The sequence below is a fragment of the Rhodococcus sp. NPDC078407 genome, assembly GCF_044542515.1.
GTDB lineage: Bacteria > Actinomycetota > Actinomycetes > Mycobacteriales > Mycobacteriaceae > Rhodococcoides.
The window spans coordinates 1-97,407 of record NZ_JBITUQ010000022.1 but is presented as its reverse complement, the minus strand read 5'-3'; the positions used below and the strand labels follow the sequence as shown (position 1 = coordinate 97,407).

The following is a 97,407-nucleotide window of genomic DNA, read 5'->3' as shown; positions in this document are numbered from 1 at the left end:
GATCCATCACTACAATCACCACCGACCCCACACAGGCATCGGCGGTAAGTCACCCATCGAGCGACTCACCGTCCACAACCTCCCCGGGAAGAACACCTAGGCCGGTCGTTGCGTCGCCGAGACGCCGGACGTGTGCATTGCCGCGCGGGTGTGCTGCCGAGTGATCGCGTGCGAGGCGAGCCGGAGTGCGTTGATCAGTGCGGCGTCACCGGTGTGGTCCACCGGAACGGTCAGTGACAGCGCCGCGATGGCGTTGTCACCGGAGTCGTAGATCGGCACGGCGAAACTCTTGTATCCGACCAGAGCCTCTTCGCGCTCGGTGGCCAGCCGCTGCGTGCGGATCGACACCATCTCGCGGCGGACGGCCTGCAAGGTTCGCGCGCTCTGCGCGGTCAGCCGTGGAAAGTCGCTCTCCACCAGCTGCTCGAGAAGCCGGTTGGAGTCGGAAGCCATTGCGAGAAGCAGCTTTCCCGATGCAGTGCACGTCAGCGGTAGACGGCCGCCGACACGGGAGAGCGAGTGCACGCTCCGCGTTCCTCCCAGCTTCTCCAAGTAGCACGTGTGCGTGCCCTCGCGAATGGCCAGGTGTGCGGTGCCCCTCGTCGATGCGACGAGGTCGACGAGGACCGGCCGGCCCACTCGGCGAAGCAGCGATGTGCTCCCCGCACGTTGGCTCAGGGCGAACACGCTGAACCCGATTCGGTACTCGTGACCGACCCGCTCCAGCAAGCCGAGTGCAACCAACTCCTGTGCCAGCCGGTAGACCGACGGCTTGGGGACGCCACTGCGTTCGCAGAGGTCGACCAAGCGCAGGGAGTCACTGTCGCCGTCGAAGGCGGACAGTATCGAGAAGGCCTTCCCGAGCACGGAGTTGGGCGGGGTCAGCGACGAGTCCTCGTCCAGGTCGAACGAATGTGCCAACACTGACATGGTTGCCTCCTGTGCTCACGGGTGAAGGGTGTGCGCCCCGTCACAAACACCATCATTATCCAGATGGATAACAATGTAAAGCCCAGTGAGTGGATCGAAACGTGTTGTTTACGGCGGGTCGAACATTCGGGGTCGGTTCGGTCACCGAAACTCCCCGACACCGGGTCGGTCTGCGGCTGGCACATTGGACCGTCGAAGTCCGATATGGCGCTCGCCGAACGAGATGTTGAGGGAACACATGCACAACACGCAATTGCTCATCGCAAACGAGTGGGTCGATGCCTCCGATGGCCGTACCGGCGAGACCGTGGATCCGGCTACCAACCAGGTGATCGGGCGGTTCGCCGAAGCCACGATCGCGGACGTCGACGCTGCGGTGGCAGCAGCGCGTGTGGGGTTCGAGTCGAATGCGTGGCAGGGGATGAGCCCCGATGCACGCGGGCAGCTCCTGTGGCGGATCGCCGATTTGCTGGACCGAGATGCCGAGGAAATTGCAGCACTCGAAACCGCCGACCAGGGGCAGCCGACGTTCATGAGCGTCGGCGTCAACCTTCCGCTGACCGCCCAGGTCTTCCGGTACTACGCGGGCTACGCCACCAAGATCGAGGGCACCGTCTCGCCCGTGTCCATTCCCGGAAACCTCAGCTTCCAACAGCGGGTACCGGTCGGGGTGTGCGCGCTGATCACCCCGTGGAACTTCCCGCTGGCCATCGCTGCATGGAAGCTGGCACCGGCACTGGCCACGGGTAACTCGGTCATCCTCAAGCCTGCCGAACAGACGCCGCTGTCGACGATGAAGCTGGTCGAATTGTGCCTCGAGGCAGGAGTCCCCGCAGGCGTGGTCAACGTGTTGACCGGAGGACCCGAAGTCGGTAAGGCGTTGGTGTCCCATCGCGGCGTCGACAAGGTGTCGTTCACCGGGTCGACCGAAACCGGGCAGCACATCGTGCGAGCCTCGGCCGGAAATCTGAAGCGAGTATCGCTCGAGCTCGGTGGAAAAGCCCCCAGCATCATCGCCGCCGATGCCGACATCGACGCCGCGGTCGCGGGCAACCTGCAAGGCGCTGTGTTCAACACAGGGCAGGCCTGTGGCGCTTACACCCGCTTCTTCGTGCACAGCTCACGCGCGGACGAGTTCACCTCCAAGATCGCCGCGGCAGCCGACGCGTTGCCGATCGGTCCAGGATTCGACCCGGCCACGGTCATCGGCCCCCTGGTATCCCAGGAGCATCTCGATCGAGTGCATTCGTACGTCGAATCCGGTCGGTCACAAGGAGCCGAATTGGTGACGGGCGGAAGCCGCGTCCAGGGCGATCTGGCCGCCGGTTTCTTCTACAAGCCGACGGTGTTCGCCGGAGTGCGCGACGACATGACCATCGCCCGGGACGAAATCTTCGGGCCGGTGCTTTCGGTGATGGCGTACGACGACGAGGACGAGGTCATCGCTCGGGCGAACGACACCGATTACGGGTTGGCAGCGGTGGTGTGGACCAAGGCCCTCGACTCCGCACTCACCCTCCCGCCCAAGTTGCGCTTCGGCACAGTGTTCGTCAATCAGCTGCCCCTGCTCGACCCGGCGTCACCCTGGGGTGGTTTCGGAATGAGTGGCTGGGGCCGTGAATTCGGTTCTCATTCGATCGACGCCTACACCGAAGTGAAGACGACGTTCATCAACCTGGCCTAGCCGGCCCTGTGCGCACGGCGGTGGGCCGAAGCCTCGTCCATCGCCGTGAGTGAGCGGCTCCGCCGCACGTGCACGGAGTTCGGTGTCTGTTACGAACTTTCGCGCATGTGCGGCGTAGCCGCTCTTCCAATTACTTTCCGCAGCCGTTGAAAGAACACACCGTGGGGTGACATGTCCCGTCTCCGCGCGCAGCACCCGCGGGTTGGAGGCACCGCATTGCCTGCAGGCTGCGGGAAATTCCGATTCCGGCTGTACGCAGTGCTCCAGCAACACGATTGACGTTCATCCTCGAGGTCGGTGCGGTGACCGACAATGCGCCCGCCAGGACAGCGTTACCGCTGAAGACGGGAACCGCGACACTCATGTAACCCAGTCGGGTTTCTTCTACTTCCACCGCCAGCTGATCCTTGCGCATTCGGTCGAGTTGCTGCGCCAGAACGGCGACCGACATCGTCGTGCGCGAGGTATGTGCGACGAAGCCGTGCGCAACGACCTCGTCGAAGACCTCGCGTGGCGAGAACGCCAGCATGATCTTTCCGGTTGCCGTGCTGTACAGCGGAAGTCGGCCGGCCACCCGCGAGTTCTCCTGCAAGCCTCGATGGCCCACGATCTTCTCGATGTAGAGCACGTCGAACCCTTCGCGTACGGCGAAGTGGACGGTCTCCTGGGTGGCGAGAAGCAAGTCCTCCATGTACGGCAGGGCGGCGTCGCGAAGAATCCGTTGTCGGGGGACCATCTGGCCGAGCTCGAACAGGCGAAGCCCCAATCGGTACTTCGTGCCGGCACGTTCGAGCAAACCCCACTCGACCAGTTCGCCGGCCAGTCGGTGCACGCTGGCTTTGGACACTCCGCTGCGCCGTGTGAGCTCGGTGAGCGAGAGATCGGTGTTCGTACTGTCGAATGCGTCGACGATCAGCTTGGCTTTTGCCAACACCGAGGTCATATCGGCCACCGGCTCGATCTCCACCGGTCGAGGATTCTGCGCAGTTCGTGCGGAGAGTGCGGAAGACATGCTCACCTCTAACGTCGAAATGTCGGAAACCCCGACATTTCGACGTTAGGCCCTTGTTCACTTTTTGTTCGGGTTTCGGGGTCCATTGAGTGAACCCGTTTCGAGGTGTTAACACATACGGAGGGTGGCGATCGATGTCCGCCCGGGATTCAGGTGCCGAAGATGTCCGGCTCCGCTGCCGCAATCTTCTGAATGATGGTCGAGTAGGCGAACCAGCCCACCTTGTCCACCCCGACGGCCTCGAACGTCTGGGCCGCAATCTTGTCGTGCAGAACCACCGGATCTCCGGCCGCATACGCGGCCAACTCGGCTTGCATGGACCGTTCCATCGAGACGTACCACCATACGGCGGCCTCGACCGAGCTTCCCACGGTGAGGTGGCCGTGATTGGACAGGATCACGGCCTTGTTCGCGCCCAGAGCAGCGGCGATTCTGGATCCTTCCTCCGCGTCGAGCGCGACTCCGTGGTACTCGTCGTACAGCGCGTGATCCTGGTGAAAAGCGCAGGCGTCCTGGGTAATCGGCTGCAGTAGCCGGTGCAGAGACGAGAACGCTTTGCCGTGCAGCCCGTGTGCGTGTACGGCCCCGATCACATCCGGCCGGGCTTCGTGCACCTTGGAATGGATGACGAAGGCCGCTCGATTCAGCGGTCCCGATCCGGACAGAACGGTGCCGTCGGCACCGACGTGCAACAGCTCCTCGGGCCGCACCCGAGAGAAATGGCGTCCGAACGGCGCGGTCCAGAACGTATCGGGATCTTCCGGGTCACGGGCCGTGATGTGGCCGGAAATGCCCTCGTCGAGGCCGAACCGCGACAGTATGCGATAGCCGCCCACTACCGCGATCTTGCGTCGGATCCGTTCCTCTTCGACAGTGAGGTCGGCAGGTGGTTCAGGAATCGAGGCCAGTTCGGCAATCGACGCTGCCGAGCCCGACATCACTTGACTCCGTATCGGCCGAGGAACCGCCGGGACAGCAACCTCAGTACGCGGTCGAACAGAAAGCCCATGATGCCGAGGGTGATGATGCCGACGAACGTCCAGTCGATGCGGCCGTAATTTCGCGCTTGCCAGATCATCGAGCCGATGCCTGCATCGGCGGCGACGATCTCGGCCGACACGATGGTGAGGAAGCTGTTTCCCATGGCCATCCGAGCTCCGGTCACGATCCCCGGCACCGTGGACGGCAGCACCACCGTCTTCATGATCTGTAGCCTGCCGGCGCCGAGGTTCGTCGCGGCCTGCAGCTTGTTCTCACTGATTGCCACGGTCGCAGCGATCGTACTCACGGTCACGATGAACACCGAGGTGTAGAAGATGAGAACGACTTTGGATGTTTCGCCGATACCGAACCACACCACCGCGAGCGTGACGAACGCGATGGGCGGGATGAACCTGAAAAATTCGATGTACGGGTCGAGCAGCTGACGGACGATATTGATGCGGCCCATCAGGATTCCCACCGGTGCCCCCACGATCACACCCAGAACCCAACCGATGAGGATGCGTTGTCCGGACGCCTGGATCGACGTCCACAGGACTCCGGTGTCGGACAATTCCTTTGCAGCCGAGACGACGGCAGCGGGCGATGCCATCGTCGTCGGTCCGTACCACCACGCGAGGAACGACCAGATTGCCAGACCGATTGCGGCCGACACGACGAACAGAGCAGCGGTACGCATCGCAGACTTTCCAGCGCCCCACGCTCGGTTCCCTCGACCGGGCTTGGTGGGCGACGCAGCGTCGGTGGGTCCAGCGATCACAGCGGTCATAGCGTGTCCTCCTCGATGCCTTGATTGCGAAGCGAGGCAACTACTTCGGCTCGAATGTCGTCTCGTAGTCGTTCGTAGAGGTCGATGACGGCCGGATTGTTGCGGTCTCGCGGACGTGGAGCATCGACTTCGTACACGCTCTTGATGCGAGCGCTCGGACCGGCTGTCATGACGACGACACGGTCGGCCAGGGTGATGGCTTCGTCGATGTCATGGGTGACGAACACGACGGTGCATCCGGTGCGCCGCCAGATCCCGTCCAGTTCGGTTTGAAGAACTTGACGTGTCTGCGCGTCCAGGGCACCGAACGGCTCGTCCATCAGGACCAAGCGGGGTTGGTTGGCCAGCACGCGCGCGATCTGAACCCGTTGCTTCATGCCACCGGACAGTTGCGTCGGATACTTGCTGCCGGCGTGCTTCAAGCCGACCATGGCCAAGTACTCGGCTGCGATACGTGCCTGTTCGGACTTGCTCGATCCGTGCATTCGCGGGCCGTACGCAACGTTCTGGCTGACGGTCATCCACTCGAACAGTGCTTCCGAACTCTGAAACACCATGCCGGCGTGGGTGTTGTTTCCTGCGACCAACTCGCCGTCGCAGTCGATGTCGCCTGCTGCTACCTCGACGAACCCGGCCAGAGCCGAGAGAAGCGTCGACTTGCCGCACCCACTGGGCCCGAGCAGGCAGACGAACTCGCCCGGTCGAATGTCGAGGTCGATGCCGCTGACCACCTCCAAATCTCCGAATCGGATGGCTACGTCGCGTGCCTGGATCGGAACGCCCTCCACTGTGTCCACACTCATCGCGATCCCTCCGTCGACCAACCGACGAGGAGCGCCGTGTTCAGGTCGGGTTGATTTTTCATTGCACCGATCTGGGTGTAGAAATCGACCACGCTCTGTGCGTCGGCGACGCTGGTCGGTGTCAAATCCTCGACTGCGTAATCGATTTCGTCGATGGACTTCACCGTCTGCGCTTCGTCGACGTTCACTGCAGTCTTCGTCGCCACTGCCGCGGCCTGCGGGTCTGCTTCGACCTCTGCCGTTGCTTCCGACAGCACGTCGCGAACGGCCCGTGCGGTGTCTTCGTTGCCTTCGAGCCACGACTGGGTCGTGATCGCCCAATGGTGGTAGAACCAATCGAAGTCGCCGGTGGTCGCCACGACCCTGCCGGTTCCCTGGTCGATCGCAGCGGTCGGCCAGGGCTCCCACATCACGTATCCGTCGATGTCACCGCGACCGATGAGTGCGGGCATGTCCGTCGGCGTTGCCGAGATCATTTCGACGGAATCGGGCGAAACACCGTTCGCTTCCAGATACTTGACGGTCGAGATCTGGCTGAGTCCGGCGACGATGCCGAGTTTGCGGATCGACTGTGGACCGTCGACACCGTTGCGGAGTACCACCTTGATGTACTTGCCCGACGACTCGTACGAGTACATGGCGCGCAGCGCCGGGTTCTGTTGAAGCTGAGCGATCGTGGTGGTGTCCGAACTGCCTGCCATCTGTACCTGGCCGGTGGACAGCGCATCGACTGCTTCTCCACCTCGGCCGAACTGAACCAATTCGACATCGAGACCGGCCTTTTCGAAGAGGCCTTGCTCGTCGGCCACGAAGAACGGCGCATACGACGCGTCGATACCGACCGCGATACGGATGCTGCCGGTGGAGCTCGCTGCATCTGCAGATTCGGTCGCTGGGCGAGTGCACGCACCTGCGAACAGTGCGGTGATTGCGGCGATTGCAACAAGACTCGTTTTGGTCACTGTCGATCGTGGGGCCATGGGCGCACGCTTTCCTTGCTGTGATCTGGACCGCATTGTGCGGCGGTGTGAGGCAAAGCTAGTGGTGGTCCGAGCCCTCGCCCACCAACGCGGTCCACCGTGCGGACCCGACCGAGCTCTTAACCTGGTCGAAACGTGGAGGCACCGATGTCGGCTGGATTCATGGCGAAGCCGAACCGGCTCGCGACGTGGAACGGCGGGTCTGGTGGCCGGACCGTCGGACATACAGGACAGTGCGAATTCCGACATCATCATGTTTTCCGATAGATGGATTCGCCACATCCGTTCTCGAACGCACTCCACATCGAAAGGCACATTCATGCTCTTCACACGTAGTCTCCCGACCGCCGGTCGGGTGCTGGCCGTCGTAGTGGCCTCGGTGGTCGTGCTCGCAGCAGGCTGCTCGCGACCTGCCACCGAAGCAGCTGCGACCGCTGATCTGGTTCGCATTTCGGTCGGTGTCGATCCGTCGTACGCACCGATCTTTCTCGCCGACAGTGAGGGGATGTTCGAGGCCGCAGGTCTCGATGTCGAGGTTATTCAGACCGAGGGCGGGGCAGCCGGCGCGCAAAACGTGGTGGCAGGAACGTCGGAGCTGTCCGGAAATGCCGACTCCACCGCGTTGACCGTCATGGCCGCGAACCCGAGTCTTCGAGCCCTCGGGGTTTTCCAGGATTCGGATCGCTACTTCCAAGTGGTCCTTCGGGACGGAATCTCACCGGCGAACATCAAGACCATGGGAGTGTTTCCCGGTATCGGTTTGTACTTCACCGACTTGTACCTTCGGAGCCTGGGGATGGATCCAGCCGCAGTGACTCTGGTGACCACGAGCCCGCCGGAGCAGCCGGCCCTGCTGGCGCGCGGTGACATCGACGGCTTCATCTCGTTCGACCCGTGGGTGGCACAGGCGGAAGATGCCGGCTCGACAGTCGTGGCCACGACCGGTGACTTCGGTGCGAAGTATTCGCAGTGGATCATCGCGTCCGAGGGATGGCTCGCGGCCAACGAGGAACTCGCTGGAAAAGTGTTCTCGGTCATTGCCGAGGCATCTGCCATCGTGAACGCAGATCCGGCTCGTGCAGCGAGGGCGGTGTCCTCGGAAATCCAGATGGATGCCGTCGAAGCGCAGGATCGGGTGTCGCAGATCGACTTCGGTGGTCGAGACTTCACCGACGCCGACGTCCAGCAAGCGCAGAACCTGGTCGACTTCTTCACGGCACAGGGCAAGCTGGCCGGGCCGGTCGATCCGTCGACGGTGTTGCTGAGTGGGTGGGTCGCTCAGCACGGAGGCTGACGGCGATACCGGAGCGCCGGCACGCAGGCCATTCCCCCTACGCTCTTACTCGATCATCGATCGTCGATGTGTAACTGCTGGGGGATACGTGCCATACGAGATCGACAACGGTGATCGCACGGTTGCGTCGGTTGCTGTTCTGACAGTGACCGGTGCGGTCGGGCTGGTGCTCGCATGGCTGCAGGTCCTACTCATCCGTCAGCATCTCGCGGTGGGGTTGTGGATCATCGCTGTGGCGGTCGTCGCGATCGTTCTCGTCCGCTCGCGCATCGGCGGAAAGCTCGCGGTGGTGGGGACAACGCTAGGTGCATCCGTCGTCGTCGCGCAGATCGTCTGGTTGACAACGGCCAACCACCCGCTGGGGGTGATCTGTTCGATCGTGGCGATCGCATCGGGACTGACCTCGCTCGTGGCGGCATGGTCGTGTCGATCCACCGACCGATGGCACCGGGCTCGGCGTTCGGTGAAAGTTGCGACTGCGCTCTCGGTCGGCTGCGCCGGTGTGGCCGCGGTGTCGATATCGGCGCTGATGGTCACCGTGGCGGCGAGTCCGGCACCGATCGTGCGAACACTGCAGCAACTCGGCGACAGCAATTCGTTCGAGCCCGGCGCACCGTCGATCACGACGGTCGTCGCCGGGGCAGAATTGACCAGAAACGTCGAATACGGGTCCACGCTTCCTAACTCGTTCCTCGACATCTACATCGCCGACGACGATTCCTCGGTGCGTCGGCCCACGTACGTCGAGGTTCACGGCGGGGGATGGATCGGTGGGGACAAGGCGGCCGGTGATCCTGACGCTTCGACGGGCAGTCCGTACTTTGCCGCGGGATCGGGTCCCGCTCTCGATGCCGGTTACAACCTGGTATCCGTGAACTACGCGTTCGCACCGGAATACCGCTTCCCCACGCAGACAATCCAACTGGGCGAGGCGCTCCAGTTCTTGACTGCGAACTCGGACCGATACGGTCTGGACATGAGCCGGGTGGTGCTCGCCGGTAACAGTGCCGGCGGCCAGATCGTGGGCAGCTACGCCAACGTACAGACCAATCCCGAATATGCCCGCAAGATGGGTATCGAACCCACGATGGATCGAGATGCGTTGAAGGCCATCGTGTTCGACAGCGCCGTTCTCGATGTCGGCAGAGCAGGCACGCCGCAAACTCCGAGTCCGTCGAACGGCTTCGGCTACGAGCTGGGTGCGCGTAGCTACCTGGACACCACCGATGCACAGTCGTTGGCGCTGGCGAACGTCATCGACCACGCCACATCCGACTTCCCGCCCAGCTTCTTCGCCGACGGCAACACCGGCACCTTTCCGGATCAGGCGGCCGAGTTGAGTGCCACATTGAGCCGAGTGCGCGTCGAGAATCGCCTGAACCTGTACAGCAAGAAGGAGGCGACACTCGACCACGCATTCATGGTGACGGGCTCACGATGGACCGAAGAGTACAACCGGTCGAAATTCGAGTTTCTTCGCGACGTCGTCTGATCCACTCCGAACCGTCGAGCAGGACATCACGCGTCGTACGCGAAATAGTGCAATTCGGCATCCTGGCGCTTTTCGTACAACGCCGTGTATGCCTTCGCGATGACGTTCGGTTCTGCCTCGGGATGGCCTCCCCCGATAAGGGCAGTGATACCGAGGTGGGCAACGTAGACGCCCTTGGGTGCGAGTGCGTTGTGCAGGTTGAGCACCCAGTTCCGAAGGCCCGCGGCGGCGATGTTGATGTTTCCCAGGAACGGCATCGGACTGATCGATCCACCACCGGTGGTGACGAGAATGGTCCCGGTGCCGGCGGCGACCATGTCCGGAATCACGTCGCCGATGGCGCGGAGCGCTCCGCCTATGTAGAAGTCGATCTGCGGCTGCAGGTTCTCCGGGGTCACGTCGAGGACGTCGACGGGAACCAGGCCCGAGTCCGCGGGGGAGAATTCCAATACGTCGATCGGTCCGAGTTCGGACTTGATCCGACCGAGGGCGGCGGTGATCGTGTCGGGCCGACTCACATCAGCGGCGAAGCCTCGCGCTGAGAATCCTTCACCGGTCAGCGTGTCGGCGAGAGCATCGAGCTTGGCCTGAGTACGCGACACGAGGGCGATGTCGAAGCCTTTGCGGCCGAAAGCGCGAGCGATGTCCAGACCGAGGCCTGGACCGGCTCCGATGATGGCGATGAGAGGCATGATGAATCCTTTCGCGAACCGCCGAGTAGGCGGTGCAAGCGCGTGATGGGTTAAGTTGAGGAAGGCCTCAGGTAACTTCTACTCTAACTTGAGGTCATACTCAACATCTAGGAGTTGGCATGGTCCCCGACAAGGTCCTTCGGCGAGACGCTCAGGCGAACCTGGACAAGCTCCATGCGGCAGCCCTGCGAGTGTTCGCCGAGCACGGGTTGGGGGCACCACTCGAGGACATTGCTCGGGAAGCGGGCGTGAGTATCGGGACGCTGTACAACCGCGTCGGATCACGCGAGGCCCTCATCGACGCCGTCGTTCCCGCCGTCGCGGGCGAGAAGCTCAAGTCCCTCACCGAGCACACGCTGGCTCAGGCATCGCCCCGTGCGAGATTGCAGACGTTCGTCGCCGGCATGATCGACCTTCAACTGAGCGACCCGGTGCTGAACGACGCCATGCTCCGACGATTCCCGAACGCGACTGCGCTGATCAACGCCTGCGAGCGCTCGACGGAATTGGGCGCAGGGCTCGTCGAGGAAGCGCACTCCGCCGGAGTGCTCTCGACGTCGTTCACAGCGGACGACCTCATGGCGATGTTGTGGATGGCAGGGACCGCAAGCCGCGACGAAGCGGCCCCGCCGGGCTGGCGTCGCGTGGTCGATCGCGGTCTCACCGCAGCCTGGACGACGCCGCCCGACCAGGCGCTGTAGGCGGCCTCGAGCGTCGGTATCAGCTCGGCCCGAAGCGCTCCGTACGAATGTTCCCAGCCGAGTGACCCCGCGCCACCAACATGTCCGCCACCGTGTCGACGAAACTCGTGGGGCCACAGATGTAGCATCGCGGCTCGAATTCCGCCGGCCATCCGTGAGCGTCTATGTCGTCCAATGTGATCCGGCCGAGGGGCCGCGCATTGCCTGCCGGCGCACGGCGCGTGTGGATCATCGTGACGTCCACGCCGGCGGGAGGGTGCGCCCATTCGTCCGCGAAGTAGATCTCCGCGGGTTCGCGGACGGAATAGAGCACCCGGAAGGGCACCCGTCCGCCGCTCGCCGACGCCTGCGCACGAACCATCGCGCGCAGCGGGACGATGCCGGAACCGCCACCCACCAACAGGATCGGCGGAGACGGGGTCTCGGAGGGCGCGGACGGCCGCCAGACGAACCATCGCCCCACCGGTCCTCGGAGTTCGATGCGATCGCCGACCTCGACCGACTCGACCAGGTAGGGCGATACCTCTCCGTCTGCGACGTTCTGCACCGCGATCTCGATGCGCGACGTGCCGTCGGGTGCCGACGCCAAGGAGTAGCTTCGCTGCGCGCTGTAGCTGTCCTCGGCGGTGAGCTTGACGTCCACGTGTTGGCCGGCGAGATGACCGGGCCATCCGTCCACGTCCAGAACAAGAGTGGACGCGGTGGGTGTCTCGCGCCGCACGGCCGACACCGTGGCAACGAGCCAGGGTTTTGCACCGGCTGTCACACTCACGTCAGTCGCCCTGGTAGCGCTGCTCGCGCCACGGATCTCCGTAGTCGTGATACCCGCCGCGTTCCCAGAAGCCTTGTTCGTTCTCGACCGTCAACTCGATGCGCGAGACCCATTTCGCCGACTTCCAGAAATACAGGTGCGGAACCAGAAGCCGTGCGGGACCACCGTGTTCGCGGGCCAGCGGAGCGCCGTCGAACTCGGTGACCAGCCAGGCCTTGCCGTCCCTGAGGTCCTCCAGGGGAAGGTTGGTGGTGTAGCCGTCGAAGCCGTGCACCACGACGTATCCGGCGTCGGTATCGAGACCGTCCAGCAGAACGTCCAGGCTCACCCCGCGCCACGTGGTGTCGAGCTTCGACCACTTGGTGACGCAGTGGATGTCGACGGTCGGAGTCTCGTGCGGCAGCGCCGCGAGTTCGTCCCAGGTCCAGCTGCGAGTCTCGCCCCGTTCGGTGGTGATCGAAAACGACCACGTGTCGGTCGCGACGACGGGTGCGGGCCCGATTGCCAGGACGGGAAAGTCCTTGGTCAGATACTGACCGGGGGGAGTGCGCCCGTCGTCGCCGCGTCGGCGGCCCACGAAACCCTTCGAGATCAATGCCATGGTGGCAAATTGTGCGCTCGTTGCCGCAGGTCTGACAAGTCGGGGCCGCGACGATGTCGACTCTCGTATTCTTTCGACGGCAATGCATCGAGGAGGAGCCGTGACCATAAAACTGGTGAATGTCGGTATCGCCGCCCGCGATATCGACGCCACGAGCGCATTTTTCACGGAACTCGGCCTCACCGTGGTCGGGCGGGAGACGGCTCGAGGGGAGTGGGCCGACATCGCCGTCGGCTCGACGACTCGATCGCGGTTGCAGCTCGTCACGGCTATTACCCGCTGCGCGGTGTGGCGAACTATGAAGGCGTATACAAGCTCACCTACCTGCGCGGTCCGCGCGGAATAATCCTGATGCTGGCGCAATCGCTCACGGCGGAAGGCAGCACCACCACGTGAGCCTTCACCCTTGGGACTGCGAGACGAGATGACACCCGTCATCGGCGTCGTGCTACTCGTGTGCCTGATCCTGTACGTGGTGCCGCGCACCGCATTTCTGGGTGCCGTTCTGCTGACCGGATATCTGGGTGGTGCCGTCCTCACCAATTGGCGGGTCGACAAGCCGCTGTTCAGTACGGTCTTGTTTGCGGTCTACGTTGGAATCCTTGCGTGGGGTGCGTTGTATCTGCGGGATCCGAAGGTGCGTCAGGTCATGCCGATCGCGCGGTAGAGACCTGTTCGGTTCAGGTCGGGTTGCCGGAGTCGTCGCACGGGACCGGATGACCGTCGTCGATGAACTGCAGCGTCACGCTCATCTCGGTGGGTTGGATACTGCCCGACCAATCCGAGTAGGGGTGGTCGAGAAATGCGACCACAACCAGGGCGGAAGCCACGAGCGCTGACACGAATGCGATCGGAACGGCTTGTACCACGGCGGATTCGCGGCGATCCGCCTGTACGCACATGTACGAGAGAATTGCCGACGCTCCGATTCCCAGAACGATCCACAGTGGAAAAGGAACCGACGGTGTCGCTTCGGCCAACCGATCGCGGCGGCGTCGCGGCGCTCGGCTTGCTGGTCGAACCACTGGGAGTATGCCGCTTCCTGCGAGGCACCTTCCGGTGTGGTGGCCGCAAAGCCTTCGGCCATGGTGTCGACCCAGTGGTTGACAGCGGGGGACGTTTCGCTCCTCGTCATCGCGGGCCACTCGTCCGCGACGACCGCCCGGCTGTAGCAGATGAGGCCACCGTGCAACCGTTCTCCGTCGTGTCCCTCGAGGACATCGGCCACATTGTGCAGCTCGGTCACGGCTACGGCTTCGACGCTCGCTCCGTTGCTCGCACGCTGATAACTCTGCAGCGCAAAGAAAATGGTGAAGGCCAACAGGACGGAGAACATCGTGCCGATGACCGTCAGCGCACCGGCCGCCCGAGTGCTGTCGATGAACCAACCGGGGTCCGGTGCCCGGGTACGCGCAGCAAGTTTCGCCGTCACGGCCACAACCACGACGAGGACGACGATCAAACCCAGTATCCAGCTCGACACCGGGCAACTGTAAGTGACTGCGCGACACTGCGACGGGTAATTCGCGTACTGGCATTTGCGTGGAAAAACGCAGCTCCCCGAAGGTCAATGTGCCTCGCCAGGTAACCGCACGTCCTAAGGTTGGGCCAGAGCACGCCAGATCGACCGAGTGAACGCCAGAGATAATGGACAGCAGTCGAATCCGATCACGTCGACCTAGGAGTCGCATCACTCGATGAACAAATCCGTACTCGGCGTGGTGATTGCTACCGCCCTTCTGCTGACCGGATGTACCGACTCCGATACCGCATCAGCTCCAGAATCGGTGCCCTATCCCGACGGCCCGGTCACGATGACGGCCGGAGCAGATTCTGGCAGTGGCTTCGACCTCACCATCCGGTCGGTCGTCGACGCCCTCCAGAAGGAAAAGATCGTCGAAACAGCTCTCCCGGTGCAGAATCGACCCGGCGGTAGCGGAGCCGACTATCTTGCGACGATGGTCGACGACCATCGCGGCGCGAGCGATCAGCTTGCGGTGACGTCGTTGTCGATGATGGTGAATCAGGTCAGCGGAGTGTCCGAACACGGCTACGACGACGTCACGATGATTGCCCGCCTGATGAGCGAGTACTACGTCGTCGTGACGCGTCCGGGTGGTCCTTTTCCCGACCTCCGCGCAGTTCTCGCGGCGATAGCGTCGGACCCATCGAATGTGGTGGTCGGCGCGGCCTACGACGACGAGTTGCCCTTCGGCCTCCTGGTCTCGGCGGCCGGCGGTGACCCGTCCGCGGTCCGCTACGTCACCCAGGAAGGTGGCCGCGCACAGAGCGCGGCACTTCTCGGCGGCGAGATCGACGTGGCCATCGGTGGCGTCAGCGAATTCGTCGACGAACTGTCGGCCGGGAACCTCACGGGGATCGGCGTTCTCGCCGTTGACAGGATCCCCGGTGTCGGGGTCCCGACGGCGAAGGAACTGGGATTGGATGTGACACTGGCCAATTGGCGGGGAATCTACGGGCCACGGGACATGCCTGTCGAGGCCGTCGAGTTTTGGCAGAAGGCGCTGGGCACCATGGTGCAGACACCCACCTGGAAGCAAACAGCGGTGCGCAGCAAGTTCACGACGACCTTCATGATCGGCGACGAGTTCGATGCCTTCCTGGCCGATACTCAGAAGGATGTGGAAACCGGACTGGCTCCACGCTGACCGAATCCTGCGGTACCTCCCAGCCCACGTAGGACAGCGCTCAGGGGTGTGGTGTCAGGCCCGACGTGACCGGACCTTCCAGCACCGAGCCGTCGGCTGCGAATCGAGAGCCGTGCAACGGGCAGTCCCAGGACTTTTCGGCGTCGTTCCAGGCCACGATCCCGCCGAGGTGCGGGCACACCGCCGACACTCGGTGGGTGACACCGTCGACGGTGCAGACAGCCTTGGGTGTGATGCCGGGCTCCACGTGGCCTTGCCCCTCGGCCAGTGGCGCTTTCGTACCCAGGGTGACCGGCTTTGCCCATCCCTTGGTCATGTTGAGTCCGACGTTGACATTGATGCGGATCGCGTCGACGATGCCGGTGAGTTGGCGAAGATTCCAACTGTCGTACGCGCCGGCCCAGTCGGTTCGACCACCGAATGCCCGTTGGGCGAGGACGAGTGCCGATGCCGCGGCGTTGGTCATTCCCCATTTGTCGTAGCCGGTAGCAACCCAGATGCGGTCGTCACCGGGCAGTAGTGGTCCGGCGTAGGGCAACGCGTCGATCGATCCGTAGTCCTGCGCGGACCACCTGTGTTGCCGTCGAGCTCCGGGGAAGTATGTCGCGGTCCATTCGTCGAGGTCGTTCACCTGAGCCTGCGGGGAGGACTCGCGGCCGACGACGTGGTCGTTGCCACCGACGAGCAGTAGATCGCCGTTCGGTGTCGGCGCGTACCGAATCGATCGGCTGGGGGAGTCGGCCGACAGGTACATCCCGCGGGGGACGTCGCCATCGATCTCGTACGCGGCGGCATAGGAACGCATCGGTTCCATTCGCGCGAAGAACGCACCACGGTCGAGAATGGGTGTTCCGGTGGCCAACACGATTCGCGATCCGCGGAGTGAACCCTGCTCCGTCTCGACCTCGACGTGGCGGATTCGTCGTCTCACCCCCAGAGCCCGAATCCCTTCGGTGATGTCGGCTCCTGCACTCGAGGCATCCTCGGCGAGGGCGATGACGGCGTCCATCGGATCGAACTGGGCTTGGTCCGGTACGGACACGGCACCGGCGACCTCGAAGGGGAGTTCGGTGTCGGTGCCGTACGACGCGTTCAGCCCGGCACCGAGTGCGACGCGCAGTTCGTCGCGAACGGCGGTGAGACCGGACTTGGTCGTGGCGTAGGTGTACGCCGTTTCGCGTTGGACGGCGATATCTCGCTGTGCGCAGTATTCGAGCAGCCATTGCTGCCCGGCAGTATTGCCTTGCACGTACCGACGCACCTGCTGCTGCGAATGTTTCGACGCTATCGACGACAGTTTCGTACCCTGAAGAACACTGATCTTGGCCGTCGTATTGCCCGTTGTCACAGCACCGATGGTGCGTGCTTCGAGCACCGCGACGCGGTCGCCGGCTCGCGCGAACAGCAGTGCGGTGATCAAACCTGTGAGTCCGGCACCGATGACGACGGTGTCGTATTTCCGTGCGAAATCGATCGCGCGGTAGGGCCGGTGGGCGGGTCGGTCGAGCCAGAGCGAGTTGGGCGGCATACGAACGGGTTCCCGCCTTCGTTGTCGCGAAACCCGGAGGGATCAGATGGGTGCGCGCCGTCGTCAGGGGACGATGTCGATCGGCGGACGCGCAAGCGCGACGCTGTTGCGGCCGTTGCGTTTCGCGCGATACAGAGCCTCGTCGGCGGCGGCGAGTGTTCGGTGGAACAGGTCGAGGGCGGAGCCCGGACCCACCTGCGGCAGAGCGGCCCCGATGCTGACGGTGATCGGTATGTCGTCTCCGGCGCTGTGGACGGCTCGTCGCAGTCGCTCGGCGAATTCGCCGAGTGTCGGCGTCGGATCCGGAACGAGCACGACGAATTCGTCGCCGCCCAGCCGTGAGACCGTCGCGTGCCGGCCGGCGCTCATGGTCAATCTCATCGCCGTCAGCCTCAACGCGACGTCACCCGCGGAGTGTCCGTGGTTGTCGTTGACGGTTTTGAAGTGGTCGATATCGATCAGAAGCAAAGCCGGGTGGCCGTCGGCGGTACCGGCTGCCCTGGCTTCGAGTCCCCGCCGATTCAGTACTCCGGTCAAAGGGTCGGTCATCGCGTCGGACAGGTGAATTCGGGAGGACCGCAACACCGCCCGTGAGAACGCCGAGAGCAGTGTGACGGCACCGTTGATCACCATGACGGCCACCACGACTCGGAGGACGACCGATACGGTGTCAGTCGAGGTTGTCGACAGTGCCGACGACCCGAGTACGAGTACATAGACCGTGCTCCAGACGACATGGAACCAGAGCACTGTCGGCCGAGCGAAGTGCGCAGCGTAAGAACCCACCAATGCCAGAAGCATCGAACCATGGAGCGCTGCAAGCGGATCGGAGTAGGTAGCCGTCACAGCGGTGACCCCGAGTTCGCAATACACGACGAACCAATTGTTGACCGGTGCGCGGCGGGACCACCGATCCATCCCGAATTCGGCTCTGCTCATGATTCGTGCAACGGGGATCGTGCTGACACACACGGCGTAGGTCAGCACGGTGCCGAATCCTTCGGTGGGACCGTCCTGTGTGAACGTGGTCGAGACGCCGAGAAGGCCGAACAACAGTGTCTGAACCACAACCCCGGTCCGCAGCAACGGGTCAGGTGTCCGGTCAGGCGTCCGTGGACCAACCGGTCTGTCGGTGGGCCCACGTTCTACCGGCATTTTCCGGTGTCTACCCACCGACACCGTCTCGGGCCATGTCCGAGCGCCAGCGCAGGCTGGCTCGGATCGCGTCACCGGCACGCTGCCGGTCCGAGGAAACGACCAGGCCGGCACCCGTCACCGACGATCGTGTACTGCGGGCCGACTCCGTCAAAGCCATCCACGTCGTGTCGTCATTCTCGCCGAAACACGTTCGTAGCAGCCATAGTTCAGAGCTCATCGAGCCGTCCGTCATGGTGATCCAATCCTGGAACTACGGGGTGCATCGTACGCGCGGTCAGGCGGAGGGGGCAGTGCGTACCTGCAGCGGCACGCACTCGGCGAGGAACGCCAGTTGATCGCGGATCACCGAGGAGAACAGCGGCTCCACGTATGGGTCGAAATGACCGCCCACATAGGTTCGGACCGTGGCTCCGCGAACTTTGGCTGCGGCGCGTTGGGCGACGGACGCCGGGGTCACCGAATCCTCGGACGCAATCTGCACCAGAGTGGGGCAGTCGATCCTCGACATCGTTCTGCCGGGGGAGTAGCGCCAGATCTTCAGAAGTATTCGTGCAGCAACGGTTTCGGGGTAGTCGCCGTCGGACAGCCCGGACTCGAGAACGAGACGGTCGCGCCCCTTCATTGCATCGGGGGTGACCATCACAGCGCGTGAGCCGGGCAGTCCGATGCTGTCGACGTAGCGAGGCGATCGTCCCAGGACAGCGCGGATGCTGTCGGAGAGGGCAGCCGGTGCCAGCCGCACGGCTTGTCTCAATCCGGTCGCGCGGACGGCAGCAAGGCCGTCGATGTGGGGCACCTGGGCGATGACCGCGGCAAACCCGATGCCGCTGCCCGCCAGGGTCAGTACGTGGCCACCGGCAAAAGATGTCCCCCACGCGACAATTCGGTTCTCGTCGACGCCGTCCAGCGAGCGGGCGAAGTCGACAGCGTTTCTCCAGTCGACGAGCTGCGCGCTCACGTCCAGCAGCTGGCGCGGTTCGCCCTCGCTGTCCCCGAAGAATCGGTAGTCGAAGACGCACACCACGTAACCGGCCGCGACGAAACGCTCCGCGTAGGCGTACAGGCGCATGGCCCGGGGACTGCCGAACCCGTGGGCCATGACAATGACCGGCAGCGCGTCGGAGGCCGGGCTACGTGGCCGAAAGACCGTAGCAGCGCAGCGAACTCCGATCGAGTCGAATGACGTCTCGGTACGGCTGAAACCGGTGTGATCGTCGGCGATCATGCGATTGTTCCTCTGTTCGGCAAAGACCGTATGGATCGAAATTCGTTACTTGAAGGGATTGAACGTTCTGCCGAGGTAGTACCCGATACGAGTTGGAATCGGCTTGGCCGCAACAGCAGTCACTTTGTTGACCAGTCCGGGCACGCACACCGGTGTGCCGTTCTCGACCGCGCGCCATCCTTCGCGAACGACGTCCTCGGGGTTCTGCCACAGCATCGCCGGAAGTTTCGAAACCGCAGCTTCCCTGGTCCCCATGACGTCGTGGAACTCGCTGTGGGTGAAACCCGGGCAGAGAGCTGTCACATGGATACCGTGCGGACGCAACTCCATGTCCAGTGATTGCGACATGTCCAGTACGTAGGATTTGATGCCGGTGTACAGCAGGCTGGCCGCGGGTGGAAGCAGAGCCGCCAACGACGAGAGATTGACGATGCGGCCGTATCCTCGCGCCTTCATGCCGGGCACCGTGAGGTGAGCAAGTTCGGTCACTGCGGTGACCATCACCTGTATCTCCGCGGCCAGCGATTCGAAGGGTGCGTCCGCGAACGTCGAATTTCCCGACATCCCCGCGTTGTTGATCAGAATGTCGATGTCCAGACCCAGGGACCCCGTGCGTTCCATGATCGCGCGTGGTGCCTGTCTGTCGGCCAGGTCTGCCGCCACCACGTCGCACCGCACTCGGTGCCGGGTGGCGAGCTCGTCTGCCAGGGCGGTCAAGCGATCCTCGCGACGGGCAACGAGAACGAGGTCGTGTCCTTCGGCGGCGAGGTGGCGGGCGAAGGCAGCGCCGATTCCCGCCGATGCGCCGGTGATCAGGGCTGTACGTCCGGTGTTCGACATCTGCCAGTTCTCCTTCTCTTGAACGGTCATCAAGAACGGTAGCAGTGTCTTGAATGGCATTCAAGATAAACTGAGCACATGCCCAGGAATCGCGGACTGCACGACAGGGAGAGCAAGCGCGACGACATCGTCGCGGCCGCCCGTGAGATGTTCGTGTCCGACGGTTTCGATCGTGCATCGATCAGCCGATTGGCGAAAGCCGTCGGAATCACCCCGAACACGGTGTACTGGTACTTCGATGACAAGGACGACATCCTGGTCGCGGTACTGACCGCCATTGCAGCCGAGGACGCGGCGGATTACCCGACTGTCGCGGATCGACCGCTGGCCGAGCGTCTGATCTGGCTGGTGGAGCGGCTGCACAGTGTTGGCCCTCTGGTGTCGACGGTGCACGACCGTGTTGCCTCGTCAGCAGCAATTGCAGAATGGCACAACGGTTTCCACCACTTCGCCGAATCGTTGTTCGTCGCCGACATCGAGAAGGCAGGCCTTTACGGATCCGAGGCCGATGCCATGCTGCGCATCGGGACGTTCGTCGTGGAGGGACTGCTCACGCACACTCCATCGCCGGAGGTCGCACGGGCTGTGATCGATCGACTGGTCGACTCCATATCGCCGGCCTAGGGTATGGGTGCCGATCGATGATGTCGGGCGTCACGACGTCCTCGAACGTCGGTCGTCACTTACTGTCGGCCACTTCGTAGGAACAGGCTGTCACCCATTGTTTCGTCGACGGCGAGGATCGTGACGTCGATATCGGTGTCCTCGGCCGGGTCGTCGGTGGTGGGTCCGACGTAGACACAGATCCCGGTCTGAACGTCGAGTCTGACGGTGACCGGCGGCCCCGGGACCCAGTGATCGACCTCGAAGTCGAAGTGCCCACTGAGCAGTGGGCAGCATTCACACCGAGCGCCGTAGTCCTCGGTGGTGCGCACTGTTGCCTCCCAGGCGCGGCGACCACCATGCTCGACGACCGTCACCCCGGATATCTCGGTGCTCATCACCGTGGACGAACGATCGTGCGCCGAACGCGTGAGCTCGATGGGATTGAGCATCGCAGTCCACTGATAGTTCTCGTAAAACGGATCGTCCCAGTCAACCAGCCACGAATCGGTTGCCGACGGCAGCTCGGACACCAGCCCTTCTTCGTCCAGTACCGGACTCGTATTCGACGGCCACCTCGCACTCGGCTGGGGGCCGTCCCCGTTCGAGTACACGGTCATCGTTCCCGCGAAAGGGGCTTCTGCGCAGATCGATTCGACGATCTTGCCGGCACTCGTTTCCACTCGCAGGGACCCGGGACGGCGAATCCATGCGTGTACCGGCGACGTATGACGAGCGGGCACGAACTCGAACTCGACGGTTGTCCAACGCCACGGCGACGACTGTGCCAAGCGGCGAAACTGCAGGGCGGACGGGGATGCGATCACAGCGATGATCTTCTCAGCAGCGTCCAGTGAATTTCGGTGTGTTCACCGTCCGAGGACGACGTCCACGTCTTTCAGTGGACGTCGATCTCACCGGTTCGACGGATCAGCTCTTCGGATCCTCTTCTGTCGGCGGGTGCGGCACATTCTCCTCGTCCACGTGAGCACCCTCGACTGCGTCGGCCTCGGAGGTGTGTTCCCGGGGGCCGTCGTTACTGCCGTGGGACGGTACGGCTTCGCTGGCATCGCTCGGCATCGTCATGGAATCTCCTGTGGGTCGAGGCGGAGGGCCGCCTGTGGATGGACCTTGTGGGAGTGCCCCGCCGACCGTAGAACTACACCCGGCCGGCGTTTCGATATCAGTCGACGGGTCCGCTGAACGCACCGATGTAACTCGCGGGACGCGTGGCACCGTCTTGACGCTGCACGCCGACGGTGGCGGGGAAGGGAAGTGTCATCACCGTGGTATCCCCGGGAGCGGTGGTCAGGCAAGTGGTGACGGTGCACGGCACGGACCCGGAGTTGGTGTAGCGCAAAGGAACCGTGATCTGAACATTGCTCGGCGAGATGTCCCCGAGAGTGGGCGTGATCTCCGCCGCGGTGCAGGGCGCGTTCACGCTGTCGACCGAACTGCCCGGGTTGTCTTCGCCCGTCGACTCTCCACTGCCTGTCGTACCTCCATCGGCGGGCGCGCCCGGATCAGACTGTTGCGCAGTCGATGTCGGCGGTCGACGCGGCCTCGGACGGTCCCGTCTTCGCGGTGGTACATCCGGTCAGCGCGATCAGGCCGGTTGTTCCGAGGACTGAAACCGTTCCGATTCTGTTCACTGGTGCCTCCTGCTGCTCGGCATGTCCGATCCTTTCTCAGGGAATCTGGACCGTACCCGTCGTCCTGTCGGTGGTGTGTGGCCCGTTGGTGGTGAGCGTGTACTCGACGGCTCCGTGTCCCGAAAAGGTCTTCAGGCCGTAGTTCACCAGTCCGCTGGTGACAGGGATGTCGTCCGAACCTGTTCTTCCGGTGGCCAGTTCCTTCCAGCTGAGCGTGGCCGAGAGGTTGCACGGGCCGATGCCGAGGTACTGCACGTCCGGTCCGACGATCACGTAGCTGTTCGCTTCTGCACCGGGTTGGACCGACACGTCGATCTTGGCGGCACAGAAGCCCGCCTGAGGCAGGCTGTACGTCTCGAGAGTCAGCGGTGTCGGAAGCGGAGCGGCCGATCCGGTGCCAACGGCAACCGAGGTTGCCGCCGCTGCAGTCAGTGCCAGAATGGTCGAGACTCGTCGAACAGTGTTGTGCACCATATGAACTCCTTGGCGAGTAGTGTCCCCGTCGAACAACGGGAGATGGGTAGCGGAACCACGGACCCTTACTTCGCCTAACGGTAGCATCAAAACTGAGTACTGCAAGGTTTAGTGATCCGGCAGGGATGTCAGCCCTGTGTGAAGGCCGGGCGCTACCGGTCCAGACCGAGCAGCAGGGTGGTGAGCCGACGCATGCGCCCCGCCACGTCGATGCTGGGATCTGCGATCCACTGCAACTGCAACCCCTCGGCGAGTGCGGCGAGGGATTCGACGGCGTCGACATCGGCATCGGGTGCAAGGCGAGAGATCACAGTGACGACAGCGGCGCGGTGCTCCGCCATGAAAGCGTGCGCGGGGTGGGTGGGATCTGCTGCCGCAGCGGACATATCGACAAACAACTTCGTCAATCCGGGAGTCCTGGTCGTCTCGGCCAGGTAGGCATTCTGGCCGTCAGCAGTACCGAGATCGTGCAGCGACGCAGCGGCCTCGTCACGGCGACGAAGAATCGCGACGAACAGCTCGTCCTTCGATCCGAAGTGGTGGAGGACGCCCGCTTCGGTCACCCCGGCTGCGTCGGCGATGTCTCGTAGGCGCGGACCGAGTCGGTCGCTCGTCGCGTAGGCCTTCAGCGCGGCTTCCAGGATGGCCGATCTGCGGGCGACCCCTTTGGGAGATCGTCGGCGAGCTGCTACCGGGTCAGTGCCATCGGTCATCGGTCCGGGGTCAACGCGTCGGCGAGCATGTGCATCGCTGCGGTCGTGGACAGCGCACGCACACTCGCCCGATCGCCCGGGAGATGGAGGGTTCGGGTGACCGTGGGTCGATCGACGACGGCAATCGCGAAGCAGACGGTGCCGACCGGTTTGAGTTCGGTGCCACCTCCTGGGCCGGCGACTCCGCTGGTGGATACCGCGATGTCGACGCCCAGTCGTTCGATGGCTCCTTCTGCCATCAGGGCCGCAACCGTCTCGCTGACGGCTCCGTGTTGCTCGATGGTGTCGGCGGGAACGTCGAGTAGGCCCGTCTTCGCCTCGTTCGCGTACGACACAACTGCACCGATGACGTAGGCCGACGAGCCGGAGCGGTCGGTGAGGCGGGCGGCGATCATGCCTCCGGTGCACGATTCTGCGGTGGCAATTCTTCTGCCGGACAGGCGGTCCGCCACGATGTCGTCGATGGTGGAACCGTCGGTCGAGAAAACATGCGCGCCATGGTGTTTCTGAATGAGATCCACGAGATCGAAGTATGTGGGGGCCGCGGTTTTCTCGTAGCGAGTCACCATTTCCAGTTCTCCGAGACTGAGGCAGGTGGTGATCTCCAAGTGTTCGAACCCATGAATTTCGTCTTCTGCCGTCCGCAACGTGGCAGCAAGGTCTGCCTCGGAGAGTCGATACCCGCGAATGGTGTCCTGACGGATCTGCGCACGTCGCGTCAGAACTTGAGCAACGGGAGCGCTGTCCAGAGCCTGCGGCCACATCGCCTGCAGTTCGCGAGGCGGGCCTGGCAGTATCAGAATGGCCGGCAGCATTCCGGACTCGGTTGCCGCAATCGCCACGCCGGGGGCAGTGCCGGTCGGTGAAATGGACTGTGCACCTTCCGGAACCATCGCCTGCTTACGAATTCCCGCTTTCAACGGTTCCGAGTCGACAGCCGAGCTCATTCGGCTTCGCCAGCGCTCGACGATCTCGGAGATTTGTTTTTCGAGTTGGACGTCGAGGCTCAGCTCGCGGCCGTACAGAGCCGCGACGGTTGCCACGGTGAGATCGTCCGCGGTCGGCCCCAGGCCACCGGTGGTGACGATCAGATCGAGGCGTTGATCGGCGAGAAATCGTAGTTGTGCCGTCAGATCATCGGGTCGGTCGCCGCAGATGGTGATGTGTGCGACGTCGACGCCGAGTTCCAGGAGTTGTTGGGCGACCCAGGGGCCGTTTCGGTCGGTGACCCGGCCGGCCAGAACCTCGGTTCCCGTGACCACCACACTCGCTCGCACAGTCATCCTCCGACCATACTGTGCTTCGAGGCAGGCGCTGTTGAATTGTCAGGGCTCGACTGCGATGGTCGACCTCGTTCGATCACATTTCTGGGACGGGAGCATCGGTGGCCGACATGGACTCACCACGACAGCCGGACACCTCACCTGCCGCGCCCGCCCGAACGGCGCTGTCCGTCGTCGGACCGGGTGTTGCTGTGGTTGCGATCGTCTTGCTGGCCTTCGATCTGCGTCTGGTGTTCGGGAGCGCGTCGGCAGTCCTCACCGAGATTCGACTGACCTACGACCTCGGTTCCGGTTCGGCTGCGTTGCTGACCACCGGCCCGGTCCTGTGCCTGGGTGTGTTCGCCGTCGCCGCCACTCGCGCAGTACGGCGATGGTCGGTACCCGCCGTGCTGGTGGGGTGCCTGTTGCTGGTGGTCGTCGGTACCGTACTGCGGGGCGCGCCCTGGTGGTCGGTACTCGTCTTCGGAACTCTGCTGGCCGGAATGGGTATCGCGGTTGCCAACGTCCTCGGTCCGGTACTGATTCGCTTACTCTTTCCGCATCGAATCGGGCTGATGACGGGCTTGTTCACCGCATTGGTCAGTGCCAGTGCGGGCATTGCCTCCGGTGCCACCGTCCCGCTCGATGCTGCCGTATTCCACAGTTGGCGAACGACTCTCGCAGCATGGGCGATTCCGTCCGTCCTTGCGGTGGTGGCCATGGCCGTACTGGCACTGCGTTATCGCCGCGTCTCGCGCGCGACCAGCACGTCGGCCCCGTCCGCGCCTCAGTGGCAGGCCGGTGTTCTGCGATCACCCGTTGCCTGGGCCGTCACCGGATTCATGGGAGTGCAGTCGCTGCTGGCGTATTCGATGATTGCGTGGCTCCCCACGATATACCGAGACCGTGGACTGGCCGCCGAGAGTGCGGGATTGCTACTGACTGCACTGTCGGTGTCGAGCATCGTCACGGCGCTCACCGTCCCCGTCCTCGCCGCCCGACTCCGTCGACAGAGCGGTCTGGCGATTGCAGTCGTCGCACTCTCCGTCGCCGGTTTGATCGGCGTACTGGCCGGCAGTTTCGAATTGGCGATCGTGTGGGCGATCCTTCTCGGACTCGGTCAGGGCGGCCAACTTTCGCTCGCGCTGACGTTGATGAATCTGCGCGCCCCCAACACATCGACGGCAACGAGCCTGTCCGCCATGGCGCAATCGATCGGCTACGTCGTTTCCGCAGCGGGACCCCTGGCGGCGGGTGCGATCCACAGTTCGACCGGCTCGTGGACGGCACCCCTCCTCGCTCTGCTCGTGGTCATGATCGCGCTAGCGCTGTGCGGATGGATCGCCGGGCGAGATGCGCCGGTGACAACGGGTGATCGGACGATCGAATCGACAGGCATTGTGGCCGGCTCATGAGCGCCGCGTCTGGTGACCGATCCCACACCGGTCGACTTCGCGTAGCCTTACCTTATCGTTTACTTTAGGTGTCAACCAATGTTCCGGTAAAGACAATCCCTGGAGTGACCACTCGTGAAGACCATCCGCATACCCAGTCTGATCATCGCGGCCGCAGCGGCGTCGATGCTTGTTTTCGGCGCGTGCAGTACCGACACAACCACGGCCGAGGGGTCCGGCGACACGATTACTGTCGACACCGCCGACGGTGCAGTCCAGGTGCCCGCGAACCCCCAGCGAGTGGTGGCACTGGACAACACATCCTTCGAAACTCTGAAGGCGTTCGGCGTGGAGCCGGTCGCGCTTCCGAAGCCGATCATGCCGTACGAGGGCTTCGAGGAATGGATCGACAACGAGCAGATTCTCGACATCGGAACACACCGCGAGCCGAATCTCGAACTGGTCAGCGAGGCTGCGCCGGATCTCATCATCGGTGGCTATCGGTTCCAGGAATATACGGACGAGCTGGGCCGTATTGCTCCGACAATCGATATTTCACCCACCGATGAGGGCTACGTCGAATCGCTGAAGGCGCAAACATCAGCTCTTGGAGACATATTCGGCAAGCAGGAGCAAGCGTCGCGCATCATCGCCGATCTGGATGCGGCCTCATCCGACGCTGCGGCCCGGACCAACGGTGAAACTGTGTTCCTGGCGAATGTCAGTGGCGGAAAAATCGACAACGGAGCGCAACGGATCGGGCGACTGCTCGAGCCGCTCACCCTGGAGGACGTATTCGCAGGCGAAGCCGGTGACGTGCACGGGGATTCGGGGTTGGCCCCCGAAACCGTCGCGCAGGCGAACCCCGACTGGGCGATCGTGCTGGATCGGGACGCGGCGGCAGGCGAGCCCGGGGCAGCACCGGCCAAGGTTGTCTTCGATGCGCAAGAAGCCTTCGCCAACACAACGTTCACGACCGAGAACCAGATCGTCTATCTCGATCCGTTCTTCTACACCCGTGAGAGCATTCAAGCGTACACGCAGGCGTTTTCGTCGATCTCGGACGCATTCGCGAATGCGTCCTGAGTCACCTGCGAATACCGTCGCTCCGGACGTCGCGTCGCACCCATGAAGAATGCAGTTCTGCTTCCGGTCATAGTGGCGACAGTCCTCGTTCTGGCCATCGCGTCTCTTTTCGTCGGCGGCTACGACATCACTGTGGAGACGTTGCTGAACGACGCGCACGCGCGCGAGATGTTCCTGATCTCGAGAGTGCCGAGGACGTTGGCGCTCATTTTCGCTGCGATGGCGATGAGTGTCTCTGGCGTCATCATGCAGATGGTCACCCAGAACAAATTCGTCGAGCCCACCACGGCGGGAACTGCTCAATGGGCCGGGCTCGGTGTGCTGTTCACTCTGATCGTTCTTCCGGAGGCCGATCCTATGGCGAAGATGATCATCGCCACCGTATTCGCCTTGTTGGGAACCATCATCTTCATCGCTGTGCTTCGCAGGCTCTCGGTGCGGTCGACGCTGATCGTGCCGCTGGTAGGCATCATGCTCGGTGCCGTCGTCAGTGCCGTCACCACATTCTTGGCAGGGACTTTCGATCTCCTGCAGTCGATGTCGACATGGCGGTCCGGTGGCTTCAGCAGTGTCGTACGGGGCTTCTACGAGCCGCTGTGGGCGGTGCTCATCATCGCGATATTGGCGTTCGTGCTGGCCAACAGGTTCACCGTCGCCGGGCTCGGAAAGGATTTGGCCACCAATGTGGGGCTTCGGTACGAGCAGATCGTGTTCATCGGAGTCATCATGGTCGCCGTGGCGACGGGAGTCACGACGGTGGTCGTCGGCTTCATTCCGTTTCTCGGCCTGATCGTGCCCAATCTGGTGTCGATGTTGCTCGGGGACGATGTGCACAAGAATCTGCCGTGGGTGGCACTGGTGGGTGCCGGATTGCTGCTGGCCTGCGACCTCGTCGGCCGCGTGGTGGTGGCACCGATGGAAATACCCGCTTCGGTGGTTCTCGGAGTCGTCGGGGCCATCGTGTTCATCACTCTCATAGTGAGGCAGCGTCGCCATGTCAGTGCTTGAGGGGCGCAGAGGATTGCGACCGATGGGTCCGCCGGCCTACGGCAAGAACCGCCCGCGGTTCACGCCGACGGTGCGGCTCGTTCTACTGTCGGTCGTCCTCGCCATCGCCGTGGTGTGCTTTTTGTTCCTATTCGTCCGCGGATCCTTCGCGTTCGCCTTTCCTCGGCGGTTGAACATGTTGGGAGCCATGGCCGTTGCTGCATTCACCCACGGCCTGGGCACCGTCGTTTTCCATACCGTGACCAACAACCGAATACTCACGCCCTCGATCATCGGGTTCGATTCCCTCTACGTGTTGATGCAAACGCTGACCGTGTTCTTCTTCGGTGGCACAGCTATCGCCAACACCGAGGGAATTCCGAAGTTGTTGGCACAGACGGCGCTGATGGTCGCGCTCGCGACGATCCTGTACCGGTGGATGTTCTCGGGCAAACTCGGCAGCCTGTTCCTGATGCTTCTGGTCGGCGTGGTGATCGGCCTGGCCTTCGATTCCATGTCGACCTTTCTGCAGAGGTTGCTGTCGCCGACCGAATACGACATGTTGTCGGTGAAACTGTTCGGTCGGCTCAGCGCGGTGAAAGGGGACTATCTTCCTCTGGCCTTCGCGGTCTGCCTCTTCGCCGGGGTGATCCTGTGGAAGCGGCGTCACCATCTCGACGCGCTACTTCTGGGTCGCGAGGCAGCGATGGGTCTCGGCGTCTCGTACAAGCGTGAGCTCACGATGATGCTGGTACTCATTGCGCTTCTCGTCGCCTTTTCGACCGCCCTGGTCGGACCCATGACGTTCTTCGGGTTCGTCGTTGCCACACTGGCCTACCAGCTCGCAGGCAGCTACCGACACGTCTTCGTGTTGCCCATGGCTTTCCTGCTCGGCATGCTGACCCTGGTGCTGGGGCAATTCGTCATGCAGCACATCTTCTACGCAGGTGGATTCCTCACCGTCATCATCGAATTCGTGGGCGGCATTCTGTTCATCGGCATGATTCTTCGTAAAGGCACACTGTGATCGATTTTCGAGATGTCACCAAGTCGTATCGGGACCATACTGTCCTGGGGCCGGTGACCGGCACCATCGCCGATGGCGGAATCACGGCACTGGTCGGCCCCAACGGCGCGGGAAAGTCCACTCTGCTCACCGTGATAGGTCGACTGCTCGACCCGACGACGGGAGTTGTCACCGTCGGTGGCCGCGACGTCCGTACCACCAAATCTGCAGACCTGGCCAAACACCTGTCGATCCTGCGGCAGGAAAACCACATCACGGCGCGCTTGACCGTACGCGAGCTCGTCGGGTTCGGACGATTTCCGCATTCGAAGGGACGGCTCGGGCCGGACGACATCGAATACGTCGACCAAGCATTGGAATTCCTCAACCTGGGCCCGCTTGCCGACCGATTTCTCGATCAGTTGTCCGGAGGTCAGCGCCAACGTGCCTTCGTGGCGATGGTTTTGGCACAGGACACGAAGTACGTCCTGCTGGACGAGCCGTTGAACAATCTCGACATGAAGCACTCTGTTCTGATGATGCGACAATTGCGCAGAGCTGCGGACGAACTCGGCAAGACGATCGTCCTGATCGTGCACGACATCAATTTTGCGGCCGCCTACTCCGATCGCATCATTGCCCTGCGCGACGGCGTCATTGTCACTTCGGGAACCGCTGAGGACATGATGCAGGACGATGTGCTCACCGACGTTTTCGATACGCCGGTACGGGTGCACGTGATCGAAGGGCAACCCACGGCCGTTTACGTTCGCTGAGCGAGTCGGCCTCCTAACGGGTTCGGGCGGACCGCGCACAAGACAGAACCGGTGCGCCGCGTCGACTGGTTACAGGTCCAGGGTGAGAACTGTCGATCTGCACCTCGAGACGCAGATCATCATGGATCTTCCCTGCGCCTGCTCGTCGGCGGTCAACACACTGTCCCGGTGATCGGGCTGCCCGCCGACGACCGCAGTCTCGCAGGTTCCGCAGGTGCCCTGTCGGCACGATGACAAGACGCCTGCTCCGTGTTCGTTGACGACGTCGAGGATCGAGCGATCCTTGTCGACGTGCACAGTCGTGCCGGAACGGGCGAGCACCACATCGAAGCCGGTGTCGACATCTGCGGTGAGTGTTTTCGGAGCGAAGCGTTCGGTGTGCAAGGTCAGCCGGTGGTCGTCGCAGGTGGACTGCAATGCGTCGAGCAACGCTCCGGGTCCGCACGCCAGTACTGCCGTGTCGTCGTCGGCCCCGGTGAGGAAGCCTGCCAGGTCGAGATGTCCGTACTGGTCCTGCGGCCGGATCACGACCTTGTCGCCGTAGGATGCGAGACGGTCGAGGAAAGCCATCGACGCTGCCGAGCGCCCGCCGTACAGCAAAGTCCATGAGGCTCTGCGGCGTTCGAGTTCTTCGATCATGGGCAAGATGGGAGTGATGCCTATTCCGCCGGCGACGAGTCGGTACGACGGCGCGTCGGGAATGTGGAAGTGATTGCGGGGACCACGAACTCGGATGGTCTGACCGGCCATGAGCTTGTCGTGCACAAGCGCTGATCCGCCACGCGAGGCCGGCTCACGCAGCACCGAGACCGTCCACGTCAGCTCGGACGGCGACCCGCACAACGAGTATTGGCGAACGAGTTCGTCGGTGAGACACAGGTCGATGTGCGCACCCGCTTTCCAGCTGGGTAGCTCGACCCCGTTTGGGGCCGAGAATTGCACCGAAACAATGCCTTCGGCTACATCGGTGATCGAGTCCACGAGAAGCTCGGCCTCCCACTGAGTGCCACGCGGCGCTTGTCCGGCGTCAGGCACGCTCTGCGCAGTCGGATGGACGATCGGCCATGTGCTGATGGACTCGACGTCGGTGCTGTTGAGCGCGTCCCAGGTTCGGCGTTGGAACATCGAGATGGTCGACTCGCAGTTCCTCATCAATCGGCCTTGGGTGACCGCTCCGGAGTCGTAGCCGGCCTGCTGCGCTGTGACGACCGTTTTGTCCTCGTCGAAGGTTTTGTCGTAGATGTCGAGCCATTTCGCCAAGGCGTCCGGGTCCGTACCCGGTTTGACGAAGGCGTCCACGACGAAACGGCTCGAGTGAGATCCCACAGGCACTGTGCGCGCCACCATTCCGACGAAGTCGTCGACCGACATGATGCTGACCGGCCACAGGTAGAGCATCCGGAATCCGTCGAGGTCGGTCGCGTCGGCGAGCTGTTCGGTCATTTCGGTGACTGGAGCGATCTGGAAGGCAGCGTTTCCGAATTCGGTTGTGAGATAGTCTTGTTTGGCCGTTTCGAACGCTGTGGCGTAGGTCGTCTCGTGGACCAGTGGGCAGTGATAGCACTCGAGGGCGTTCTCGGTGAACAATTTCCAGTTGGCGGGAATGTCGTAGGTGAAGGTGCCCGCGTGGTCCCAGTCGGCGAAATTCAGCTGAAGTTCGTCGAGCCGATCGGCGGCCTGACCCAAGAATTCGCGCAGCGGTGCGGCCGTGGCGTCGGGGTTGGCGAAGACGAATCCGTTGATGGTGCCTACCGAGACGGGCCGCAGACCCAGAGTCTGCCGGTCGAAAGCATCCTCGTCCTGCAGGCCCGGGGCCGAACGGAGCGACCCATCATGGGTATAGGTCCAGCCGTGGTACCGGCACTGGAGCAGCGCGGAGCAGCCTGCTCCTTCGGCGACCGGATGCAGGCGGTGTCGACACACATTCACGTGACCGTGTAGCGCCCCGTCTTTGTCCCGAACGATGACCACCGGGATGTCGCCGAGTTGTGCTGTCAGATACGAACCAGACTCAGTGAGGTCCTTCTCCCTGCCGACGTACTGCCACGACTGGGCGAAAATCCGTTTCTTCTCTGTGGCGTAGACCGCGGGGTCGGAGTACAGAGATGCCGGCAGCTGCCAGCCTGCATCGAGAGATTCGCCGACGCGGTCGGTGTCGTTGACGGTCACATCGGTCATCGGTGCTCTTTCGTCGGTGGCGACGGTCGCGTCCATGAGCTGCTGCCAGGCCATGGACGCGACATCGTCGGTGAACTAGGTTGCTGCGCTGATTAATCGAATGATTCCGGTCCAGCCGATTTGTTCACGCGATGGTTCGGGAGCCGGGCATGTCCTCGGAGGGTTCGCGCAACCGCAGAGGACTGCGGTCTTGGACCACGCGGCGATAGACGAACAGGACGACGCCGACGAGGAGGAGTCCTACGCCGAGAAACACCTCCTTGAAGCTACCCACGTAGCTCAGACCCGGGTTGAGCACGCCCACCACGAGGATCACGATGTTGAACGTTGCGACGATGACGGCGATCGGGATCCATGCGCGCGAAAGTTCGATCGGGCGCGGCCACTGCGGCCGGTCGCGACGGAGGAGCAAGAAGGCGATGACGGCGAGCGTGATGGCCAGGATGTATCCGAGGTTGCTGGCGATGAGGATTGCAACCGGATTGCCGATGAACAAGAGGATAGCCAGGTTGACGGCCATGGTGGCCCACAGCGCCCGGCTGGGTACGCCGCGGCTGTTGAGCTGATCGAGCTGGGAGATCGACATCTTTTCCGCCGACAGCCCGTACAGAGCGCGGCCGGCATCGGCGGACGAGGAGATCATGCTCAGAAATAGTGCGCCGCACAGGATTACGGTGATCAAACCGGACAGTCCGCCGGAGATGTGTCCGATACTGACGATGCCGTAGGTGATCGGGTTGTTCGCAAACTCCTCTCCGGTCAGCTGACCGGATGTCGCCAGAGGCACGATGGTGTACGCACCGACCATGAAGAGAGCGATCGAGGTCAGCGCACGCGAAGTGTCCTTGCTGGTGTCGCGGTATTCGGGCGCGAAGATGGCGCACAGTTCGGAACCGTAGATCGCCCAGGCGGACACGTACATCCAGACCACGAATGCGGTCCAGTTTCCGTCGAGGTACGAGCTCAGGTTGGCGCTGGACCACTGGCCGGATGCAAAAGGTCCTATTGCCAGGGTGAGCAGAACGAGTACGAAAGCGACCCCGATTACCTGGTTGAATCTCAATGCGACACGGATTCCGAGCACATTGAGCGCGGTGCAGGCGATCACAGCGCCGGCAGATATCAAGTGCGGCAGACCGAACGCAACACTTCCGAGTGTGAACAGCGTCCAACTGTTACCAGCAAACCACTGGGCGGTGATCAATTGGCCGATGGTGAGCCCGACAAGCGCGAGGACCAGCGCCCATCCACACCAATAGCCGACTGCTGCGATCGGCGCGATGGGTGTGAAGTATCGCTTCCAGCCTTCGGCGGCGAACATCGCCACACCACCGGGCTTGTCGCCGAACATCGATGCCATCTCGGAAAAGAGTTTGTTCTGGCACAGGGCGACGACCGAGAGGATCAGACAGATGGCGATGGCGGGAATTGCGCCGATGGCCCCGATGGCATAGCCGACCGAAATGAACAGCCCGTTCGCGATAGGTAGGGCGAGCATGAAGCCGTCGTACCAGCGAAGGGTTTTGGGTGGTTGCGAGTTGGTGGCGACAGGTGTGGAGGGGAGTGGCTCTGCGGACATGATGGCCTCGATGTGTGGGTGGGTGAGATGAATGGGTCAGAGCGGGCTGACAGCACCTTCGGGCATGTCTGTCACTTCGAGTTCGACGTTGCCGAGCAGTTCGGCCATCGAAAGGAAGGCGGGTAGATTCTCGGCGTCGGCATTGGCGGCATCGGCCGCCTCACGGGTCTCGTAGATCCATACGTCCACCCAGGTTCCGTCGGACTTCCTGCTACACAACGGAACCGACCACAGTGCGGGATGGGCAGCCTTGACTTCCCGGATTGCGGCGGTGCGTCGTCCGAGGAAAGTGTCGACGTCGTCGTCTGCGACGGTGAAGGAGACGATTTCAGCGCAGTAGCTCATGCCAGTGCTTCTTTCAGTTCGGTGTGGATGGTGCGTGCTGTGTGGAGTCCCGATTCGATTGCGCCGTCGATGAATCCGGCCCAGCCGCGTGCGTAGTCGGAACCGGCGAACCGGACGCGGCGAGTGGTGTCGCGTGCGGCGCCGCCGACAGCGTCGAGCTGGTTGGGTGCGAGCATGGGCCAGGTTTCCCCGGAGAGAGGATCGGCAGCCCAATCGTGCGCGTCTACTGCGACAACCTCGATGTCCGGACGCCACTTGCGCAGCTCGGCCTCGACGGCGCGAGGATCGTTCAGATCGATCAGGCCGGTGCGTGGTCCGAACGCGACGATGAGGCTGTCGCCCTCGAAGGGATACTCGTACTGAACGAAGTTGAGAACGGCGTCGCTGTCGGCCAACGCGGCGAATCTGCCGACCTCGCCCTTGACTCGGACCCAGACCTTGACCCCGGTCGATGCTTGCCCTTCGGCGGCGACCGACGTCAACGAGTTGTCCAGCGGGGGAGTCACCGCGATCGAGTTCACGATGTTGAGTGGAACCGTCACGATCACTCTGGCCGCGCGTAGTTGCGTTCCATCGGCCGTGGTGACGGTGACGCCGTCCCCGGTCTCGTCGATTGCTGTGACCATGGTGTCGAGGCGGATGTCGGCACCCTGGGCATCCAATGCGATCGCGTCCAGTAGTGATTTGGTTCCGCGAGCGAATTTGTATGTGGCACATGCTTCGAACATGAGCTTCCAGTCACCGCCGGCAAGTGCGCACCACCGGAGGGCCTGCGTGTAGGCACCGCGTGACGGGTCGCCGCTGAAGTTCAGCGACCACATCCCGTCGAGAAGTGCCCGACCGACGGGGTCGAGATCGAGGTCTTCGATCTTGTCTCTGATGCTGACAGCATCGAGTGCTTTCAGCTCGTCGGAGAGGGGGTAGTAGTCGTGGGGCTGGGGAATAAGCGATCGCGCCTCGGCGAGAACGGCGGTCATGGACGTGTCGAGCAGGTCCAACATGTGCTCTGCGCTGCCGGTTTCGATGCGGTCGCCTACTCGCCAGTACGCGTTGTCCAGTTCCGGACTGGAAATCAGATCGAGACCGTACCTGGTGATTTCGGCCCAGACGTGCGGCTGAATCCAATGCACCCACGTACCGCCGAGGTCGAGTTCCCTGCCCAACGCGGTGTCCCGGGTCCAGGTGCGTCCACCCAGCCGACCACGTGCTTCGAGCACGGTCGTGCGCACGCCGCGCTGAGTGAGTTCGCGGGCGGCGGTGATGCCCGCGAACCCACCGCCGATAACGACGACGTCGGTGTCGAATGTCATGAGAATCCTCGTGATCTGTAGTGAGCGATGTGCGAGAGGTTGGGGGCTTGGCCTGCGATGGAGCGGCCGCCGGGCAGCGAACCGGTCATATGACCAGTTGTGATCGATAGCACATACTCTGCACTATGTGACCTAAACTGGTCAAGTGGCAAGCCGGGTCGATTTCGAGTGACGGGCATACTTGCGTACAGCAAAAGGGACATTGCTGACTCGACCGACTCGATATTGGAAGTGCAGGCGCAGGAATGAGTGTTGCCGAGACTCCGCGCGAGCGACCGTCGCCCAGGTATGGCGAGGGGCGACTGGCGTTACTGGGAGCGACCGTGCAGGTGGTGGCAGACCAGGGACTGCGAAATTTGACGTACCGCGCAGTCGCGCGTGAGGCGGGGATGTCGCACGGTTCTGTGGATCATCATTTCGGAAGCCGTGACGCGTTGTTGGAAGAGGCGCTGCGGTATTCGTTGAACCGAACGGTCACCTCGATCAGCACCCGCCCCGGCAGTGGAGACTTGGATGCGGTTTTCGAGGGGTTGTGCGCCATGGTCGAAGACAATCCCGCAGACCAGGCATTCCAGTACGAACTGATTCTGGAGGGACGACGCAGACCCGAGCTGAGGCCGCATGTGGAAGCCATCTACCAGGCGTACGTCACGGGCATTCAGCGTGAACTCGAGTGCGCGGGTCTCGAGCACGATATTGCTTTGGGGCACTTGGTGTACGCAGCAGCGGACGGCTTGGTGTTCAACCAGATCACTATCGGCAACGCGGACATGACAGAACGTGCGCTTGCCCATCTGCGTGAGTTGCTCGCGTCTGCAAAGGTCTCCACGGATCCGCCGCGCACATCGGATTAGATTCCGAATCCGGCGTTCGTTCCGGCGCCATCGCACCGTGAGCGCAGCTGTTTCGAAAGCCGCAGGTTTCGACGACCCCGGAGCCGAAATCCGCTCGTCGACGATGAGTGGCGAAGGGGGACAACGCCATCGGCGTGCTCTGTAAAGCACGCCGATGGCGTCCGATCATCCGTTGATGACCTGGGGTGCCGAGACCGATTTGAGTCCCTCGACTCCGAACTCCAGCCCGTAGCCGGACATCTTGATGCCGCCGAACGGCACCATCGGGTGCACGCCGCCATGGCTGTTGATCCACACCGTGCCGGCTTGAATTCGGGCAGCAATCTTTCGCGCTGCATCGCGGTCGGAACTCCACACCGAAGCTCCGAGTCCGACATCGAGCCCGTTGGCGAGTTCGATTGCCTCGTCGACCGTTTCGTATCGAACGATGGGCAATGCGGGTCCGAACTGCTCCTCGGTCACCAGAGCGTTGTCGTTGTCGATGTTCGACACCAAAGTCGTGGGGTAGAAGTGTCCGGGGGTATCGGCGTCCGGGTTGCCACCGACCAGCATGGTGGCCCCGGATTCCCTCGCACGCTCGACAAGATTCGCGACGATGTCGTACTGCGCCTTGTTCTGCAGCGGTCCGAGCACGTTGTCCTCGTCGAGGCCACGGCCCATCGGCATCGCCTCGGCGACTGCCGCGAGTTCGGTGCAGACGGCGTCGTAGACGTCGGTGTGCACGTACAGGCGCTTGAGTGCGGCGCAAGTCTGTCCGGTGTTGATGAAGGCTCCCCAGAACAGATCTTGCGCAATGGCTTTGGGGTCGACATCCGGCAACACGATACCGGCGTCGTTACCGCCGAGCTCGAGGGTGAGTCGCTTGACCGTGTCGGCAGAGCTCTTGATGATCGCCTGGCCGGTACGGGTGGATCCGGTGAACATCAGCTTGTCGATGTCGGGGTGCGACGACAGGCGTGCGCCCAGGTCTCCGTCGCCGGCGACGACGTTCAGTACATCCTGGGGCAGCGCGGAGTTGATGACCTGGGCGAGCGCCAGCACACTCAAGGGGGTGTACTCCGACGGCTTGACGACGGTGGTGTTCCCCATCCGCAGTGCGGGCGCGATCTGCCAGACGGTGATCATCATCGGCCAGTTCCACGGTCCGATCGCCCCGACGACTCCGAGCGGACGGTAGTACATTTCGGCGTTGCCGTCGTCGCCGTCGAGGAGGGTGCGGCCGGGGAGCTCGGTTGCCGCGGTGGCGCGCAGCCAGTTGGCACACGCACCGACCTCGAACCGCGCATTGGGTCCGTTGAGCGGCTTGCCTTGTTCACGTGAAAGCAATTCCGCGAGAGGCTCGGTGGCAGCATCGATGGCATCGGCTGCCTGGAGGAGGCGAGCTTTGCGGTCATCGTCGTCGAGTGCCGCCCAGGCGGGTTGCGCTGCTTTCGCGCGGGCAATGGCGGCGTCGAGCACCTCGACACCCTGCACTGGGGCTTTCCCGACGACGTCCCCGGTTGCCGGGTCGAGGATCTCGCGTCCGTTCGGATCGGTGATCTCGCTGAGAAGCGAATCGAATGTGATGGTCACTGTCTGTCCTTTCGGGCGGCGAACTGAGGTGGGGGGATCAGTAGCTGGCGCGAGCGTTGTGCGCCGATGGATCGATGTAGCGCTGAGCGAGGGCCTCGGAACCCCGTGCCAAGATGGCGGCGTCGGCACCGACGAGCAGGAACCGAGCGCCGTCCTGTGTATACGAATCGGCACGATCGGGGTCGAACGCGTTGACTCCGAACGGTTTTCCAGTGGAGGCGATCGCCGTGAACGCATCGTTCACTGCGGCCACGACCTCGGGATGGTTCTGTTGGCCGAGCAGACCCATCGACGCGGACAGGTCGCTGGGGCCGACGAACACTCCGTCGATGCCCGGTGTTTCCGCGATCGCCGCCGCGTTGGATACCCCTTCGGCCGTCTCGATCTGGACGAACACCGATACGTGATCGGCTGCGTTCGCAAGATAGCCCTCGACCCGATTCCAACGCGCAGACCGTGCCAGCGCACTGCCGACGCCGCGTCGCCCCTCAGGTGGGTACTGGGCTGCGGCGGCCACCTCGCGCGCTTGCTCGGCAGTCGAGATCATCGGGACCAGAATGTTCTGAGCACCCAGGTCCAAGACCTGCTTGATGATCACCGCGTCGGCGACAGGTACTCGCACGACCGGTGTCACAGGGTAGCCGGAGACCGCATAAAGCTGGGCGAGAACGGATTCCAGCCCGTTGGGTGCGTGCTCCATGTCGATGAGCACCCAGTCCAGGCCCGAGCCGGCCATGATCTCGGCGGCCACCGGCGAACCGGTGGTGATCCAGCCGCCGTACAGCGGCCGGCCCGCTTCCGCCAACGCATCCCGAAAGGTCTTGTTCAGTCGAAGCGGCATGAGATCGTTCCCATCGGTCCATAGTCGGCGAGCACACTGTCTCCCTGGTGCACCCACATCGGTCGGGTGAACGAGCCGGCCAACACGATTTCCCCGGCCTCGAGCCGGTCGCCGTGCTGAAAAAGCTTGTTGGCCAACCATGCCACGCCGGTCGCAGGGTGGTTGAGCACTGCGGCGGCAACGCCGGACTCCTCGATCGTCTCGTTGCGGTAGAGCAGCGCCGAGATCCACCGCATGTCCACAGCCGACGGGTCCGTCGGGTTGCCGCCGTATACGAGCCCGCCCAGTGCAGCGTTGTCACTGATCGTGTCGACGATGGTGCGGTCCTCCATCTCGATCCGTGAGCTGAGGATCTCGAGCGCCGGTACGACGTACTCCGTTGCCTTCAGAACGTCGAAGATCGTCGCCGTCGGACCGGCGAGTGGACTCCCGAGAACGAAGGCGAGCTCGACCTCGATGCGCACATTGGAGAAGCGGCCGTGCTCGATCACCGAGCCGTTGTCGAAAACCTGATCGTCGAAGATCGCACCGTAATCGGGCTCGGTGATGCCGGTCGCCACCTGCATCACCTTGCTCGTCAAGCCGATCTTGCGGCCGACCAAGCGTCGACCGGACTCGACCTTGCGTCGACGCCATTCGTTCTGTACCGCGTACGAATCCTCGAAGGTCATGTCGGGATAGCGTGCCGTGAGCCGCGGAATCATCGTCCGCGTCCGTTCCGCTTCTTCGAGTTGGTCGGCAATGGCCGTGATGGTGTTCGGGGGGAGCATGATTCTCCTGTGCCGTAGAGGAATGAGTCGTTACTACAGCTGTGCGCCGAGCTTGAACTCGCCCTTCTTCCAATCCGGCATCTCGTCGGTGTCCTCTTTACGGGTGTACGAGAATCCGTCCGCGCCGATGGTGACGGCCATTTCGGAGTCGTCGGTTCGCGCGATCACCGGCTTCGGGTTGCCGTCGAGATCCAGCACGATCGAGGCGTCGGTGTACCAGCTGGGGACCACCGGGGTGCCCCACCAGTCGCGGCGCTGGTTGTCGTGGACGTCCCAGGTGACGACCGGGTTGTCGGGATCGCCGGTGTAGTAGTCCTGGGTGTAGATTTCGATGCGGTGCCCGTCCGGGTCACGCAGGTAGAGGTAGAAGGCGTTCGAGACCCCGTGGCGTCCCGGTCCTCGCTCGATGTGGTCGGACATCCTTAGTGAGCCGAGCTTGTCGCAGATAGCGATGATGTTGTGCTTCTCGTGGGTGGCGAACGCGACGTGGTGCATCCGAGGTCCGTCCCCCCCGGTCATGGCGGTGTCGTGCACGGTGGACTTGCGACGCATCCACGCCGCGTACGTCGTGCCGGCCTCGTCCTGAATATCCTCTGTGACGCGGAATCCGAGATCTTCCATGTACGCCACTGCGCGAGGGACGTCGGGAGTCACCTGGTTGAAGTGGTCCAGGCGCACCAGTGCACCGGGGGTGTACAGGTGGTAGTGCCAGGCGAGCCGCTCGACGTGCTCGACATCGTAGAAGAACTCGTACGGGAATCCGAGGGGATCCTCGACGCGGACCGAATCACCGATTCCCTTGTTGTACCCGTTGGGGTTTCGCTCCACACGGCAGCCGAGTTCGGTGTAGAACGCGACGGCCTTGTCGAGATCCTCCGGGCTGCGTACCCGGTAGGAGAAGGCTGCTACGCCGGCAACCGGTCCCTTGCGTAGGACGAGGTTGTGGTGAATGAACTCTTCGAAGGAACGAAGGTAGACGGTGTTCTCGTCTTCCTCGGTCACGACGAGGTCGAGCACGTCGACGTAGAACTTGCGTGAACGCTCGAGGTCGGTGACAACCAATTCCATGTAGGCGCAACGCAGTACGTCCGGGGGAGTGGCCTGCGGGGTGGGGACCGGGTTGTCCGAGCGGATGGGGCTGCTTCGGGTTACCACGGGCTCGGGGGCATCGGGGGTGATGGTCATGTCATGGTCCTTGTCGGAAGGTGGGGCGATCAGTGCTTGTCTGAATCGGCTTTGCCGAAGGTCGGGTTGTGCACCTCGCCGAGCGTGATGTGCACGGCCTGCTGCTGGGTGTAGAAGTCGATGGAGCGGTAGCCGCCCTCGTGGCCGAGCCCCGAAGCTTTGACGCCACCGAACGGGGTGCGTAGGTCGCGGACGTTGTTGGAGTTGAGCCACACCATGCCGGCATCGATGGCCTGGGCGAAGTTGTGCGAGCGCTTGAGGTCGTTGGTCCAGACGTATGCTGCGAGACCGTATTTGACACCGTTCGCCAGTTCGAGAGCTTCGTCGTCGGTGTCGAACGGGGTGATCGCCACGACCGGTCCGAAGATCTCCTCCTGGAAGATGCGGGCATCGGGTGCGACATCGGCGAACACCGTCGGGGTCACGAAGTTGCCCTGATCGAAGCCTTCGGCCCGGCCGCCGCCGGCAACCAGGCGCGCTTCGGTCTTACCGATCTCGATGTAGCTCATCACCTTGTCGTAGTGCTCCGGGTGGACCAGTGCACCGACCTCGGTCGCGGGATCGTGCGGGAAGCCAACCTTCACGCGCTTGGCTTGTGCTGCATAGCGTTCGACGAATTCGTCGTAGATGGACCGTTCGACGAGGATGCGACTTCCCGCGGTGCAGCGTTCGCCGTTGAGCGAGAACACACCGAAGATCGTGGCGTCCACTGCGGCGTCGAGATCGGCATCGGCGAACACGATGGCCGGGCTTTTTCCGCCCAGTTCCATCGACAGGCCCTTGAGGAAGGGCGCGGCGTTGCCGAAAATGAGCTGACCCGTGCTGGACTCACCGGTGAAGGAGATCAAGGGAACGTCGGGATGCTTGACCAAGGCGTCGCCTGCGTCTTCACCGAGGCCGTTGACGAGGTTGAACACACCCTCGGGGAGGCCGGCCTCCTCGAAGATGCCCGCCCACAACGATGCCGACAGCGGAGTGAACTCGGCGGGCTTGAGGACGACGGTGTTGCCGGTGGCCAGTGCGGGGCCAAGCTTCCACGATTCGAGCATGAACGGGGTGTTCCACGGGGTGATCAGGCCGGCGACGCCGATCGGGGTGCGGTTGACGTAGTTGATCTGCCGTCCGGGGACCTTGTAGGTGTCGTCTGCCTGAGCGACGATGAGGTCGGCGAAGAACCGGAAATTCTCGGCGGCGCGGCGAGCCTGACCCAGCGCCTGGGTGATGGGCAGGCCGGAGTCGAAGGATTCCAGTTCGGCCAGGCGCGCGTCGCGTGATTCGACGATGTCGGCGATGCGGTGCAGGATCCGGGAGCGCTCGCGCGGCAGCATCCGCGGCCAGGGGCCGTCCTTGAACGCCTTCTTGGCGGCTTCGACGGCGCGGTCGATGTCGGCCTTCTTACCGGCGGCGGCCTGCAGGTAGACCTCGTTGGACACCGGGTCGAGAACGTCGAAGGTATCGCCGTCGATCGAATCGACGAACGCGCCGCCGATGTAGTGCTGGATTCTGCTGGGCAGGTCTGCCGGAGTGTGGCGTTGTGTTTGTTCGGCAACGGTATCGGTCATGAATGCTCCAAGGTCGGGATCGAGAGATCGGTCTGATCAGTAGGCCGGTAGGCCGATGGTTTCGTCGGGGTGCTCGTGTACGAGGTAGGCGTCGAGCGTTGCGGAGCGGTGTCGTCTAGCAGCCTTTTCGATCTCGCCGAGCGGTGCACCGATTTCGATGAGCCGCACGATGTTCTCGTGCTCGTGCACCGATTCGCGTGCGCGACCGGGAACGAATGCGAACGTCGACGCTCGAAGGTGACCGAGGCGGCCCCACTCGGCTTCGACAAGCGTCAGCATTCGCGGGTTCACGCATTTCGCGAACAGGATCTGATGAAACTCCTTGTTCAACGAGGTGAACAGGTGCGGATCGAAATGGTCGAGGGACTCGATCATGCGTTCGTTCACCGCACGTGCTCTCCGAATGTCGTCCTCCGACAGTCGGCGCGCCGCCATCGCTGTGGCAGCGCCCTCGAGAATGCTCAAACTCTGCATGCTGTAGCGGTATTGAGTGTCGTCCACCATCGATACGTGGGCACCGACATTGCGCTCGAAGGTCACCAGGCCTTCCGCTTCGAGTTGGCGGATCGCCTCACGTACCGGAACAACACTCATGTCGAGATCCTTCGCGATCGAGCCGAGGACCAGCCGATAGCCGGGTGTGTACTCCTGGCGAGCGATTCGGTCCTTGACGTAGTGGTAGGCCGCCTGTGATTTGCTCTGTGTCACCGGGTAACTCCCTGGCTCTGACGCCACTGCTCGTACTTGCGTTTCCACTCCGCGTTCGGAGGGAAGAGTCCGTCGAGGGGGTGCCCGGCAGCCACCTGCTCGGCCACCCACGCGTCCTGGTCCTCTTGGGCGAGCGCCTCGTCGACGACTTCCTCGGCCAACGCAGGCGGAATCACGATGACGCCGTCGCTGTCGCCGACGATGACGTCGCCGGGCTGTACCGTCGCTCCGCCGCACGCGACAGTCAGGTCGAAATCCCAGGGGACGTGGCGGCGGCCGAGCACGGCGGGGTGGGCGGTCGCGGCGAACACCGGTAGACCGATCTCGGCTACTGCATCGCGATCGCGGACTCCTCCGTCGGTGACGACGCCGACGGCGCCGCGGGACCGCGCACGTAGCGCGAGGATATCGCCCAGGGTGCCGGACCCGAGTTCGCCGCGTGCCTCGATGACGATGATCTCGCCGTCGTTCACGGCGTCGAATGCACGTTTCTGCGCGTTGTATCCACCGCCGTGGGTTACGAACAGATCTTCGCGATTGGGCACGAATCGCAGGGTTCGCGCTGTTCCGACGATCTTGTCGCCGGTAGTCAAGGCGCGTACACCCTCGATCGACACGTTGTTCAGCCCACGTTTGCGGAGTTGGGCAGACAGTCCCGCCACCGGTACCCGGGTGAGTTTGTCTCGCAGCTCGGGGCTCAAACCGGTTGCAGGTGGGGTGATTCCGGCTGCTTCGGCCGAACCCCACGCGTCTTCGCGCTGAGCGTCGTCCGCGGCCGGCAGAGAACCGAGCGCACTGTCGAAGGCGACCTCACCCTCAGTCACGGTGGTGACGAGGCGACCGGATGTGGCCTTGTCGTCGATCGAGCTGACCTCGACTTCGACGACGTCGCCGGGCACGACGACCGAGGAGCCGGCTGGTGTGCCGGTGAGGATTACGTCGCCGGGTTCGAGGGTGAAGTGCTGCGACAGGTCGGCAATCAGCTGGGGCAGCGTGAAGATCAGGCCGGCCGTGGTGTCGTCCTGGGCCACGGTTCCGTTGACCCATGTCCGGATTCGCAGCGCAACGGGATCGACCGACCGGGCGTCGATGACGTCGGGTCCGAGGGGGGTGTAGCCGTCTCCGCCCTTGGAACGGACGTTGGATCCCTTGTCGTTGGTGCGCAGGTCGTAGAGACCGAAGTCGTTGGCGGCCGTGACGCCCGAGACGTGACTCCAGGCGTCCTCTACCGACACCCAGCGTGTCGACGCCCCGATGATCACGGCGATTTCGCCCTCGAAAGCGAGAAGTTCGGTGCCGGCGGGCCGCTCGATGGTCTCGCCCGTGAATGCCACGGAGCTCGACGGCTTGAGGAAGTAGGACGGATGAGCGGGTCGACGTCCCCGCTGATCGGCTCGCGATGCATAGCTCAGATGTACAGCGACAATTTTTCCGGGCCTGGTCAGTGAGGTGTTCGATCCGATGCCGGCAGCATCGTGACTCTCGGTCTTCATGTTCCTCCTCGATAGCGACCCTTGCATCATATCTCAGATCGTATACGATGAGAGACGCAGATCGCAATGAATCCCTCGGAGTGCTTTTCGGCACCGGCCGCGGATGGACCAAGGAGCAACAATGAACGCACCGTCTCGGGGCCGGATGGAGTCCGGTGGCCCGGTCACAGATCGAGAGCGTCGACGAGTCGTGTTCGCGACCGTCGTCGGTACCACCGTCGAGTGGTACGACTTCTTCGTCTATGCCGCGGCGGCCGGGTTGGTGTTCGGCAAACTGTTCTTCGCCCCGGCGGGAGACGGGGTGGCGACCATTCTCTCGTTCCTGACCGTCGGCCTCAGCTTTCTGTTCCGTCCACTCGGCGCGTTCCTCGCCGGACACTACGGAGACAAATACGGGCGGCGGGTTGTCCTGATGGTGACGTTGGTACTGATGGGTGCAGCGACGACACTGGTCGGCTTGCTGCCCACCTATTCCGCCATCGGTGTTGCCGCGCCGATCCTGTTGATTCTTCTGCGCATCCTGCAGGGGATCTCGGCCGGCGGTGAGTGGGGCGGTGCCGTGCTGATGGCCGTCGAACATGCCCCGGAAGACAAGCGTGGAATCTTCGGAGCTGCACCACAAGTGGGTGTACCCCTGGGATTGCTGCTCGCTTCCGGCGTGATGGCCCTGATGACGATCGTTGCTCCCGGTGAAGCCTTCGAGCAGTGGGGCTGGCGCGTACCGTTCTTGCTGTCGATCGTGTTGATTCTCATCGGGCACTACATTCGCCGACGCGTCGAGGAAAGCCCGGTCTTCCTGGAGATCGCGGAACGCAAGGAGCAGACGAAGACGCCGATCGTCGAGCTCTTTCGACACCACTGGAAGCTCGTTATCGTTGCGGCGCTGGTGTTCGCCGGCAACAGTGCAGTCGGCTACATGACCACCGGTGGCTACATTCAGAACTACGCCACCAACCCGAGCGGCCCGGTCGGCCTCGACCGCGGTCCCGTTCTGTGGGCCGTCGCGGGCTCCGCGCTGAGCTGGATGATATTCACGTGGCTCGGCGCGTGGGTGAGTGACCGCGTAGGGCGTAGAACGGCCTACCTCATCGGCTGGGTATTACTTCTGGCTGCATTGATTCCACTGTTCACGCTGGTGGAAGCGGGAAACATCTGGGTGCTGCTACTCGGGTTGGTGTTGCTGACGGTGGGTCTCGGCTTCACCTACGGTCCGCAAGCGGCCTTGTACGCGGAGTTGTTTCCCGCATCCGTCAGGTTCTCCGGTGTATCGATCTCCTACGCGATCGGCGCTATCGTCGGCGGCGCATTCGCCCCGATGATTGCCGCCGCACTGGTTCGCGCCACCGGTTCCACCACAGCGGTCACCGTCTATCTGGCGGTCGTCGTTCTCCTCAGTCTCACCGCAACCCTGCTGTTGCGAGACCGTAGCGGTATTCCGCTCGGGCCCGACCACGAACACACGCAATCAGTAAGCCCCATCAGAGGATTGGCACAGGTCTGACAATGCAGTTTCACCACCATGGTTATGTCTCCGGTGACCCACGTATCCAGCACGCGTCGAGCGTCGGTATCGACCGGCCGGACGAGCTTCCGGAGTACGTCGATGTGCTCATCGTCGGCACCGGTCCGGCAGGAATGATGACGGCCGCACAGCTTTCCCAGTTCCCCGACGTGACGACGCGAATCGTCGAGCGGCGCACGGGGCGTCTCGCCATCGGACAGGCGGACGGGATTCAGGCTCGTAGCGTCGAGACCTTCCAGGCGTTCGGATTCGCTGATCGCATCACGGCCGAGGCCTATCGGATCACCGAAATGGCCTTCTGGAAGCCTGATCCCGAGGACGCCTCGAAGATCGTGCGCACCGCGCGCACTCCCGACGATGCGACCGGAATCAGCGAGTTCCCCCATCTGATCGTCAATCAGGCCCGAGTGTTGGACTACTTCGCCGAGGTCATGGCGCTGTCGCCGACTCGGATGAAGCCGGATTTCGGCTACGAATTCTGCACGCTGGAGGTCGGGGAGGGCGACTACCCCGTCACGGTCACGCTCGAGCACACCGGCGGCGATCGAGCGGGGCAGAAACGAACAGTCCACGCCAAGTACGTCGTCGGCTCCGACGGTGCACGCAGCGCAGTGCGCGACACGATCGGGTGCACGCCGGTCGGAGACAAAGCGTTCCATGCCTGGGGTGTGATGGATGTGCTCGCTGTCACCGACTTTCCCGACATCCGCCTCAAGTGCGCCATCCAGTCCGGATCAGGCGGCAGCATTCTGCACATCCCGCGCGAGGGTGGCCACCTGTTCCGCATGTACGTCGACCTCGGTGAAGTCGCCGAGGACGACAACGGCAAGGTGCGCACCACGAGCATCGACCAGATCATCGCGCAGGCGAACGAGATATTGCATCCCTACACCCTGGATGTGAAAAATGTTGCCTGGCACAGTGTTTACGAGGTCGGTCACCGCGTGACCGACCGCTTCGACGATGTGCCGGCCGAGGAGGTCGGGGTGCGTATGCCGCACGTCTTCATCACCGGCGACGCCTGCCACACCCACAGCGCCAAAGCGGGCCAGGGCATGAACGTATCGATGCAGGACGGGTTCAACCTCGGCTGGAAACTCGGACACGTACTCGAAGGCCGCGCGCCCGAGAGCCTGCTCGCGACCTACACCGCCGAACGTCAGGTCATCGCACAGAACCTGATCGACTTCGACAAGCAGTGGTCGGCCATGATGGCAAAGCGCCCGGAGGACTTCGACAACCCATCCGAGCTCGAGGAGTTCTACGTCAAGACCGGAGAATTCCCGGCTGGCTTCATGACCGAGTACCAGCCGTCGATGATCATCGGCGACACCACCCACCAGAATCTGGCCACAGGATTCCCGGTCGGCAAGCGTTTCAAGTCGTCACCGGTGGTGCGAGTATGCGACGCCAACCCGATGCATCTCGGTCACCATCACCGTGCGGACGGGCGCTGGCGAATCTACGTCTTCGCCGATGCGGCAGCCGCCGGCCTGCACTCCAACAGCGACGCGTTGAGCGAATTATCCTCGTGGCTGATGGAGTCGCCCGAGTCGCCGATCGTGCGATACACCCCGCAGGGAACCGATATCGACAGTGCATTCGACGTCAAGGTGATCTATCAGCAGGACCACGCCTCGGTCGACATCGGCGCAGTGAATCCCGCGTATCTCCCCGTCGGGGGACCGTTCGGACTCGTCGACTACGAGAAGGTCTTCGCAACCGATCCGCAGACGGATATCTTCACCGAGCGCGGGATCGACCGCGACGGCGCAATCGTGGTGGTCCGCCCCGATCAGTATGTGGCCCAGGTTCTTCCACTCAGCGCATCCGACGAGCTGGCGACGTTCTTCGCCGGAAACATGCTGCCGCGTAACACGGCCTCCAACCCGAAGGAATTGGTATGACCGATATCGAGAAGAAGCTCCTCGACTCCGTCCCGAACGAACTGTTCATCGGAGGCCACTGGCGCGCGTCGTCCTCGAACACAACTCTGGCGGTGCATGATCCGGCAACGGGGGAGGTCGTTCGTGATATCGCCGACGCCACCCCCGAGGACGGGATGGCTGCACTCGACGCAGCCGTCGCCGCTACCGATTCGTGGGCGTCGACGCCGGGCCGTGAGCGAGCCGAAATTCTGCGGCGTGCTTTCGATCTGGTGCAGGCGCGAAAAGAGGACTTTGCGCTCCTGATGACCATCGAGATGGGCAAACCGCTGGCCGAAGCCAGGGGAGAGGTGGCGTACGGAGGCGAGTTCCTGCGGTGGTTCAGCGAGGAGGCCACCCGTATTCAGGGTCGGTACGGCGCAAACCCCGAGAACACTGGTCGGATGTTCGTCACCCAGCATCCCGTCGGTCCGTGTTTTCTCATTACTCCGTGGAACTTCCCTCTGGCCATGGCAACTCGAAAGATCGCCCCTGCTCTGGCGGCGGGCTGCACGGTGGTGGTCAAACCGGCTGCGCTCACTCCGTTGACGACTCTGCTGCTCGTGAAAATTCTGCAGGAGGCAGGACTGCCCGACGGCGTCGTCAACGTGGTCACCACCTCGTCGTCGTCGGCGGTATCCGGCCCGATCATCGCCGACCCCAGACTGCGAAAGCTCTCGTTCACCGGTTCGACCCCCGTCGGGCAGGCGCTGTTGCGTCAGGCCGCCACCGGGGTTCTCCGAACGTCGATGGAGCTCGGCGGTAACGCCCCGTTCGTGGTGTTCGGTGATGCCGATCTGGGCAAGGCCGTCGACGGAGCAATTGCCGCGAAGTTCCGCAACATCGGTCAGGCCTGCACGGCCGCAAACCGTTTCATCGTGCACAATTCGATCGCAACCGAGTTCGCGCGACGGGTCACCGAACGAGTCGATGCCTTCAGAATCGGACGTGGGACCGAGGACGGGGTGACGATCGGTCCGCTGATCGATGGCAAGGCCGTGGCCAAGGCCGAGGAGTTGGTGACCGATGCCGTGCAGCGCGGCGCAACGATCACCACCGGCGGTGCAGCTCTCGATCGGCCAGGGACCTTCTTCGCCCCGACGGTTCTGACCGACGTGGCACCGGGCAGCGACATTCTCCGCGAGGAGATATTCGGACCGGTACTGGCGATCGCCACCTTCGACACCGACGACGACGCAGTCTCGCTGGCAAACGACACCGAGTACGGGCTCGTTTCCTACGTTTACACCGAGGACTTCCGCCGCGGCCAGCGCATGATCGAGCGTCTGCAGACCGGAATGATGGGCCTGAACGTCGGTGTGGTGTCCAACGCCGCAGCACCGTTCGGCGGTTGGAAGATGTCGGGTCTCGGTCGTGAAGGTGGAGCCGAGGGTATCCACGAGTATCTGCAGACCAAGTACACACTGACACCATCGCCCTTCGCGGACTAGACACGCGTTGTGGGGGTCCGGCGACCCCCACGACGTGGTTTCGCAGTGAGGATCCTGTAACGCGAAGTTCACGGTGTCAGCCAGAGTTCGTAACGCCGAGCACGGATCCTTGTTTCAACGGCTGTAGAACCACGAGCCGCGTCGTTGGGAGGAGGTGGAAAACGATGCACGATCCATGACGCAAGCCCGCCTCTACGTGACACGGCAACGAGCCGTTACCGTGGCTTCATGCCCAAGCTGGTCGACCACGATGAACGCAGGCGAGTCATCGCTGCGGCGACGTGGCGGCTGATCGCGGCCAAGGGTATCGACGCTGCCAACATGCGAGACATCGCCACCGAAGCCGGCTACACCAACGGCGCGCTGAGTCATTACTTCTCGGGCAAGGACGAGATTCTCAGAACCTCGTTCGAGCTCGTGTTCGAGGCGACGAACGCGCGAATCGACGCACGGCTGCGCGACGCGAAAGGTCTCGCCGCGCTGCGCGTCTTCTGCCGGGAGGTCATGCCGACGACCCAGGAGACGCTGCTCGAGGCACGTATTGCGCTCTCGCTGTTTCAGCGCGCGATGTACGACGAGCGGATGGAAGAGATCAACCGTCGGGCGCTGACACAATGGCGTGATCGAATGGCCGGACACCTCGAAGATGCGCGCGCACTGGGCGAGGTCGGCGACATCGACGTCGCGGTCGTCATCGAGCAATTGCTCAGCATGATGATGGGCGTGCAGATCCTCGGTGTTCTCACGCCGTCGGAGAGTTCCGCAAAAACGCAATTGGCGATGGTGGAGAACTTCCTCACGCTGCTGCGTTCGTAGCACCGCAGTTTTTCGCACATCCCCGAAAATCTTCCGCGGTCAGCTCGAAGTGATCTGTACAGCTCACCTTCCTCGGTGTAGCGTTCGTCACATCTTTATTCCTACAACCGTAGAACCAAACCATTCGAGGATTCACTATGCCGACTCTTTCCCCCACCACGATCGATCACCCGCTGGCGCTGCCCTCACCCGAGGAGATCGCAGAAGTTCGTGCCGTCCTCGACGACGCAGGACTACTGGGCGAGAACACCCGATTCGTTTACGTCGGTCTCGAGGAGCCGCTGAAGTCCGAGCTCTACCCTGCGGCGGCCGGCATCGAGCGCCGCTTCCGAGCGCTGCTGCACGACGTGTCCACGCCGAAGGCTGTCGACGTCGTCGTCTCGGTCACCGACCGATCGGTCGTGTCGTCGGTGACCCTCGACGCGATTCGTGACGGTCAGATGCCGGTTCTCGACGAGGAGTTCGGACTCGTCGAAGAAACACTGCGAACGGATCCCGAATGGCTGGCTGCGCTCGAACGCCGTGGCCTCGACGTCGACAATGTTCGAGTCGCCCCCTTGTCCGCCGGCGTGTTCGACTACCCGGACGAGGAAGGTCGACGGATATTGCGCGGCTTGGCATTTCGTCAGGATTACCCGACCGATCATGCCTGGGCGCACCCCATCGACGGATTGGTGGGATTCGTCGACGTCATGAACAAGACGGTCGAGAAGGTGCTCGACATCGGAGTGGTGCCGATCCCCGAAGAGTCCGGTAACTTCAACGACCCCGCGGTCACAGGACCGATGCGCACGACTCAGAAGCCGATCGAGATCACCCAGCCGGAGGGGCCGAGCTTCGCGACCACCGGAAACCTCGTCGAGTGGGAGAAGTGGAGCTTTCGCGTTGGATTCGACGCCCGAGAGGGTCTGGTGCTGCATCAGATCGGATTCGACGACAAGGGTGCGACGAGGCCGATCATCCATCGTGCTTCGATCGCAGAAATGGTTGTCCCGTACGGTGATCCATCTCCGATCCGCTCCTGGCAGAACTACTTCGACACCGGCGAGTACCTCGTCGGCAGGTACGCCAACGCCTTGGAACTAGGGTGTGACTGCGTCGGTGACATCACGTACTTCGACACCGTGATAGCAGACGAGCTCGGTAATCCGCAGACATTGAGAAACGCAGTCTGCATGCACGAAGAGGACTTCGGCATCCTGTGGAAGCACACCGACCTGTGGGCCGGCTCGAGCGAGACCAGGCGTCAACGCAGGCTGGTCATTTCGTTCTTCACGACCATCGGAGATTACGATTACGGCTTCTTCTGGTACCTCTATCTCGACGGCACCATCGAATTCGAGGTCAAGGCAACCGGTGTCGTGTTCACCTCGGGTCACTCCGGCGGCGATTACCCGTACTCGTCGCAGATCGCACCGGGCCTGGGGGCTCCGTGCCATCAACACCTGTTCAGCGCACGGCTCGACATGATGGTCGACGGTGCGGTGAACTCGGTCGAAGAAGTGGAGACCAGACGTGTTCCCATGGGCCCGGACAACCCGCACGGCAATGCTTTTGCTCTCTCGACGACTCCTCTGACGACCGAGGCCGAAGCAGCTCGTCGCGCGAACGGGTCCACAGGACGCGTGTGGCACATCAGTAACCCGGATTCACTCAACCGACTCGGTAAACCGGTCGCGTACGTGCTGCACCCGGAAGGGCAGCCGTTGTTGCTCGCGGACGACAACTCCTCCATCGCCAAGCGTGCCACCTTCGCGACCAAGCACCTCTGGGTCACGCAGTTCGACGCAGCCGAGCGCTACGCGTCGGGGGACTTCGTGAACCAGCATTCCGGCGGAGCAGGCCTGCCCAGTTACGTGGCCGGTAACCGGGACATAGAGGGCAAGGACATCGTCGTGTGGCACACCTTCGGCCTGACCCACTTTCCGCGGCCCGAGGATTGGCCCATCATGCCGGTGGACTACACCGGCTTCAAGCTCAAGCCCGTCGGCTTCTTCGACCGAAACCCGACGCTCGATGTCCCGGCCTCGACGTCGGGCCACTGTGCGCCGTCGAGCACACCGTGCAATTCGACGCAGGAAACTTCCCGTGAGTGACACTCACGACGGAAGGCTGAAGGGCTCTTTCGGCGTGGACTTGTTCGCCGCAGGTCTACTACGAGGTCTCTCCACATGCCGTTCACCATCCGTCGAGGGTGCTCGGGTGATCGAACACCAACCCGGCGAGCTCGCCCAGTGAGCGCGGCCGACGCGCTGATGTCTGTTGGTGCGGTCGGCGCAATCCTCCCTCTGGTGACGCAGCGTGCGATGGCACGATCGATGACGATCGCGCACTGCTCCATGGCCGTCCTGATGGTGGTCATGGTGGTAACCCATGTGCCGCAGTGGATGTACGCGATCGCCGCCCTCGGATTGCTGAGCCAGGCATTCCAGATGGTGGGGTGTACCGCCGCCGGTCGAGCCAGACGACTCTGCACCGTCGACCTCACCGCGATGGGGGCACTGCTGCTGGCGATGCCGAGTTCGGGCACGTCGGCGGTGTCGTCACTGCCGTCACTGGGTCACCAACACGCAGCGAACAGTGCCGGCCTGCCCTGGGGTCCGGTGACAGTGCTCGTATGTTGGCTTGCAGCAACTATTCTCGTGTCGATCTCGGACTGCGGACCGTCGAGAAGGCGAGTTGCAATCAGTTCGGTGCTGATGATCATCGGGATGACACCGATGGCAGTGTGACGGTGACAACGGTGGCGAACCGCCGACGTCGATCAGACAGTCAACAAGGATTTCACAGCCAGCAAGTCGACCTGACGAATCGTCGGTGGCTCCGCGAGCAGTTCCTGTTGACGTTCGCGGAGCGACTTCACAATGGTGCCGTGAATATGATCCTGGCGTCCGTCCTCGTCCGGGAACGTGTCGTAGATGGCAAAACGGTTGTCGCCCAGTTTGATCGCGTACCACGTCGTTGTCCCGGGCTCGTCGACCGCATGAGCGTGCATGTCGGTCAGCCAGCTTTCGAGAGCATCGACGGTATCCGGCTTCGCGGTGAGTGTGACGAGAAGACCGACGTTGCGTGGTGCGACGCGCATGGTCGTCGGCGGAGCCGGCTTGGGAGCAGTCTTCGCGGCCGGCCGGAATGAAGCGCCGGGGTGGTCGTCCCGTAGCCGCGGCTGGCCCAGCACCAACTCACGCAGAGAGGTCGCCTCGGTGCGGTTGGTGTCGGGGATCAATCCACGACGTCGCAGTTCGGGGGTGATCAGTTCACCGAAGTCGCGGAACGTCTCGAAGTTGGTGACACGCGCGATGTTGAATCCATCGACGTCGGCGATGTCGATCCACTCCTCGAAGTGATCGACGATGGTCTTCGGCGAGCCCACGATGCTGGCACTCATTCCGCCCACGCACAGCCATTCCGCCAATTTTCGGGGCGTCCATACCAATTCACTGTCGACCCGAGTGAGCATGTCACTGAATGCGCGGATTCCGTCGCCCCGGAACTGATCCAGCGGTTTGTCGGGATCGGCTCCGGCGAGGTCTACCCCGGTCCATCCGCCCCACAGTGCCAGCGCGGCGTCGACCTGCGCGTGCTTCTGCACCTGAAGAAGCTTCTCGTGAGCGGCCTCGTCGGTCTCGGCGACGATGGGAGTGAGCATCATGATGATCTTGAGGCTCCGCGGATCACGACCCTGCTCGGCGGCCAACATGCGGTACTGATCGACGATGGGGCGAACATCGTGGGGATTGACTCCCACGAGGAACACTGCTTCGGCATGCTTTGCCGCGAACTTACGGCCCCGTGCCGACGCCCCGGCTTGGAACAGGAACGGCGTTCGCTGCGGTGACGGTTCGCCGAGATGTGCACCGGGAACGGTGAAGTACTTGCCGGTGTGGTCGATGTCGTGCACCTTGGACGGCTCGGTGTAGACGCCACGAGCGCGGTCGCGCACCACCGCGTCCTCTTCCCACGAGCCCTCCCACAGCTTGTAGCAGACCTCCATGAACTCGTCGGCGATCTCGTAGCGCTCGTCATGCGAGATCTGCTGCGTCAGTCCGAGATTGACCGCCGCACTCTGCTGATACGACGTCACGACATTCCACGCGACTCGGCCCTTGGTGAGGTGGTCGAGCGTCGTCATCGTCTTGGCGAACTTGTACGGCAGCTCGTACGTGGACGAGACCGTGGCACCGTAGCTCAACGTCTTCGTCGCCGCCGCCATGGTGGAAATGGTCAACAGGGGATCGGCCACCGGTGCCTGCGCGGCTGTGCGTAACGCAGCGTCTCGGTTGCCGCCGTACACGTCGTAGAAGCCGAGGACATCGGCGAGGAACAGGATGTCGAAGCCCGCAGACTCCAGCGTCTGCGCCAATTCGACCCAGTACTCGATGTCGGTGTATCGGTGGGTCTGATCATCGGCGTCGGTCCACATGCCGGGGTTCTGGTGCACGACGCACGCCATATCGAATGCGCTCAGTACCAGCTGCTTACGGGCGTTGTCGGGTCCTGCGTTCATGTACGGCTCTTTCGATCGGTGTGTCGGGTACGAGGTCGGTCCTGCTGCATCTGCAGGGAACTGCCGCTTCAGACTTTGGCGGCGATGACGTCGAACGGTTGCACCGAGGGCGCTCCGTCCAGTAGCTCGTCGGACAATCTCGTCAGTACCGGATGTGTGTCGGTGGCCGATCTGTCCGAATATTCGGAAGAGTCGAAGATCCCGAACTCGGTGTTGGTGATTCGGTACGCGTACCACGTGGCGGTCTTCGGATCCCGCGCCACGGCCCCCAGAGCTTCCCCGAGAATGGCAGCGACCTCGTCCTGCTTTCCCTCTTTCGCCACGAGATGAATCAGTGTGCCGTTGTTGAGCGCCATCTGACGTGTATGTCCTCCCTGTTGGGGCAGACCCACGTCCACCACGAATCGAGCATTGTCATCGAAGTTAACCCGTCCGCGTCTCGGTAGCGACGGTTCCGATCATGCTGATTCGAAGGCTGGCCATCCAACCGTCGGCAAGGCAGAAGAGGTGATCCATTCACCGGTGTGGAGCGCAAACGCCACTGGTGACCTGGCCAGGTCGGCTCACGCGACGGCGGGGCTACTCTCGGCCTGTCGAACGCGCGTCGTGATTCGTCTGTGCAGTGCGAGTGCGCGGTCGACCGCCTGCCAGAACAATATTCCGACGACGATCGACAGAACGAATGCCAGTATCGGATGGTCGTCGCGTAGTGGCAGGTAGACCTGGAAGTGAGTCAGGTAGATGTAGAGCGAGGCGCTCGCCAACACTCCTGCCACCCGGCTCGGCATCCTGGGGAATGGAATGGACGACAGCCATACCAGCATGCACAGACCGCCGGCGACGATGACTTCTCGTTGTGTGTCGCCGAAGAAGAACCCGGGCACAGTGCCTACGACGGCCGCCGTCACACACAATCGCTGCCGAACTGTGCTGGCCTGCGCCGCAGCCCAACCCAACGCGAACAACCAGAAGACGACCGACGCGGTCAGAATGCGGTTGGGGCCGTCGTCGATGTCGATAAGGCCGTAGCGGGTGACGAGTCCGAGGCCCACGAGTCCCATCGGGAACCAGAACGGGTGACTGCGCTCGAGACCATCGAGAATCGGGACGAAAAGAAGAGCAGCAACGGCGAGAACGATGTAGACGATCGCTTCGACGAACCAGTACCGCCATTCTGCAGACCAGCCGTCCGGACCGAGAATTCCGTTGAGCAGAAACGCGCTGGTGATTCGATAATCCCCGGTGAGAGCAATCACCGATCCGATCCACAGCATGCTGGGAACGGCAATTCGGGCGACGCTTCGCAATACCCGCCGAATCCGCTCGTTGCGTTCGGCTGCGCCGAGGTGAAAGCGGGCGAAGTTGTAGCCGGCAATTGCGAGCAGTACGTGTGCTCCGCCGAGCACCGCGAACAGGTGAATGTGTGAGCCCACGATGAGAACGATCGCCAGGGCGCGCAGCAGGACGTTCGTCTCCACTCGGCACCAACCGCGGCGCGTGCGCGCGCCACGGTTCAACTCTCGCACCGGTGTGGTGTGCCAGTTCTCGGGGAGACAGCCCAGCATGGCCTCCAATCGGATGGACATACGAACGTACGACAGAGAGTCTCCGCCCGAGCTGACGAACGTACTGTCATCGTCCACCTGGGGGCAGTGCAGTATTTCGGTGAACAGCGCCTTCACATCAGCGGTAGTCGACACGGCGTGCGGCGGGTCGAGTCGGTCTCGGGCCGCGATGTCCGCAACGGCTCGCAGATCGGGTTTTCCGGTGGGCGTTCTCGGCAGCTCGTCGACGAGACACACTCGGACCGCGGCAACGGGGAGACCGCTGCTCCGAGCGGCCCTGCGGCGGATCTCGTCGATATCACCACTTTCCACGTCTCCGCTTTCCACGACTCCGCTTTCCACGAGTCCGCTTTCCACGACGACGACCAGCTCGTCGACCCCACCGGTGCTGCACGCCGTCAGCCCGTGCTGCGCGAGCGAGGACTCGACGCGCTGCAGGTCGATCCGCAAGCCGAACACCTTGGTGAATCGACTTCGGCGCCCCACCACCTCGTAGAAGCCGTCATTCGTGAGCCGCGCGAGGTCGCCGGTGTGCAGTTCACCTGCGAGGAGGTCACCGAGGCAGAGGTCGTCGGGGCTCTCTGCGTACCCGAGCATGACGTTGGGTCCGGAGTAGACGAGTTCGCCTGTTCCGCTGGGGGAGTCGGCGACTGCCTCCAGGCGGAAGTATCCCCCGGGAATCGGACGACCGATGGTGTGGGGGTGGGTGGCGGCGAGTTCGGAGGGTAGATAAGCCATTCGAGCGGTTGCCTCGGTCTGCCCGTACATGACGAACAAGTCCCATCCCCGACGTCGGCCCAGCTCGACGTACTTTCGCACGCGGTCCGGCGGCATCTTGCCTCCGGCCTGCGTGATGTATCGCAGGTAGGGCAGATCCAGCTGTTCGAACCCCATCCGGTCGAGCAGCTCGAAGGTGTACGGCACGCCGGCGAACGTCGTTCCGCGCTGTGTCCGCACGAGGTTCCAGAAGTCGGGATCGGTGACGGAACAATCGGTCAGAATCAACGCGGCACCGCGGAGAAGGTGGCTGTTGACGACCGACAGTCCGTAGCAATAGTGCAGGGGCAGCGTCGTGATCGCGCGGTCGGTGGCGCGAATGTCGAGGTACTCGGCGATGGACTCGGCGTTGGCCTGCACGTTCGTGTGCGAAAGACGGACGAGTTTGGGAGATCCGGTGGAGCCGGAGGTGCTGAGCAGCAACGCAAGGTCGGGGTGCAATCGATGTCCGAGCCGTCGGTCGGGTTTGTCGATCACAGTTCGGCCGTCGACGGTTCGCACCACCACATCGGGGTGGTAGGCGGCGATCAGACCGTCGAGGTGGCCGGAAGTGTCGCCCGGGGCGAGCAGCACCGGGTGGCCGGCCCGCAATGCCGCCAGATAGGTGACGATCACCTCGATGGTGTTGGAACCGGCGATCAGCACGAGACATCGCGCCGAACCCAGTTCCGATGCCCGTTGTTCGACGCGTTCGTGCAGCTCACGGTAGGTGACTGTGTCGTGGGACGCGATGAGAGCCGGTCGATCACCGAAGCTGCCGAGGTCGCGCGCGAAGCGCACGCCGGGGTGATCGACGTCGGTCGTCTCGCTGAGCACCGACGAAGTGTATATAAGGGATGCCGAACCTAACTAGCGGGTACTGCGGCGCGTGTCTCGATCGGCACGGTCATGGTTGTACCAGGGAACGCCGATCGACTCCGGTTTGTACGGATGCTGCTCCGGTCATTCACCCGATGACCGATGTGTGTCCGAGAGACCGGATGAGGAGAGCATGAACGCCTTCGGAGCAGCACTGTACGGCCTCGGAACGGCCTTGCCGTTGGTGATCGGGGCTGCTGTCGGCCTACGGTGGTCGCTGCCCAGACGAGTGCTCGCCGCCATGATGGCGTTCGGCGCGGGCACGATGATCGCGGCCGTGTCCTCGGAGTTGTTCGAGCCCGCCTTCACCCAATCCGGCATCGTCATCGCCGGCGCTGCGTTGTTCGCGGGTGCCGGGGTGTACGTGGTCGCCAACCACCTCATCGAGAATCGGCTCGGACCAGCGGCTATCGGGTGGGCGTTGATGCTCGGAACCGTGCTCGACGGCGTACCGGAGAACACCGCGCTGGGGGTGTCGCTGACCAGTGGTGGTGGTCTCGTTCTTCTGGTCGCTGTCGCCGTCGGAAACGTTCCCGAGGCGGTCGGCGGCGCGGCTCTGATGCGAGATCAACACAACTTCGGTCGCGCCCGCGCCCTCGGGTTGTGGAGTGTGACTGCGGCTGTCCTGGTTCTGGTGACCGTCGTGGGGTTCCTGCTCTCGGACGCCATCCCGGCTACCGGTATCTCGGCAGTGCAGGCGTTCGCCGGTGGTGCGACCCTGGCGGTGCTGGCCGATTCGTTGATGCCCGAGGCGTACCGAGACGGCGGTTGGTGGGTGGGAATGGCCACTGCTGCAGGATTTCTCGTCGCCTTCGGTCTCGGTTGACCGCTGCGGCCTCGACTACAACCGCGCTGCGAGTCGGTGATAAGCGGCGTTCCATCGAAGAGTCTGCTGGAACCCACGTGTCGTGGTGCCGGAATCGATGGCGAGCAACTCGACACCGATCATGTCCGAGAATGCCTCCAGCACAGGCAGACCGATGGCGGTGCTCAACACCGTGTGGTGGGGTGCGCCTGCGGTCAACCACGATTCGGCCGACACCGACAGGGAGGGCTGCGGTTCCCACACAGCGCATGCCACGGGCAGCTGCGGCAGTGCCTCGTCGGGTTCGACCACGTCGATCACGTTGGCTGTCAATCGGAATCGCTCACCGACGTCGGACAATCCCACGACGACGCCGTGTCCCGGATCGGCGGTGAATCGCAGCCGCACCGGGTCCTCACGGCCGCCGATCGACAGTGGATGGATCTCCAGGGTGGGGCGCGAGGTCGTGATGGACGGGCACACCTCGAGCATGTGTGCGCCGAGGATCTTCTCTTCACCGGGGACGAGGTGGTAGGTGTAGTCCTCCATGAAGGACGTTCCGCCGTCCAGTCCCTCGGCCATGACCTTCATGCCGCGCAACAACATCGACGTCTTCCAGTCGCCCTCGCCGCCGAAGCCGTAGCCGTCGGCCATCAGTCGTTGCACTGCCAATCCCGGTAATTGACGAAGACCGCCGAGGTCCTCGAAGTTGGTGGTGAACGCCTTGAATCCACCGTCGGTGAGGAACTGACGTAGCCCGGCTTCGACGCGGGCACCGTAGCGAAGCGATTCGTGACGCTCGCCGTCCTTGTCGAGACTCGGTGCGATGTCGTAGAGAGTTCGGTATTCGTCGATGAGGTCGGACACTGCGGAATCATCGACGCCGTCGACCACGTCCACGAGATCGTTCACACCGTACGTGTTCACCGAGACACCGAACCGTAGCTGAGCTTCGACCTTGTCGCCTTCGGTCACGGCGACGTCGCGCATGTTGTCACCGAACCGTGCCAGCCGCAGCGATCGCAATTCGGCTCGCCCGAGTGCGGCACGAGCCCAGTGCTCCACGCGCGTCCGTACCGACGGATTGTCGACGTGGCCTGCGATCGTGGTTCGCAGTACGCCGACCCTGGACTCGATGTGCCCGAATTCGCGATCACCGTGCGCAGCCTGGTTCAGGTTCATGAACTCCATGTCGATCGTGGACCACGGCAGCGACATTCCTGCCTGCGTGTGCAGGTGCAGCAGTGGAACATCGAGCGCGTCCAGGCCCGAGATCCACATCTTGGCGGGCGAGAAGGTGTGCATCCAGGTGACGACGCCGATGCAGTCGTCGGCTGCGTTGGCCTCGCGCATGCAGTGCAGGATGGCCGACGCGTCGAGCAGCACCGGCTTCCACACGACCGACACCGGTAGTGCGCCGTCGAGTTTGTCTGCGATCTCCCGTGATTGGACTGCGACCTGCTCGAGCGTCTCGGGACCGTAGAGGCCTTGGCTGCCGGTGAGAAACCATACTTCGGACATGGAGAATGTACCTTCCGGGGAAAGAGTGCGCGGCGCCGGTCAGCGCTGGCCGTAGACGTTCTGATAGCGGTTGTACAGTGTGTCGACCGACGAGCTCGGGATGGGAAGTGGTTGTCCCAGTTGATAAGACAGGTGGACCGATCGCGCGACGTCCTCGCACATCACCGCAGCCTTCACCGCGGATCGCGCCGACGGACCCACTGCGAAGACGCCGTGGTTCTGCATCAGGACAGCAGGAGAACGACTGTCGGCGAGGGTGTCGACGATGCCGCGTCCGATCGAGTCGTCGCCGATCACAGCGAACGGACCGACGGGAATGTCTCCGCCGAACTCGTCGGCGCACATCGTGGTCACGACCGGAATGGGTTCTCCACGCGCTGCCCAGGCAACTGCGTACGGCGAATGCGTGTGCACCACACCGTTGATGTGGTCGAGGTGCCGATAGACGTACGCCTGCGCTTCGGTGTCCGACGACGGAGCATGGTCACCTTCGACCACTCGACCGTGCAGATCGCACACCACCATGTTGCCCGGAGTCAGATCGTCGTAGGAAACACCGCTCGGCTTGATGACCATCAGGTCCCGCCCGGGTACGCGTGCGGAGACGTTTCCCGCCGTCCATACCACCAGTCCGTAGCGCACCAGCTCGGCATGCAAACTGCACACGTCCTTGCGAATCTCCTCGACGACCGCGCGGACCTCGTCGACCACCGTCATTTCGCTTCCCACTTCCTCATCAGGGCGGCGCGACGAAGTGATCGCAGCCGGCGCATGGTCGGCACGTCCCGACCGAAGTGGTCGTGCAGTTCCAGGTAGATCTCGTACAGCGCGTCGTATGCCGTCGATCGGGACTCGTCCGGTACGAATGCACCGCGGCGAACCTTGCCCATCGATTTCGACGCTACCGGCACGTCGGGGTAGCAGCCGGCGGCCACTGCGGCGTGGATGGCGGAGCCCAATGCGGGGCCCTGACCGGAATCTATGACGGACAACGGCATTCGTAGAACGTCCGCGTAGATCTGCATCAGCAGTGGGTTGCGGGCCAGGCCTCCCGCCACGACGAATTCCTCCACAGGAACGCCGCTGGTGCGGAACGTCTCGACGATGACGCGAGTACCGAATGCCGTTGCTTCCAACAGGGCGCGGTAGGTGTCCTCGGGCCGGGTCGCGAGCGTTGATCCGATGACCAGGCCGGACAGTTCGTGATCGACCAGGATCGACCGATTGCCACTGTGCCAGTCGAGCGCGACCAGACCGTGCTCGCCCACGTCCTGTGCCGACGCAAGCCGGGTCAAGTGTTCGTGCACCGATTCGCCTGCGGCCGTTGCCGACTCACTGTATGACGCGGGAACTGCTGTGCGAGTGAACCATCCGAAGATGTCGCCGACACCGCTCTGACCTGCTTCGTAACCGTACGAACCGGCGACGATGCCGCCGTCGACGACCCCACACATGCCGGGGACGTCGTTCAACACGGTCGAACTCATGACGTGGCAGGTGGAGGTTCCCATGATGGCAACCATCCGACCCGATTCGACTGCGCCCGCTGCCGGTGCCGTGACGTGCGCGTCGACATTGCCGACCGCGACGGCAATGCCCTCGGGCAGTCCCGTCCATGCTGCGGCCTCGGCGGTCAATGTCCCTGCTCGCGAACCCAATTCGCCCAGCGGCTGATCGAGCTTCTCGGCGACGAATCCCGCAAACGCGGGGGCGAGCTCGGTCAGGAAGTCGACGGAGGGATACTGTCCGTCCTGATAGATACCTTTGTAGCCCGCGGTGCAGGCATTACGTACGTAGTGTCCGCACAGCTGCCAGACGATCCAGTCGGCCGCCTCGACCCACCGGTCCATGGCCTCGTAGATCTCGGCGTCCTCCTCGAGAATCTGCAGTGCCTTGGCGAATTCCCATTCCGAGGAGATCAGGCCGCCGTATCGGGGAAGCCAACTCTCGCCGCGGCGGGCGGCCAGTTCGTTGATGCGGTCGGCTTGCCCCTGCGCTGCATGATGTTTCCAGAGTTTCACGTAGGCGTGCGGGCGCTCGACGAATCGCGGATCCTCGCTGAGCGGGGTGCCGTCCGCGTAGGTGGGCACCATGGTGCATGCGGTGAAGTCGGTCCCGATGCCCACTACCTGCTCCGGCGCAATGCCCGCGGCGGCCATCGCAGCGGGGACCGCGCGGCGTAGGACGTCGCGATAGTCGTCCGGTACCTGCAGAGCCCATGCGTCGGGCAGCCGCACGCGACCGCCGGGCAGCGTTTCCTCCAGCACGGCATGACGGTATTCGTGGACGGCGGATGCAATCTCGGCACCGTCGGACACTCGGACGACGACAGCTCGGCCGGACAGGGTGCCGAAATCGACCCCTACCGCGTAACGGTCAACCGGCATTCAAATCTCCTTCGTGGGTCACCGACTGTGACGTGTGCAACACAGTGTGAGCGCTAACATCGACCGGAGTCAAGCCGGTGTTCGATCCGGCCCGAGGACGCGCGTGGCGGTCGTCGGAAAAAGTGGACCCATTCGGATGTGTGCATACTGGTGTGACGCGGGCCACAGGCCTGGATCCGAAGCATCCGACCTTGCGATCACCCGCCCACCGACCGAAGAGGAGAACCGATGGCAGACAATCGCGCAGTCGCGTACGCAGGTCCCGGCAAGGTGGAGGTCCAGGACATCGCATTCCCGGGCCTGGAGTTGACCGATGGGCCTGGAGTGAATCCGGCCAATGTCGGACGTAAGTGCGAGCACGGTGTGATCCTCAAGGTGGTCTCGACCAACATCTGCGGCAGCGATCAGCACATGGTGCGTGGGCGAACCACTGCGCCCGAGGGGCTGGTGCTCGGACACGAGATCACCGGCGAAATCGTCGAGGTCGGCCGTGACGTCGAGTTCCTGAAGGTCGGAGACATCTGCTCGGTTCCGTTCAACATCGCCTGCGGACGGTGTCGAAACTGCAAGGAGCGCAAGACGGGCATCTGCCTCAACGTCAATCCGGATCGACCGGGTTCGGCGTTCGGTTACGTCGACATGGGTGGCTGGGTCGGAGGCCAGGCCGAGTACGTCATGGCACCGTACGCGGACTTCAACCTGCTGAAGTTTCCGGATCGCGACCAGGCGCTGGAGAAGATTCTGGACCTGACCATGCTGTCGGACATCTTTCCCACCGGCTTCCACGGAGCGGTCACCGCAGGCGTCAAACCCGGTGCGACGGTGTACATCGCAGGTGCGGGTCCGGTCGGTTTGGCCGCCGCGGTCGGTGCGCAATTGTTGGGCGCATCGGTGGTGATCGTCGGTGACATGAACGCGGACAGGCTCGCCCAGGCGCGAACGTTCGGCTGCGAGACCGTCGACGTGGGCAAGGGCTCACCGCAGGACCAGATCGAACAGATTCTCGGTGTGCCCGAAGTCGACGCCGCGGTGGATGCAGTGGGCTTCGAGGCTCGCGGTCACGGCGGCGACTCCTCCCGTGAGGCACCGGCCACTGTTCTCAACTCGCTGATGGACATCACCACGGCGGGCGGGGGCATCGGTATCCCCGGCCTCTATGTGACGGGCGATCCGGGCGGCGTGGACGAGGCCGCCCAACGCGGCGCTCTCTCGCTCAGCCTGGGCACCGGGTGGGCGAAGTCGCTCTCCTTCGCCACCGGGCAGTGTCCGGTGATGAGCTACCACCGCGAATTGATGAATGCCATTCTCACCGAACGGGTGTCGATTGCGAAGGCCGTGAATGCGACGGTCATCACGCTCGACGACGCACCGCGCGGCTACCGCGAGTTCGACAGCGGAGTCGCACAGAAATTCGTCATCGACCCGCACGGCATGATCGCGAGCTGACAGCGTCGGTCCAGTAGTCGTTCGAGCCACCATCGCGAGAATGCGGCGGTGGCTCGAACGTGCTGCCCGAATCCGACAACCGTTCGAGCCACCTATGCTGGGATGATGTTCTTACTCTTCGGCTTCGGCAGCAAACGCAAGCACGTCGGCCCGGGCGCGACGCGGGCGTGCCCCCGATGCCACAACACCACTCAGTGGGCGCGGATGAAGCAGTACCGACAGTTCACGCTGTTCTTCGTTCCCATCGCGCGGTGGAAGCGCGTCGAGTTCGAAGAATGCGGAATTTGCGGTGCGGCAACCGAGGTGCGATGAGGCTGCATCATGCCGGGGCCAACACGATCACGGAGTTGTGACCGCCCATTCCCAACGACGATTTCACGGTCAGTCCCGGTTCGGCCGGAGTGAACCCGTCGAGCAGTAGGGGATGAGCCTCGGAGACCTGAGGTGCCGCAGGGACGATTCCACGCTCGAATCCCATGACCGCAGAGATGGTTTCGATCGCCGATGCAGCACCCTGGCAATGCCCCGTCAACGGTTTCACCGAGTACACCTGGGCGTTGGACCGAAGCACTGTCTCGAGCATGGCAGTCTCCGCGGCATCGCACTGTGCGGTGCCGGGCCCATGAGCGTTGAGGTATCGCACCTGCGCGGGGACCACGCCGGCGTCGGCCAGCGCGTCCTCGAAACATGCTCGTACCTGAGTGAGGGACGGGTCGATGGACGTGGCGTGAAATGCGTCGTGGGTCATCGAGCCGCCCAGAACTCGCGCATACGAGGCGGAGCTTCGGGCCGACAGCACGAACGCTGTTGCAGCTTCGCCCATTCCGAATCCTCGGCTACCTTTCTGGAACGGTCGGCACCCCTCTTGGGGCTCCATATCGACGACCCCGACGCCGAGTTCGACGAAGTGGTCGACGTTCTCCGGCGTCAGCGAAAGATCGGTGGCAACGAACACGACGTCGTCGACGAAGCCGGTGTCGAGCCACATCTTGGCTGTCAGCAGACCAGCGTTGCCCGACGCGCACATGGCCGAGACGTTCATGGCCGGGCCGTGAAAACCGTACTCCTGCATCAACAGCGACACCGGCGTCGACGGCATCAGCGTCAAATAGTCACGAACTCGGCGTTCACCACCGTCTCGCAGGTAGAAATGTCGCCATTCGTCCACTTCTCCCAGGACGACGGCATGGATCAGACCGACACGCCGACCCGGACGCCAGCCTCGCGTCATCGCGTCGCCGATCGCCTCGCGAGCGGCCCCGCGAAGCGCCCGACCGAATCGGCTGGTGCCGTCGCCGTCGCCACCACCGTCGGGCACCTTGGCCAGCCACACCGGATTGCTTTCCGGTCGGGTGCGATCGTGGTGCAAGGTGGCGGCGGCCTTGCCCGTCGCCAGGCCGTTCCACAGGGTGTTCGCGCCCCATCCGTACCCGGACACTGCACCGATCCCACTGATGTCGATCTGGCTGCCGTTCATGCTTCGAACGCTCATCGTCCATTTCCGTTTCTTTTCGAGGTATGCGAGCCGGATTCGGCTCGCTCCTCGATTTAGCCCGTGAAACCGACATTCGGTCCAGTCGAAAAAGCTGTGATCGGTGCAAATCGGGCATCGAACCCCGCAGACCTTTGCTCGGGTGGTTCAATCGGTTGACGACTGTCCGCCTACGAACGCGAGGACCGAGCATGGCCCGAGGGGAGCGCGACGGCGTCGGCGACCCCGAAGCACGTGCCGCGTCGCCTGGATTGGCAGACCGCTATCGAGTTCTCATCGAGCATTCACCGGACGCGATCGGTGTTCACCGAGGCGGCGCGTTGGTCTACTTGAACCCTGCCGGATTGCGCTATCTCCGTGCCGATAGCGCTGCCGATGTCATCGGGCACCCGATCGAAGAGTTCATCGCCGCCGAGTCGATCGGGCCCATGTTCGAGCGCATCGCCGCTCTCGACACGCACGGCACCGCGAGCGCAGCGTCGGAAGCGACCGTACTTGCGCTCGACGGGACGACCTTGACGATGGAAGCGGTCTCGGTCCGCACCGTGTGGAACGGCGAGCCTGCGTTTCAGGTCATTCTTCGAGATCTCACGGAGCACAAGGCGGCTCAGAAGGCGTTGCGGTACCAAGCGGCCTTGGTCGAACATGTCAGCGATGCCATCGTCGGTGTCTCGTCCGACGGCTTGGTGTCGAGTTGGAACCCCGCAGCCGAATCGGTGTACGGCCGAAGTGCGGAGGAGGTACTCGGCCGCAGTGTCTCCTACGCGGTCGGGGTGCCGTGCGACCCGCCCTCGATTCTTCGAGCCGGTGGACAACTGTGTGAGTCGCATCGTCGCGCGGACGGTACGGCGCTGGCGATGGTGGTGTCCGCAGCTCAGATGCCCGACGGCTGGGTGTTGGTGTGCGCCGACCGAAGCGCGGTGCGGCGCGCCGAGGACCACTTCACGGCGGTGGTGGAATCACTCGAGGCCGGGGTCGTCGTACTCGATCACACCGGCCGCATCGAGTCGGCCAACCTGGCCGCGAAAACTATTCTCGATCTCCAGGTCGGTTCCGATACGGCCGGACGGGCGTCGACGCTGCCGTTCCGGGTCTACAACACCGACCACAGTCCCATTCAGCCTTTCGAGCACCCGGTCGCGGTGACGAGAAGAACCGGCCGACCCAGTCAGACCGTGATCGGCGTCGAGCGACTGCGCGACAGCCGACAGTTCTGGCTGTCGTTGACGGCAACCATGTTGACGGCGGGTGATCCCGTTCCCTCGGTCGTCGCGACATTCGTGGACATCACCGACGCCTACCGGATGAACATGAAGCTCGAACATGCCGCGACGCACGACGATCTCACCGGGCTGCCGAATCGGCCACTGATCTTGGCGCGCCTCGACGAAGAACTGGCACGGCCGGCCCACGCCGACGCCATGGCAGTGTTGTTCATCGACCTCGACAACTTCAAGACGATCAACGACCTCCACGGACACACCGTCGGTGATGCCGTGCTCGGCGTGGTCGCTGCTCGCCTGACCAGGGCGCTGCCCGCCGACGCCTTCGTCGGACGGATCGGTGGCGACGAGTTCGTGGCAGTGGTTCCTCACCGATCGGGTACCGAGGCCGACGATTTGCGCGCCGAACTCGCGTCTCCGATCACCACGGCGGGACGTGTGCTGACGGTGACGGCGAGCATCGGCGGTGTCACCGTCGAACGCGACGACACCCGGAGCGCTCTGGACATTCTCGACGACGCCGATCACGAGATGTATCAGTCCAAGCCCGCGACGCAACATTTCTCGCACGGGTGAGATGCTCAGCGTTGTTCTGACGCAGCGTTATTCGTCCGATCCCGACAATGCTCGGAGTCCAGCGGCGATGAACTCCCCTGTTGCGTTCGCGGCGTTCCGTGCTCCCGCCCCGGTATCGGAACCGGCCAGCGCGCGGTGGGTGATGCCCTCGCCGATCACCCCGAGCTTGAAATTGGCCAGGGCGAGGTAGAAGCCCCAATTGCGCAGTTCACGGCCCGATTCCACTGCGTACTGTTGTGCGAGGTCGTCGGCCGAGGGGTATCGGTCGCTCGTCCAGGCCGCGTCCGCGCCCAGGACCGCATCGAACACGGGTTGCCGGTAGATGCACATCAGCGCGACGTCGGTGAGCGGATCGCCGAGCGTGGACATTTCCCAATCGACTACGGCGGCAACGGAGCCGACATCGTCGACATCGAGAATGGTGTTGTCGACGCGATAGTCCCCGTGCACGATCGACGACGCCGATTGTGTCGGTATCGCTGCTTCGAGCGCTCGGTGGAGTCGATCGACATCGGGCAGCTCGCGCGTCTTGACGCTCTGCCACTGTCGAGCCCAGGTGGCGACCTGACGAGCAACGAACCCGTCGGGTCTGCCGAACGAGCCGAGGCCAACAGATTGGGGGTCGACCGCATGCAGCCGGGCGAGTACCCGGACGAGCTCGGCGGCGTTCGCGGTGACTTCCGAGTCCGAGAGGTCCGAAAGCTCCTCACGCGTACGGACGACTCGGCCTGGAACGAACTCGACGACGGTCATCGGTGCACCGAGGACCGAACCGTCCCGATCGAACGCAACGGTGCGCGCGACGGGAACGTCGGTGGCTGCGAGAGCGTCGGTGACGGCCCACTCGCGGGCCATGTCGTGCGCCGAAGGGGTGAGTCCGCTGGTGGGAGGACGGCGAACGACCCACGTCGAGGTGTCGTCGTACGCCTTGTACGTGAGGTTGGAACGGCCACCACTGATCATCTCGACCGTCAGCCGGCCCTCGACCTCGATGCCGTTGGTTCGCAGAAACTGCTCCAGCGCATCACGATTCATCCCCGGCAGTTCGCTCACGACTGTGTCTCCCGCAGTGCGCGCTTGGCGGCACCGATCGTTCGTTTGGCGATGGCCCAGCGGTGGACCTCGGACGGGCCGTCGTAGACACGGAACGGACGGACCTCGCGCGACAGCCTCGCCAGGGGAAGATCGTCCGATACGCCGAGCCCACCGCACATCTGAATGCTGCGGTCGACGATTCGAAAGATCGCCTCGGCGGCGAACGTCTTGGCGATGGACGTCTCGTTGCTCGCGTGTCCACCCCGGTCCAGCTCGAAGCAGGCCTTGATCAGTAGTGCGCGGGTGGCGGCGATATCGATCTCGTTGTCGGCGACCATCTTCTGCACCATGCCGAGATCGCCGAGCTTGCCGCCGAATCCTTCACGCTGGGCAACCTGGGCGACAGCGATGTCGTGGGCTCGGCGGGAGGCCCCGAGCCAGCGCATCACATGCGTCATGCGGGCGGGTCCCAGACGTACCTGGGCGTAGGCGAATCCCTCGTCGACGGCCCCCAGCACGTTCTCGTCGGGCACGAATGCGTCCTCGAAGAACACCTCGCAGTGTCCGCCGATCATCGCCTTGTCGAGGGTGCCGATGTGTCGGCCGACCCTGATGCCTGCGGTGTCGGCGGGGGCCAGGAACATCGTGGCTCCGCCGCGATCGCCGGGGGTGCCGGATGTACGGGCCATGACGATGAAGAAGCCCGCGCCGTCGGCACCGGTGATGAACCACTTGTGCCCGTTGATCTTCCAGCCACCCTCGACCCGGTGGGCCGCGGTGGTGAGTGCCGCGGGATCGGAACCGGCACCCGGCGCGGGCTCGGTCATCGCGAAAGCCGACCGCATGTCGCCGCGCGCGAGCGGAGCGAGAAATTGCTCTTTCTGCGCTGCCGATGCGATGTGCGCGAGCATGTGAACGTTGCCCTCGTCGGGGGCACCGAGGTTGAGTGCGATGGGACCGAACAGTGAATAGCCGGCTTCCTCGAACACCGGAGCACGATCACTCATCGACAGCCCGTGGCCGCCGTATTCGATCGGTGCGTGCGGCGCGAATACGCCGGCTTCCTTTGCGGCCGTCTGCATCTCGACGCGAAGACGATCGCCGCCCGCGTCGGTGACGTTGCCCAGGAACCGATCCTCGATGGGAAGCACGTGTTCTCGCGTGAACGTGCGCGTCCGATCGATCAGCTTCTCGATGTCCGGGTCGTACGTCAGATCGATTGCCACGATGCGCTCCCATTCCGCTACCGACCGAACGCTCGCTCGGTCCCAGAAAGGTTTTCACATCCACTCGGTCGGGTCAAGGGGGAGCTACCCCTGTTCGGCGGTCGTAGCACCGACCGTACGACGGGCGATGTCGAGATAGACCGCCACCAGCTCGCTCGGAGACAACGGCCCGTCCGGTCGATACCACGTTGCCAGGCCGACACACATCGTCGTGACGGCCCGGCTGGCATCCCTCGGGTGCGGAGTGTCGAACGAGCCGTCGGCAACGCCGTCGGCGACGATCGCGTCGAGCAGCCGTTGTTCCTCGTCGCGCTTGGCAATGTAGGCGGCGCGATTGGCCGGATCGAGGCTGCGAATTTCCGTCGAGCAGACGAATGCGGCGTCGCGCCTGTGAATATGGAACAGCAGCAGCGATTCGACGACGGCATCGAAACGGTCACTCGGCGACGAACCGGCCCCGGCCTCGGCCGATCGAGACCGCTCGAGCAACTCGTTCATCGATTCGTCCATGATGCCGACCAGCAGAGCCTGCTTCGACGGAAAGTGGTGGTACAGACCGGGAACCGACAGCCCGGCATCTGCGGCGATCTGCCGCACCGATGTTCCGTGATAGCCCTGTTCCGCGAACGTGGTCAACGCCGACGACAGGGCAGGGGGAAGGTTCGAGCCCTCGTATGTGTCCCAGCTGGGGGTCGCGGTCATGCACTTACCGTAGATGGCCTCGGGCCGAGGGTTTGCTCATGACGTGACGTGAGGTTCTACCGTTGCCCTCATGAACAGCAGCGGTTCCACGAACTGGGGCATCGGCGACGTGGCCCGTAGGACCGGCCTCACCGAGCGCACGTTGCGTTACTACGAGGAGCTGGGGTTGTTGACCCCCGCCCGGGACGGAGGTGGCAGGCGTCGGTACGACGGAGGCGACCTCGACCGCCTCTACCGTATTCGGCTGCTCCGAGAATTGGGCACTCCGCTTGCGGACGTCGATCCGGAGGCAGCGGACCTCCAAAACCTGACACGGCAGCATCTGGCCGATCTGGATCACCGGATGGCCGAATTCGCCCGCGTCCGTGAGCGCGTTCGGGCCGTGGAGGACCGACTTCTCCACGGTGCTCGCCCGAGCGACGACGCCTTACTGGACCTGCTCTCCGGCTTGTCGACCGACGAGCCCGCAGTCACTCGCCGCACCACGTTGTTGGTCTACCGCGACATCGCGGCGGCGCATTCATACCTCGTCGACGTTCTCGGCTTGTCTCCTGGACCGATCGAATACGACGGCGACCGAGCAGTCCACGGCGAGATTCATGCCGGTGACGGTGTTGTCTGGTTGCACCGCGAGGCCCCCGAACATCGCATGGTGTCGCCACTGACCACCGGCTCGGTCACCGCATCGTTGGCGATCCTCGTCGACGACGTCGATGCCCACCATGCCCGCGTGGCGGCAACCGGGGCGGCAATCGACTACCCGCCCACCGATATGCCCTACGGCGTTCGTGAATACAGCGTTCGCGATCCCGAGGGACATCTGTGGTCGTTCCAGACGCCGATCCAGGAACCTGTGGCGTCTCGAGCTCGATAGTGTGGTCGAAATATATTGGGAAGCAGTCCAGTTCGTCATGAACCGGGTTCGAGTAGTGGGGTCGATGCTGTGTCGGCGAGACTGCTGCCGCCCAGGAGGCGCATGAGCAGAAGGCCGTCGAGCAGTGCGACGGCAGCGGCAGCTTCGGTACGCCGATGGTCCGGATCGCCGAGGACGAAACCGCCGAGCCATTCGATCCAGACCTCGATCAGCTGCGAGGCCACAGATTTGTAGGGTTCGATGCCGGCAGTAGCTTGTCCGATTGCCTCGAAATAGAGCCCGAACAGCGGATCGTATTCAGGCTGAGCCACCACCGGCCACGCCGCCGCGACGAGGGAGCGGTGGTTGTTCATCGGCGTCGAGAATGCTGCGGCCAACACGTGTTGCAATCGATGCCCGACTACTTCCAGGACAGCCGTGACGAGGTCGTCCTTTTTCGGAAAATAGTAGACGACCATGCGATCGCTGGTCTTCAATCGCGACGCCAGTCTGCCGAAGGTCAACCGGCTCAGGCCGCCTTCCACGGCGGCGTCGAGTGCCACGGACAGCATTTCTTCGCGGGAATGTCTGTTGACCACCGCTTGATTGTAGTAGCCGCTACAGGTAGCGTCGTTTGTAGTGACTACTACAAACGAAGGACACGTAATGCGCACACGGTCGAATTCCTTGCTCGCACTGTCGGTTCTGCGATCGACCGCCGGAGTGGTCTCGTGGGTGAGTCCTGCACATTCGTGGCGTGCCTTCGGGCTCGGACGCATGAGTCAGGCCGGGAGTGCGGGGGTGGCGACACGCCTTTTCGGAGTCCGCGATCTCGCGCTGGGAATGGCGCTGCACCACCCATCCGCGGAAGTTCGCACAGCAGCCGTGGAGGCCGGAATTGCGATCGATGCCCTCGACGTCGTGGCGAGTGTGCTCGGCCGTCGTGCAGGCGCGCCTGCCACGAGTCTGATCGGAGTAGCGGGCGGCGCAGCGCTGTTTGTCGCACTGGGAGTGAAAATTATCGCCGACTCGAACTGATGGTGATCATCCAGTGAGCGCGTCGGCTACTTCTGCTGCTATCGCAGCCTCGCCGAGGGCATTGGGATGCAGCGGCACGAACTGAGTCGCGAACAGCAGTGGTTCGACCCACCGCAGTCCGACGGGTTGGCATGCATCGTGCCCCTCCGACACCACGGACATGTCGACGAATGTCGTGTCGGTCTCCGCTGCGGCCCGGCGAATGACATCGTTCAGCGTGGACTGAAGGTTGCGCAGATAGGGAACGTCGCCGAGCGCAACGGGGACCTGCGGTGCGCACGTGCTCGCGGCGGGGATCAGCTACGGATAGCCGACGATGATCACCTTCGCCTCGGGTACTCGAGTGTGTATGTCGCGCAATGCCTGTCGAACGGCCGGCAGTGTGCTGTCGAGAATCTTGTCGTCGAAGGTGCTGCCGTTCTGCTGTGTGCACGGATCGAACGCACCGGCGTGGGTCGCCAGTGCACTCACACACGCGGCGATCGCTCCAGAGAACACGCTGTTGTCGTTGCCGCCGATCATCAAGGTCACCACATCGGCCGAAGGCGACAATGCATCGAACTGCGGCCGAGTGCCATCGAATTGAGGGGTATAGAAGTCATCTGTGGCCGCGCCGCCGCAGCTGACATCGGTGAGACTGAAGCCCTGCTGTCGTGCCACGATGTGCGCAAAATTCTGCTCGGATTGCAGACACCGAAGGGGAGTGCTCGGCGCGAGCGGAAGCACTCCGCTTCCGGCGCTGAAGCTGTCGCCCAGATTGACGTGCTCGATCGGGGATGCTGCGGCGGTGGGAGGGCTCGCCAACGCGAGCACGACAACCGCAACGACGCCGATCCCGAACCGCTTCGTTTTACTGCGCACTACAGACCCCCGATGGCCGGATATTGCCGAGATCGTACCGCTGCTGCGGCGTACTTCGGACCCGGGGCAAAAGCCGATTCGATGATCTAGCGTTGCTCACATGCGTCTGCTCGACGCGGTGGACATCTTGCAGGAGGACGAAAACCCATGACCGATGACACTCTGGCCGATTTCCAGCGAACCGAGTTCACCGCGGACGGACGCAGTGCCCCTGTCTATCGCATCGGCACCGGGCCGGCTGTCATCGTGATGTCCGAAATGCCGGGCATCACGCCGAAAGTGGCAGACTTCGCGCGCACCGTCGCCGGAATCGGATGCACCGCAATCGTTCCGCATCTCTTCGGCGTCGACGGGAAGGACCCGCTGAGTGCTCCCCTCGGGCTCCTCGGTACTGCTGCCACCATGTCCCGTGCCATGGTGCCGGCCTGCATCAGTCGAGAATTCACCATCCTGGCCACCGGCAAGTCATCGCGGATCGTGGTGTGGCTGCGGGCCCTCGCGGCCGAGGAACACGAGCGGTGCGGCGGACCGGGCGTCGGTGCCATCGGAATGTGCTTCACGGGCGGGTTCGCCCTCGCCATGGCCGCCGACGACCGATTGATCGCACCGGTGCTGTCGCAACCGTCCCTTCCGTTCGCGGCATCGAAGTCACGCAGCCGTTCCATCGACATCAGTGCCGGCGACCTCTCGAAGGTGAAAAGTCGTTGTGGTGCCGGAGATCTCACTGTTCTCGGTATGCGGTTCAAGGGCGACAAGATGTGTCCACCTGCACGGTTCGAGTTTTTGAGGGAACAACTCGGCGATGCGTTCGTGTCGGTGGAATTGCCCGATTCTGCGTTCAACCCGGAAGCATTCGGGCCGCCACACTCCGTCGTGACGGAAGGACTCATCGACGAGCCGGGTCAGCCGACTCGGCAGGCGTTGGACCAGGTACTCGACCTGTTCCGCAGTAAGTTGCTCCCAACGCCCTGAGGCCCCGCGGCGCGATTGCGATGCTGAGCCGAGGGTCGAATTCACGACCACGGAATGGTGGCCTGCAGAACCGCCTCCTTCAAGGCGGCGGTCCGTAACGCCGTCACCGTCTGATATTCGGGATCGGCCACCATCTTGCTGAACGCCGTACGTGACGGATACTCGACCAGGAGCACTGCATCCCAGGCCTGCCCGTCCTCGGCGGCAAGTGCGGTCGAACCGTCGCCCGCGTACAGCACCGTCGCTCCGTAGCGCGGGAGGAAAGTCTCGTCCAGCGCTTTGGCATATTCTGCGTACGAGTCGCGACCACCCTCGGAGAACCGAAGCAGGTTGAGCATCACCACCGGACCGCCGGGATCTTCTTCGAGGTAGCGCTTCAGGTCTCTTCCACGGGGATCGACAGCCATCGTTCGATTATGCGTCATCGGTCGATGCGGCGGAGCGGGAAATGCATCCGTGCCGCTCGTACAGCAAGTCGATTCACTGGCGGACCCCCGAGGCGGTGGTTCCAAGGTCAGCGGTGGAACATGGAGGGCGGAAGAACCAGTGACTCGATGAATGGGAAGTGTGTCGTCCATGACCGACCTCGAGAAAGTGACCGTATTCGGAACCGGAGTGCTCGGTTCGCAGATCATGATGCAGGCTGCCTACCACGGAAAAACCGTTGTGGGGTACGACATTTCCGACGAACTACTCGCCAAGCTGCCGGATCGCTGGGAATGGATGCGCGGATACTACAAGCGTGATCTGAAGGCTTTCGACGAGGCGCGCTTCGACGAGGCCATCGAATCCATCACGACCACCACCAGCGTCGAGGAGGCCGTTTCGGACGCCGACCTGGTGATCGAAGCTGTTCCGGAGAATCTCGACCTGAAAACGAAGGTCTGGTCGGATATCGGCGCGTCCGCTCCGCCGAAAACCATCTTCGTGACCAACTCGTCGTCGCTACTGCCCAGCAGTTTCGCCGAGGCCACCGGGCGGCCGGAAAAGTTTCTTGCACTGCACTTCGCCAATCTCGTGTGGCGGTACAACACCGGTGAGGTGATGGCAACTGCTGCAACAGATCCTGTCTACTTCGATGCCGTACTGGGCTTTGCCTCAGAGATCGGTCTTGTTCCCATTCCGGTCCGAAAAGAAATTCCGGGATACGTGCTGAACAGTCTTCTGATCCCGCTGCTGCAGGCCGGAGCCAACCTGTACGTCGGCGGGGTTGCCAATCCGGCAGACATCGACAATGTGTGGCGCATAGCCACCGGTGCACCCGCCGGTCCGTTCCAGATATACGACACTGTCGGCTTCAACGTCGCAGCACACATCGCGCGCGCACACGGTGGCGAGGCTCAGGTCGCATTCGCCGACATACTGCAAAAGGGAATCGACGCGGGAAAGACCGGTCTCGGGGACGGTGAAGGCTTCTACACGTACGACTCCGATGGCCGGCGACTCGACGCTGTCGAGTCGTGGAACATCAACTGAAACGCGCGATCCCACCTGTCAGAGGTACGGATCCGCCCAGGCGCTGATGATCCGACCGGCACGAGCTGCTTGATTCTTGCCGGTGAGAAGGTGATTGGCCCCCTCCAGCGAAACGAAGCTCCGGGGGTGGCGGGCAGCCTGGAAGATCTCGCTGGCATTGTCGATCCCTACCGTGTTGTCGGTGGGGGAGTGCATGACGAGTAATGGTCTCCGAAGGGTGGTGATGCGCTCGCGCAGGTCTGCTTTGCGGACGTCGTCGACGAACTGTCGTTTGAGGGTCAGCGCTTTGCCGCCGGCGTGGAACGGTGCCTCGCCCTCCTCCTGGATCCGATGAATGAGTGCGTCGTAGTTGTGCTCGACGTGCGCGGGCTGAAACGGGGCGGCGACGATGGCCACCGCTTCGACCGTCGGACACTCGTGCGCCGCAGCAATGGCCGCCGAGCCGCCGAAGGAATGGCCGACGAGCAACTTCACCTCACGACCGGTCGCGTTCATGAACTCGACGGCCTTGACATGGTCGTGCACCTTGTTCGAGAACGAACCGTCGCCCCAGTCGCCCTCGGAGTGGCCCAGACCGAGGTTGTCGAAGCGAAGCATTCCGATGCCGTCCGCTGCGAGCTGCTTGCACATTCGATTCGCCGCCGGGCAGTCCTTGCCCAGCGTGAAACCGTGAGCGAATACGCCCCACCCTCGCGCCTCACCCTCCGGAACATCGACCACGCCTGCCAAGGTGGGTCCGGTAGCACTGGGAAACGTGACGTGTTCCGACATGCCGGTCATCCTAGGATCGACGGCTCCTGCTGGAGCAATCAGGCATGGTCGCGTGTGTACTCGATCGCCGACGACGCTGAGTTCAGCCGAGCCCGGTCAGCCGAGTTGGCGTAATTGAATCGCGGTGTCCAACGCGAGTCGATGCCACGCAGATCGGGGATCTCGGCCCGTCACTTCCTGAGCTCGGCGCAGTCGGTAGCGCAACGTCTGCGGATGCACATGCAGTTGTGTCGCTGCGGCCGTGGCGGTGCCGGTGGTGATGAAGGCCGAAAGTCCCTCGAGGAGATGTATGTTCGCGGCCTCGGTGAGCGAGCCGAGAACAGTGCGTACCACCTCGCTCGTGTCCGCGGTGGGTCGCGCGGTCAACAGTGCCAGCAGCTGCGCATCACCGGCGTCGAGCACGGCGCGGTCCTCGAACGCGTGATCCGGTGCGGTATCCAGAGCCTCCGAAGCAAGTCTCCACGCGCTGCTGATACCGGAGATGGTCGACCGCTCCACGAGACATCCACGCACACCGGTGGCGCGTGATTCGGTGTCGACCTGGACTCGATCGATCGTCGACGGCAGCAGCAAGATCGCCCGCTGCTCGCGCCGGGTGCACAGATGAGTGCGCTGCGTCGACGACGCGGTTCGATCCGGCGGCGTGAGTCCCAACGCGAGAACCAAAGATTCGGCGATGTCGTCGGTCAGTGGTCTGCCCGCGCTTGCCGGCTCCACCACCAACAGATTCGGGTGGCTGGGCAGTTCGAGGTCGAGTTCGCGGGTGCGATCGGCCACCGCTCCGGGCGAGGTGTGTCTGCCTGCCAGTAGGTCGTCGAGCAGCAGAGCGTGAGCTTGCGTGCGGTCGGATGTGAGTTGTTCGCGCGCAACGACGTACGCGCCGATGATCTCCTCGGAGATGGCATCGATGGCGTCGAGCACGCCGAGGCCGAGTTCGGCGATGTCCCGGGGGTCGAGTACATCCAGATACTCGGTTGTGACGTGCCGAACGAACACGCTGGACGCGACTCGATACGCGCGCAGCACATCGGCCAGTGGCCGACCGTCTGCGGCTCGCGCGGACCCTATTGCTCGGAATCTCTTGTGGTCACGGTCGTCGATCGCCCGATCACCGTGCGCCCACAAAGCCATCAAACGCCTCAGAGACCAATACGCGATGGCCTCCACATCGGCCAACTGTGCACCGTGCAGTGAACGGTAGACCGGGATCGCCTCACGAATCGAGTGAACTGCGGAGGTGACGACGGGGCCCAGCTCCGATTCGATCTTCGCAACCACCGCGGCACGCTCCGGGTACATCGGTCTACGACACACTCTTTGTCAGCACCTGACAAACTCTATACTCATTCAAGGCGATTTCCTTGAGTTCCGGCGCCGGTGACAGCACAGTCGAGGGAGAAGCAGCCGGGGCGAGCAGAAGAGTGGGGCAATGGACGCAGATGTGATCGTGGTGGGTGCAGGCTTGGCCGGACTGGTGGCGACCGCCGAATTGGCCGACGCAGGAAAGCGTGTGCTCCTCCTCGACCAGGAACCCGAGCAGAATCTCGGTGGTCAGGCGTTCTGGTCGCTCGGCGGATTGTTCATGGTCGACACCCCGGAGCAGCGGCGCATGGGTATCAAGGATTCTCCCGATCTCGCCTGGCAGGACTGGCTGGGCACCGCGACTTTCGATCGCGGTATCGACGATCCGGCGGGCGAGGACTACTGGGGTCACCGTTGGGCGCGCGCGTACCTCGATTTCGCAGCAGGGGAGAAGCGGTCCTGGCTGCACGCGCAGGGGATGCGGTGGGTTCCGATCGTCGGCTGGGCCGAGCGAGGTGGGTACCTCGCCGACGGCCACGGCAACTCGGTTCCGCGTTTCCACCTGACCTGGGGCACGGGGCCGGGCGTCGTCGACCCATTCGAGCGCCGCGTCCGCGAGGCTGCCGACAAGGGGCTGGTGCGCTTCGGTTTTCGTCATCGCGTCGACGAATTCGTCGTCACGGCAGGGGTGGTCGAGGGCGTGCGCGGCGCAATTCTCGAACCGAGCGCGGCGGAGCGCGGTGCGGGCAGTACCCGCGTCGAGGTGGGGGACTTCGAGTTGCATGCCGGGGCGGTACTCGTCACGGCAGGAGGTATCGGTGCCAATCACGATCTGGTGCGGGAGAATTGGCCTGCCCGTCTGGGAACGGCTCCGGCATCGCTGATTTCGGGAGTCCCCGAACATGTCGACGGCCGCATGTTGGGTATCACCGAGAAGGTCGGCGGGCGTCTGGTCAACAAGGACCGGATGTGGCACTACACCGAGGGAATCAAGAACTGGAATCCGATCTGGAAGAACCATGGCATCAGAATCATTCCAGGGCCGTCGTCGATGTGGTTCGACGCGCGTGGTCGACGCTTCCCAGCCCCCAACTTCCCGGGCTTCGACACCCTCGGAACCTTGAAAGCCATTCAGGACAGCGGATACGAGTACTCGTGGTTCGTCCTCACCCAGAAGATCATCGAGAAGGAGTTCGCGCTCTCGGGATCGGAGCAGAACCCGGACATCACCGGCAAGAACCTCAAACTCGTTCTGAGTCGGGTATTGCCCGGTGCCAGTGGACCGGTCGAGGCGTTCAAGGAGAACGGTGAGGATTTCGTCGTCGCCGACACCCTCGGGGAACTCGTGCAGGGAATGAACAAGGTTTCCGGAGAAGACCTGATCGACCCGGCCGACCTGAGGCGACAGATCGAGGCTCGCGATCGTGAGGTCGACAACCCGTTCACCAAAGACCTGCAGGTCTCCGCGATCCACAATTCTCGTCGTTCGCGCGGGGAGCGCATCGCGCGGACCGCGTCTCTGCACAAAATTCTCGATCCCAAATCGGGACCGTTGATCGCCGTGCGACTGAACATCATCACTCGAAAGACGTTGGGTGGCATACAAACCGACTTACAAGGACGCGTTCTCGACAGTCGAGGGCAGGCGATCGAAGGACTGTGGGCAGCCGGGGAGATCGCCGGATTCGGTGGCGGTGGAGTACACGGATATCGCTCACTGGAAGGGACGTTCCTGGGCGGTTGTGTCTTCGGCGGGCGGCAGGCCGGACGTGCGCTCGCAGCGCAGGCGTAACAGTGCTCCGACGCCTCGGCCGACCTCCACTGCCCGGCCCGCCGGAGATCGCCATCACTGCTTCGGCGACCCCGGCCTCGCCGGTCACGGTGTCGTTTCTCGGCGTCAGCACGGTGTTGTTCGACGACGGCGAATCCGCGATCCTCACCGACGGCTTCTTCTCGCGCCCATCGCTTGCGAGAACCCTGGTCCTGCCCCTTCGTTCCGACATGCAGCGCGTCGACGCAGCCTTGCACAGAGCAGGTATTGCCACACTCGACGCCGTCCTGTGTGCGCACTCGCACTACGACCATGCTCTCGATTCCGCGGCAGTGGCGCTGCGTACCGGGGCGGTTCTGGTAGGCGGTTCCTCGACCGGTTTCATCGGGCGGGGTTCGGACCTGCCGGTCGACCGGATCGTCGTGGTGGACAACGGCGAAACGACGATGCAGGGAAACTTCGCCGTCACGTTCGTCGAATCCGTTCACTCACATCCGGATCGGGCGCACGGACCGATCGAGCGACCCGTGACCCAGCCGGCAAGGGTACGCGAATACCGCTGCGGCGAAGCATGGTCGATGCACGTCGAACACGTCCCCAGCGGTCGAACGGCCTTGGTTCACAGCAGTGCGGGTTTTCGGGTCGGCATGCTCGACGGCCTCAGTGCCGACGTCGCGTATCTGTCCATAGGCCAACTCGGCCGCCGACCGCGCGCGTTCATCGAGCAGTACTGGCAGGAGACGGTCACGGCAGTCGGTGCCCATCGTGTCGTCCTGACGCACTGGGACAACTTCTTTCGAGGTCTCGACAAACCCCTGCAGGCGTTGTCGTACGCCTTCGACGACATGTCCGCCTCCATCGACGTGCTGAGTGACTGTGCACGTCGAGACGGAGTCGCACTCGAGTTGCCGATGTTGTGGCGACGCAGTGACCCGTGGGCGCGAGAGGAGCGTCAGCCCGTCTGATCCTCGATCGACTCGACGATCAGGCGCGCACACAGAACCGGGTCGTCGATCATCGGAACATGGCCGACGCCCGGTGCGGTGACGAACCGGGCCCGAGGCAGGCGCTGTCGGGCAATGGGGACGAACTCTGCCGGCGGAAATATGCGATCGTGAGCCGCCCACGTGACGGTGATCGGGCAGGGCAGCTCGAGCAGTGGGTCCACGCTCTCGCGGGTGTTCAGTAGGTCGTACGCTGCGTCGCACCCGACGAGATCCTGGAACGATCGAACGGCCTGCTCCGGCGTCATGCGGTCGCCGTGAACTGCAATGTCGCGCATCGTTATTCGACGAGCAAGCCCGAACTTCATCAGCGCTGGGGCGAGGTGGCGAGTCGCGTCGGCCAACCTCTTGGTACGGATCAAGGTGGCTCGACTGGCGCCCGGCTTTTCGTCCTTCTTCCACAGTCCCGCAGGTGAGAATGCACAGACCGAGCGCGCGCGTCCCCGTCTCGCCAGCTCGATGGCCATCCATCCGCCCATCGAATTTCCGGCGATGTGTACTGCATCGAGTCCGCGCGAGTCGAGTTCGCGTTCTGCAGCATCGGTGACGGCGGCAATGGTGGCTGCGCCTTCGAGCGTCGGGCCGCCACGATGACCGGCCGCGGTGGGAGCGATGACATCGAACCGCTCGGCGAGCAACGGTACGACGTCGTCCCACGCAGCTCCCGACATGGTGACGCCGTGCAGCAACATCAAGGCCGGCTTCGTCCTCATCGGCTGAACGCTGCCAGGCGAGTCGACACTTGCTCCGGTAGACCGTTGTTCTGCTTCTGCGCCGCCGTCAGAACGTCGAGATGGTTGTACCCGTGCAGAGTGATCGGAATGTCGTTCGGGCTGTCGGACGCACCCAGATCCAGACCACCGTCGCCTTGCAGGGTCAGCACGGGGTTCCGGCTCACGCCATCGCGGTAGAGGTAGTAGGCGGCAATCGACGGCGAGGTCGGTTGTCCCAGATCGGTGGTGATGGCCGTCGGGAAATACCACTCGGTGAAGTCCAGGGGTGGTTCGCTCAGGCTCCGCGCGATCTGCGAGATGGAGGTCACCTCTTTCGAAGGATCGGTGTAGTCGTTCGGGGTCATCTCGTCGTAGTCCTGCCAGGAGTAGACGACGGACGGATCCCCATAGCTCGTCGGTGCTGCCTTGCGGTCGCTGCCGAAGAGCTGGCCGAGGAACCGTCCCAGCCACCGATACCCACCAGTGCAGCGCACACCGATGGACCCACGAACGAGCGCAGCACAGACTCCGCGAGATTTGTCATGGCCCCACCATCGGAACGAGATCGACGTGCGTCTGGGAACCTAGCATCGAACCGTGCGACGAGGGGCGCTATCGGTCACAGGTCGTCGAGGGTGACCAGCCCGTCTTGCAGTGCCCGGGCAACAAGTGAAGCCTTGGTGGGCGCGGTTCGGCCGACAGCTGCGTATTTCGCGCGAATACGGGTGAGATGGGTGTTCACCGTGCCCAGCGCGATGTGTAGGACCGCGCACACTTCTTGCTTGGAATCGCAGCGCAACCACGCGCCCAGTACCGCGATTTCGCGCGTGGTCAGTCCGGGGTCGGCGAAAGTGGCCGATTCCTGCGGTACCAGAGGCCTGTCGGTGCCGAGGTTCGCGACGGTTCGAGACCGCACCGCCGACGCGCTGCGGCGCGGCGCGAATCGTTGTGACGGGTGCTTCGACGATCCGGACGCATGGTCGAGCGTCGCTGTTGCCGCACCTGTATTCGTCGCACCTGTGCCCGTCGCAGCCGTGTTCGGTGCAACCGTGTTCCTGTCCCGCATGGCATCCGACCCCCGTTGTCCGTCCTGGGTGTTTCGAACATCGGACCACGCCGCGAAATATGAAACAACACCACCGGATTCGACAAACGGATCGAAGATGGATGAATGTATAAAACGCTTTTTATAAAAATATAAAAATCGGGCCTTGTGGGCGTATTGCTATAGTCGACGGTCCATCGAACGATTATCGGTAGGCGGCTGTCGTTGAGCACGAAATCCACTCCACGTGAACAATTGCTCGGGGCGGGTTTGCGCTTGCTGACCGACCTCGACATGTCGGTGTTGGCCAAATCGTTGTCCATTGCCGCGGTCGTGGACGAGGCGGGCTTGTCGCACCAGACCTTCCACAACGTGTATCCGGGCTCCTCTCGCGCTGGGGAGCGCGGCGGCAAGGACGCGTTCGTGGAGGATCTACTCACACACGTGTCGCTGCAGTACTCACCACCCGATGACCCCGGCGAACAGCCTGCCTCGGAACTCGCGGTCTATTTCGAGCACCTGACCTCGGGGTTGATGCGGAGAAGGATGATCGGCGGCATGATCGCATCCGATCACGCCGGAGCGCGGTCGTCGCTGGCACCGGAATTCGATGCCATGGATCGCGCCGCCGAAGCCGCAATCAGGAAGAAACTTCGTGCTGTCGGCGGTTCGGTGAAAAGGCCGCTGACGGTCGCCGATCTATCCACCATTTTCGTCGCTCTGCTCGATGGCCTTGCCTTCCGGGAAACACTGGGCCCGGCAACCATTTCCGCGCCGTGGGTGTCCGAGGTCGTCGACTCGTTGCTGGACTGGGCAGTGGACCCGGTGCACTCGGATCGACGGCAGGGCACCGTGCAGCACGTCGATGCTCCCCGATCACTCGACGAGGTCGATCCTGCACGCGATGACATCGAATCCGACGTCATCGCGGCCACCCGGACGTTGTTCTCGGAACACTCATATTTTTCGGTCACTCTTGCAGACATCGCGTCGGCCTCCTCGCTGACCGTCACCGATCTCAAACGCCTCTTCCCGAGCAAGGTCGACATCATCGTCGCCGCGCTCACCCCGGAGTTCGAGCGTGTTCTCCGCTTGGGCCGAGCTGACGCCCGGCTCGAGGTGGAACCCGTTGTGGCCCTGCGGCGTTCGGTCAACCGTGTAGCAGAGTTGGTAGCGCGTGACCGAGCTATGAGCTCGGGAATGTTGCTTGCGCTGAGCTTCGAGCAGTTTCACGAGCCCGGTACCGTCACCACCATCAGGGAGCATCTGCCCATGCCCTCGGCGCTCACTCCGATCATCGAAAACGGCCAGCGCCGAGGTGATTTCGCCACCGACTCGTCGGCGCTGGAAATGGCCACGATGCTCGCCAACAACGTGGTGATCAGATCCTTGACGCGGCCTGCCGAAACCTCGGAGGAGGTCGGCGACAACGTCCTGCGCGTGTTCTTGTCCGGAATGCTGGCTCGCTGACTCCCCGCGGCCGCGTCAGCTACTGCTCGATCGGCCCAGCGTCGGCTGCGAGAAGCGGTACATCGAACGCGAGGAGCGCTACGTCGTCCTGCAGCCCATCGCCGAACGTGGCCAGTAGGGCGGTGAGGTCGTCGACAATTTTCGTCGCCGTGGTGGGCCCCTTCTCGGCGACGAACGTCTCGAGACTCCCGTTGTCGTCGAAGCGAGTTCGGCCGGGTCCCACGATCGCCTCGGTGAGTCCATCGGTGTAGAAGGCCATGACGTCACCGGGCTCCAGCGTGACGGTCGCCGATGCGAAGTGGGGCTCGGACAATGCACCGACCAATTGCCCACCGGCAGTATCGACGAAATCGACTCCGGCAGAGCGGGTCACACGCACGGCGGGCGGGTGTCCTCCGCTGGCGAGGTGTACCTCCGCCCCGTCCGGCCCCGGCGTGACGGTGCCGAACACCACGGTGCAGAACCTCGGGTCGTCGCCGTGAAACTCGTGGTGCAGAACGGTATTGAGATTTTCCAGAACCGAGATGGGGTCGCGGTCGAACACCGCTGCAGCGCGCAGGGTGTAGCGGGTCAGTGACGTGACGGCCGCAGCTCCCGCGCCTTTTCCGCTGACGTCGCCGAGGAAGAAGCCCCACGTGTTCTTGTCCAGTGGGAACACGTCGTAGAAGTCACCACCGACCTCGTCGATGGACGCCGGGTGGTAGTGGGCAGCGACATTCATGCCCGTCGGTGCCGACAGGAGCGGCGGCAACAGAGTTCGCTGAAGCGTCGATGCCAGAATCTGCACTTGAGTGCGCTCGGCCTCCGCCAACTTGCGTGCTTCCTCCGACGCTCCCAGTGCGTCCTGGGATCTGTCGAGTGCCGCTTCTGCGTCGTCCTGAGCTGCCTCGGCATTCAATCGCGCGTCGACCAGATCCTTTTCACGCACGCGGCGTTCGGTTTCGTTGTGCAGCGTCATCGTCACGGTCAGGGCCCCGGACTGCGCACGAAGTCTGTTGGCCAAGACGGACACCGCCGTGGACGATGCTCGCCCCGGTGCACCGGCGAGGTGCGCAGCGGTCCCGATCGGTACGCCCGAGTCCGATGCGGATGCCGCGTCGAGCAAACTGGCCAGAACCGGCGTGAACTCGGTGGTGAAGAGCTCGGCGACCGCAATTCCCTCGAGATCGTCGCGGTTGCGCGAGGTGATGCGCGCGGCGGCCTCGTTTGCATACAGGATCTTGCCGCTGGCGACGTCGACCGAGAACACTCCGCACGGCGCGGAGTCGAGTAGTTCGGCAGCCGATGCGGTCATGTGCACTCCTGGTCGGGTCAGCGCGGGCGTTGGGGCGATTCGGCAGAGCCGACGGCGGCGAGCGGTTTGCTCCAGGTCGCGGTCACCACGGTGCCGAGACCAGGTCGATGGTCGACAGACAGGTCGTCCGAGACAGCTGCGGCCAGTTGCAGACCGTGGCTACGAGAGGTAGTCGGCGTCGGCGGGTTCCACGTTCCGGTATCGGAGACGGTCACGGTGAGCGTCTCGTGGTCGTATGCCGCAGTGATCGTCATCGTTCCGGGTTCGGGGGATGCCTGGTACGCGTGTTCGACGACGTTGGCGAGCGCTTCGTAAACTCCCAGCACGATGTCGTCCACCAGCGCGGTGTTCACTCCGAGCTCGAGAACCCACCCGCGAAGGCGTCGTCGGAGAGCGCTGGCCACCGTCGACTCGGCCTGTGCCGTGTGGCTCCAGCGCTGCGGGACGGGACCTGAAGGGCCGGCGGTCATGATGCGCACCCCGGCCCTGATCGTGATGTCATCGTTCGGCCTCGCCGCTGCGGGTCGACGACCGCACATGGGCCACGGCGTCCGGAACGGTGGTGAACGTGGCCATCACGCGATCGATTCCGCTGAGTTGTACGGGCCGAACGACGACGCCGTTCACGGCTACCAACGCCATGCGCGAGGCGCTCGGTAGTCGGTCGCAGACGCGCACCAGGACTGTGATCGCGCTCGAGGACAGAAAGCTGACGTCGGTCAAGTCCACAACCAATCCTCCGTCAGCGGTGTCGGCCGCCGGGAAAGCAGTGGCGGACAACGCCGGAATGGTGTCCAGATCCAACTCTCCTCGGACGGTGAGAACGGTTGTCGACTCGTGATCGGCCGACACGATCTCGAACGGCCCGCCCGTCGGCTCCTCTGACATGGTCTCGACGTTACCTGCTACCGAGTGCAGTTCACGAACGAGCGGCGTCGATCATCAGTCCGCCGGCACCCAGCACGTCCAGAACCATGCGCACCGACCGCGCCGGTGCGAAGACGGCGATCTTGCCCGGGTGTACGTACGTGGCGTCGATGATCGCGTTCGCGACTCCCGAATACATGAAGGAGACCTGAGACAGATCCACCACGACCCGATCGGCGGTGGATGCGAGGCGGTCGAGGCTGTGAACGAACTCTGCCCTGGTGGACATGTCCAGTTCGCCGAATGCTCGCAAGATGTTGCAACCATCCATGTCGCGAACCGTCTCGAGTCGGAACACGCTGTCGTCGTCGCGAAGAGAGCGTTCCATGGTTGCAGTGCTCGTAGACATGTCGTTACCTCTTCCGCGAAGCGCCCGTCCCGCGTGGTGCGAGGCGCTGAGTTGTTGTCTGATCAACGATGTCAGTCCACGATTGCATAAGGCTCGATCCTGTGTATCGAAGCGGTAACGAAAAGTCTCGGTTCGATAACGCCGTCACCTGGCCAGCACGTCGATGAGTGAGCCGGTGATCTTTTTCTTCATCCACCCGCGCGCACCTTGCTGACCGAGCGCTGCTCGCGCAGCGTTGAGGCCGGGAGCACCGTGCACACCTCCGCCGGGGTGCGCCGACGCCGAACCCAGGAACAGCCCCTCCACCGGTGTCTCCGACCGCCCCAGCCCGGGCGTGGGGCGGAAGATCAACTGCTGCTGCAATTGTGCTGTTCCGCCGTTGACCGCACCGCCGTGCAGGTTGGGATCGGCTCCGTGCAGATCGCTCGGTCGTTGGACGACCCGGCCGACCACCGAACTCAGGAATCCCGGTGCATGAGCCTCGAGGACGGCGTCCACGCGGCCGGCCACGGTATCGGCCGATGCATCGTCGACGACCCCTCGCGGAAGGTGGGTGTAGGCCCACGCGCTTTCGGTGCCCTCCGGCGATCTGGTTCGGTCGGCCGTGGTCATCTGACCGAACAGCATGAACGGGCTTTGCGGCAGAATGCCGGTGGTGAGATCGGCTGCCCAATGGACGAGGCCGTCGTCGTCCGCTCCGAGATGAACCGTGCCGGCGTCGGTCAAGGTCGGTGAGTTCCACGGTATGCGGCGATCGAGGGCGTAATTGACCTTGACTACCGGGGTGTCCCACTCGAAGGTGCGCAGGTCGTCGTGCACTCGTCGCGGCACCGCATCGAACGGGAGAAGAGTGCCGTACAGCGCCGGTGCCGACACGTCGGCGACTATTGCCCTGCGGGCGCGGAACGTGTGTCCTGCCGCCGTGTGCACCGCACGTGCCCGGCCACCGCGGACGTCGATGGATTCGACCAGCTGTCCGCACTGCAGCTCGGCACCCGATGCAGCACCTCGGCGAACAAGAGCCTCGGTCAACGCCGAGGACCCACCGACCGGTGCCGGATAACCGACATCCTGGGCAAGCATGGTGAGCAGATAACCCATCATTCCGCTCACCGGTGCATCGGTGGGTACGTCGCCGTGCATGGCATTGCCCAGCAACAGGCATCTCGCAGCGTCGCTGTAAAACAACTCGTGCGCCATCACCCTGGCGGGAAGGGCTGCGAAACGTACGAAACGCAACGTCTCGGACAGTCCGAGGGTGCGCGCCAACCGAGCTGCGGGTGCAACGGGAGGGAACGGTCCGAACAGCGCACCCAGCAGCGGCCCGCGAATGCGCTCCCACTGCTCGAAGAGCCGCAGCCACGTATCGCCGTCGCGCGCGTCGTGGTCGGCCAGCATGGCGGCCGTGGTCTCGACGTCGTGGTGAACCACCGGCGCGTCGGTGTCCTGCGGCGACCGCGCGTGCCCGTACACCGCGGGGGAGTGCGACCACTGCAGCCCGTGGCGCTCCAGCTCGAGTGCGGTCAGAGCCGGCGATGCACGAGCCATCGGGTAAAAGGCGCTGAAGAGGTCGCTGGTGAAACCGGGCATCAGCTCTGCGCTGCGCACGGCACCGCCCGAGTGCTCGGCAGCCTCGAGAACTACGACGTCCCAACCGGCGTCGGCCATCGCTGCGGCAGCCACCAAACCGTTGTGACCGCTGCCGATGACGATCGCGTCGACCTCGGTGGTGGTCATCGCACGGTGCTCCTCTGGTCGGTGGTGGTCCTGTTGCCCAGAACACTACCGACGAAGTACAACGCGACGCCCACCGCGAGAAGCAGCCCGGCGCGTAGCCACGTTTCTGCTGACTGCTGGGTCAGCAGTACCGCGCAGGTGATCAGCGCCAGCACCGGAAGTGCTGTGGGCGTGCGGAAATGGTCGGTGTCGGCTCGATCGCGGCGGAGCACGAGCACTGCGACGTTGGTGCTGACGAAGACGAACAGCAACAGCAGCACGACGGTTTCGGCCAGTGCCGCCACCGATCCGGTGGTGCACAGGATCATCGCGACGAGCGTGGTGGCGACGATGGCAGTCCACGGTGTCTTGCGGACGGGAAGAACTCGAGCCAGTGCTCGCGGAAGCAATCCGTCGCGCGCCATGCCGAACGTCAGGCGCGAGGCCATGATCATCGTCAACAACGCGCCGTTGGCAACCGCGACGAGTGCAACCAGGCTGAAGACCCACGGTGGGATTCCGGCGTCGGCGGCCGCGACGACCTCGAGCAGCGGGCCTGTCGACTCCGACAACGTCTCGGCGGGCACGACGGTTGACACTGCGAGCCCTACCAGCACGTACACGACACCGGCAGCGGTGACGGCACCGAGGAGGGCACGGGGGTAGACCCGCCGCACGTCCTCGACTTCTTCGGCGATGTTCGCCGAGGTCTCGAACCCCACGAACGAATAGAAAGCCAGCAGGGCTGCGCCGAGTACGGCCAGCGTCGGTGTCGTCTCGTCGGTGAATTCGAGTACGCGTGCGGGCGTGCCGTCGCCTCGGCTCAGGACCAGTCCGGCCAGGGCGATCACGACGACCAGGCCGGAGACCTCGACGACCGTCATGACGAGATTGGAGCGAAGTGACTCGGTGATGCCCCGGGCATTGAGCAGCCCCACCAACAGCAGGAACACCACTGCGGCAGGCCCCGCCGGCACGTCGAGGAACACGCCCAGATAGTCACCGGAGAAGGCCAGCGCCAGTCCGGCTGCGCTGGTGACACCGGCGGCGAGCATCGAGAAGCCGACGAGGAACGACACGAGCGGTTTCTTGTACGCCTGCTGCGCGAATACCGCAGCCCCACCTGCCCGGGGGTATTTGGTGACCAGCTCGGCGTACGACGCTGCGGTGAGCAGCGCCATCAACAATGCCACCAGCATCGGAAGCCAGATCGCCCCGCCGACCTCGCCTGCGATCTCGCCGACGAGTGCATAGATTCCGGCACCGAGTACATCGCCCAGAATGAACACGAACAGCATCTTTCCCGAGACTGCTTGTCGCAGTGGACTATTGCTCACGGTGCAGTGGACCGCTCGGCCAGCAGGGCGAGTCTACGCAAGGCCTCGGCATTACGCGGATGAGCAAGAAGGTGCTGCACGCCGTCGGGCACCAGGTCGAACGGTGCGGTGATCGCGTGCTCGATGATTTCGATTCGGCAGCCGGTGGCGATCGGGTGCAACCGCACCGTGATCGATGCCTTTCCGAAGGGCAAGGCCCGTGCCTCGAGTCGGAGTTCACGACCGACGTGTACGCCCACCGAGCGGGTCACGTCACTGAGCACCGCAGGCCAGGTACCCACCGAATGATGGATCGAGCTACCGGCGGCGGGCCACTCGGTGTCGACGGCACGAATGCGCGAAGCGCCGACAACCCACGTTGCGTAGCTCCATCCGTCGGCGAGGACGTTCCACACGTCCTCGCAACTGGCTGTCGTATTTCTGCTGGTGGGCACAGTTCGGCCTCCGAACTTCTGTCGTGTCGCACGATCGTGGATCGTGCGCCGCTACTCCTGGGCTCGAAGTCGATGAACTACGCGGCGTCGGGTCGTCGAAACGATCCGAGGTTGTCGTATGCCCCGGATCCGCTGTACCCAATCCGATGGCGACCACCTCCATCGCGGTCCGATTCGCATTGTCATACTGGAACCATGTCCACAATTGCGTATGTCATCGCAGGTTCGGAAGCCACCGGCGGAGCCGGATTGCAGGCCGACCTCAAGACATTCGAGCGGCTCGGGGTCTACGGGGTCGGCACGATCACCTGCATCGTGTCGTTCGATCCGAAGTCGAGCTGGGGTCATCGATTCGTTCCCATCGACAGTTCCGTCATCGCAGATCAGATCGAGGTCGCCACGGCTGCACATGATCTCGATGTCGTCAAGATCGGCATGCTCGGTACTCCGGGCACCGTGGACACGGTGGCGAATTCGTTGCGACTGCAGCCGTGGCGGCATGTGGTGGTCGATCCGGTGTTGATCTGCAAAGGCCAAGAACCAGGTTCGGCTCTCGACACCGACAACGCCCTTCGGCGTGACATTCTCCCACTCGCCACGGTGATCACCCCCAATCTGTTCGAGGCGCAGACGCTGTCCGGAATGGACGACATCACCACCGTCGACGACGTCGGTGAGGCCGCGAGAAGGATTGCCGACCTGGGACCTCGTTACGTCGTGGTCAAGGGCGGTGCCGGGTTGCCCGGCGACGAGGCCGTCGACGTCCTCTACGACGGATCCGATATCACCGTGCTTCGCGCTCCGAAAGTAGGCGAGGAACGCGTGTCGGGAGCGGGCTGCGTGTTCGCCGCAGCGATCACCGCCGAGCTGGCCAAGGGCGCGGACGTGGCCGAGGCCGTCGCCGTGGCCAAGGACTTCGCCCACGCCGGCATAGTCGGCCGACTGGCGAGCAACGCTCCCTTCGCTGCAGTGAGTTGGCACGACTGATCGCCCGACCGACTTTCAGGTTTATCTCCGGTCACCAGCGGGCAGCCGAGGTGAACAGTTCGTCTCGAATGGGACGAACGGTCCGCATCCGGAGGGGATCCAAATGGCAGACGAGAACTCGAGGGAAGCCGACGCAGGGGCGCGTGACGACGACCGAACCATCCGCGGTCACGCGGGTGAAGCCATCGTCGACACACGCAACTGGCCCGGCTACATCTGCATCGGAGTGGCGTTGGTGAGCCTCGGTCTCACCCTCACCGCGGCAGGTTACGGCTTCACCGGTTGGGTATGGATCGGGGCAATTGCCGCGCCGGTTCTGCTGGTGGCGGGTATTTCGCTGGTCTTGCTCGAGCGCAGACGCGTCAAGGCCCAGGAGGGCAAGACATTGACCGACCCGGCGGGACATTGACTCAATCCGCCGCCGACGAATTCTTCGCCGCGGCCCATGCCGGCATCACCTTGGGCGATGTCGCTCGACTTGTGGAAGCGCCCCTGCCCATCGAGTCGGTGCGGGTGACCGGAGCAAGCGACGATTCACGATCGGTCGTGCCGGGGGACTTGTACCTCGCATTTCCTGGTTCTCGCAGTCACGGGCTGGACTTCGAGCGCGAGGCGTACGAGCGAGGTGCAGTTGCGGTGCTGTCCGACAGGCCATCGAGTGTACTGCCGACGGTCCTCGTTGCAGATCCGCGTCGCAGTGCCGGCGCGGTCTGTGCACTGATTCATCGGTTCCCCTCCAACGACATGGACGTCTACGGAGTCACCGGGACCAACGGAAAGACGAGTACCGCACTGCTGCTCGCAGCGGGACTGGAGTCGACGGGCGACACCGTCGGGACCATGACCGGCATCGGTCTGGCCGGCCCGTCGACGTGGCGACCCACCGCGCGAACGACCCCTGAGGCCGCTGTCGTCCAACGCACCCTCGGCGACTTCCGGAACGAGGGTGCAACTGCGGCCGCGGTGGAGGTCTCGTCGCACGCCGTGTCGGAGCATCGCGTCGACGGTGTGCGCTTCAGATCGGTGGGGTTCACCAATTTGGGCCCCGACCACCTCGACTATCACGGCACTATGGACGACTACTTCGCCGCGAAGGCCGAGCTGTTCGTAGCTCGACGTACGGCAGCCGCGGCAGTGGGTATGGACGACCCGTACGGTAGGAGACTCGCGGCTCTCGTGGCGGTACCGTGCTGGACGTGGTCGGCACTCGATCACCGTGCGGACGTCTTCGGAGACAACATCGAGTGCACGGGCGTGGGTACATCGATGACAGTACGAACTCCGTCGGGATCCATCGCTGTTCGACTTCCCCTGCTCGGTCCGCACCAGGCGAGCAACGCGCTGGCTGCCCTGGCTGTGGCGTTGTCCGCAGGCAAAGATCTGGATGTGGTCGCCTCGGGGTTCGAGCGGGTGCGGTCGATTCCCGGAAGGCTCGAGAAAATAGATGGCGGACAACCGTTTCTCGCTCTGGTCGACTACATGCACAACACCGCGGGCCAGCGTCGACTGCTTCCGTTCGTACGAACCCTGGTGCCCGGACGGGTCATCGTGGTCGTCGGCGCAACAGGCGAGCGCGATCCGGGTAAACGATTCCCCCTGGGTGCCACCGCGGCAAGCTTGGCGGATGTGGTGATCGTCAGCGACGAGAGTCCGCTGTCCGAGGACGCCGAAGCTATCCGAAATGCGGTGGCGGAGGGTGCGCGTTCGGCATACTCGGCGACGGTCGTGGTGGAACCGGATCGGCGGCGTGCGCTGACACGTGCAGTGACGATCGCCGAACCCGACGATGTTGTCGTCGTCGCGGGCCGAGGCTGCGATACCGAGCAGGCGTACGGCACCGACATCATCGAGTTCGACGATCGAACGGTCTTGCGTGATGTGTTGAACGAACTCTACGGAAACCCGGCCTAGCGGACTGCGGCAGCAGACTTCTTGCCCTGCGACTTGTCGGCTCGCCGTTGTGCGAATCTGCCGGCCGATTTCAAACTCTTGGAGACGACATTGTCTTTCCCCGTTCGCTTTTCGAGACTCTGCCCCGCGAAGGCCAGGAGCCGGGCGAGAATGGGAAGCCCGATCGCAACGATGAGGTAGCGGTACAGGTACTTGCGTGCCAGTAGGGGAATCATCGGCGGGGTCCTGTCGTGGGCGAGGCGGTCAGCGGACTGCGCGTCGTACTTTGAGGGCGGCGGTTGCGGCGAGGGTGATGACGGCACCGACGACAGCGGCACCGAGCAGGGACACACCCTGAGCGAGATCGAAGTTCCAGCCCAGGAAGTCGATCGTGGTGTGCACCGTGTTCTGCAGAACGAAGATCACCAGTGCTGCAACCAGTACGAGGGTGATCAGCAGGGCTAACTTCGAGGCGAATCCGCCGCGGCGCTTGGTGGTGGTGGTGTCGGTCGATGCAGTCATGAGGGGTATCCGTTCTTGGCTTGAAGGTGGGTGGAAGTGCGAGTGCCGCCGATCATCGAGATCGGCGGCACTCGATGAGCTGGGGTGGGTTACTTGAAGGTGTCCTTGATGTTCTCGCCGACCTTCTTCACGCCTGCCGAACCCTGATCCTTCTTGCCCTCGGCCTCGAGGTCCTTGTTGTTCGTGGCGTCGCCCACAACTTCCTTCGCCTTGCCGATGGCGTCTTCTGCTGCGTTCTTGGCCTTGTCGATGAAGCTCATGGTGTTCGCCTTTCAGTTGGCTGTGAATGTTGGTAACGGATACTTAGTCGGTTTTCGGCGCCGAAAACAAACGCCGTCAATCTGTGAGCTACATCACCCCGTAGGTTGGATCGCTCATGTGAGCGAGACCAGCTCGGTGATGTCGTCGTGGGGAAGCTCGCCGTCGACCACGGCAGTGACCACCGAACTGTTCAGCGTGATGGCACCCTTGTGGTTGTCGAGGAATGCGGTGTCGGCAGCATCGCGACCGACCGAGATGCGCACCAGTGTCGAGCGAGGGGCGAGGCAGGTGGCATCCACAACACGCCATTGGCCGCCGACGAAAGCCTCGGCGACGGCGTGGAAGTCCATCGGATCGCAACCGGGTGCGTAGACGGCCACGAGACGAGCGGGGACGTTGACAGCTCGGAGCATCGCGACCACCAAGTGTGAGTAGTCGCGGCACACACCCTGCCCGGCGAGCAGCGTGTCGACGGCACCGTCGATCGGATCACTGCTTCCTGGAACGTAATTCAGTCGTGCACCCACCCACGCCGAAATTTTGGCCAGCAGCTCCTCCGAGTCCGCGTAGTCTCCGAATTCGGTGGCGGCGAATCCGTAGAACTTGTCTGCTTCGGCGTATCGGCTCGGTCGGAGATAGAGCGACATGTCGTAATCGGTCACCGGTGCCGGGCTGGTGTTACCCAGAATCGTGGCGTCGTACGAGACCTGCAGATTGCCGACGTCGGCCGGCATGACGTGAATCCGATTACCGTGCGGCCCGCTCACTTCCTTCGCCTCGATGGGGTTGCCGTCGAGAACGAAGGACAATGATTCGGTGACCGTCGTGCCCGGGTGCGGGGCAATCGCGATCTGGAATTCGAGTGTGGTGGCGGCGGTGATGTCTACATCGAGGCGCGCGGACACGTCACGTTTGAGCACTGGTACTCCTGGCAGGTGGTGGGGTGTGAACTCGCTGCCAGTACCCGTATCCGCCGAAACCAACCGCGTTCCATCGCTTCGGTGGTCAGCGCCACCCCAGGGCGGGTGCCACATCGCGGAGCAGCGTTTCGAGAACGTGTGCGCAGTACTCCACACCCAACTGATTCGGGACTGTGAGCAGCAGGGTGTCTGCGGCTGCGATCGCCTCGTCCGCCGCCAGTTCTTCGATCAGCCGATCGGGCTCGCCCGCGTAGGTCTTGCCGAAGCGAGCCTTGCCGCCGTCGAGATAGCCCACCTGGTCGTCGCCGGTGCCCTCGCGGCCGAAGTACGCTCGATCCAGGTCGTTCACGATCGGAAAGATGCTGCGGCTCACCGATGTTCGCGGTGCAAAATCATGACCGGCGTCGCTCCACGTCTTGTGGAAGCGTTCGATCTGCTCGGCTTGCAGCTGATGGAAGGGCACTCCGGTGTCTTCGCTGAGCAGGGTCGAGCTCATCAGGTTCATGCCCTGGCGTGCCGTCCACTCGGCGGTCTCACGGGTACCGGCACCCCACCAGATGCGCTGGCGCAAACCGGGGGAGTGCGGTTCGAGGCGCAGCAGGCCGGGCGGGTTGGGAAACATCGGCCGTGGGTTCGGCTGAGCGAAGCCCTTTCCTTCGAGCAGATCGAGATAGATGCGGGTGTGCTCGCGGGCCATCTCTGCATGATCGGAGCCCTCCGCGGGGGCGTAGCCGAAGTATCGATATCCCTCGATCACCTGCTCGGGCGATCCTCGGCTGATCCCGAGTTGAAGCCGTCCGCCGGAAATGAGATCGGCAGAGCCCGAGTCCTCGGCCATGTAGAACGGATTCTCGTATCGCATGTCGATGACGCCGGTGCCGATCTCGATGGTGCTCGTCTTCGCGCCGACGGCGGCGAGCAGAGGAAACGGCGACGCGAGCTGATTGGCAAAATGGTGAACGCGGTAGTACGCCCCGTCGGCTCCGAGTTCCTCGGCCGCCACCGCAAGATCGATCGATTGCAACAGAACGTCGGACGCCGATCTGGTCTGTGACTGCGCGGACGGTGACCAATGTCCGAAGGACAGAAAACCGATCTTCTTCATAGCGTGCTCTCTCATTGAAGGATCAACTATGTTCGTAGGAGTCAGCGCACGGCAGGGTCGATTCATTCCCCGGCCTCTGCCCTATGCTCCGATGCCTGCTGTCAACAACTTCGCCAGTTCGAGGTACGCATCGCCGTCGGACAGTCCCGTCAGACGAAGCACCTCGCGGGTTTGGATCCGAACCATCACCGACGAGGCCACATCGCCGACGAAGGCGGCGTGGACATCGCGCACTTCACCGCTCGCCACCCCCTCGCTGATCAACTCCTGTACACGCCGGGCGGCGATTGCCGTGTTGCGCTCGTATACCGAACGAGCCGCTTCCAGTGATGCCAGATCGGTCATGAACTGTTCCGATGCCGATTCCAGAGCAGCGCCGACGGCGGTGAGGTACGTGGTGATGCGATTGCGGGTGCCGTCCACCTCGGCGACTGCGTTTTCCACCTGGGTGGTCATGGACTTGAAGTAGTGCACCGTGGCTCCGCCGACGAGCTGATCTTTACTGGACGCCAGGGTGTACAGGGTGGATTTGGAGCAGCGGAGCCGGGCCGCGATGGTGTCGAGTGTCAGGTGGGCGAACCCCTCGGCCAAGAACAGGCTCACGAGTTGGTCGAAGAGTTCGGAGCGGCGCGCCGTGGCATGCGAGGTCACGGGTGCGTTCACACCAAGGATGGTACTGCATCGAGTTGTGCAGTACTGTGCATCAGTACTGCGGATCATCCTGCAGTACTGATGCCGAAAACGTCCCGGAGGTTGTCCGTGCCCGTCGATCGCCTGTTGCCCACTGCCGAAGCGCGCGACCTTCTCGCTCTGACCCGCGACGTGGCAGACAAGGTGCTCGACCCGATCGTCGACGACCACGAACGCAACGAGACCTACCCGGACGGGGTGTTCGCCACCTTGGGCGAAGCGGGACTGCTGAGCTTGCCGTATTCCGAGGAGTGGGGCGGTGGAGGCCAACCGTACGAGGTGTACCTGCAGGTACTCGAAGAACTGGCGTCACGATGGGCGGCCGTTGCCGTCGCGGTGAGCGTGCATGGTCTGGCCTGCTATCCCCTGATGGCGTTCGGTACGGATCAGCAGAAGGCAGACAAGCTTCCCGGCATGCTCGGCGGATCGCAGATCGGTGCCTACTCTCTGTCCGAGGCGCAGGCCGGCTCGGACGCTGCCGCGCTGAGCTGTAAGGCCACGGCAACCGACGGTGGTTACACCGTCAACGGGTCCAAGGCATGGATCACGCACGGCGGTAGGGCCGACTTCTACAACCTCTTCGCGCGCACCGGTGAGGGCTCGAAGGGAATCTCGTGCTTCCTCGTACCGAACGGAACCGAGGGTCTGAGCTTCGGTAAGCCCGAGGAGAAGATGGGGTTGCATGCGATCCCGACGACGTCGGCGCACTACGACAACGTGCATATCTCTACCGAATGGCGTATCGGAGCGGAGGGTCAGGGGTTGCAGATCGCCTTCAGTGCGCTCGATGCCGGGAGGCTCGGAATCGCCGCTGTTGCAGTGGGAATCGCTCAGGCGGCACTCGACGACGCAGTGAAATACGCCCAGGAGCGCACGGCGTTCGGCAAGAAGATCATCGACCATCAGGGGCTGGGCTTCGTGCTGGCCGACATGGCGGCGGCGGTCGATTCCGCCCGCGCCACTTATCTCGATGCGGCTCGCCGCCGGGACGCGGGACTTCCTTACTCCCGCAACGCTTCTGTGGCCAAGCTGATCGCGACCGATGCGGCCATGAAGGTGACCACCGATGCGGTACAGGTGTTCGGCGGCTACGGCTACACCAGAGACTTCCGCGTCGAGCGGTACATGCGTGACGCCAAGATCACGCAAATCTTCGAGGGCACCAACCAGATTCAGCGTCTGGTCATCGCTCGTTCACTCGCAACCAGCTGACTCTTCTCGCTCGCTGTCCATACGACGTAGGGAAAATGTGCATGACGACAACCGAACCCGATATCCATACCACTGCGGGTAAATTGGCCGATCTTCGTAAACGTCTCGCGGGTGCGGAGCATCCCTCGGGTGAGGCGGCGGTGGAGAAGGT

Annotated in this window: 95 protein-coding genes and 4 pseudogenes; 35 read left to right on the top strand and 64 right to left on the bottom strand. The window is 63.4% G+C overall.

Annotated elements, in window-relative coordinates; all coding sequences use genetic code 11:
• Positions 1 to 96: 96 nt before the first annotated feature.
• Positions 97 to 930, bottom strand: coding sequence for an IclR family transcriptional regulator (locus ACIGGF_RS20030; protein WP_397522908.1), 834 nt, complete (start codon positions 928 to 930; stop codon positions 97 to 99).
• 238 nt (positions 931 to 1,168) lie between these two features.
• Between ACIGGF_RS20030 and ACIGGF_RS20025 the strand changes: the two genes are divergently transcribed.
• Entirely contained in the window at positions 1,169 to 2,614 is a 1,446-nt protein-coding gene (locus ACIGGF_RS20025; RefSeq protein ID WP_397522907.1) for an aldehyde dehydrogenase family protein, read from the top strand.
• A 130-nt stretch (positions 2,615 to 2,744) separates the two neighbouring features.
• Here ACIGGF_RS20025 and ACIGGF_RS20020 read toward each other — a convergent pair whose 3' ends face one another.
• From ACIGGF_RS20020 to ACIGGF_RS20000, 5 genes are all read right to left on the bottom strand, one after another.
• On the bottom strand, positions 2,745 to 3,557 hold the full coding sequence (locus ACIGGF_RS20020) for an IclR family transcriptional regulator (RefSeq protein ID WP_397522912.1): 813 nt from the start codon (positions 3,555 to 3,557) through the stop codon (positions 2,745 to 2,747).
• 218 nt (positions 3,558 to 3,775) lie between these two features.
• Positions 3,776 to 4,564 (bottom strand): class II aldolase/adducin family protein, encoded by a 789-nt coding sequence (locus tag ACIGGF_RS20015; protein WP_397522906.1) that lies wholly within the window; start codon positions 4,562 to 4,564, stop codon positions 3,776 to 3,778.
• On the bottom strand, positions 4,564 to 5,397 hold the full coding sequence (locus ACIGGF_RS20010) for an ABC transporter permease (RefSeq protein ID WP_397522905.1): 834 nt from the start codon (positions 5,395 to 5,397) through the stop codon (positions 4,564 to 4,566). Before ACIGGF_RS20010 ends, ACIGGF_RS20015 begins: the two co-directional genes overlap by 1 nt.
• A complete protein-coding gene (locus tag ACIGGF_RS20005; protein WP_397522904.1) occupies positions 5,394 to 6,200 on the bottom strand; it encodes an ABC transporter ATP-binding protein in 807 nt (268 codons plus the stop codon). Before ACIGGF_RS20005 ends, ACIGGF_RS20010 begins: the two co-directional genes overlap by 4 nt.
• Positions 6,197 to 7,180, bottom strand: coding sequence for an ABC transporter substrate-binding protein (locus ACIGGF_RS20000; RefSeq protein ID WP_397522903.1), 984 nt, complete (start codon positions 7,178 to 7,180; stop codon positions 6,197 to 6,199). Before ACIGGF_RS20000 ends, ACIGGF_RS20005 begins: the two co-directional genes overlap by 4 nt.
• A gap of 319 nt (positions 7,181 to 7,499) precedes the next feature.
• On the opposite strand from ACIGGF_RS20000, the gene ACIGGF_RS19995 reads away from it, so the two are divergent.
• Both ACIGGF_RS19995 and ACIGGF_RS19990 read left to right on the top strand, forming a co-directional pair.
• A complete protein-coding gene (locus ACIGGF_RS19995; protein ID WP_222092641.1) occupies positions 7,500 to 8,474 on the top strand; it encodes an ABC transporter substrate-binding protein in 975 nt (324 codons plus the stop codon).
• An 88-nt stretch (positions 8,475 to 8,562) separates the two neighbouring features.
• Positions 8,563 to 9,966, top strand: coding sequence for an alpha/beta hydrolase (locus ACIGGF_RS19990; RefSeq protein ID WP_397522902.1), 1,404 nt, complete (start codon positions 8,563 to 8,565; stop codon positions 9,964 to 9,966).
• 26 nt (positions 9,967 to 9,992) lie between these two features.
• On the opposite strand, the gene ACIGGF_RS19985 is transcribed toward ACIGGF_RS19990, so the two are convergent.
• On the bottom strand, positions 9,993 to 10,658 hold the full coding sequence (locus tag ACIGGF_RS19985; protein WP_397522901.1) for an SDR family NAD(P)-dependent oxidoreductase: 666 nt from the start codon (positions 10,656 to 10,658) through the stop codon (positions 9,993 to 9,995).
• A 119-nt stretch (positions 10,659 to 10,777) separates the two neighbouring features.
• On the opposite strand from ACIGGF_RS19985, the gene ACIGGF_RS19980 reads away from it, so the two are divergent.
• A complete protein-coding gene (locus tag ACIGGF_RS19980) occupies positions 10,778 to 11,359 on the top strand; it encodes a TetR/AcrR family transcriptional regulator (protein WP_397522900.1) in 582 nt (193 codons plus the stop codon).
• A 19-nt stretch (positions 11,360 to 11,378) separates the two neighbouring features.
• Here ACIGGF_RS19980 and ACIGGF_RS19975 read toward each other — a convergent pair whose 3' ends face one another.
• On the bottom strand, positions 11,379 to 12,131 hold the full coding sequence (locus ACIGGF_RS19975) for a ferredoxin reductase (RefSeq protein ID WP_397522899.1): 753 nt from the start codon (positions 12,129 to 12,131) through the stop codon (positions 11,379 to 11,381).
• A 1-nt stretch (position 12,132) separates the two neighbouring features.
• Positions 12,133 to 12,732, bottom strand: coding sequence for a sulfite oxidase-like oxidoreductase (locus tag ACIGGF_RS19970; protein WP_397522898.1), 600 nt, complete (start codon positions 12,730 to 12,732; stop codon positions 12,133 to 12,135).
• A 100-nt stretch (positions 12,733 to 12,832) separates the two neighbouring features.
• Between ACIGGF_RS19970 and ACIGGF_RS19965 the strand changes: the two are divergent.
• Positions 12,833 to 13,128, top strand: a pseudogene (locus tag ACIGGF_RS19965) (hypothetical protein).
• A 10-nt stretch (positions 13,129 to 13,138) separates the two neighbouring features.
• A pseudogene (locus tag ACIGGF_RS19960) lies at positions 13,139 to 13,399 on the top strand (DoxX family protein); the annotation flags it as partial.
• An 81-nt stretch (positions 13,400 to 13,480) separates the two neighbouring features.
• On the opposite strand, the gene ACIGGF_RS19955 reads toward ACIGGF_RS19960, so the two are convergent.
• A complete protein-coding gene (locus ACIGGF_RS19955; RefSeq protein WP_397522897.1) occupies positions 13,481 to 14,215 on the bottom strand; it encodes a hypothetical protein in 735 nt (244 codons plus the stop codon).
• Positions 14,216 to 14,429: 214 nt separating this feature from the next.
• On the opposite strand from ACIGGF_RS19955, the gene ACIGGF_RS19950 reads away from it, so the two are divergent.
• Positions 14,430 to 15,401, top strand: a complete 972-nt coding sequence (locus ACIGGF_RS19950; RefSeq protein ID WP_397522896.1) for a tripartite tricarboxylate transporter substrate-binding protein — start codon at positions 14,430 to 14,432, stop codon at positions 15,399 to 15,401.
• 40 nt (positions 15,402 to 15,441) lie between these two features.
• Here ACIGGF_RS19950 and ACIGGF_RS19945 read toward each other — a convergent pair whose 3' ends face one another.
• The 5 genes from ACIGGF_RS19945 to ACIGGF_RS19925 form a co-directional block, all read right to left on the bottom strand.
• The gene (locus tag ACIGGF_RS19945) at positions 15,442 to 16,929 is read right to left on the bottom strand and encodes an FAD-dependent oxidoreductase (RefSeq protein WP_397522895.1); all 1,488 of its coding nucleotides are present in this window, start codon (positions 16,927 to 16,929) and stop codon (positions 15,442 to 15,444) included.
• A gap of 63 nt (positions 16,930 to 16,992) precedes the next feature.
• Positions 16,993 to 17,997 (bottom strand): GGDEF domain-containing protein, encoded by a 1,005-nt coding sequence (locus ACIGGF_RS19940; protein WP_397522894.1) that lies wholly within the window; start codon positions 17,995 to 17,997, stop codon positions 16,993 to 16,995.
• A gap of 97 nt (positions 17,998 to 18,094) precedes the next feature.
• Positions 18,095 to 18,304 (bottom strand): hypothetical protein, encoded by a 210-nt coding sequence (locus ACIGGF_RS19935; protein ID WP_397522893.1) that lies wholly within the window; start codon positions 18,302 to 18,304, stop codon positions 18,095 to 18,097.
• Between the two features lie 57 nt (positions 18,305 to 18,361).
• Positions 18,362 to 19,312, bottom strand: a complete 951-nt coding sequence (locus tag ACIGGF_RS19930; protein ID WP_397522892.1) for an alpha/beta hydrolase — start codon at positions 19,310 to 19,312, stop codon at positions 18,362 to 18,364.
• 45 nt (positions 19,313 to 19,357) lie between these two features.
• A complete protein-coding gene (locus ACIGGF_RS19925; RefSeq protein WP_397522911.1) occupies positions 19,358 to 20,152 on the bottom strand; it encodes an SDR family NAD(P)-dependent oxidoreductase in 795 nt (264 codons plus the stop codon).
• A gap of 78 nt (positions 20,153 to 20,230) precedes the next feature.
• Between ACIGGF_RS19925 and ACIGGF_RS19920 the strand changes: the two genes are divergently transcribed.
• Positions 20,231 to 20,776 carry a TetR/AcrR family transcriptional regulator gene (locus ACIGGF_RS19920; RefSeq protein ID WP_397522891.1) on the top strand — a complete coding sequence of 182 codons (546 nt, stop codon included), beginning with the start codon at positions 20,231 to 20,233 and terminating at the stop codon, positions 20,774 to 20,776.
• A gap of 59 nt (positions 20,777 to 20,835) precedes the next feature.
• Here ACIGGF_RS19920 and ACIGGF_RS19915 read toward each other — a convergent pair whose 3' ends face one another.
• From ACIGGF_RS19915 to ACIGGF_RS19885, 7 genes are all read right to left on the bottom strand, one after another.
• Entirely contained in the window at positions 20,836 to 21,582 is a 747-nt protein-coding gene (locus ACIGGF_RS19915; protein ID WP_397522890.1) for a hypothetical protein, read from the bottom strand.
• Positions 21,583 to 21,685: 103 nt separating this feature from the next.
• A complete protein-coding gene (locus ACIGGF_RS19910) occupies positions 21,686 to 21,841 on the bottom strand; it encodes a hypothetical protein (protein ID WP_222092657.1) in 156 nt (51 codons plus the stop codon).
• 97 nt (positions 21,842 to 21,938) lie between these two features.
• Complete coding sequence (locus ACIGGF_RS19905) at positions 21,939 to 22,196, bottom strand: hypothetical protein (RefSeq protein ID WP_397522889.1); 258 nt, start codon at positions 22,194 to 22,196, stop codon at positions 21,939 to 21,941.
• Positions 22,197 to 22,278: 82 nt separating this feature from the next.
• Positions 22,279 to 22,407 (bottom strand): hypothetical protein, encoded by a 129-nt coding sequence (locus tag ACIGGF_RS19900; RefSeq protein ID WP_397522888.1) that lies wholly within the window; start codon positions 22,405 to 22,407, stop codon positions 22,279 to 22,281.
• 36 nt (positions 22,408 to 22,443) lie between these two features.
• The gene (locus tag ACIGGF_RS19895) at positions 22,444 to 22,881 is read right to left on the bottom strand and encodes a hypothetical protein (protein WP_397522887.1); all 438 of its coding nucleotides are present in this window, start codon (positions 22,879 to 22,881) and stop codon (positions 22,444 to 22,446) included.
• A gap of 152 nt (positions 22,882 to 23,033) precedes the next feature.
• A complete protein-coding gene (locus ACIGGF_RS19890) occupies positions 23,034 to 23,594 on the bottom strand; it encodes a TetR/AcrR family transcriptional regulator (protein ID WP_397522886.1) in 561 nt (186 codons plus the stop codon).
• Positions 23,591 to 24,877: a competence/damage-inducible protein A gene (locus tag ACIGGF_RS19885; RefSeq protein ID WP_397522885.1), complete on the bottom strand. Its 1,287-nt coding sequence runs from the start codon at positions 24,875 to 24,877 to the stop codon at positions 23,591 to 23,593. The genes ACIGGF_RS19890 and ACIGGF_RS19885 overlap by 4 nt, the downstream gene beginning before the upstream one ends.
• 110 nt (positions 24,878 to 24,987) lie before the next feature.
• Between ACIGGF_RS19885 and ACIGGF_RS19880 the strand changes: the two genes are divergently transcribed.
• The 5 genes from ACIGGF_RS19880 (at position 24,988) to ACIGGF_RS19860 (ending at position 30,105) form a co-directional block, all read left to right on the top strand.
• On the top strand, positions 24,988 to 26,271 hold the full coding sequence (locus ACIGGF_RS19880; RefSeq protein WP_397522884.1) for an MFS transporter: 1,284 nt from the start codon (positions 24,988 to 24,990) through the stop codon (positions 26,269 to 26,271).
• A gap of 114 nt (positions 26,272 to 26,385) precedes the next feature.
• Positions 26,386 to 27,336 (top strand): ABC transporter substrate-binding protein, encoded by a 951-nt coding sequence (locus ACIGGF_RS19875; protein WP_397522883.1) that lies wholly within the window; start codon positions 26,386 to 26,388, stop codon positions 27,334 to 27,336.
• Positions 27,337 to 27,378: 42 nt separating this feature from the next.
• Positions 27,379 to 28,344: an ABC transporter permease gene (locus ACIGGF_RS19870; RefSeq protein WP_397522882.1), complete on the top strand. Its 966-nt coding sequence runs from the start codon at positions 27,379 to 27,381 to the stop codon at positions 28,342 to 28,344.
• Positions 28,345 to 28,366: 22 nt separating this feature from the next.
• Positions 28,367 to 29,350, top strand: a complete 984-nt coding sequence (locus tag ACIGGF_RS19865; RefSeq protein WP_397522881.1) for an iron chelate uptake ABC transporter family permease subunit — start codon at positions 28,367 to 28,369, stop codon at positions 29,348 to 29,350.
• Positions 29,347 to 30,105 (top strand): ABC transporter ATP-binding protein, encoded by a 759-nt coding sequence (locus ACIGGF_RS19860; protein WP_397522880.1) that lies wholly within the window; start codon positions 29,347 to 29,349, stop codon positions 30,103 to 30,105. Before ACIGGF_RS19865 ends, ACIGGF_RS19860 begins: the two co-directional genes overlap by 4 nt.
• A gap of 69 nt (positions 30,106 to 30,174) precedes the next feature.
• Here the strand turns inward: ACIGGF_RS19860 and ACIGGF_RS19855 are convergent, their stop codons facing one another.
• The 4 genes from ACIGGF_RS19855 to ACIGGF_RS19840 all read right to left on the bottom strand — a co-directional run bounded on the left by ACIGGF_RS19855 (position 30,175) and on the right by ACIGGF_RS19840 (position 35,517).
• Positions 30,175 to 32,337: an SRPBCC family protein gene (locus ACIGGF_RS19855; protein WP_397522879.1), complete on the bottom strand. Its 2,163-nt coding sequence runs from the start codon at positions 32,335 to 32,337 to the stop codon at positions 30,175 to 30,177.
• Between the two features lie 70 nt (positions 32,338 to 32,407).
• Entirely contained in the window at positions 32,408 to 33,862 is a 1,455-nt protein-coding gene (locus ACIGGF_RS19850; protein ID WP_397522878.1) for an APC family permease, read from the bottom strand.
• A gap of 36 nt (positions 33,863 to 33,898) precedes the next feature.
• Positions 33,899 to 34,207, bottom strand: coding sequence for a hypothetical protein (locus tag ACIGGF_RS19845; protein WP_397522877.1), 309 nt, complete (start codon positions 34,205 to 34,207; stop codon positions 33,899 to 33,901).
• Positions 34,204 to 35,517, bottom strand: a complete 1,314-nt coding sequence (locus ACIGGF_RS19840) for a flavin monoamine oxidase family protein (RefSeq protein WP_397522876.1) — start codon at positions 35,515 to 35,517, stop codon at positions 34,204 to 34,206. Before ACIGGF_RS19840 ends, ACIGGF_RS19845 begins: the two co-directional genes overlap by 4 nt.
• Before the next feature lie 245 nt (positions 35,518 to 35,762).
• Between ACIGGF_RS19840 and ACIGGF_RS19835 the strand changes: the two genes are divergently transcribed.
• A complete protein-coding gene (locus ACIGGF_RS19835; protein ID WP_397522875.1) occupies positions 35,763 to 36,371 on the top strand; it encodes a TetR/AcrR family transcriptional regulator in 609 nt (202 codons plus the stop codon).
• A 165-nt stretch (positions 36,372 to 36,536) separates the two neighbouring features.
• Here the strand turns inward: ACIGGF_RS19835 and ACIGGF_RS19830 are convergent, their stop codons facing one another.
• Genes ACIGGF_RS19830 through ACIGGF_RS19800 form a run of 7 tightly spaced genes read right to left on the bottom strand, consistent with a single transcriptional unit; the run spans position 36,537 to position 44,502 of the window.
• The gene (locus ACIGGF_RS19830; RefSeq protein ID WP_397522874.1) at positions 36,537 to 37,943 is read right to left on the bottom strand and encodes an aldehyde dehydrogenase family protein; all 1,407 of its coding nucleotides are present in this window, start codon (positions 37,941 to 37,943) and stop codon (positions 36,537 to 36,539) included.
• Between the two features lie 37 nt (positions 37,944 to 37,980).
• Entirely contained in the window at positions 37,981 to 38,784 is an 804-nt protein-coding gene (locus ACIGGF_RS19825; protein WP_397522873.1) for an HpcH/HpaI aldolase/citrate lyase family protein, read from the bottom strand.
• Entirely contained in the window at positions 38,769 to 39,554 is a 786-nt protein-coding gene (hpaH, locus tag ACIGGF_RS19820) for a 2-oxo-hept-4-ene-1,7-dioate hydratase (protein ID WP_397522872.1), read from the bottom strand. Before hpaH ends, ACIGGF_RS19825 begins: the two co-directional genes overlap by 16 nt.
• A gap of 33 nt (positions 39,555 to 39,587) precedes the next feature.
• On the bottom strand, positions 39,588 to 40,739 hold the full coding sequence (gene hpaD / locus ACIGGF_RS19815) for a 3,4-dihydroxyphenylacetate 2,3-dioxygenase (RefSeq protein WP_397522871.1): 1,152 nt from the start codon (positions 40,737 to 40,739) through the stop codon (positions 39,588 to 39,590).
• A gap of 29 nt (positions 40,740 to 40,768) precedes the next feature.
• Positions 40,769 to 42,301, bottom strand: coding sequence for a 5-carboxymethyl-2-hydroxymuconate semialdehyde dehydrogenase (gene hpaE, locus ACIGGF_RS19810; protein WP_397522870.1), 1,533 nt, complete (start codon positions 42,299 to 42,301; stop codon positions 40,769 to 40,771).
• Between the two features lie 36 nt (positions 42,302 to 42,337).
• A complete protein-coding gene (locus ACIGGF_RS19805; RefSeq protein ID WP_397522869.1) occupies positions 42,338 to 43,009 on the bottom strand; it encodes a GntR family transcriptional regulator in 672 nt (223 codons plus the stop codon).
• The gene (locus ACIGGF_RS19800; protein WP_397522868.1) at positions 43,006 to 44,502 is read right to left on the bottom strand and encodes a fumarylacetoacetate hydrolase family protein; all 1,497 of its coding nucleotides are present in this window, start codon (positions 44,500 to 44,502) and stop codon (positions 43,006 to 43,008) included. Before ACIGGF_RS19800 ends, ACIGGF_RS19805 begins: the two co-directional genes overlap by 4 nt.
• A gap of 145 nt (positions 44,503 to 44,647) precedes the next feature.
• Between ACIGGF_RS19800 and ACIGGF_RS19795 the strand changes: the two genes are divergently transcribed.
• The 6 genes from ACIGGF_RS19795 to ACIGGF_RS19770 all read left to right on the top strand — a co-directional run bounded on the left by ACIGGF_RS19795 (position 44,648) and on the right by ACIGGF_RS19770 (position 52,948).
• Complete coding sequence (locus ACIGGF_RS19795; RefSeq protein ID WP_397522910.1) at positions 44,648 to 46,003, top strand: MFS transporter; 1,356 nt, start codon at positions 44,648 to 44,650, stop codon at positions 46,001 to 46,003.
• Positions 46,004 to 46,005: 2 nt separating this feature from the next.
• Positions 46,006 to 47,931: an FAD-binding monooxygenase gene (locus ACIGGF_RS19790; RefSeq protein ID WP_397522867.1), complete on the top strand. Its 1,926-nt coding sequence runs from the start codon at positions 46,006 to 46,008 to the stop codon at positions 47,929 to 47,931.
• Positions 47,928 to 49,400 (top strand): NAD-dependent succinate-semialdehyde dehydrogenase, encoded by a 1,473-nt coding sequence (locus ACIGGF_RS19785; RefSeq protein ID WP_397522866.1) that lies wholly within the window; start codon positions 47,928 to 47,930, stop codon positions 49,398 to 49,400. The genes ACIGGF_RS19790 and ACIGGF_RS19785 overlap by 4 nt, the downstream gene beginning before the upstream one ends.
• 228 nt (positions 49,401 to 49,628) lie before the next feature.
• Positions 49,629 to 50,216, top strand: coding sequence for a TetR/AcrR family transcriptional regulator (locus tag ACIGGF_RS19780; protein WP_397522865.1), 588 nt, complete (start codon positions 49,629 to 49,631; stop codon positions 50,214 to 50,216).
• 137 nt (positions 50,217 to 50,353) lie between these two features.
• Positions 50,354 to 52,312 (top strand): primary-amine oxidase, encoded by a 1,959-nt coding sequence (locus ACIGGF_RS19775; protein ID WP_397522864.1) that lies wholly within the window; start codon positions 50,354 to 50,356, stop codon positions 52,310 to 52,312.
• A gap of 138 nt (positions 52,313 to 52,450) precedes the next feature.
• Complete coding sequence (locus ACIGGF_RS19770; RefSeq protein WP_397522863.1) at positions 52,451 to 52,948, top strand: hypothetical protein; 498 nt, start codon at positions 52,451 to 52,453, stop codon at positions 52,946 to 52,948.
• 389 nt (positions 52,949 to 53,337) lie between these two features.
• On the opposite strand, the pseudogene ACIGGF_RS19765 reads toward ACIGGF_RS19770, so the two are convergent.
• The 3 genes and pseudogenes from ACIGGF_RS19765 to ACIGGF_RS19755 all read right to left on the bottom strand — a co-directional run.
• A pseudogene (locus ACIGGF_RS19765) lies at positions 53,338 to 54,723 on the bottom strand (LLM class flavin-dependent oxidoreductase); the annotation flags it as partial.
• Between the two features lie 68 nt (positions 54,724 to 54,791).
• Positions 54,792 to 55,079: a hypothetical protein gene (locus ACIGGF_RS19760; RefSeq protein WP_397522862.1), complete on the bottom strand. Its 288-nt coding sequence runs from the start codon at positions 55,077 to 55,079 to the stop codon at positions 54,792 to 54,794.
• Positions 55,080 to 55,286: 207 nt separating this feature from the next.
• Positions 55,287 to 57,881 (bottom strand): AMP-binding protein, encoded by a 2,595-nt coding sequence (locus ACIGGF_RS19755; protein ID WP_397522861.1) that lies wholly within the window; start codon positions 57,879 to 57,881, stop codon positions 55,287 to 55,289.
• A 175-nt stretch (positions 57,882 to 58,056) separates the two neighbouring features.
• On the opposite strand from ACIGGF_RS19755, the gene ACIGGF_RS19750 reads away from it, so the two are divergent.
• Positions 58,057 to 58,749, top strand: a complete 693-nt coding sequence (locus ACIGGF_RS19750; protein ID WP_397522860.1) for a ZIP family metal transporter — start codon at positions 58,057 to 58,059, stop codon at positions 58,747 to 58,749.
• Positions 58,750 to 58,764: 15 nt separating this feature from the next.
• Here the strand turns inward: ACIGGF_RS19750 and araA are convergent, their stop codons facing one another.
• From araA to araB, 3 genes are read right to left on the bottom strand one after another with little or no spacing between them, the layout of a single operon-like run.
• A complete protein-coding gene (gene araA / locus ACIGGF_RS19745; RefSeq protein WP_397522859.1) occupies positions 58,765 to 60,249 on the bottom strand; it encodes an L-arabinose isomerase in 1,485 nt (494 codons plus the stop codon).
• 39 nt (positions 60,250 to 60,288) lie between these two features.
• Positions 60,289 to 60,966 (bottom strand): L-ribulose-5-phosphate 4-epimerase, encoded by a 678-nt coding sequence (locus ACIGGF_RS19740; RefSeq protein ID WP_397522858.1) that lies wholly within the window; start codon positions 60,964 to 60,966, stop codon positions 60,289 to 60,291.
• Positions 60,963 to 62,636 carry a ribulokinase gene (gene araB, locus ACIGGF_RS19735; RefSeq protein ID WP_397522857.1) on the bottom strand — a complete coding sequence of 558 codons (1,674 nt, stop codon included), beginning with the start codon at positions 62,634 to 62,636 and terminating at the stop codon, positions 60,963 to 60,965. Before araB ends, ACIGGF_RS19740 begins: the two co-directional genes overlap by 4 nt.
• Before the next feature lie 228 nt (positions 62,637 to 62,864).
• Between araB and fdhA the strand changes: the two genes are divergently transcribed.
• Positions 62,865 to 64,082 carry a formaldehyde dehydrogenase, glutathione-independent gene (gene fdhA / locus ACIGGF_RS19730; protein ID WP_397522856.1) on the top strand — a complete coding sequence of 406 codons (1,218 nt, stop codon included), beginning with the start codon at positions 62,865 to 62,867 and terminating at the stop codon, positions 64,080 to 64,082.
• Between the two features lie 105 nt (positions 64,083 to 64,187).
• The gene (locus ACIGGF_RS19725) at positions 64,188 to 64,394 is read left to right on the top strand and encodes a zinc-ribbon domain-containing protein (protein ID WP_397522855.1); all 207 of its coding nucleotides are present in this window, start codon (positions 64,188 to 64,190) and stop codon (positions 64,392 to 64,394) included.
• Positions 64,395 to 64,401: 7 nt separating this feature from the next.
• Here ACIGGF_RS19725 and ACIGGF_RS19720 read toward each other — a convergent pair whose 3' ends face one another.
• Positions 64,402 to 65,574: a beta-ketoacyl synthase N-terminal-like domain-containing protein gene (locus tag ACIGGF_RS19720; protein WP_397522854.1), complete on the bottom strand. Its 1,173-nt coding sequence runs from the start codon at positions 65,572 to 65,574 to the stop codon at positions 64,402 to 64,404.
• A 191-nt stretch (positions 65,575 to 65,765) separates the two neighbouring features.
• Between ACIGGF_RS19720 and ACIGGF_RS19715 the strand changes: the two genes are divergently transcribed.
• Positions 65,766 to 67,373: a diguanylate cyclase domain-containing protein gene (locus tag ACIGGF_RS19715; protein ID WP_397522853.1), complete on the top strand. Its 1,608-nt coding sequence runs from the start codon at positions 65,766 to 65,768 to the stop codon at positions 67,371 to 67,373.
• Positions 67,374 to 67,400: 27 nt separating this feature from the next.
• On the opposite strand, the gene ACIGGF_RS19710 is transcribed toward ACIGGF_RS19715, so the two are convergent.
• The 3 genes from ACIGGF_RS19710 to ACIGGF_RS19700 all read right to left on the bottom strand — a co-directional run bounded on the left by ACIGGF_RS19710 (position 67,401) and on the right by ACIGGF_RS19700 (position 70,336).
• Entirely contained in the window at positions 67,401 to 68,426 is a 1,026-nt protein-coding gene (locus ACIGGF_RS19710) for a phosphotransferase family protein (RefSeq protein WP_397522852.1), read from the bottom strand.
• The gene (locus tag ACIGGF_RS19705; protein ID WP_397522851.1) at positions 68,423 to 69,634 is read right to left on the bottom strand and encodes an acyl-CoA dehydrogenase family protein; all 1,212 of its coding nucleotides are present in this window, start codon (positions 69,632 to 69,634) and stop codon (positions 68,423 to 68,425) included. Before ACIGGF_RS19705 ends, ACIGGF_RS19710 begins: the two co-directional genes overlap by 4 nt.
• An 84-nt stretch (positions 69,635 to 69,718) precedes the next feature.
• A complete protein-coding gene (locus ACIGGF_RS19700) occupies positions 69,719 to 70,336 on the bottom strand; it encodes a TetR/AcrR family transcriptional regulator (protein WP_397522850.1) in 618 nt (205 codons plus the stop codon).
• Positions 70,337 to 70,406: 70 nt separating this feature from the next.
• Here ACIGGF_RS19700 and ACIGGF_RS19695 point away from each other — a divergent pair, with 70 nt between their 5' ends.
• The gene (locus tag ACIGGF_RS19695) at positions 70,407 to 71,210 is read left to right on the top strand and encodes a MerR family transcriptional regulator (protein ID WP_397522849.1); all 804 of its coding nucleotides are present in this window, start codon (positions 70,407 to 70,409) and stop codon (positions 71,208 to 71,210) included.
• A gap of 35 nt (positions 71,211 to 71,245) precedes the next feature.
• Here ACIGGF_RS19695 and ACIGGF_RS19690 read toward each other — a convergent pair whose 3' ends face one another.
• Entirely contained in the window at positions 71,246 to 71,788 is a 543-nt protein-coding gene (locus ACIGGF_RS19690) for a TetR/AcrR family transcriptional regulator (RefSeq protein ID WP_397522848.1), read from the bottom strand.
• A 67-nt stretch (positions 71,789 to 71,855) separates the two neighbouring features.
• On the opposite strand from ACIGGF_RS19690, the gene ACIGGF_RS19685 reads away from it, so the two are divergent.
• Complete coding sequence (locus ACIGGF_RS19685; RefSeq protein ID WP_397522847.1) at positions 71,856 to 72,227, top strand: hypothetical protein; 372 nt, start codon at positions 71,856 to 71,858, stop codon at positions 72,225 to 72,227.
• Positions 72,228 to 72,233: 6 nt separating this feature from the next.
• Here the strand turns inward: ACIGGF_RS19685 and ACIGGF_RS19680 are convergent.
• A pseudogene (locus ACIGGF_RS19680) lies at positions 72,234 to 73,040 on the bottom strand (SGNH/GDSL hydrolase family protein).
• A gap of 195 nt (positions 73,041 to 73,235) precedes the next feature.
• Between ACIGGF_RS19680 and ACIGGF_RS19675 the strand changes: the two are divergent.
• Positions 73,236 to 74,060, top strand: coding sequence for a dienelactone hydrolase family protein (locus tag ACIGGF_RS19675; protein WP_397522846.1), 825 nt, complete (start codon positions 73,236 to 73,238; stop codon positions 74,058 to 74,060).
• 41 nt (positions 74,061 to 74,101) lie between these two features.
• On the opposite strand, the gene ACIGGF_RS19670 is transcribed toward ACIGGF_RS19675, so the two are convergent.
• A complete protein-coding gene (locus ACIGGF_RS19670; protein ID WP_397522845.1) occupies positions 74,102 to 74,467 on the bottom strand; it encodes a DUF1330 domain-containing protein in 366 nt (121 codons plus the stop codon).
• Between the two features lie 169 nt (positions 74,468 to 74,636).
• Between ACIGGF_RS19670 and ACIGGF_RS19665 the strand changes: the two genes are divergently transcribed.
• Entirely contained in the window at positions 74,637 to 75,536 is a 900-nt protein-coding gene (locus ACIGGF_RS19665; RefSeq protein ID WP_397522844.1) for a 3-hydroxyacyl-CoA dehydrogenase, read from the top strand.
• Between the two features lie 18 nt (positions 75,537 to 75,554).
• Here the strand turns inward: ACIGGF_RS19665 and ACIGGF_RS19660 are convergent, their stop codons facing one another.
• Together ACIGGF_RS19660 and ACIGGF_RS19655 are read right to left on the bottom strand one after the other, a co-directional pair.
• On the bottom strand, positions 75,555 to 76,307 hold the full coding sequence (locus ACIGGF_RS19660) for an alpha/beta hydrolase family protein (protein WP_397522843.1): 753 nt from the start codon (positions 76,305 to 76,307) through the stop codon (positions 75,555 to 75,557).
• Between the two features lie 96 nt (positions 76,308 to 76,403).
• Positions 76,404 to 77,585: a helix-turn-helix domain-containing protein gene (locus ACIGGF_RS19655; RefSeq protein WP_397522842.1), complete on the bottom strand. Its 1,182-nt coding sequence runs from the start codon at positions 77,583 to 77,585 to the stop codon at positions 76,404 to 76,406.
• Between the two features lie 151 nt (positions 77,586 to 77,736).
• On the opposite strand from ACIGGF_RS19655, the gene ACIGGF_RS19650 reads away from it, so the two are divergent.
• Positions 77,737 to 79,401 carry an FAD-binding dehydrogenase gene (locus ACIGGF_RS19650; RefSeq protein ID WP_397522841.1) on the top strand — a complete coding sequence of 555 codons (1,665 nt, stop codon included), beginning with the start codon at positions 77,737 to 77,739 and terminating at the stop codon, positions 79,399 to 79,401.
• A gap of 2 nt (positions 79,402 to 79,403) precedes the next feature.
• A complete protein-coding gene (locus ACIGGF_RS19645; protein ID WP_397522840.1) occupies positions 79,404 to 80,345 on the top strand; it encodes an MBL fold metallo-hydrolase in 942 nt (313 codons plus the stop codon).
• Here ACIGGF_RS19645 and ACIGGF_RS19640 read toward each other — a convergent pair.
• The 3 genes from ACIGGF_RS19640 to ACIGGF_RS19630 form a co-directional block, all read right to left on the bottom strand.
• Positions 80,333 to 81,097: an alpha/beta fold hydrolase gene (locus tag ACIGGF_RS19640; RefSeq protein WP_397522839.1), complete on the bottom strand. Its 765-nt coding sequence runs from the start codon at positions 81,095 to 81,097 to the stop codon at positions 80,333 to 80,335. The genes ACIGGF_RS19645 and ACIGGF_RS19640 overlap by 13 nt on opposite strands.
• Positions 81,094 to 81,591, bottom strand: a complete 498-nt coding sequence (locus ACIGGF_RS19635) for a hypothetical protein (RefSeq protein ID WP_397522838.1) — start codon at positions 81,589 to 81,591, stop codon at positions 81,094 to 81,096. Before ACIGGF_RS19635 ends, ACIGGF_RS19640 begins: the two co-directional genes overlap by 4 nt.
• Positions 81,592 to 81,716: 125 nt before the next feature.
• Entirely contained in the window at positions 81,717 to 82,013 is a 297-nt protein-coding gene (locus tag ACIGGF_RS19630; protein ID WP_397522837.1) for a LuxR C-terminal-related transcriptional regulator, read from the bottom strand.
• 354 nt (positions 82,014 to 82,367) lie between these two features.
• Here ACIGGF_RS19630 and ACIGGF_RS19625 point away from each other — a divergent pair, with 354 nt between their 5' ends.
• Positions 82,368 to 83,612 carry a hypothetical protein gene (locus ACIGGF_RS19625; protein ID WP_397522836.1) on the top strand — a complete coding sequence of 415 codons (1,245 nt, stop codon included), beginning with the start codon at positions 82,368 to 82,370 and terminating at the stop codon, positions 83,610 to 83,612.
• A 19-nt stretch (positions 83,613 to 83,631) separates the two neighbouring features.
• Here ACIGGF_RS19625 and ACIGGF_RS19620 read toward each other — a convergent pair whose 3' ends face one another.
• From ACIGGF_RS19620 to ACIGGF_RS19590, 7 genes are all read right to left on the bottom strand, one after another.
• The gene (locus tag ACIGGF_RS19620) at positions 83,632 to 84,906 is read right to left on the bottom strand and encodes a PP2C family protein-serine/threonine phosphatase (RefSeq protein WP_397522835.1); all 1,275 of its coding nucleotides are present in this window, start codon (positions 84,904 to 84,906) and stop codon (positions 83,632 to 83,634) included.
• Between the two features lie 17 nt (positions 84,907 to 84,923).
• The gene (locus ACIGGF_RS19615; RefSeq protein WP_397522834.1) at positions 84,924 to 85,376 is read right to left on the bottom strand and encodes an ATP-binding protein; all 453 of its coding nucleotides are present in this window, start codon (positions 85,374 to 85,376) and stop codon (positions 84,924 to 84,926) included.
• A 28-nt stretch (positions 85,377 to 85,404) separates the two neighbouring features.
• Positions 85,405 to 85,794, bottom strand: coding sequence for an STAS domain-containing protein (locus tag ACIGGF_RS19610; protein WP_397522833.1), 390 nt, complete (start codon positions 85,792 to 85,794; stop codon positions 85,405 to 85,407).
• A 31-nt stretch (positions 85,795 to 85,825) separates the two neighbouring features.
• Positions 85,826 to 86,182, bottom strand: a complete 357-nt coding sequence (locus tag ACIGGF_RS19605) for an STAS domain-containing protein (RefSeq protein WP_397522832.1) — start codon at positions 86,180 to 86,182, stop codon at positions 85,826 to 85,828.
• 144 nt (positions 86,183 to 86,326) lie between these two features.
• Positions 86,327 to 87,919 (bottom strand): phytoene desaturase family protein, encoded by a 1,593-nt coding sequence (locus ACIGGF_RS19600; protein WP_397522831.1) that lies wholly within the window; start codon positions 87,917 to 87,919, stop codon positions 86,327 to 86,329.
• Positions 87,916 to 89,196 carry an APC family permease gene (locus ACIGGF_RS19595; RefSeq protein WP_397522909.1) on the bottom strand — a complete coding sequence of 427 codons (1,281 nt, stop codon included), beginning with the start codon at positions 89,194 to 89,196 and terminating at the stop codon, positions 87,916 to 87,918. The genes ACIGGF_RS19600 and ACIGGF_RS19595 overlap by 4 nt, the downstream gene beginning before the upstream one ends.
• A 35-nt stretch (positions 89,197 to 89,231) precedes the next feature.
• On the bottom strand, positions 89,232 to 89,669 hold the full coding sequence (locus ACIGGF_RS19590; RefSeq protein ID WP_397522830.1) for an SRPBCC family protein: 438 nt from the start codon (positions 89,667 to 89,669) through the stop codon (positions 89,232 to 89,234).
• Positions 89,670 to 89,864: 195 nt separating this feature from the next.
• Between ACIGGF_RS19590 and thiD the strand changes: the two genes are divergently transcribed.
• The 3 genes from thiD (at position 89,865) to ACIGGF_RS19575 (ending at position 92,567) form a co-directional block, all read left to right on the top strand.
• Positions 89,865 to 90,656, top strand: a complete 792-nt coding sequence (gene thiD, locus ACIGGF_RS19585) for a bifunctional hydroxymethylpyrimidine kinase/phosphomethylpyrimidine kinase (protein WP_397522829.1) — start codon at positions 89,865 to 89,867, stop codon at positions 90,654 to 90,656.
• Positions 90,657 to 90,759: 103 nt separating this feature from the next.
• Positions 90,760 to 91,065, top strand: a complete 306-nt coding sequence (locus tag ACIGGF_RS19580) for a hypothetical protein (RefSeq protein ID WP_397522828.1) — start codon at positions 90,760 to 90,762, stop codon at positions 91,063 to 91,065.
• Positions 91,062 to 92,567, top strand: a complete 1,506-nt coding sequence (locus tag ACIGGF_RS19575) for a Mur ligase family protein (protein WP_397522827.1) — start codon at positions 91,062 to 91,064, stop codon at positions 92,565 to 92,567. The genes ACIGGF_RS19580 and ACIGGF_RS19575 overlap by 4 nt, the downstream gene beginning before the upstream one ends.
• Here ACIGGF_RS19575 and ACIGGF_RS19570 read toward each other — a convergent pair.
• The 6 genes from ACIGGF_RS19570 to ACIGGF_RS19545 all read right to left on the bottom strand — a co-directional run bounded on the left by ACIGGF_RS19570 (position 92,564) and on the right by ACIGGF_RS19545 (position 96,017).
• Positions 92,564 to 92,782, bottom strand: coding sequence for a hypothetical protein (locus tag ACIGGF_RS19570; RefSeq protein WP_397522826.1), 219 nt, complete (start codon positions 92,780 to 92,782; stop codon positions 92,564 to 92,566). The genes ACIGGF_RS19575 and ACIGGF_RS19570 overlap by 4 nt on opposite strands.
• A gap of 28 nt (positions 92,783 to 92,810) precedes the next feature.
• Entirely contained in the window at positions 92,811 to 93,068 is a 258-nt protein-coding gene (locus tag ACIGGF_RS19565) for a lipopolysaccharide assembly protein LapA domain-containing protein (protein ID WP_397522825.1), read from the bottom strand.
• An 89-nt stretch (positions 93,069 to 93,157) separates the two neighbouring features.
• Positions 93,158 to 93,328 carry a CsbD family protein gene (locus tag ACIGGF_RS19560; RefSeq protein ID WP_027495724.1) on the bottom strand — a complete coding sequence of 57 codons (171 nt, stop codon included), beginning with the start codon at positions 93,326 to 93,328 and terminating at the stop codon, positions 93,158 to 93,160.
• 114 nt (positions 93,329 to 93,442) lie between these two features.
• Positions 93,443 to 94,249, bottom strand: coding sequence for a transglutaminase family protein (locus ACIGGF_RS19555; protein ID WP_397522824.1), 807 nt, complete (start codon positions 94,247 to 94,249; stop codon positions 93,443 to 93,445).
• Positions 94,250 to 94,334: 85 nt separating this feature from the next.
• The gene (locus tag ACIGGF_RS19550) at positions 94,335 to 95,354 is read right to left on the bottom strand and encodes an LLM class flavin-dependent oxidoreductase (protein WP_397522823.1); all 1,020 of its coding nucleotides are present in this window, start codon (positions 95,352 to 95,354) and stop codon (positions 94,335 to 94,337) included.
• A gap of 81 nt (positions 95,355 to 95,435) precedes the next feature.
• A complete protein-coding gene (locus ACIGGF_RS19545) occupies positions 95,436 to 96,017 on the bottom strand; it encodes a TetR/AcrR family transcriptional regulator (RefSeq protein ID WP_397522822.1) in 582 nt (193 codons plus the stop codon).
• Positions 96,018 to 96,113: 96 nt separating this feature from the next.
• Here ACIGGF_RS19545 and ACIGGF_RS19540 point away from each other — a divergent pair, with 96 nt between their 5' ends.
• Positions 96,114 to 97,256: an acyl-CoA dehydrogenase family protein gene (locus ACIGGF_RS19540; RefSeq protein WP_397522821.1), complete on the top strand. Its 1,143-nt coding sequence runs from the start codon at positions 96,114 to 96,116 to the stop codon at positions 97,254 to 97,256.
• The last annotated feature ends 151 nt before the right edge of the window (positions 97,257 to 97,407 follow it).

What these genes read in the sequence shown, in the direction of transcription:
- ACIGGF_RS20030 (WP_397522908.1), bottom strand. Translation starts at nt 930, where the DNA reads ATGTCAGTGTTGGCACATTCGTTCGACCTGGACGAGGACTCGTCGCTG.
- ACIGGF_RS20025 (WP_397522907.1), top strand. Translation starts at nt 1,169, where the DNA reads ATGCACAACACGCAATTGCTCATCGCAAACGAGTGGGTCGATGCCTCC.
- ACIGGF_RS20020 (WP_397522912.1), bottom strand. Translation starts at nt 3,557, where the DNA reads ATGACCTCGGTGTTGGCAAAAGCCAAGCTGATCGTCGACGCATTCGAC.
- ACIGGF_RS20015 (WP_397522906.1), bottom strand. Translation starts at nt 4,564, where the DNA reads ATGTCGGGCTCGGCAGCGTCGATTGCCGAACTGGCCTCGATTCCTGAA.
- ACIGGF_RS20010 (WP_397522905.1), bottom strand. Translation starts at nt 5,397, where the DNA reads ATGACCGCTGTGATCGCTGGACCCACCGACGCTGCGTCGCCCACCAAG.
- ACIGGF_RS20005 (WP_397522904.1), bottom strand. Translation starts at nt 6,200, where the DNA reads ATGAGTGTGGACACAGTGGAGGGCGTTCCGATCCAGGCACGCGACGTA.
- ACIGGF_RS20000 (WP_397522903.1), bottom strand. Translation starts at nt 7,180, where the DNA reads ATGGCCCCACGATCGACAGTGACCAAAACGAGTCTTGTTGCAATCGCC.
- ACIGGF_RS19995 (WP_222092641.1), top strand. Translation starts at nt 7,500, where the DNA reads ATGCTCTTCACACGTAGTCTCCCGACCGCCGGTCGGGTGCTGGCCGTC.
- ACIGGF_RS19985 (WP_397522901.1), bottom strand. Translation starts at nt 10,658, where the DNA reads ATGCCTCTCATCGCCATCATCGGAGCCGGTCCAGGCCTCGGTCTGGAC.
- ACIGGF_RS19980 (WP_397522900.1), top strand. Translation starts at nt 10,778, where the DNA reads ATGGTCCCCGACAAGGTCCTTCGGCGAGACGCTCAGGCGAACCTGGAC.
- ACIGGF_RS19970 (WP_397522898.1), bottom strand. Translation starts at nt 12,732, where the DNA reads ATGGCATTGATCTCGAAGGGTTTCGTGGGCCGCCGACGCGGCGACGAC.
- ACIGGF_RS19950 (WP_397522896.1), top strand. Translation starts at nt 14,430, where the DNA reads ATGAACAAATCCGTACTCGGCGTGGTGATTGCTACCGCCCTTCTGCTG.
- ACIGGF_RS19945 (WP_397522895.1), bottom strand. Translation starts at nt 16,929, where the DNA reads ATGCCGCCCAACTCGCTCTGGCTCGACCGACCCGCCCACCGGCCCTAC.
- ACIGGF_RS19935 (WP_397522893.1), bottom strand. Translation starts at nt 18,304, where the DNA reads ATGAGCTCTGAACTATGGCTGCTACGAACGTGTTTCGGCGAGAATGAC.
- ACIGGF_RS19930 (WP_397522892.1), bottom strand. Translation starts at nt 19,312, where the DNA reads ATGATCGCCGACGATCACACCGGTTTCAGCCGTACCGAGACGTCATTC.
- ACIGGF_RS19925 (WP_397522911.1), bottom strand. Translation starts at nt 20,152, where the DNA reads ATGTCGAACACCGGACGTACAGCCCTGATCACCGGCGCATCGGCGGGA.
- ACIGGF_RS19920 (WP_397522891.1), top strand. Translation starts at nt 20,231, where the DNA reads ATGCCCAGGAATCGCGGACTGCACGACAGGGAGAGCAAGCGCGACGAC.
- ACIGGF_RS19910 (WP_222092657.1), bottom strand. Translation starts at nt 21,841, where the DNA reads ATGACGATGCCGAGCGATGCCAGCGAAGCCGTACCGTCCCACGGCAGT.
- ACIGGF_RS19895 (WP_397522887.1), bottom strand. Translation starts at nt 22,881, where the DNA reads ATGGTGCACAACACTGTTCGACGAGTCTCGACCATTCTGGCACTGACT.
- ACIGGF_RS19890 (WP_397522886.1), bottom strand. Translation starts at nt 23,594, where the DNA reads ATGACCGATGGCACTGACCCGGTAGCAGCTCGCCGACGATCTCCCAAA.
- ACIGGF_RS19885 (WP_397522885.1), bottom strand. Translation starts at nt 24,877, where the DNA reads ATGACTGTGCGAGCGAGTGTGGTGGTCACGGGAACCGAGGTTCTGGCC.
- ACIGGF_RS19880 (WP_397522884.1), top strand. Translation starts at nt 24,988, where the DNA reads ATGGACTCACCACGACAGCCGGACACCTCACCTGCCGCGCCCGCCCGA.
- ACIGGF_RS19870 (WP_397522882.1), top strand. Translation starts at nt 27,379, where the DNA reads ATGAAGAATGCAGTTCTGCTTCCGGTCATAGTGGCGACAGTCCTCGTT.
- ACIGGF_RS19865 (WP_397522881.1), top strand. Translation starts at nt 28,367, where the DNA reads ATGGGTCCGCCGGCCTACGGCAAGAACCGCCCGCGGTTCACGCCGACG.
- ACIGGF_RS19855 (WP_397522879.1), bottom strand. Translation starts at nt 32,337, where the DNA reads ATGGCCTGGCAGCAGCTCATGGACGCGACCGTCGCCACCGACGAAAGA.
- ACIGGF_RS19850 (WP_397522878.1), bottom strand. Translation starts at nt 33,862, where the DNA reads ATGTCCGCAGAGCCACTCCCCTCCACACCTGTCGCCACCAACTCGCAA.
- ACIGGF_RS19845 (WP_397522877.1), bottom strand. Translation starts at nt 34,207, where the DNA reads ATGAGCTACTGCGCTGAAATCGTCTCCTTCACCGTCGCAGACGACGAC.
- ACIGGF_RS19840 (WP_397522876.1), bottom strand. Translation starts at nt 35,517, where the DNA reads ATGACATTCGACACCGACGTCGTCGTTATCGGCGGTGGGTTCGCGGGC.
- ACIGGF_RS19835 (WP_397522875.1), top strand. Translation starts at nt 35,763, where the DNA reads ATGAGTGTTGCCGAGACTCCGCGCGAGCGACCGTCGCCCAGGTATGGC.
- ACIGGF_RS19825 (WP_397522873.1), bottom strand. Translation starts at nt 38,784, where the DNA reads ATGCCGCTTCGACTGAACAAGACCTTTCGGGATGCGTTGGCGGAAGCG.
- hpaH (WP_397522872.1), bottom strand. Translation starts at nt 39,554, where the DNA reads ATGCTCCCCCCGAACACCATCACGGCCATTGCCGACCAACTCGAAGAA.
- hpaD (WP_397522871.1), bottom strand. Translation starts at nt 40,739, where the DNA reads ATGACCATCACCCCCGATGCCCCCGAGCCCGTGGTAACCCGAAGCAGC.
- hpaE (WP_397522870.1), bottom strand. Translation starts at nt 42,301, where the DNA reads ATGACCGATACCGTTGCCGAACAAACACAACGCCACACTCCGGCAGAC.
- ACIGGF_RS19800 (WP_397522868.1), bottom strand. Translation starts at nt 44,502, where the DNA reads ATGAAGACCGAGAGTCACGATGCTGCCGGCATCGGATCGAACACCTCA.
- ACIGGF_RS19795 (WP_397522910.1), top strand. Translation starts at nt 44,648, where the DNA reads ATGGAGTCCGGTGGCCCGGTCACAGATCGAGAGCGTCGACGAGTCGTG.
- ACIGGF_RS19790 (WP_397522867.1), top strand. Translation starts at nt 46,006, where the DNA reads ATGCAGTTTCACCACCATGGTTATGTCTCCGGTGACCCACGTATCCAG.
- ACIGGF_RS19785 (WP_397522866.1), top strand. Translation starts at nt 47,928, where the DNA reads ATGACCGATATCGAGAAGAAGCTCCTCGACTCCGTCCCGAACGAACTG.
- ACIGGF_RS19780 (WP_397522865.1), top strand. Translation starts at nt 49,629, where the DNA reads ATGCCCAAGCTGGTCGACCACGATGAACGCAGGCGAGTCATCGCTGCG.
- ACIGGF_RS19775 (WP_397522864.1), top strand. Translation starts at nt 50,354, where the DNA reads ATGCCGACTCTTTCCCCCACCACGATCGATCACCCGCTGGCGCTGCCC.
- ACIGGF_RS19760 (WP_397522862.1), bottom strand. Translation starts at nt 55,079, where the DNA reads ATGGCGCTCAACAACGGCACACTGATTCATCTCGTGGCGAAAGAGGGA.
- ACIGGF_RS19750 (WP_397522860.1), top strand. Translation starts at nt 58,057, where the DNA reads ATGAACGCCTTCGGAGCAGCACTGTACGGCCTCGGAACGGCCTTGCCG.
- araA (WP_397522859.1), bottom strand. Translation starts at nt 60,249, where the DNA reads ATGTCCGAAGTATGGTTTCTCACCGGCAGCCAAGGCCTCTACGGTCCC.
- ACIGGF_RS19740 (WP_397522858.1), bottom strand. Translation starts at nt 60,966, where the DNA reads ATGACGGTGGTCGACGAGGTCCGCGCGGTCGTCGAGGAGATTCGCAAG.
- araB (WP_397522857.1), bottom strand. Translation starts at nt 62,636, where the DNA reads ATGCCGGTTGACCGTTACGCGGTAGGGGTCGATTTCGGCACCCTGTCC.
- fdhA (WP_397522856.1), top strand. Translation starts at nt 62,865, where the DNA reads ATGGCAGACAATCGCGCAGTCGCGTACGCAGGTCCCGGCAAGGTGGAG.
- ACIGGF_RS19725 (WP_397522855.1), top strand. Translation starts at nt 64,188, where the DNA reads ATGTTCTTACTCTTCGGCTTCGGCAGCAAACGCAAGCACGTCGGCCCG.
- ACIGGF_RS19720 (WP_397522854.1), bottom strand. Translation starts at nt 65,574, where the DNA reads ATGAGCGTTCGAAGCATGAACGGCAGCCAGATCGACATCAGTGGGATC.
- ACIGGF_RS19715 (WP_397522853.1), top strand. Translation starts at nt 65,766, where the DNA reads ATGGCCCGAGGGGAGCGCGACGGCGTCGGCGACCCCGAAGCACGTGCC.
- ACIGGF_RS19700 (WP_397522850.1), bottom strand. Translation starts at nt 70,336, where the DNA reads ATGACCGCGACCCCCAGCTGGGACACATACGAGGGCTCGAACCTTCCC.
- ACIGGF_RS19695 (WP_397522849.1), top strand. Translation starts at nt 70,407, where the DNA reads ATGAACAGCAGCGGTTCCACGAACTGGGGCATCGGCGACGTGGCCCGT.
- ACIGGF_RS19685 (WP_397522847.1), top strand. Translation starts at nt 71,856, where the DNA reads ATGCGCACACGGTCGAATTCCTTGCTCGCACTGTCGGTTCTGCGATCG.
- ACIGGF_RS19675 (WP_397522846.1), top strand. Translation starts at nt 73,236, where the DNA reads ATGACCGATGACACTCTGGCCGATTTCCAGCGAACCGAGTTCACCGCG.
- ACIGGF_RS19670 (WP_397522845.1), bottom strand. Translation starts at nt 74,467, where the DNA reads ATGGCTGTCGATCCCCGTGGAAGAGACCTGAAGCGCTACCTCGAAGAA.
- ACIGGF_RS19665 (WP_397522844.1), top strand. Translation starts at nt 74,637, where the DNA reads ATGACCGACCTCGAGAAAGTGACCGTATTCGGAACCGGAGTGCTCGGT.
- ACIGGF_RS19660 (WP_397522843.1), bottom strand. Translation starts at nt 76,307, where the DNA reads ATGTCGGAACACGTCACGTTTCCCAGTGCTACCGGACCCACCTTGGCA.
- ACIGGF_RS19650 (WP_397522841.1), top strand. Translation starts at nt 77,737, where the DNA reads ATGGACGCAGATGTGATCGTGGTGGGTGCAGGCTTGGCCGGACTGGTG.
- ACIGGF_RS19640 (WP_397522839.1), bottom strand. Translation starts at nt 81,097, where the DNA reads ATGAGGACGAAGCCGGCCTTGATGTTGCTGCACGGCGTCACCATGTCG.
- ACIGGF_RS19620 (WP_397522835.1), bottom strand. Translation starts at nt 84,906, where the DNA reads ATGACCGCATCGGCTGCCGAACTACTCGACTCCGCGCCGTGCGGAGTG.
- ACIGGF_RS19615 (WP_397522834.1), bottom strand. Translation starts at nt 85,376, where the DNA reads ATGACCGCCGGCCCTTCAGGTCCCGTCCCGCAGCGCTGGAGCCACACG.
- ACIGGF_RS19610 (WP_397522833.1), bottom strand. Translation starts at nt 85,794, where the DNA reads ATGTCAGAGGAGCCGACGGGCGGGCCGTTCGAGATCGTGTCGGCCGAT.
- ACIGGF_RS19605 (WP_397522832.1), bottom strand. Translation starts at nt 86,182, where the DNA reads ATGTCTACGAGCACTGCAACCATGGAACGCTCTCTTCGCGACGACGAC.
- ACIGGF_RS19600 (WP_397522831.1), bottom strand. Translation starts at nt 87,919, where the DNA reads ATGACCACCACCGAGGTCGACGCGATCGTCATCGGCAGCGGTCACAAC.
- ACIGGF_RS19595 (WP_397522909.1), bottom strand. Translation starts at nt 89,196, where the DNA reads ATGCTGTTCGTGTTCATTCTGGGCGATGTACTCGGTGCCGGAATCTAT.
- thiD (WP_397522829.1), top strand. Translation starts at nt 89,865, where the DNA reads ATGTCCACAATTGCGTATGTCATCGCAGGTTCGGAAGCCACCGGCGGA.
- ACIGGF_RS19580 (WP_397522828.1), top strand. Translation starts at nt 90,760, where the DNA reads ATGGCAGACGAGAACTCGAGGGAAGCCGACGCAGGGGCGCGTGACGAC.
- ACIGGF_RS19570 (WP_397522826.1), bottom strand. Translation starts at nt 92,782, where the DNA reads ATGATTCCCCTACTGGCACGCAAGTACCTGTACCGCTACCTCATCGTT.
- ACIGGF_RS19565 (WP_397522825.1), bottom strand. Translation starts at nt 93,068, where the DNA reads ATGACTGCATCGACCGACACCACCACCACCAAGCGCCGCGGCGGATTC.
- ACIGGF_RS19560 (WP_027495724.1), bottom strand. Translation starts at nt 93,328, where the DNA reads ATGAGCTTCATCGACAAGGCCAAGAACGCAGCAGAAGACGCCATCGGC.
- ACIGGF_RS19550 (WP_397522823.1), bottom strand. Translation starts at nt 95,354, where the DNA reads ATGAAGAAGATCGGTTTTCTGTCCTTCGGACATTGGTCACCGTCCGCG.